125 protein-coding genes, 1 pseudogene and 1 other annotated feature (2 of these 127 running past the window's edge) are annotated in these 115343 nt (G+C 43.8%); of the genes and pseudogenes, 106 read left to right on the top strand and 20 right to left on the bottom strand.

What is annotated here, in order from left to right:
* On the bottom strand, positions 1-244 hold the 5' portion of the coding sequence (locus tag NSQ23_RS10150) for a YkyB family protein (RefSeq protein ID WP_064220879.1). 197 nt of this gene lie to the left of the window's left edge; the window shows 244 of its 441 coding nt (coding positions 1-244); it begins with the start codon at positions 242-244; its stop codon lies off the left edge, out of view.
* 110 nt (positions 245-354) lie between these two features.
* Here NSQ23_RS10150 and NSQ23_RS10145 point away from each other — a divergent pair, with 110 nt between their 5' ends.
* From NSQ23_RS10145 to crcB (NSQ23_RS10130), 4 genes are read left to right on the top strand one after another with little or no spacing between them, the layout of a single operon-like run.
* Positions 355-1866: a Ppx/GppA family phosphatase gene (locus NSQ23_RS10145; protein WP_339170603.1), complete on the top strand. Its 1512-nt coding sequence runs from the start codon at positions 355-357 to the stop codon at positions 1864-1866.
* Between the two features lie 2 nt (positions 1867-1868).
* Entirely contained in the window at positions 1869-3956 is a 2088-nt protein-coding gene (locus NSQ23_RS10140; RefSeq protein ID WP_339170602.1) for an RNA degradosome polyphosphate kinase, read from the top strand.
* Positions 3957-3967: 11 nt separating this feature from the next.
* Complete coding sequence (crcB, locus tag NSQ23_RS10135; RefSeq protein ID WP_339170600.1) at positions 3968-4354, top strand: fluoride efflux transporter CrcB; 387 nt, start codon at positions 3968-3970, stop codon at positions 4352-4354.
* Positions 4351-4683, top strand: coding sequence for a fluoride efflux transporter CrcB (gene crcB, locus NSQ23_RS10130; protein ID WP_339170598.1), 333 nt, complete (start codon positions 4351-4353; stop codon positions 4681-4683). Before crcB (NSQ23_RS10135) ends, crcB (NSQ23_RS10130) begins: the two co-directional genes overlap by 4 nt.
* Here the strand turns inward: crcB (NSQ23_RS10130) and NSQ23_RS10125 are convergent.
* Positions 4678-5526, bottom strand: coding sequence for a metallophosphoesterase (locus NSQ23_RS10125; RefSeq protein ID WP_339170596.1), 849 nt, complete (start codon positions 5524-5526; stop codon positions 4678-4680). The genes crcB (NSQ23_RS10130) and NSQ23_RS10125 overlap by 6 nt on opposite strands.
* 148 nt (positions 5527-5674) lie before the next feature.
* Here NSQ23_RS10125 and fadH point away from each other — a divergent pair, with 148 nt between their 5' ends.
* The 9 genes from fadH (at position 5675) to NSQ23_RS10080 (ending at position 11953) form a co-directional block, all read left to right on the top strand.
* The gene (gene fadH, locus NSQ23_RS10120; protein ID WP_339170594.1) at positions 5675-6430 is read left to right on the top strand and encodes a 2,4-dienoyl-CoA reductase; all 756 of its coding nucleotides are present in this window, start codon (positions 5675-5677) and stop codon (positions 6428-6430) included.
* A gap of 99 nt (positions 6431-6529) precedes the next feature.
* On the top strand, positions 6530-7738 hold the full coding sequence (locus NSQ23_RS10115) for an EAL-associated domain-containing protein (RefSeq protein ID WP_339170591.1): 1209 nt from the start codon (positions 6530-6532) through the stop codon (positions 7736-7738).
* Between the two features lie 42 nt (positions 7739-7780).
* Positions 7781-8014 carry a hypothetical protein gene (locus NSQ23_RS10110; protein WP_129000042.1) on the top strand — a complete coding sequence of 78 codons (234 nt, stop codon included), beginning with the start codon at positions 7781-7783 and terminating at the stop codon, positions 8012-8014.
* Positions 8015-8113: 99 nt separating this feature from the next.
* Positions 8114-8353 (top strand): YkuJ family protein, encoded by a 240-nt coding sequence (locus tag NSQ23_RS10105; RefSeq protein ID WP_003396622.1) that lies wholly within the window; start codon positions 8114-8116, stop codon positions 8351-8353.
* Positions 8354-8459: 106 nt separating this feature from the next.
* Positions 8460-8879 carry a cyclic-di-AMP-binding protein CbpB gene (gene cbpB / locus NSQ23_RS10100; protein ID WP_339174379.1) on the top strand — a complete coding sequence of 140 codons (420 nt, stop codon included), beginning with the start codon at positions 8460-8462 and terminating at the stop codon, positions 8877-8879.
* A gap of 61 nt (positions 8880-8940) precedes the next feature.
* Positions 8941-9648: a 2,3,4,5-tetrahydropyridine-2,6-dicarboxylate N-acetyltransferase gene (dapD, locus tag NSQ23_RS10095; protein WP_006321308.1), complete on the top strand. Its 708-nt coding sequence runs from the start codon at positions 8941-8943 to the stop codon at positions 9646-9648.
* A 42-nt stretch (positions 9649-9690) separates the two neighbouring features.
* Positions 9691-10827 (top strand): N-acetyldiaminopimelate deacetylase, encoded by a 1137-nt coding sequence (locus NSQ23_RS10090; RefSeq protein ID WP_088223380.1) that lies wholly within the window; start codon positions 9691-9693, stop codon positions 10825-10827.
* A 2-nt stretch (positions 10828-10829) separates the two neighbouring features.
* Positions 10830-11291 carry a TlpA disulfide reductase family protein gene (locus tag NSQ23_RS10085; RefSeq protein ID WP_339170581.1) on the top strand — a complete coding sequence of 154 codons (462 nt, stop codon included), beginning with the start codon at positions 10830-10832 and terminating at the stop codon, positions 11289-11291.
* Positions 11288-11953, top strand: a complete 666-nt coding sequence (locus tag NSQ23_RS10080; protein WP_339170579.1) for a TrkA family potassium uptake protein — start codon at positions 11288-11290, stop codon at positions 11951-11953. The genes NSQ23_RS10085 and NSQ23_RS10080 overlap by 4 nt, the downstream gene beginning before the upstream one ends.
* Positions 11954-12003: 50 nt before the next feature.
* On the opposite strand, the gene NSQ23_RS10075 is transcribed toward NSQ23_RS10080, so the two are convergent.
* The 3 genes from NSQ23_RS10075 to NSQ23_RS10065 form a co-directional block, all read right to left on the bottom strand.
* On the bottom strand, positions 12004-12516 hold the full coding sequence (locus NSQ23_RS10075) for a hypothetical protein (RefSeq protein WP_339170576.1): 513 nt from the start codon (positions 12514-12516) through the stop codon (positions 12004-12006).
* A gap of 431 nt (positions 12517-12947) precedes the next feature.
* Entirely contained in the window at positions 12948-14615 is a 1668-nt protein-coding gene (rnjA, locus tag NSQ23_RS10070; RefSeq protein ID WP_339170573.1) for a ribonuclease J1, read from the bottom strand.
* The gene (locus NSQ23_RS10065; RefSeq protein WP_006321313.1) at positions 14612-14827 is read right to left on the bottom strand and encodes a DNA-dependent RNA polymerase subunit epsilon; all 216 of its coding nucleotides are present in this window, start codon (positions 14825-14827) and stop codon (positions 14612-14614) included. Before NSQ23_RS10065 ends, rnjA begins: the two co-directional genes overlap by 4 nt.
* 83 nt (positions 14828-14910) lie before the next feature.
* Between NSQ23_RS10065 and NSQ23_RS10060 the strand changes: the two genes are divergently transcribed.
* Together NSQ23_RS10060 and NSQ23_RS10055 are read left to right on the top strand one after the other, a co-directional pair.
* Positions 14911-15084, top strand: coding sequence for a hypothetical protein (locus NSQ23_RS10060; RefSeq protein ID WP_339170570.1), 174 nt, complete (start codon positions 14911-14913; stop codon positions 15082-15084).
* A gap of 144 nt (positions 15085-15228) precedes the next feature.
* Positions 15229-16005: a Cof-type HAD-IIB family hydrolase gene (locus NSQ23_RS10055; protein WP_339170567.1), complete on the top strand. Its 777-nt coding sequence runs from the start codon at positions 15229-15231 to the stop codon at positions 16003-16005.
* A gap of 30 nt (positions 16006-16035) precedes the next feature.
* On the opposite strand, the gene def is transcribed toward NSQ23_RS10055, so the two are convergent.
* Positions 16036-16590, bottom strand: a complete 555-nt coding sequence (def, locus tag NSQ23_RS10050) for a peptide deformylase (protein WP_006321317.1) — start codon at positions 16588-16590, stop codon at positions 16036-16038.
* Positions 16591-16974: 384 nt separating this feature from the next.
* On the opposite strand from def, the gene pdhA reads away from it, so the two are divergent.
* From pdhA to NSQ23_RS10025, 5 genes are all read left to right on the top strand, one after another.
* Entirely contained in the window at positions 16975-18081 is a 1107-nt protein-coding gene (gene pdhA / locus NSQ23_RS10045; RefSeq protein ID WP_155732697.1) for a pyruvate dehydrogenase (acetyl-transferring) E1 component subunit alpha, read from the top strand.
* Between the two features lie 3 nt (positions 18082-18084).
* On the top strand, positions 18085-19062 hold the full coding sequence (locus NSQ23_RS10040; RefSeq protein ID WP_339170564.1) for an alpha-ketoacid dehydrogenase subunit beta: 978 nt from the start codon (positions 18085-18087) through the stop codon (positions 19060-19062).
* A 48-nt stretch (positions 19063-19110) separates the two neighbouring features.
* Complete coding sequence (locus NSQ23_RS10035) at positions 19111-20394, top strand: dihydrolipoamide acetyltransferase family protein (RefSeq protein WP_004891306.1); 1284 nt, start codon at positions 19111-19113, stop codon at positions 20392-20394.
* Positions 20395-20398: 4 nt separating this feature from the next.
* The gene (gene lpdA / locus NSQ23_RS10030; protein ID WP_339170561.1) at positions 20399-21811 is read left to right on the top strand and encodes a dihydrolipoyl dehydrogenase; all 1413 of its coding nucleotides are present in this window, start codon (positions 20399-20401) and stop codon (positions 21809-21811) included.
* 78 nt (positions 21812-21889) lie between these two features.
* On the top strand, positions 21890-22126 hold the full coding sequence (locus NSQ23_RS10025; protein ID WP_004891303.1) for a hypothetical protein: 237 nt from the start codon (positions 21890-21892) through the stop codon (positions 22124-22126).
* Here the strand turns inward: NSQ23_RS10025 and NSQ23_RS10020 are convergent.
* Complete coding sequence (locus NSQ23_RS10020) at positions 22114-22494, bottom strand: DUF1885 family protein (protein ID WP_004891301.1); 381 nt, start codon at positions 22492-22494, stop codon at positions 22114-22116. The two genes, NSQ23_RS10025 and NSQ23_RS10020, sit on opposite strands and share 13 nt — an antisense overlap.
* Positions 22495-22621: 127 nt before the next feature.
* On the opposite strand from NSQ23_RS10020, the gene NSQ23_RS10015 reads away from it, so the two are divergent.
* Both NSQ23_RS10015 and NSQ23_RS10010 read left to right on the top strand, forming a co-directional pair.
* Positions 22622-22921, top strand: a complete 300-nt coding sequence (locus NSQ23_RS10015) for a DUF3055 domain-containing protein (RefSeq protein WP_004891299.1) — start codon at positions 22622-22624, stop codon at positions 22919-22921.
* Positions 22922-23053: 132 nt separating this feature from the next.
* The gene (locus tag NSQ23_RS10010; protein ID WP_003395198.1) at positions 23054-23167 is read left to right on the top strand and encodes a GapA-binding peptide SR1P; all 114 of its coding nucleotides are present in this window, start codon (positions 23054-23056) and stop codon (positions 23165-23167) included.
* 90 nt (positions 23168-23257) lie between these two features.
* On the opposite strand, the gene NSQ23_RS10005 is transcribed toward NSQ23_RS10010, so the two are convergent.
* On the bottom strand, positions 23258-24727 hold the full coding sequence (locus NSQ23_RS10005; RefSeq protein WP_339170558.1) for an aminotransferase class I/II-fold pyridoxal phosphate-dependent enzyme: 1470 nt from the start codon (positions 24725-24727) through the stop codon (positions 23258-23260).
* 621 nt (positions 24728-25348) lie between these two features.
* On the opposite strand from NSQ23_RS10005, the gene NSQ23_RS10000 reads away from it, so the two are divergent.
* The 7 genes and pseudogenes from NSQ23_RS10000 (at position 25349) to NSQ23_RS09970 (ending at position 30691) form a co-directional block, all read left to right on the top strand.
* On the top strand, positions 25349-26026 hold the full coding sequence (locus NSQ23_RS10000; protein WP_339170555.1) for an ABC transporter permease: 678 nt from the start codon (positions 25349-25351) through the stop codon (positions 26024-26026).
* Positions 26027-27547, top strand: a complete 1521-nt coding sequence (locus NSQ23_RS09995; RefSeq protein WP_339170552.1) for a hypothetical protein — start codon at positions 26027-26029, stop codon at positions 27545-27547.
* A 17-nt stretch (positions 27548-27564) separates the two neighbouring features.
* Positions 27565-28215 carry an ATP-binding cassette domain-containing protein gene (locus NSQ23_RS09990; RefSeq protein ID WP_064220893.1) on the top strand — a complete coding sequence of 217 codons (651 nt, stop codon included), beginning with the start codon at positions 27565-27567 and terminating at the stop codon, positions 28213-28215.
* Positions 28216-28331: 116 nt separating this feature from the next.
* Positions 28332-29291: a nitronate monooxygenase family protein gene (locus NSQ23_RS09985; protein ID WP_339170550.1), complete on the top strand. Its 960-nt coding sequence runs from the start codon at positions 28332-28334 to the stop codon at positions 29289-29291.
* Between the two features lie 32 nt (positions 29292-29323).
* Positions 29324-29593 carry a UPF0223 family protein gene (locus NSQ23_RS09980; protein ID WP_339174376.1) on the top strand — a complete coding sequence of 90 codons (270 nt, stop codon included), beginning with the start codon at positions 29324-29326 and terminating at the stop codon, positions 29591-29593.
* 77 nt (positions 29594-29670) lie between these two features.
* Positions 29671-29858 (top strand): annotated as a pseudogene (locus tag NSQ23_RS09975) (hypothetical protein).
* Positions 29859-29908: 50 nt separating this feature from the next.
* The gene (locus NSQ23_RS09970; protein ID WP_339170549.1) at positions 29909-30691 is read left to right on the top strand and encodes an inositol monophosphatase family protein; all 783 of its coding nucleotides are present in this window, start codon (positions 29909-29911) and stop codon (positions 30689-30691) included.
* On the opposite strand, the gene NSQ23_RS09965 is transcribed toward NSQ23_RS09970, so the two are convergent.
* A complete protein-coding gene (locus NSQ23_RS09965) occupies positions 30692-30874 on the bottom strand; it encodes a DUF5325 family protein (protein WP_064220898.1) in 183 nt (60 codons plus the stop codon).
* 104 nt (positions 30875-30978) lie between these two features.
* Here NSQ23_RS09965 and typA point away from each other — a divergent pair, with 104 nt between their 5' ends.
* Genes typA through NSQ23_RS09950 form a run of 3 tightly spaced genes read left to right on the top strand, consistent with a single transcriptional unit; the run spans position 30979 to position 33407 of the window.
* Positions 30979-32814, top strand: coding sequence for a translational GTPase TypA (typA, locus tag NSQ23_RS09960; protein ID WP_339170547.1), 1836 nt, complete (start codon positions 30979-30981; stop codon positions 32812-32814).
* 12 nt (positions 32815-32826) lie between these two features.
* Positions 32827-33129 carry a YlaH-like family protein gene (locus NSQ23_RS09955; protein WP_006321349.1) on the top strand — a complete coding sequence of 101 codons (303 nt, stop codon included), beginning with the start codon at positions 32827-32829 and terminating at the stop codon, positions 33127-33129.
* Complete coding sequence (locus tag NSQ23_RS09950; RefSeq protein WP_339170545.1) at positions 33126-33407, top strand: hypothetical protein; 282 nt, start codon at positions 33126-33128, stop codon at positions 33405-33407. Before NSQ23_RS09955 ends, NSQ23_RS09950 begins: the two co-directional genes overlap by 4 nt.
* A gap of 29 nt (positions 33408-33436) precedes the next feature.
* Here NSQ23_RS09950 and NSQ23_RS09945 read toward each other — a convergent pair whose 3' ends face one another.
* Positions 33437-33637, bottom strand: a complete 201-nt coding sequence (locus NSQ23_RS09945) for a YlaI family protein (RefSeq protein WP_004891284.1) — start codon at positions 33635-33637, stop codon at positions 33437-33439.
* A 93-nt stretch (positions 33638-33730) separates the two neighbouring features.
* Here NSQ23_RS09945 and NSQ23_RS09940 point away from each other — a divergent pair, with 93 nt between their 5' ends.
* Positions 33731-34186 (top strand): pyridoxamine 5'-phosphate oxidase family protein, encoded by a 456-nt coding sequence (locus NSQ23_RS09940; protein ID WP_339170542.1) that lies wholly within the window; start codon positions 33731-33733, stop codon positions 34184-34186.
* Between the two features lie 19 nt (positions 34187-34205).
* Here the strand turns inward: NSQ23_RS09940 and NSQ23_RS09935 are convergent, their stop codons facing one another.
* On the bottom strand, positions 34206-34790 hold the full coding sequence (locus NSQ23_RS09935; RefSeq protein ID WP_339170540.1) for a YhcN/YlaJ family sporulation lipoprotein: 585 nt from the start codon (positions 34788-34790) through the stop codon (positions 34206-34208).
* A 109-nt stretch (positions 34791-34899) separates the two neighbouring features.
* On the opposite strand from NSQ23_RS09935, the gene NSQ23_RS09930 reads away from it, so the two are divergent.
* Positions 34900-36231, top strand: coding sequence for a PhoH family protein (locus NSQ23_RS09930; protein WP_339170536.1), 1332 nt, complete (start codon positions 34900-34902; stop codon positions 36229-36231).
* Between the two features lie 23 nt (positions 36232-36254).
* On the opposite strand, the gene NSQ23_RS09925 is transcribed toward NSQ23_RS09930, so the two are convergent.
* On the bottom strand, positions 36255-36749 hold the full coding sequence (locus NSQ23_RS09925; RefSeq protein WP_339170534.1) for a peptidyl-prolyl cis-trans isomerase: 495 nt from the start codon (positions 36747-36749) through the stop codon (positions 36255-36257).
* A 228-nt stretch (positions 36750-36977) separates the two neighbouring features.
* Between NSQ23_RS09925 and NSQ23_RS09920 the strand changes: the two genes are divergently transcribed.
* The 4 genes from NSQ23_RS09920 (at position 36978) to pyc (ending at position 43603) form a co-directional block, all read left to right on the top strand.
* A complete protein-coding gene (locus NSQ23_RS09920) occupies positions 36978-38327 on the top strand; it encodes an ISLre2 family transposase (protein WP_075039588.1) in 1350 nt (449 codons plus the stop codon).
* A 211-nt stretch (positions 38328-38538) separates the two neighbouring features.
* On the top strand, positions 38539-38829 hold the full coding sequence (locus tag NSQ23_RS09915; RefSeq protein WP_088223375.1) for a YlaN family protein: 291 nt from the start codon (positions 38539-38541) through the stop codon (positions 38827-38829).
* A 74-nt stretch (positions 38830-38903) separates the two neighbouring features.
* The gene (locus tag NSQ23_RS09910) at positions 38904-40097 is read left to right on the top strand and encodes an FtsW/RodA/SpoVE family cell cycle protein (protein WP_339170532.1); all 1194 of its coding nucleotides are present in this window, start codon (positions 38904-38906) and stop codon (positions 40095-40097) included.
* 65 nt (positions 40098-40162) lie between these two features.
* Positions 40163-43603, top strand: a complete 3441-nt coding sequence (gene pyc, locus NSQ23_RS09905) for a pyruvate carboxylase (RefSeq protein WP_339170530.1) — start codon at positions 40163-40165, stop codon at positions 43601-43603.
* Between the two features lie 24 nt (positions 43604-43627).
* On the opposite strand, the gene NSQ23_RS09900 is transcribed toward pyc, so the two are convergent.
* The gene (locus NSQ23_RS09900; RefSeq protein ID WP_004891272.1) at positions 43628-44575 is read right to left on the bottom strand and encodes a heme A synthase; all 948 of its coding nucleotides are present in this window, start codon (positions 44573-44575) and stop codon (positions 43628-43630) included.
* A gap of 379 nt (positions 44576-44954) precedes the next feature.
* On the opposite strand from NSQ23_RS09900, the gene cyoE reads away from it, so the two are divergent.
* The 7 genes from cyoE (at position 44955) to NSQ23_RS09865 (ending at position 51307) form a co-directional block, all read left to right on the top strand.
* Positions 44955-45860 (top strand): heme o synthase, encoded by a 906-nt coding sequence (gene cyoE, locus NSQ23_RS09895; RefSeq protein ID WP_064220835.1) that lies wholly within the window; start codon positions 44955-44957, stop codon positions 45858-45860.
* Between the two features lie 86 nt (positions 45861-45946).
* On the top strand, positions 45947-47011 hold the full coding sequence (gene coxB / locus NSQ23_RS09890; protein WP_339170527.1) for a cytochrome c oxidase subunit II: 1065 nt from the start codon (positions 45947-45949) through the stop codon (positions 47009-47011).
* 29 nt (positions 47012-47040) lie between these two features.
* Positions 47041-48909: a cytochrome c oxidase subunit I gene (gene ctaD / locus NSQ23_RS09885; RefSeq protein ID WP_339170525.1), complete on the top strand. Its 1869-nt coding sequence runs from the start codon at positions 47041-47043 to the stop codon at positions 48907-48909.
* The gene (gene ctaE / locus NSQ23_RS09880) at positions 48909-49529 is read left to right on the top strand and encodes a cytochrome c oxidase subunit III (protein WP_004891267.1); all 621 of its coding nucleotides are present in this window, start codon (positions 48909-48911) and stop codon (positions 49527-49529) included. The genes ctaD and ctaE overlap by 1 nt, the downstream gene beginning before the upstream one ends.
* Before the next feature lie 4 nt (positions 49530-49533).
* Positions 49534-49866 carry a cytochrome c oxidase subunit IVB gene (gene ctaF, locus NSQ23_RS09875; RefSeq protein ID WP_077429519.1) on the top strand — a complete coding sequence of 111 codons (333 nt, stop codon included), beginning with the start codon at positions 49534-49536 and terminating at the stop codon, positions 49864-49866.
* Between the two features lie 86 nt (positions 49867-49952).
* Positions 49953-50825 (top strand): cytochrome c oxidase assembly factor CtaG, encoded by an 873-nt coding sequence (gene ctaG / locus NSQ23_RS09870; protein WP_339174373.1) that lies wholly within the window; start codon positions 49953-49955, stop codon positions 50823-50825.
* Between the two features lie 17 nt (positions 50826-50842).
* Positions 50843-51307, top strand: a complete 465-nt coding sequence (locus NSQ23_RS09865; protein WP_129000070.1) for a DUF420 domain-containing protein — start codon at positions 50843-50845, stop codon at positions 51305-51307.
* A gap of 25 nt (positions 51308-51332) precedes the next feature.
* Here the strand turns inward: NSQ23_RS09865 and ytvI are convergent, their stop codons facing one another.
* A complete protein-coding gene (ytvI, locus tag NSQ23_RS09860) occupies positions 51333-52412 on the bottom strand; it encodes a sporulation integral membrane protein YtvI (RefSeq protein WP_339170522.1) in 1080 nt (359 codons plus the stop codon).
* Positions 52413-52437: 25 nt separating this feature from the next.
* On the opposite strand from ytvI, the gene NSQ23_RS09855 reads away from it, so the two are divergent.
* On the top strand, positions 52438-52698 hold the full coding sequence (locus tag NSQ23_RS09855) for a hypothetical protein (RefSeq protein WP_339170519.1): 261 nt from the start codon (positions 52438-52440) through the stop codon (positions 52696-52698).
* A 6-nt stretch (positions 52699-52704) separates the two neighbouring features.
* Here NSQ23_RS09855 and NSQ23_RS09850 read toward each other — a convergent pair whose 3' ends face one another.
* Positions 52705-53064 carry a YugN family protein gene (locus tag NSQ23_RS09850; protein ID WP_339170516.1) on the bottom strand — a complete coding sequence of 120 codons (360 nt, stop codon included), beginning with the start codon at positions 53062-53064 and terminating at the stop codon, positions 52705-52707.
* A 131-nt stretch (positions 53065-53195) separates the two neighbouring features.
* Here NSQ23_RS09850 and NSQ23_RS09845 point away from each other — a divergent pair, with 131 nt between their 5' ends.
* The 7 genes from NSQ23_RS09845 to NSQ23_RS09815 all read left to right on the top strand — a co-directional run bounded on the left by NSQ23_RS09845 (position 53196) and on the right by NSQ23_RS09815 (position 56587).
* A complete protein-coding gene (locus NSQ23_RS09845) occupies positions 53196-53612 on the top strand; it encodes a CBS domain-containing protein (RefSeq protein ID WP_339170514.1) in 417 nt (138 codons plus the stop codon).
* 103 nt (positions 53613-53715) lie between these two features.
* Positions 53716-54726 carry a CAP domain-containing protein gene (locus NSQ23_RS09840; protein WP_339170513.1) on the top strand — a complete coding sequence of 337 codons (1011 nt, stop codon included), beginning with the start codon at positions 53716-53718 and terminating at the stop codon, positions 54724-54726.
* Between the two features lie 65 nt (positions 54727-54791).
* A complete protein-coding gene (locus NSQ23_RS09835; RefSeq protein ID WP_077429511.1) occupies positions 54792-55121 on the top strand; it encodes a YlbD family protein in 330 nt (109 codons plus the stop codon).
* An 11-nt stretch (positions 55122-55132) separates the two neighbouring features.
* Positions 55133-55375, top strand: a complete 243-nt coding sequence (locus NSQ23_RS09830) for a YlbE-like family protein (RefSeq protein ID WP_339170510.1) — start codon at positions 55133-55135, stop codon at positions 55373-55375.
* A 32-nt stretch (positions 55376-55407) separates the two neighbouring features.
* Positions 55408-55779 (top strand): hypothetical protein, encoded by a 372-nt coding sequence (locus tag NSQ23_RS09825; RefSeq protein ID WP_237811988.1) that lies wholly within the window; start codon positions 55408-55410, stop codon positions 55777-55779.
* A 71-nt stretch (positions 55780-55850) separates the two neighbouring features.
* A complete protein-coding gene (locus NSQ23_RS09820; protein WP_339170506.1) occupies positions 55851-56300 on the top strand; it encodes a YlbF family regulator in 450 nt (149 codons plus the stop codon).
* A 20-nt stretch (positions 56301-56320) separates the two neighbouring features.
* Positions 56321-56587: a YlbG family protein gene (locus NSQ23_RS09815; protein WP_004891246.1), complete on the top strand. Its 267-nt coding sequence runs from the start codon at positions 56321-56323 to the stop codon at positions 56585-56587.
* 38 nt (positions 56588-56625) lie between these two features.
* Here the strand turns inward: NSQ23_RS09815 and NSQ23_RS09810 are convergent, their stop codons facing one another.
* Positions 56626-57015: a hypothetical protein gene (locus NSQ23_RS09810; protein ID WP_004891245.1), complete on the bottom strand. Its 390-nt coding sequence runs from the start codon at positions 57013-57015 to the stop codon at positions 56626-56628.
* A gap of 143 nt (positions 57016-57158) precedes the next feature.
* Between NSQ23_RS09810 and NSQ23_RS09805 the strand changes: the two genes are divergently transcribed.
* The 3 genes from NSQ23_RS09805 (at position 57159) to coaD (ending at position 59831) form a co-directional block, all read left to right on the top strand.
* Positions 57159-58487 carry a hypothetical protein gene (locus tag NSQ23_RS09805; protein ID WP_339170503.1) on the top strand — a complete coding sequence of 443 codons (1329 nt, stop codon included), beginning with the start codon at positions 57159-57161 and terminating at the stop codon, positions 58485-58487.
* A gap of 277 nt (positions 58488-58764) precedes the next feature.
* Positions 58765-59331, top strand: coding sequence for a 16S rRNA (guanine(966)-N(2))-methyltransferase RsmD (gene rsmD, locus NSQ23_RS09800; RefSeq protein ID WP_339170501.1), 567 nt, complete (start codon positions 58765-58767; stop codon positions 59329-59331).
* A gap of 2 nt (positions 59332-59333) precedes the next feature.
* Positions 59334-59831, top strand: a complete 498-nt coding sequence (coaD, locus tag NSQ23_RS09795) for a pantetheine-phosphate adenylyltransferase (protein ID WP_004891242.1) — start codon at positions 59334-59336, stop codon at positions 59829-59831.
* Here coaD and ylbJ read toward each other — a convergent pair.
* Entirely contained in the window at positions 59828-61033 is a 1206-nt protein-coding gene (gene ylbJ, locus NSQ23_RS09790) for a sporulation integral membrane protein YlbJ (protein WP_004891240.1), read from the bottom strand. The genes coaD and ylbJ overlap by 4 nt on opposite strands.
* Positions 61034-61132: 99 nt before the next feature.
* On the opposite strand from ylbJ, the gene NSQ23_RS09785 reads away from it, so the two are divergent.
* Positions 61133-61909 carry a patatin-like phospholipase family protein gene (locus tag NSQ23_RS09785; protein WP_035020294.1) on the top strand — a complete coding sequence of 259 codons (777 nt, stop codon included), beginning with the start codon at positions 61133-61135 and terminating at the stop codon, positions 61907-61909.
* Positions 61906-62919 carry a SepM family pheromone-processing serine protease gene (locus NSQ23_RS09780; RefSeq protein WP_339170498.1) on the top strand — a complete coding sequence of 338 codons (1014 nt, stop codon included), beginning with the start codon at positions 61906-61908 and terminating at the stop codon, positions 62917-62919. Before NSQ23_RS09785 ends, NSQ23_RS09780 begins: the two co-directional genes overlap by 4 nt.
* Here NSQ23_RS09780 and NSQ23_RS09775 read toward each other — a convergent pair.
* Entirely contained in the window at positions 62911-64116 is a 1206-nt protein-coding gene (locus NSQ23_RS09775) for a nucleotidyltransferase (RefSeq protein ID WP_339170496.1), read from the bottom strand. The genes NSQ23_RS09780 and NSQ23_RS09775 overlap by 9 nt on opposite strands.
* Before the next feature lie 141 nt (positions 64117-64257).
* Between NSQ23_RS09775 and NSQ23_RS09770 the strand changes: the two genes are divergently transcribed.
* The 48 genes from NSQ23_RS09770 (at position 64258) to pyrE (ending at position 113069) form a co-directional block, all read left to right on the top strand.
* Complete coding sequence (locus tag NSQ23_RS09770) at positions 64258-64773, top strand: DUF177 domain-containing protein (protein WP_006321425.1); 516 nt, start codon at positions 64258-64260, stop codon at positions 64771-64773.
* A gap of 63 nt (positions 64774-64836) precedes the next feature.
* Positions 64837-65010, top strand: coding sequence for a 50S ribosomal protein L32 (rpmF, locus tag NSQ23_RS09765; RefSeq protein WP_003395111.1), 174 nt, complete (start codon positions 64837-64839; stop codon positions 65008-65010).
* A gap of 22 nt (positions 65011-65032) precedes the next feature.
* Positions 65033-65866 carry an enoyl-CoA hydratase/isomerase family protein gene (locus tag NSQ23_RS09760; RefSeq protein ID WP_339170495.1) on the top strand — a complete coding sequence of 278 codons (834 nt, stop codon included), beginning with the start codon at positions 65033-65035 and terminating at the stop codon, positions 65864-65866.
* Between the two features lie 60 nt (positions 65867-65926).
* Positions 65927-66373, top strand: a complete 447-nt coding sequence (locus tag NSQ23_RS09755; RefSeq protein WP_004891227.1) for an RsfA family transcriptional regulator — start codon at positions 65927-65929, stop codon at positions 66371-66373.
* A 67-nt stretch (positions 66374-66440) separates the two neighbouring features.
* Positions 66441-67334 carry a 2-dehydropantoate 2-reductase gene (locus NSQ23_RS09750; protein WP_339170493.1) on the top strand — a complete coding sequence of 298 codons (894 nt, stop codon included), beginning with the start codon at positions 66441-66443 and terminating at the stop codon, positions 67332-67334.
* The gene (locus NSQ23_RS09745) at positions 67331-67726 is read left to right on the top strand and encodes a DUF3397 domain-containing protein (protein ID WP_035020296.1); all 396 of its coding nucleotides are present in this window, start codon (positions 67331-67333) and stop codon (positions 67724-67726) included. Before NSQ23_RS09750 ends, NSQ23_RS09745 begins: the two co-directional genes overlap by 4 nt.
* 19 nt (positions 67727-67745) lie before the next feature.
* A complete protein-coding gene (gene bshC, locus NSQ23_RS09740) occupies positions 67746-69356 on the top strand; it encodes a bacillithiol biosynthesis cysteine-adding enzyme BshC (RefSeq protein WP_339170490.1) in 1611 nt (536 codons plus the stop codon).
* A 152-nt stretch (positions 69357-69508) separates the two neighbouring features.
* Complete coding sequence (gene rsmH, locus NSQ23_RS09735; RefSeq protein ID WP_339170488.1) at positions 69509-70441, top strand: 16S rRNA (cytosine(1402)-N(4))-methyltransferase RsmH; 933 nt, start codon at positions 69509-69511, stop codon at positions 70439-70441.
* A gap of 19 nt (positions 70442-70460) precedes the next feature.
* Positions 70461-70823: a cell division protein FtsL gene (gene ftsL, locus NSQ23_RS09730; RefSeq protein WP_006321443.1), complete on the top strand. Its 363-nt coding sequence runs from the start codon at positions 70461-70463 to the stop codon at positions 70821-70823.
* A gap of 6 nt (positions 70824-70829) precedes the next feature.
* Positions 70830-73007, top strand: a complete 2178-nt coding sequence (locus tag NSQ23_RS09725) for a penicillin-binding protein (RefSeq protein ID WP_339170486.1) — start codon at positions 70830-70832, stop codon at positions 73005-73007.
* A gap of 65 nt (positions 73008-73072) precedes the next feature.
* On the top strand, positions 73073-74989 hold the full coding sequence (locus NSQ23_RS09720) for a stage V sporulation protein D (protein ID WP_339170483.1): 1917 nt from the start codon (positions 73073-73075) through the stop codon (positions 74987-74989).
* A gap of 69 nt (positions 74990-75058) precedes the next feature.
* A complete protein-coding gene (locus NSQ23_RS09715) occupies positions 75059-76525 on the top strand; it encodes a UDP-N-acetylmuramoyl-L-alanyl-D-glutamate--2,6-diaminopimelate ligase (protein WP_339170481.1) in 1467 nt (488 codons plus the stop codon).
* A gap of 23 nt (positions 76526-76548) precedes the next feature.
* Positions 76549-77523 (top strand): phospho-N-acetylmuramoyl-pentapeptide-transferase, encoded by a 975-nt coding sequence (gene mraY, locus NSQ23_RS09710; RefSeq protein WP_339170479.1) that lies wholly within the window; start codon positions 76549-76551, stop codon positions 77521-77523.
* Positions 77523-78857: a UDP-N-acetylmuramoyl-L-alanine--D-glutamate ligase gene (gene murD / locus NSQ23_RS09705; protein WP_339170477.1), complete on the top strand. Its 1335-nt coding sequence runs from the start codon at positions 77523-77525 to the stop codon at positions 78855-78857. The genes mraY and murD overlap by 1 nt, the downstream gene beginning before the upstream one ends.
* Positions 78858-78889: 32 nt before the next feature.
* Positions 78890-79990 carry a stage V sporulation protein E gene (gene spoVE, locus NSQ23_RS09700; protein WP_004891211.1) on the top strand — a complete coding sequence of 367 codons (1101 nt, stop codon included), beginning with the start codon at positions 78890-78892 and terminating at the stop codon, positions 79988-79990.
* A 55-nt stretch (positions 79991-80045) separates the two neighbouring features.
* Positions 80046-81137 carry an undecaprenyldiphospho-muramoylpentapeptide beta-N-acetylglucosaminyltransferase gene (murG, locus tag NSQ23_RS09695; RefSeq protein WP_004891210.1) on the top strand — a complete coding sequence of 364 codons (1092 nt, stop codon included), beginning with the start codon at positions 80046-80048 and terminating at the stop codon, positions 81135-81137.
* 106 nt (positions 81138-81243) lie between these two features.
* Positions 81244-82362: an RNA-guided endonuclease TnpB family protein gene (locus NSQ23_RS09690; protein ID WP_064220628.1), complete on the top strand. Its 1119-nt coding sequence runs from the start codon at positions 81244-81246 to the stop codon at positions 82360-82362.
* 164 nt (positions 82363-82526) lie between these two features.
* Positions 82527-83435, top strand: a complete 909-nt coding sequence (murB, locus tag NSQ23_RS09685; protein ID WP_339170474.1) for a UDP-N-acetylmuramate dehydrogenase — start codon at positions 82527-82529, stop codon at positions 83433-83435.
* A 130-nt stretch (positions 83436-83565) separates the two neighbouring features.
* On the top strand, positions 83566-84354 hold the full coding sequence (locus NSQ23_RS09680) for a cell division protein FtsQ/DivIB (protein ID WP_339170472.1): 789 nt from the start codon (positions 83566-83568) through the stop codon (positions 84352-84354).
* Entirely contained in the window at positions 84338-85030 is a 693-nt protein-coding gene (locus NSQ23_RS09675; RefSeq protein ID WP_004891204.1) for a DUF881 domain-containing protein, read from the top strand. The genes NSQ23_RS09680 and NSQ23_RS09675 overlap by 17 nt, the downstream gene beginning before the upstream one ends.
* A 10-nt stretch (positions 85031-85040) precedes the next feature.
* Positions 85041-85757 (top strand): DUF881 domain-containing protein, encoded by a 717-nt coding sequence (locus NSQ23_RS09670; RefSeq protein WP_339170470.1) that lies wholly within the window; start codon positions 85041-85043, stop codon positions 85755-85757.
* Between the two features lie 5 nt (positions 85758-85762).
* Positions 85763-86122: a small basic family protein gene (locus tag NSQ23_RS09665; RefSeq protein WP_339170468.1), complete on the top strand. Its 360-nt coding sequence runs from the start codon at positions 85763-85765 to the stop codon at positions 86120-86122.
* Between the two features lie 81 nt (positions 86123-86203).
* Positions 86204-87484: a cell division protein FtsA gene (gene ftsA, locus NSQ23_RS09660; protein ID WP_004891200.1), complete on the top strand. Its 1281-nt coding sequence runs from the start codon at positions 86204-86206 to the stop codon at positions 87482-87484.
* 26 nt (positions 87485-87510) lie between these two features.
* Positions 87511-88629 carry a cell division protein FtsZ gene (gene ftsZ / locus NSQ23_RS09655; protein WP_339170465.1) on the top strand — a complete coding sequence of 373 codons (1119 nt, stop codon included), beginning with the start codon at positions 87511-87513 and terminating at the stop codon, positions 88627-88629.
* 137 nt (positions 88630-88766) lie between these two features.
* Positions 88767-89660: a sigma-E processing peptidase SpoIIGA gene (spoIIGA, locus tag NSQ23_RS09650; protein ID WP_339170462.1), complete on the top strand. Its 894-nt coding sequence runs from the start codon at positions 88767-88769 to the stop codon at positions 89658-89660.
* Between the two features lie 47 nt (positions 89661-89707).
* The gene (gene sigE / locus NSQ23_RS09645) at positions 89708-90427 is read left to right on the top strand and encodes an RNA polymerase sporulation sigma factor SigE (protein ID WP_339170460.1); all 720 of its coding nucleotides are present in this window, start codon (positions 89708-89710) and stop codon (positions 90425-90427) included.
* 65 nt (positions 90428-90492) lie between these two features.
* Positions 90493-91272 (top strand): RNA polymerase sporulation sigma factor SigG, encoded by a 780-nt coding sequence (gene sigG, locus NSQ23_RS09640; protein ID WP_339170458.1) that lies wholly within the window; start codon positions 90493-90495, stop codon positions 91270-91272.
* Positions 91273-91376: 104 nt separating this feature from the next.
* Entirely contained in the window at positions 91377-91622 is a 246-nt protein-coding gene (locus NSQ23_RS09635) for a YlmC/YmxH family sporulation protein (protein ID WP_339170456.1), read from the top strand.
* 149 nt (positions 91623-91771) lie between these two features.
* Positions 91772-93121: an ISLre2 family transposase gene (locus NSQ23_RS09630; RefSeq protein ID WP_075039588.1), complete on the top strand. Its 1350-nt coding sequence runs from the start codon at positions 91772-91774 to the stop codon at positions 93119-93121.
* A 217-nt stretch (positions 93122-93338) separates the two neighbouring features.
* A complete protein-coding gene (pgeF, locus tag NSQ23_RS09625; RefSeq protein WP_339170453.1) occupies positions 93339-94142 on the top strand; it encodes a peptidoglycan editing factor PgeF in 804 nt (267 codons plus the stop codon).
* 4 nt (positions 94143-94146) lie between these two features.
* Positions 94147-94830 carry a YggS family pyridoxal phosphate-dependent enzyme gene (locus tag NSQ23_RS09620; RefSeq protein ID WP_006321473.1) on the top strand — a complete coding sequence of 228 codons (684 nt, stop codon included), beginning with the start codon at positions 94147-94149 and terminating at the stop codon, positions 94828-94830.
* Positions 94830-95252 carry a cell division protein SepF gene (locus NSQ23_RS09615; protein WP_064220854.1) on the top strand — a complete coding sequence of 141 codons (423 nt, stop codon included), beginning with the start codon at positions 94830-94832 and terminating at the stop codon, positions 95250-95252. Before NSQ23_RS09620 ends, NSQ23_RS09615 begins: the two co-directional genes overlap by 1 nt.
* Before the next feature lie 2 nt (positions 95253-95254).
* Positions 95255-95527: a YggT family protein gene (locus NSQ23_RS09610; protein WP_339170449.1), complete on the top strand. Its 273-nt coding sequence runs from the start codon at positions 95255-95257 to the stop codon at positions 95525-95527.
* Positions 95527-96300, top strand: a complete 774-nt coding sequence (locus NSQ23_RS09605; protein ID WP_339170447.1) for an RNA-binding protein — start codon at positions 95527-95529, stop codon at positions 96298-96300. Before NSQ23_RS09610 ends, NSQ23_RS09605 begins: the two co-directional genes overlap by 1 nt.
* A 62-nt stretch (positions 96301-96362) precedes the next feature.
* The gene (locus NSQ23_RS09600) at positions 96363-96866 is read left to right on the top strand and encodes a DivIVA domain-containing protein (protein WP_004891184.1); all 504 of its coding nucleotides are present in this window, start codon (positions 96363-96365) and stop codon (positions 96864-96866) included.
* Between the two features lie 44 nt (positions 96867-96910).
* Positions 96911-97126: a binding site (T-box leader), on the top strand.
* Between the two features lie 45 nt (positions 97127-97171).
* On the top strand, positions 97172-99928 hold the full coding sequence (gene ileS, locus NSQ23_RS09595; protein ID WP_339170446.1) for an isoleucine--tRNA ligase: 2757 nt from the start codon (positions 97172-97174) through the stop codon (positions 99926-99928).
* A 75-nt stretch (positions 99929-100003) separates the two neighbouring features.
* Positions 100004-100492 carry a signal peptidase II gene (gene lspA, locus NSQ23_RS09590; protein WP_339174371.1) on the top strand — a complete coding sequence of 163 codons (489 nt, stop codon included), beginning with the start codon at positions 100004-100006 and terminating at the stop codon, positions 100490-100492.
* Positions 100467-101378 carry an RluA family pseudouridine synthase gene (locus tag NSQ23_RS09585; protein WP_339170445.1) on the top strand — a complete coding sequence of 304 codons (912 nt, stop codon included), beginning with the start codon at positions 100467-100469 and terminating at the stop codon, positions 101376-101378. Before lspA ends, NSQ23_RS09585 begins: the two co-directional genes overlap by 26 nt.
* Positions 101379-101532: 154 nt before the next feature.
* Entirely contained in the window at positions 101533-102069 is a 537-nt protein-coding gene (pyrR, locus tag NSQ23_RS09580; protein ID WP_339170444.1) for a bifunctional pyr operon transcriptional regulator/uracil phosphoribosyltransferase PyrR, read from the top strand.
* Between the two features lie 119 nt (positions 102070-102188).
* Entirely contained in the window at positions 102189-103481 is a 1293-nt protein-coding gene (locus NSQ23_RS09575) for a solute carrier family 23 protein (RefSeq protein ID WP_339170442.1), read from the top strand.
* Between the two features lie 142 nt (positions 103482-103623).
* A complete protein-coding gene (locus NSQ23_RS09570; RefSeq protein WP_339170440.1) occupies positions 103624-104547 on the top strand; it encodes an aspartate carbamoyltransferase catalytic subunit in 924 nt (307 codons plus the stop codon).
* Positions 104513-105799: a dihydroorotase gene (locus NSQ23_RS09565; RefSeq protein ID WP_339170438.1), complete on the top strand. Its 1287-nt coding sequence runs from the start codon at positions 104513-104515 to the stop codon at positions 105797-105799. The genes NSQ23_RS09570 and NSQ23_RS09565 overlap by 35 nt, the downstream gene beginning before the upstream one ends.
* Entirely contained in the window at positions 105796-106890 is a 1095-nt protein-coding gene (locus NSQ23_RS09560) for a carbamoyl phosphate synthase small subunit (protein WP_339170437.1), read from the top strand. Before NSQ23_RS09565 ends, NSQ23_RS09560 begins: the two co-directional genes overlap by 4 nt.
* On the top strand, positions 106883-110074 hold the full coding sequence (gene carB / locus NSQ23_RS09555) for a carbamoyl-phosphate synthase large subunit (RefSeq protein ID WP_339170435.1): 3192 nt from the start codon (positions 106883-106885) through the stop codon (positions 110072-110074). The genes NSQ23_RS09560 and carB overlap by 8 nt, the downstream gene beginning before the upstream one ends.
* Complete coding sequence (locus NSQ23_RS09550) at positions 110071-110835, top strand: dihydroorotate dehydrogenase electron transfer subunit (RefSeq protein WP_339170432.1); 765 nt, start codon at positions 110071-110073, stop codon at positions 110833-110835. Before carB ends, NSQ23_RS09550 begins: the two co-directional genes overlap by 4 nt.
* Entirely contained in the window at positions 110832-111770 is a 939-nt protein-coding gene (locus NSQ23_RS09545) for a dihydroorotate dehydrogenase (protein WP_339170431.1), read from the top strand. Before NSQ23_RS09550 ends, NSQ23_RS09545 begins: the two co-directional genes overlap by 4 nt.
* Positions 111742-112455: an orotidine-5'-phosphate decarboxylase gene (gene pyrF / locus NSQ23_RS09540; RefSeq protein ID WP_004891168.1), complete on the top strand. Its 714-nt coding sequence runs from the start codon at positions 111742-111744 to the stop codon at positions 112453-112455. Before NSQ23_RS09545 ends, pyrF begins: the two co-directional genes overlap by 29 nt.
* On the top strand, positions 112455-113069 hold the full coding sequence (gene pyrE / locus NSQ23_RS09535) for an orotate phosphoribosyltransferase (RefSeq protein WP_004891167.1): 615 nt from the start codon (positions 112455-112457) through the stop codon (positions 113067-113069). Before pyrF ends, pyrE begins: the two co-directional genes overlap by 1 nt.
* Positions 113070-113111: 42 nt before the next feature.
* Here the strand turns inward: pyrE and NSQ23_RS09530 are convergent, their stop codons facing one another.
* The gene (locus NSQ23_RS09530) at positions 113112-113960 is read right to left on the bottom strand and encodes a hypothetical protein (protein ID WP_339170429.1); all 849 of its coding nucleotides are present in this window, start codon (positions 113958-113960) and stop codon (positions 113112-113114) included.
* 103 nt (positions 113961-114063) lie between these two features.
* Positions 114064-115343: the 3' portion of an NFACT RNA binding domain-containing protein gene (locus NSQ23_RS09525; RefSeq protein WP_339170426.1), read on the bottom strand. 433 nt of this gene lie beyond the right edge of the window; 1280 of the gene's 1713 nt are visible here — the last part of the coding sequence; its start codon lies off the right edge, out of view — the gene reads right to left on this strand; it ends in the stop codon at positions 114064-114066.

The raw sequence follows: 115343 nt of genomic DNA, 5'->3' as shown, positions 1-115343 counted from the left end.
TTGGAGGTATGTGGAAGTAATACGCACCGATCGCCACAAGCACATCCGACTTTTGCTGGCTGTACTTCGGATTTCGGGAAAAGTGAAGCCCAACTTTTTTCGCTTTTCCTTCTTCGAGCATTTTTTCAATCGTTTTTCTCTTCAGCAAATACAAGTAAGAAGGATTTAACGCCGTTTTCGCATGACGGTTGACAGTAAACAAAGCGACCGATAAGTTTTCCACGGTGCATTCGACTGTTTCCATATTTACTCAACTCCTTTTTATTTTGATACACTTATATTATACACGATCGTTTATGTTTTTGGAAAATTTTCAATTTATTTTTTCCATTTCACGATAAGGGGGGATTCCTGTTGAAATACGGCATTATTGATATTGGCTCAAATACGATGCGCCTCGTCATTTATGAACAAAGTAAAAGCGGTCGTTTACGAGAAAGGGAAAACGTAAAAATTGCCGCCCGTTTGCGCAATTATTTAACAGAAGATGGTGTGTTTACGGAGGAAGGGCTACGTGTGCTTTTAGATGGTCTTTTGACGTTTCAAGACGTAACGCGCTTTCATCGCCTGCACGATGTGAAATGCGTCGCGACCGCCACAATTCGTCAAGCGCGCAATCGCGATGACATCGTTCGCATCGTCGCCGAACGAACGGATTTTCATATGCGTATTTTATCCGAATATGAAGAAGCATACTACGGTTTTTTAGCTGTCGTTCAATCGACGTCGTTTTATGAAGGCATTACCGTCGATGTAGGCGGAGGAAGTACGGAAGTGACGTATTTTTACAACCGCGAACTCGTTGATTATTACAGCTTTCCGTTTGGAGCGTTATCGTTAAAGCGCGATTTCGTCTCAGGAAACGTTCCGACTGATGAAGAGCTACAAACGTTGCGCGCATATATTGATAAGCAATTTCAATCGTTGCCTTGGTTGAAGCAACGCCGATTGCCGATCATCGCGATTGGCGGAAGCGCCCGCAACGTCGTACAAGTGCATCAAATGCTCCAAAACTACCCGATTGCAGGCATTCATCAATACGAAATGAAACGGGAACATATCATTCAAGTGAAAAAATATTTGCGCTCGCTCACGTTCGACCAGCTACAAAAAGTGGAGGCGTTATCGAAAGACCGAGCCGACTTAATTATTCCCGCCGTTGAAGTATTTCAAACGTTATATGAAACGGTCGATGCGACGACGTTTATTTTAAGCCGAAAAGGGTTGCGCGACGGCATTTTTTACGAACAGTTTGGACCGACGGTGTTTCCCAGCGTATTAGATGAAAGTTTTTTTGAATTAGCCCAAGACTACGAAGTAAATACAAACCACGTGCAGCACGTATTAAAACTAGTCATTCAACTGTTTGAACAAATGCGTGCGCTCGCTCTTTTCCCATTGACGGGAGAAGACCTCATTTTATTAAAGCGCGCTACTCACGTGTTTTATTTAGGACAATATGTCGATGAAGAAGCGAGCAGTCAACATACGTTTTACATTTTAGCCAATCGAACGATCGACGGCTTAAGCCATCGTGACCGCGTACAGCTCGCGCTTGTCGCTTCGTTTAAAAATAAAACGTTGTTTAAACAATACGTCCAGCCGTTTCACACATGGTTTACACGCGCTGAACAAAAAAAGCTTCGTTTTCTTGGCGCCCTATTAAAATTTGCTTACAGCTTAAACGATACAAAACGAAATGTTGTCAACCGTCTGCAACTTGAACTTCAACAAGAAACGATCGTTATACACATTTTTTGTAATCAATCATTTAAAGCGGAAGAGTATCAAGCCGAAAAACATAAAAAACATGTCGAAAAAATGTTAAAACGACCGATTTTATTACAGTTTCATATGGAGGGATGAGGATGGATTTTAGTCATCCGCGTTATTACAATAACCGCGAATTAAGTTGGCTCGCATTTAACGAGCGCGTCTTGCAAGAGGCAATGGATGAGCGCAATCCGCTATTAGAACGATTAAAATTTTTAGCGATTTTTAGCTCGAACTTAGATGAGTTTTTTATGGTGCGCGTGGCGGGCTTAAAAGATCAAGTGAAAGCTGGTTTTAATAAGCCAGAAAATAAAGCGGGATTAACGCCGAAAGAACAGTTGAAAAAAATTGCGAAAAAAACGCATGAGCTTGTGAAATGGCAGTATGACATGTACAATCGAACGTTATTGCCGATGCTACGTGCTGAAGGGGTACATTTGCTTGCCACAAATGAATGGAACGATGAACAAACAACGTATTTGCAGTCGTATTTTATGAAAAACATCTTCCCGGTGTTAACGCCGATGGCGGTCGATGCGTATCGCCCGTTTCCGATGTTGTTAAATAAAAGCTTAAACTTGGCGATCGTTCTTGAAGATGATGAAGAAGACGAAGACAATCGGAAAAAATTAGCGATTGTGCAAGTACCGGCTGTGTTAAATCGTTTCATTCCTTTGCCGGCAAACAACGACACGCACACGTATGCGCTATTAGAAGACGTCATTACGACGTTTATTCATACGCTATTTAAAGGATACAACGTTTCGTCTGTTACGCAATTTCGCATCACACGCAACGCCGATTTAACGATTCACGAAGAAGGGGCGCGCGATTTATTAAAAGAAATTGAAAAAGAGTTAAAAAAGCGAAAATGGGGCGCAGCGGTGCGGCTCGAAATGAGCAAAAAAGGGTTTGATGAGTGGGTGCTCGATTATTTGCTAGACGAACTAGAAATTCATGAAAAAGATGTATACAAAATCGACGGTCCGATTGATTTAACATTTTTGTTTTCGTTTTATCATGAAGTAGCACGATACAAAGAACATCTCGTGTTTCAAACACTCATTCCGCAACCGCCAAAAGATTTAGATGATGAGGAAGACATATTTGAAAAAGCGAAAGAAAGAGATTTATTGTTTCATCATCCGTATGAGTCGTTTGAGCCAGTAATTGATTTTATTTCCGATGCGGCAGATGACCCAGATGTGTTGGCAATTAAACAGACGCTGTATCGCGTCAGCGGTGATTCTCCCATTATTGAAGCGTTAAAGCGCGCAGCAGAAAACGGGAAACAAGTGACCGTTCTCGTTGAATTAAAGGCACGGTTTGATGAAGAAAATAACGTGCAATGGGCGAAGGAGCTTGAAAAGGCAGGGTGTCACGTCATTTACGGCATGACGCATTTAAAAACGCATAGTAAAATTACGTTAATCGTTCGGCAAAAACACGGAAAAATTGAGCGGTTCGTTCATTTAGGAACAGGCAATTATAACGATGCGACTGCCAAAGTGTACACCGATTTCGGCTTCATTACCGCAAACGAACAATTTGGCGAAGATGCGACAAACTTTTTTAATTATTTAAGCGGCTATATGGAAAAGCCTGAGTTTCATCATTTAGTCGTCGCTCCGTTTGATTTACGACAACAATTTTTACAACTGATCGATGAAGAAATTCGTTACCATAAACAATACGGCGACGGACGCATCATCGCGAAAATGAATTCGCTGACGGATAAACAGCTCATCATGAAGTTATATGAAGCGTCACAAGCAGGGGTACAAATCGATTTAATTGTGCGGGGTATTTGTTGTTTGCGTCCACAAATGAAAGGAGTAAGTGAAAATATTCGCGTTCGCAGCATCGTCGGCCGCTTTTTAGAACATAGCCGCGTTTATTATTTTCATCATCATGGAAAAGAATGCGTCTTTTTATCGTCCGCCGATTGGATGACGCGCAATATGGATCGCCGCATCGAAATTTTATTCCCGATTTTCCGTCAACAATTAAAAGAGCGGCTTATTGAGGTGTTACACATTTTGCTTTCTGATAACGTCAAAGCGCGCGAACAAAATGAAGATGGCGAGTACGAATATGTGAAACGAAAAGAAGACGAAGAAGAAGTCGATAGCCAAATGACGTTATTTCAAATGGCGTATGATGTGGCAGACGATGAAGAGTAGGAGATGATTGAATGAAAGAAAGTGGAGCAGTCGCCATTGGGGGAGCATTCGGAGCGTTATGTCGTTACGGCGTTGCGCTTGCTTTTCCGTTTCTTACATTTCCGTGGGGAACGTTGTTTGTCAATTACATCGGTTCGTTTTTGCTTGGCGCATTGACGTCTTACGCCGGAAAAAGAAAAGTTGCTGAATGGCTGCGGCTTGCGATCGGCACAGGGTTTTGCGGCGGATTGACAACAATGTCGACGTTTAGTAAGGAAACGGTCGTGTTATGGCACGAACATATCGGATTAGCGAACATATATGTGTTTGTTTCTTTCGTTGGTGGGTTGCTTTGTTGTTATGTGGGCGTATATGTCGGGGAACGGATCGGTGCAAGAAGCGTAGGTGAGGCGTCATGATGTATGTCGCACTTGGTGGCGCGTTAGGGGCGTGGTGTCGGTACAAGCTTGGCATATGGCTGATGCGTTGGACGAAACAGTCACCTGTGCCTCTTTCCATTTTATTTATTAACTGGATCGGTTCGTTTGGGCTCGGTATCGCGCTTGCCTACGACGTCCAGTCGGTTGGAGTGACGGTCGGCTTTTTTGGCGCGTTTACGACGTTTTCAACATTTAGCGTTGAAGCTTTACAGCTGTTATTGGGCAAACAATATAAAGAAGCGTTTTTGTACATAAGCGCTTCAATCATTGGGAGCATATGTTTATTTCAAGCCGGGTTGATGTTATGACCCGGCTTTTAACGTAAACAACGTAAGTTCTGGCGGCGTTAAAAAGCGAAACGGCATGCGCGTCGTACCAAGTCCGCGATTGACGTACAAGGTGAGCTGCTCGATGTCATAAAATCCTTCAACATACTGTTTCGCAAGCGGAGGGGTTACGAGCGGGCCGATCCAAGGCAGTTGAATTTGCCCCCCATGGCTATGACCTGACAATTGAAGATGAAACGGATAGACGCTCGCTTGCGTCACAAGGTCAGGTTCATGAATTAAAGCGATCGTGTACGTTTCTTTCGGCATATGTTGCACCGTTTTCGCGAAATTTGGCTTACCGAGCATAAAATCATCCAAGCCAGCAATGACAATTTGTTCGTTACCTTGTTTGACGGATACCCATTCATTGACAAGTAGTCGAAATCCGCTTGCTGTCATCATTCGTTTATATATGTCTGTTCCGTATCCGCCATGATCGTGGTTTCCGTAAATGCAAAATTTCCCTAGCGGAGCGTGAAGCTGGGTGAGCAGCGATGTAATCGCATCGACATGTTCATATTGATTCGGTTCATCTAGTAAATCTCCTGTAAAACAAATGACATGCGGATCGAGGTCATTCATTCGTTTCACGACCCGTTGAAAATGGTCAACAGAATAATGATACCCTAAATGTACATCGCTAAACTGAAGCAGTCGGCATCCGTCAAAGCTTTTCGGGATGAGCGGATGGACGACATCATATCGCCGTACCGTCAACTGTTGCGGTTCTACATACTTTGCGTACATGTATCCGGCAGTGGAAAGCAAAGCTCCTTTGACGAATAAAGAAAAAATCGTTTTAAAAAAATCTCGTCGTTTCATTCGCTTCAACCTTACATATGAAATGTTCTTCACCCATTATAAAAGAAAAAAGTCGATAAAAACAGCAAAAACAATATTAAAAATTTTCTAAATATATAGTACAATAAAAAGTGAATGAATAACCATTCATAAAAAGGGGATGAGGAGAATGAACGGGAAAGTCATTATTGTGACAGGCGGTTCAAGTGGCATGGGGAAATATATGGCGAAGCGTTTTGCGGATGAAGGGGCGCATGTCGTCATTACAGGAAGACGAAAAGAAGCGCTTGACGAAGCAGCAAATGAAATAGGCGGAAGCGTATTGCCGATCGTGATGGACGTACGCAAACCAGAATTAGTTGCGGCGATGGTGAAAGAAACAGATGAGCGCTTCGGAAAAATTGATGCATTAATTAACAACGCTGCCGGCAACTTTATTTGTCCAGCCGAAAAGCTATCCATTAACGGCTGGAATAGCGTCATTGATATCGTCCTAAACGGCACGTTTTATTGTAGCCGAGAAGTGGGAAACTATTGGATCGAAAAAGGACAAAAAGGGTCGATCATTAACATTGTCGCTACATATGCTTGGGGAGCAGGAGCGGGCGTCATTCATTCCGCATGTGCGAAAGCAGGCGTGTTGACGATGACGCGCACATTAGCAGTCGAATGGGGGAAAAAATACGGTTTTCGCGTGAATGCCATCGCGCCAGGTCCAATTGAGCGAACAGGCGGGGCAGAAAAGCTTATTTTATCAGAGGAGATGGAAAAACGTGTGAAAGATAGCGTGCCGCTCGGACGCTTCGGGACGCCAGAAGAAATTGCAGGTGTCGCCTCGTTTTTACTTTCTGATGCGGCTGCCTACATTAATGGGGAATGCATTACCGTTGATGGCGGGCAATGGCTCAATCAACATCCGTTTTAAAGCGACGTTTATTGGCGTCGCTTTTCTTTTGTTTCCTAACAAACACTTTTATTTTTCTTATGATATAATGGTTGAAAAAACAGGGGAGGAGGCGTCGTTTTGGATGCGCTAGACATTTTAACACATATCGATCAAGTCGTCCCGCATTATCAGCCGATTTTTAGTGCTGATGAGCAGTGCATCGTTGGATACGAAGTGCTCGGTCGCTTTCAACAAGATGGTGAAGTCATCAGCCTCGGTCCATTTTTTCACGATGAAACAATTCCAGAAGAGTTTCGTATGGAAGTCGATGTTGCCATAACGACGAAGGCGCTCGAACAGTTTGTCAGCGAACAGCCAGCATCGCTTATTTTTATCAATCGTGACGCAAACGTGTTAATGCTTGATCGAGGTGAATCGTTTTTACAATTACTTCTTCCATATAAAGAAAAAGGATTGCGATTAAACCAAGTCGTCCTTGAAATAACCGAACATCATTTCAAAGGCGACATTCAACAGCTCGGGCACGTATTGACGTATTTGCGTACATACGGCATTCAAATTGCGGTTGATAACATCGGAAAAGAAAGCAGCAATTTAGATCGCATTCGTCTGTTGGCACCCGATTTATTAAAAATTGATTTACATTCGTTGCGCACGTCAACCGTATCGTACGATGATGTGCTGTATTCGATCTCGCTTTTAGCGCGCAAAATTGGCGCAACGCTTTTGTATGAAGACATTGAAAACGCCTTTCAGCTGCAATACGCGTGGCGAAACGGAGGAAGGTATTATCAAGGATATTATTTGCACGAACCTTCGCCATCATTTCTTCCGAAAGACTTATTAAAAGAAACGTTGCGCAATCAGTTTCATACGTTCATTCAGCACGAAAAAAAGAAACTGCAAACGTTGTATGACATTTCCGAACAGTTTCAAGCGCGCATTTCCGAGCTCGTTTCTAAATATAAAAAAGCGTCATCGTTTAACGAACTCATTTCTGCCTTAGCCAAACAGTTAAGCGATTGCAGTTTTCGCATTTACATATGCGATGAAGACGGATTTCAACAGTCCGCAAACATATTTAAGCAAGGCGAAACGTGGGAGTTACAGCCCCAATACGAAATGAAAAACTGGAGCTGGCGCCCATATTTTTTAGAAAACATTATTCGCATGCGCTCACGCAAGCGCGGCATTTTATCAGATTTGTACAGCGATATTGAAACAGGTGAAATGATTCGCACATATTCGTATCCGATTGATGAACACCATTATTTATTTATCGACTTAACGTACGAGTATTTATTTGAACATAACGCCCATTTGTAATAAAACGTCGCTTGCGGTGGAAAAGTAAACTTGAGGTGAACGATGATGGACACATTTTCTTGGATGCTTTTACTGATCGCAAGCGGGGTATTAGTTTGGGGATTTGTGTATACGTATCAAGTTGGCAAACGCCAAAAAACGCAAGGCGAATACGATACGAGCGTTGGCGAGAAAGTAGCTGCCCATCCGTATGTACGCAATCCGGTATTTATTGCTTACATCGTGTTTGTTGTTTTATTAATCGGCTACATCGCATACGTCGCGCTTCAAACGTAAGCCCGCTATGGTGGGCTTTCGTTTTTGTTTACTTTTTATGCGAATCTTGGTACAGTAGTGAATAGTCGTTGAAATACGTATCGGAAAGGAATGAACGTCATGTCGCAATTATTAGGCATTATCCAACGTTTAATTAGCTTGCAAGAACAAAAAACAGGAACGAATGAAGCGCCACAACGTAACTTCGAAGTGAACGGTGAAAAAAAATGTAGCGTCACATATTACGAAAAAACGAACACGTTCGTATTAGAAGTGTACGAAAAAGGCGAGAAGCCGAAATCGTATCAGTTTGACAACATTGATATGATCGCCATCGAAATTTTTGATTTGTTGAATTAAGTCTTCACATCGGTGAAGGCTTTTTTTTACACTTCTCGCTTTTCCATATCGAAACGAACATGGTACAATGACAAATGGGGATTATATTGTGAAAGGCGGAATGACGATGCAACAACCACCGCTTATTGAACTGATGATTCCGTCCGATAAAGTGGCGCACGTGCAAGTAGGGAACCATTTAGAACACGCATTATTAGTATTGACGCGCACAGGATATTCAGCCATTCCTGTGTTAGATATGACGTACAAACTACAAGGGCTCATTAGTATGACGATGATTATGGATGCGATTTTAGGCATTGAACGCATTGAATTTGAGCGCCTCGAGACGATGACAGTCGAACAAGTGATGCAAAAAAATATGCCGCGTTTACATGTGAACGATTCATTTTTAAAAGCGTTGAAGCTGCTTATTGACCATCCGTTCGTTTGCGTCGAAAACGATGACGGCTACTTTGTAGGGATCGTGACGCGCCGAGAAATATTAAAGCGGTTCAATCGCTCGATGTACGAAAAGCGACAATAAGCTTGTCACCGTTTGTTTCATTTGTTAAAGTAAAAAATAAAACGACAAGGAGGAACTGACCATGATGATGGATGCAAATGAAATTATTTCGTTTATTCAAAACAGCAAAAAGAAAACACCTGTGAAAGTATACATAAAAGGAGACATTGCCGACATCGATTTCGGTCCGAGCGCGAAAACATTTATTACAGGTCAGACAGGCGTCGTATTTGGCGAATGGGCAGACATTGAAGCGGCACTTGAAGCAAACAAACATAAGATTGAAGACTACGTCGTTGAAAACGACCGCCGCAATTCAGCCATTCCGCTTCTTGACTTAAAACATATTAAAGCGCGCATCGAGCCGGGAGCAATCATTCGCGATCAAGTGCAAATTGGTGACAATGCGGTTATTATGATGGGGGCGGTCATTAATATCGGCGCCGTTGTCGGTGAAGGTACGATGATTGATATGAATGCGGTGCTCGGCGGACGGGCGACAGTAGGGAAAAACTGTCACGTTGGGGCAGGCGCTGTACTTGCCGGCGTCATCGAACCACCATCCGCAAAACCGGTTATCGTAGAAGACGATGTCATGATCGGAGCAAATGCGGTTATTTTAGAAGGTGTAACGGTCGGAAAAGGTGCGGTCGTTGCGGCTGGGGCGATTGTGACAGAAGATGTGCCGCCATATACGGTCGTTGCAGGTGTACCTGCGCGTGTCATTAAACAAATCGATGAAAAAACGAAAGCGAAAGTAGAAATTAAACAAGAACTTCGTCAACTATAAAGCGTGGATCGATTCCACGCTTTTTTCAAAAGGAGGAAACGTATGGGCGACTTTATTCATATTCGCCGTGATTTACACCAAATTCCCGAACTCGGCTTTCAAGAGTTTAAAACACAACAATACATATTAGACTATCTTGCCACCCTTCCGTCTGAGCGACTGCAAATCAAAACGTGGCGCACAGGTATTCTCGTGCACGTTCATGGCACTGCACCAACGAAAACGATCGGTTATCGCGCCGATATGGACGGATTGCCAATTGACGAACAAACAGACGTTCCGTTTCGTTCAACGCATGAAGGACGCATGCACGCGTGTGGGCACGATATGCATATGGCGATTGCGCTCGGTGTGCTTACTCATGTTGTTCATCATCCCATTTGTGATGACATGCTGTTTATTTTTCAACCAGCCGAAGAAGGACCGGGCGGGGCGCTTCCGATGTTGGAGAGCGACGAAATGAAACAATGGATGCCCGATATGATCCTTGCTTTGCATATCGCTCCAGAATATCCGGTCGGAACGATCGCAACAAAAGAAGGGCTATTGTTTGCGAACACGTCCGAACTGTTTATTGACTTAATCGGCAAAGGAGGGCATGCCGCGTTTCCGCATGAAACGAAAGATATGGTCGTTGCGGCAAGCTCCCTTATCATGCAGCTGCAAACGATCGTCTCACGCAACGTCAATCCGCTCGATAGCGCTGTTATTACAGTTGGCAAACTAACGAGCGGGACGGTACAAAACGTTATCGCTGAGCGCGCACGGCTTGAAGGAACGATTCGTACACTTTCACCAGAAGCGATGGAAAAAGTGAAAGGGCGCATTGAAGCGATTGTGCGCGGCGTCGAAGTCGCTTACGACTGCCAAGCGCACATTGATTACGGTTCGATGTATTATCAAGTGTACAACGACGAGACGTTAACGAACGAATTTATGCAGTTTGTTGAGAAAGAAACAAATGTACGCCTCGTTCGTTGTCAAGAAGCGATGACGGGCGAAGATTTCGGCTACATGCTTGCGCGCATTCCTGGTTTTATGTTTTGGCTCGGCGTGCAATCACCGTTCGGCTTACATCATGCGAAATTAAACCCAAACGAAGAGGCGATCGATGTTGCGATTCAACTGCTTACCCGTTACGTCACTTGGAAAGGAAATCATAAAGTAAAGGAAGAATAATGATGAAACTACGAGAACTTATGCCATCACTAGACGGAGCAACACTTGTACTCAACGGAAATGTCACGCGTGAACAGCTCATTGGAAAACCGACGCTCATTCATTTTTGGGCGGTCAGTTGCCATCTTTGTAAAGACGGAATGAAACAAGTAAACGTCTTCCGCGAGCGTTACAAAGGGGAATTGCACGTCGTATCTGTCCATATGCCGCGACGCGATGGCGACGAAAACGTAGAAGTCGTCCAACAGCTAGCTGAACAATACGGCATGACCCATCCGCTTTTTATTGACAACGACCATCGGTTAAAAGAAGCGTTTGATAATCGCTGCGTGCCGACGTACTATATATTTGATGCAAATGGTCATTTTCGCCATTACCAAGCAGGAAGCGGTGGAATGAATATGTTAGAAAAACGAATTATTCGCGTCATTGATGAATATCGAGCAAGAGGGGATATTGAATGAAAAAGAAGGAGTTTGCTGTCATCGGCCTCGGACGCTTTGGCGGTAGCGTATGTCGCACGTTAAGCGAACAAGGCATGGAAGTGCTTGCGATTGATATAAACGAAGATAAAGTGAACGAATATGCATCAATTGCATCGCAGGCGGTCGTTGCTGACACAACAGACGAAAACGTCTTAAAAAGTTTAGGCATTCGTAACTTCGACCACGTCATCGTCGCGATTGGCGATAACATTCAAGCGAGCATTTTGACGACATTAATTTTAAAAGAGCTTGGTGTTGAAAAAATTACAGTGAAAGCAACGAACGATTATCATGAAAAAGTGTTGAAAAAAATTGGAGCGGATCATATCGTTCATCCGGAGCGCGATATGGGTGAGCGCATCGCGAACAATATGATTTCAAACAACGTGCTCGACTATTTAGAACTGTCTGACCAACATAGCATCGTTGAAATTGTCGCGAATGAAAAACTTCATGGTCACTCCTTATTAGAGCTCGACATTCGCGCGAAATACGGCATTAACATCGTGGCGATTAAACGGCATAACGACATTATCGTCTCGCCGCTCGCATCAGAAACGATTTACGAAGGGGATATTTTAATCGTCATCGGTGCCGATCAAGACATCGACCGCTTCGAAAGCGAAGTCGTTGACGAATAAAAAAGAAGGTGTCCAAACGGGCACCTTCTTAAAAAAGATAGAGCATATTGCTAACTTCTTTCATAGCTATTTATTTGTGAAATTTTTGAAGTTTTTTGTTTCTCTTCTAGATATTTTAATTGGATTTCAAACACTTTTTCTCTTGGTACGTAATGAATGACTCCTTGTTTCAAAAGTGCATCCACTTTTTTCACTTTTTTCATTATTTCTTTCCGAAGCTTTGTATTTTTAATTTCAAAAGGAACATCATTTAAAGTATATGGTTGCCCAATGAATTGTTTATGAATAATATACATATTTTGTATCAATAAATAACTATCATAACGATTTATTTTAATTGGGTGTATAAAATCCGGTCTTTTCATCGATAATGCTTTAATCTTCCCGTTTTTATCATCATCTTTTGTGATAGGAATACAAACAAGCCCGTCGGGAAATTCTTCTTTTTCAATGACTAAAATTAACATAGGCCTTTTCTCTTTTGTAGGTACTTTATATTGTGCCCAGTCGGTGATTGAAAAAAATTCTTCCTTAATAAAATAAATTTTGAAATGTTCAGACATTTTTTAATACCCCAATCTAAAAAAAAAGAAGCGGATACCCCACTTCTTTTTTGACAAGTTTTCGAGTCCGCCATTTATTAGTCGCCTGCGGATGAGCGACAAGTTTTCGAGTCCGCCATTTGTTAGTCGCCTGCGGATGAGCGACAAATTTTCAAGTCACTTGTCCAGCCTTTCGTCGTGCAATTTTTAATGGTGGCGAAAGACTAATCATGGGTAACTAACACACCCCACATTTGTATTTTTATTATATTCAACAAAATATATTCTGTCAATGAACACATTCGACAGGATCCTGATTATACCAAAGCACGAACCTGTCTTTTTTTTCTCCCACAAACATTTTGCTCATACGAATTAAATGTTTGAAGGCAAAGGAGAAAATGTATTTTAACGTTTTAAAAAGAAGGTGTCCAAACGGGCACCTTCTTTTTTTACACTTCCATAATAATCGGTAAAATCATCGGTTTTCGCTTCGTTTTTTCGTATAAAAACGGCGCAAGGGTGTCGGTAATTTCTGTTTTAATGTCCGACCATTGATTTGTTCCTTGTTCGAGTAACTGTTGTAAATGTTTCGCAATAAGCTGTTGTGCATCGTTAATTAAATTGCCCGATTCACGCATGTAGACGAATCCGCGTGAAATGATGTCTGGACCTGCGGCAATTTTCATTTCTTTCATGTTGATGCTCACAACGACGATGACTAATCCTTCTTCCGACAAAATGCGACGGTCGCGCAAGACGATGTTGCCGATATCGCCAATGCCACTCCCGTCAATATACACCGAGCCGGACGGAATTTTACCGACGATGCTTGCTCCTTCTTCACTAATGCCAAGCACTTCTCCGTTGTCCATAATAAAGCAGTTTTCTTCTGGTACACCGCAATCGACAGCTAGTTTTACATGCATTTTTTGCATGCGATATTCACCGTGAATCGGCATGAAATATTTCGGTTTCATGAGGCGAATCATTAATTTTTGTTCCTCTTGTCCGCCGTGACCGGACGTATGAATATCGCTAAGCGGCCCGTGAATGACTTCCGCTCCTGCACGCGCAAGCATGTTAATGATGCGATTGACGCTTACTGTATTGCCCGGAATTGGCGAAGATGAAAAGACGACCGTATCGCCCGGCACAATTTGAATTTGGCGATGTGACCCATTGGCGATGCGCGATAACGCCGCCATCGGCTCACCTTGGCTTCCGGTGCAAAGAATGGTGACGCGATGAGCAGGAAGGCGGTTAATTTGTGAAGCGTCAACGAACGTATCTTTCGGACATTTAATGTAGCCGAGCTGTTGTCCAATTTCGATGGCCGCTTCCATGCTGCGACCGAAGACAGCAATTTTTCGATTGTTTAACACAGCCGCTTCCGTCACTTGTTGCAAGCGGTGAATGTTGGAAGCAAACGTCGCAAAAATAATGCGTCCTTGTACTTTTCGGAAAATGTCGTGAATGCTTTCGCCGACGCGCCGTTCCGACATTGTAAAATGCGGGATTTCGCTATTTGTACTATCCGATAATAAACAAAGAACGCCTTCTTTTCCGATTTCGGCCATTTTCGTTAAGTTCGCCGGCTCGCCGACAGGGGTGAAGTCAAATTTAAAGTCACCTGTATGCACAATTTGACCGACTGGCGTTTTCACAACGATGCCGTAGCTATCTGGAATGCTATGTGTCGTTCGGAAAAATGTGACCGCTGTTTTCCCGAACGAAATGACGTCATCTTCTTTAATTTCAATCAGTTTCGTTTGACGCAACAATCCGTGTTCTTCTAGCTTATTGCGAATAAGTCCGAGCGCCAATTTGCCGCCATAAATCGGTATGTTCACTTGACGAAGTAAATACGGAATGCCGCCAATATGGTCTTCGTGTCCATGGGTAATAAATAATCCTTTAATGTTTTCTGCGTTTTTCACTAAATAGCTATAATCAGGGATGACGTAATCAATTCCGAGCAATTCGTCTTCTGGAAACTTAATGCCGGCATCAATGACGATAATTTCATCTTCATACTGCACGCCATATGTATTTTTTCCGATTTCGCCTAGACCGCCGAGGGCGAAAACGCCAACTTGTTTATTTTTCAACATGTTCATTGTTCAATCTCCAATACGTGAAAATCAGGGTTTTGTTGCTCGTACGCTAAATGCGCACCTTCAAGCGGCTGAATGTATTCAATATTGATATGACGGTCTTGTAATTTTCGGCGCACATCTCGCTCGCTTTCCGCTTCGATGTAGAGTGTTTTCGTTTTTTCTCTTACCGGCACTTCATCGATCGTTTCTTGATAAAATACTTTAAAAATCAACGTTCATCTCTCCTTATGTGTAATGTTGTAATGATTTTATTAGCCCCGAGCGCGTTCCGCTTTTCTTATTATATATAAAAAGTGTGGAATGGGAAACAAAATTGAAAAGAAGCCCTTCAACAGAAGGGCTCGTACAACTAAGCAATGGATTTTCTGCGCAAAAGTTCTTTCCATTGTTTGAGCAGCTTGCGTTTCAACTTTTTCAACATGACGCATCACTCCTCACTTTTATTGTATCCGATTTTGTCGGAAAGTAAATGTTTTATCTACTATTTATTATAAGAAGATGCTCGACAAATTTTGCATGGGAAAATATACATTGAAACAACCAATTTATTGACAATATGGCGCAGTTCCGTTACGGTAAGTTTGTGAACTTTTACACGAGGAGCGCGAGAAGCATGGAGAGAAAGATCGTCTTTTTTGATATTGACGGAACGTTGTTAGATCATGATAAACAGTTGCCGGAATCGACATATGAAGCGATACATGAATTAAAAAAACAAGGGGTATATGTAGCGATCGCCACCGGACGAGCGCCGTTTATGTTTGAATGGCTGCGAAAAGAGCTTGACATTCAATCGTTTGTCAGCTTTAACGGACAGTATGTTGTTTTTGAAGGGGAGGTCATTTACAATCAACCGCTTGATCGGGAACAGCTCCGCGCATTAAAACAAATGGCACGCGACAATGACCATCCGCTTATTTTTATGGACGCCGACACGATGCGAGCAAGTGTAGCCGATCATCCGTACATTCACGAAGGCATGGGCAGCTTAAAGTTTGAGCATCCACCGCACGATGAAACGTATGATGAACGAAACGACATTTATCAAGCGCTCTTGTTTTGCAAGCCGGAAGAAGAACAGCCGTATGTGACGTCGTTTCCGACGTTTCACTTCGTTCGCTGGCATGCGGTGTCAACGGACGTATTGCCGTATGGAGGGTCAAAAGCAGAAGGAATTAAAAAAATGATGAACGAACTCGGCATTCCGCGCGAAAACGTTTATGCGTTCGGCGACGGGTTAAACGATACAGAAATGCTTCGCTTTGTCGGTACAGGCGTCGCGATGGGAAATGGGCATGAAGAAGCGAAAAAAGTAGCTGATTTCATTACAAAACCGGTCGATGAAGACGGCATTTTATTCGGACTACGTCACCTTGGTTTAGTAAAATAAAAGGGCACCGTCATGGTAGCCCTTTTATTATTATCGTTCAATCGGAATGGCGCCAGCTGGCACGTCGTACGGATTTTGTTTATTAATATGGTCATAAAACATAATGCCGTTTAAATGGTCAATTTCATGTTGAAACACGATCGCTGGAAGCCCTTTTAAGCGCAGTTTCACCGTTTCGCCCTCAAGCGTCGTTCCGGTGACGGTAATGCGCATATAGCGCGGCACGTAACCCGGAATTGCTTCGTCTACAGACAAACAACCTTCTCCGCTCGTTAAATAGCACATCTCAACCGAATGGCTCACAATTTTCGGATTAAATAACGCATAGCTATGCAACGTTCCTTTTTCATCCGTCACATGCACCGCAATCATTCGTTTCGAGACGTTAATTTGTGGGGCAGCTAAGCCAATGCCTGGACGAAGCCCGTATGCCTTCGCTAGCTCAGGATCTTGGCTCATTTTTACATATTCCAATAAACTCGCTAAAATGCGGCGATCTTCTTCAGAAGGGGGAAGGGGAACTTCTTCCGCTACTTTTCGTAACGTCGGATGCCCATCTTTAATAATATCTTTCATCGTAATCACGTCGTTTCACTCCTTCATACATAAAGTAGACTACGTTTTATTATGGGCGATCATGCACAAAAGTGCAATCGCCTGACGAAACATACATAAACACGTTGTAAAACAGAAATAATACAGATTGAAAAAAATAAGTATAACAGATTCATAACACAGTTAAAATTTTCTAAATTTCATTTTTGCATAGAACGTGTCAAGCAAACTGGTTGACGTGCGTTGTCGAAAGGTGTAAACTGAAAGATGTAAAAAAACAGTTGTATTAATCGTAATTGCTTTTTTTATTAATACAGCTTTTCATACACAAGCGTAGTAAAAACAAATCGTTTTTGGGCAAATTAAAAGGTGCATCATTTTACGTGTTGAAAAAGAAAGGATGAGGTGAACAACATGGGTAAAAAGCCCCTATTTGATGTGAAAAAGCAACTTGAAAAAGTCGCTGAGCAGTTCCCGACATTTCAAATTTTAAATGAAGAAGGCGAAGTCGTAAACGAAGCGGCAATGCCAGATTTAACAGATGAGCAATTAAAAGAGTTAATGCGCCGCATGGTATACACGCGCGTACTTGACCAACGTTGCATTTCGTTAAACCGTCAAGGACGTCTCGGCTTCTATGCGCCAACCGCAGGACAAGAAGCGAGCCAATTAGCGAGCCATTTCGCGCTAGAAAAAGAAGACTTCATTTTACCGGGCTATCGTGACGTTCCGCAAATGATTTGGCACGGTTTACCGCTTTACCAAGCATTTTTATTTTCACGCGGACATTTCCATGGCAACCAAATTCCTGAAGATGTAAACGTGTTGCCGCCGCAGATTATTATCGGTGCGCAAATTATTCAAGCAGCCGGCGTTGCGCTTGGTATGAAAAAACGCGGCAAAAAAGCGGTTGCGGTTACATATACAGGTGACGGCGGTGCATCACAAGGGGACTTCTACGAAGGAATGAACTTCGCAGGGGCATTTAACGCACCAGCGATCTTTATCGTTCAAAACAACCGTTTTGCGATTTCGACACCAGTCGAAAAACAATCCGCGGCAAAAACAATCGCCCAAAAAGCAGTTGCAGCAGGTATTCCGGGCATTCAAGTTGACGGAATGGATCCGCTTGCCGTGTATGTCGCAGTTCGTGACGCTCGCGAGCGTGCAATTAACGGCGGAGGACCAACATTGATTGAAACGCTTTGCTTCCGTTACGGTCCACATACAATGGCAGGAGACGACCCAACACGCTATCGTTCGAAAGAGCTTGAAAACGAATGGGAGAAAAAAGATCCGCTCGTTCGCTTCCGCAAGTTTTTAGAAAACAAAGGATTATGGAGCGAAGAAGAAGAAAGTCGCGTGATCGAACAAGCGAAAGAAGACATTAAAGAAGCGATTAAGAAAGCGGACGAAACACCAAAACAAAAAGTAACAGACTTAATGTCGATCATGTACGAAGAGATGCCTGCGTTTTTAAAAGAACAATACGAAATCTACAAAGAAAAGGAGTCGAAATAAGCAATGGCGCAAATGACAATGATTCAAGCAATCACGGATGCGTTGCGCGTAGAAATGCGCAAAGACCCGAACGTTCTTGTGTTCGGTGAAGACGTCGGTGTAAACGGCGGGGTATTCCGCGCGACAGAAGGATTGCAAGCAGAGTTTGGCGAAGATCGCGTATTCGACACACCGCTTGCAGAATCAGGAATCGGCGGTTTAGCGATCGGTTTAGCGTTGCAAGGATTCCGCCCTGTGCCTGAAATTCAATTTTTCGGATTCGTCTATGAAGTGATGGATTCCATTTCTGGTCAAATGGCGCGCATGCGCTATCGTTCTGGCGGACGCTTCCATGCGCCAATTACGGTTCGCTCGCCATTCGGTGGCGGCGTACATACGCCAGAATTGCACGCTGACAGCTTAGAAGGGCTTGTTGCACAACAGCCAGGATTAAAAGTTGTCATCCCATCGACACCGTACGATGCGAAAGGGTTACTCATTTCAGCCATTCGCGACAACGATCCGGTCATTTTCTTAGAGCATATGAAATTGTACCGTTCGTTCCGTCAAGAAGTGCCAGAAGGCGAATATACGATTCCAATCGGAAAAGCAGACATTAAACGTGAAGGAACAGACGTGTCTGTCATCACGTACGGTGCAATGGTGCACGAGTCATTAAAAGCAGCAGAGGAGCTTGAAAAAGAAGGTATTTCTGTTGAAGTCATCGACTTACGTACCGTTCAACCGTTAGACATTGAAACGATTATCGCATCAGTTGAAAAAACAGGTCGTGCGGTTGTTGTACAAGAAGCACAAAAACAAGCAGGTATTGCCGCAAACGTTGTTGCAGAAATTAATGAACGTGCGATTCTTAGCCTTGAAGCGCCAGTATTGCGCGTCGCGGCACCAGATACAGTATATCCGTTCTCGCAAGCAGAGCCAGTATGGTTGCCAAACTTTAAAGATGTGATTGAAACGGTGAAAAAAGTCATGACGTTTTAATGGAGGGGGCCTTCCCCTCCCCATTTAAGAAATAGGAGGTTGAGATCCATGGCATTTGAATTTAAATTACCGGATATCGGTGAAGGAATTCACGAAGGTGAAATTGTTAAATGGTTTGTAAAGCCGGGCGATGAAGTAAACGAAGATGACGTACTTTGCGAAGTACAAAACGATAAAGCGGTAGTAGAAATTCCATCTCCAGTCAAAGGAAAAGTATTAGAAATTTTAGTGAGCGAAGGCACAGTCGCAACGGTTGGCCAAACGTTAATTAAATTTGATGCGCCAGGATACGAAAACTTAAAATTCAAAGGCGATCATGGCGATGAGCCAAAAGTAGAAGAAAAGAAAGAAGAAGTAAAACAAGAGCCAGCTGCACAAAGCACGGAGCCGAAAAAACGCGTCATCGCGATGCCATCAGTGCGCAAATATGCGCGTGAAAAAGGTGTCGACATTCGCCTCGTACAAGGAACAGGCAAAAACGGCCGCGTATTAAAACAAGATATCGATGCGTACTTGGCAGGCGGTGCAGCGCCACAACCAGAAACGAAAGCACCACAAGCAGAAACAGTTGCGCCAGCGCAAGAACAAAAAGCGGCACCAGCACCACAGCCAGTTGTTCTTGAAGGCGAGTTCCCAGAAACACGCGAGAAAATGAGCGGCATTCGTCGCGCGATCGCCAAAGCGATGGTGAACTCGAAACATACCGCACCACACGTTACATTAATGGACGAAGTCGATGTGACAAAACTCGTTGCGCATCGTAAGAAATTTAAAGACGTCGCAGCGCAAAAAGGCATTAAGTTAACGTTCTTGCCATATGTCGTTAAAGCGTTAACGTCTGCGCTTCGCGAATATCCAGCGCTTAATACGTCGATTGACGATGCGACAGAAGAAATCGTTCATAAGCATTACTACAACATCGGAATTGCAGCGGACACAGATAAAGGCTTGCTCGTTCCGGTTGTGAAACATGCCGACCGCAAATCGATTTTTGCGATCGCAAAAGAAATTAACGAGCTTGCAACAAAAGCGCGCGAAGGCAAATTAATGCCAAACGAAATGAAAGGTGCAACGTGCACAATTACAAACATCGGTTCTGCAGGCGGCCAATGGTTTACACCAGTTATTAACCATCCAGAAGTAGCGATTTTAGGTATCGGTCGCATTTCAGAAAAACCGATCGTGCGCGATGGTGAAATTGTTATCGCTCCAGTATTAGCGTTGTCATTAAGCTTCGATCACCGCATGATCGACGGTGCAACGGCACAAAATGCGTTAAATCATATTAAACGTTTATTAAACGATCCTGAATTATTATTAATGGAGGCGTAATGCGATGGTAGTAGGCGATTTCGCAATTGAAACAGAAACTCTCGTCGTCGGTGCAGGTCCTGGCGGTTACGTCGCAGCGATTCGTGCGGCGCAGCTCGGCCAAAAAGTAACGATCGTTGAAAAAGGAAACCTCGGCGGTGTGTGCTTAAACGTCGGATGTATTCCGTCAAAAGCGCTCATTTCTGCCGGTCATCGTTACGAAATTGCAACACATTCACAAGATATGGGTATTTTTGCAGAAAACGTAAAAGTTGACTTTTCAAAAGTGCAAGAATGGAAAGCGGGCGTCGTGAAAAAATTAACAGGTGGCGTAGAAAGTTTATTAAAAGGAAATAAAGTAGAAATCGTGCGCGGAGAAGCGTATTTCGTTGATGAAAATACCGTTCGCGTCATGACAGAAAATAGCGCGCAAACGTACAAATTTAAAAACGCCATTATCGCAACAGGTTCTCGCCCAATCGAGCTGCCAGCGTTTAAATTTTCAAAGCGCGTCCTTGACTCGACAGGCGCATTAAACTTGCCTGAAATTCCAAAATCAATGGTCGTCATCGGCGGCGGTTACATCGGTACAGAATTAGGAACAGCATACGCAAACTTCGGAACGAAAATTACGATTTTAGAAGGCGCGGATGAAATTTTATCTGGCTTCGAAAAACAAATGAGCGCTGTCGTTCGTCGTCGCTTGAAGAAAAAAGGAGTAGACGTCTTTACAAACGCGCTTGCGAAAGGTGTTGAAGAGCGTGAAGACGGCGTAACGGTAACATTTGAAGTAAACGGCGAAACGAAAACGGTCGATGCCGAATACGTGCTCGTTACTGTTGGTCGCCGTCCGAACACAGAAGAAATGGGACTTGAACAAATTGGCATCAAAATGACAGAACGCGGTTTAATTGAAATCGACAAGCAATGCCGCACGAGCGTGCCGAACATTTACGCGATCGGTGACATCGTGGCAGGACCACCGCTTGCGCATAAAGCATCATACGAAGGAAAAATTGCGGCAGAAGCGATCGCTGGTCATCCGTCTGAAATTGACTACTTAGCGATTCCAGCTGTCGTCTTCTCCGATCCTGAATGCGCGTCTGTCGGTTACTTTGAAAAACAAGCGATCGAAGAAGGCATTGACGTCATTACCGCAAAATTCCCGTTCGGTGCAAACGGCCGTGCCCTTGCGTTAAACGAAACAGACGGCTTCTTAAAGCTCGTCTTAACGAAAGACGATGGCGTCATTATCGGTGCACAAATCGTCGGACCGAACGCATCGGATATGATCGCAGAGCTTGGCTTAGCGATTGAAGCAGGCATGACAGCAGAAGATATTGCGATGACGATTCATGCGCATCCAACGCTCGGTGAAATTACGATGGAAGCAGCGGAAGTGGCGATCGGTAGCCCAATTCATATTATTAACAAATAAAAGAGGATGGCTTCGCCGTCCTCTTTTTTCATGATTTTTTTGAGACGATCATATGATGTTTGTAAGGGGTGTATAAACATGTATATCGTCTTTTTACTTCAAATGATTTTATGGAGTTTGTTTTCGCTCATCGAATGGAGATCGGCCCACGATCATTTTATTTTTAAAGCGTTGTTGTTTGTCATGTTTATGTATGTTGCTTTTTTGCTTGCGCTTCGGTTTCGTTTAACGAAAAGACAAGCATGTTGGACAACCGTCTCGACGATTGCCATTTATTTTCTTTGCCGCGAGCTTTTTTGGGCTTATCGTTTGTAATAATACATCACTCGCCCGTTAAATAAATGCAGTTTTCCTGCCATTCGTTTAGCGAAAAATTTACATAGTTCATTCGCTTTTCCTTTATCGCCATGCGTCGCTTGTTTCGATAAAGCAAACTCCACCGCACGCTCATGAATGCGGCATTCAATCATATGATAACGTGCATCTTTTCCGACGAGAATGATGCGGTCTTCGTTTATGACGATATCGTATGGAAAAGCGTACTGTTCGTAGTCCCAGCCAAGCTGTTCGCCTGTTTTGCGGGCGATATCGCGAAATTGTTCAAGCAATTGCTTACATTGTTCTAACGTCACCGTCTCCCACGTTGATGCAGGGACAAGTTCAATGGTAGCTGTATGAGCCATTTTGTTCACCTCAAACATGTTGAAATCACTTTCATTGTATCATGAATATATATAAAAAAACAAATAATTGCGAAAATATAAACGATGCGGTATAATGAATGTTAACCTATTAGAAGGAGGGAATGATATGCACGTATTTGAAAAAATGTATGATGAGCATGAAAAAGTAAAAGTGAGGTTCGTCGGTTTTACGACAAAAGACGTTCGCTACGATTTTGGCATCGTTTATACGAGCATGTTTTTTGGCAAACCACTTGTCATCTGTATGCAAACAGGCCGCTCCGCTCTCCTCGACCCGAAAGACATCGAAGACCACGACTACTTACAACGAATATTTCGCATCGACACAAAAGAACAAGCTGAAGATTTAGCTGAATTTTTCTCAGACATTTTACCAACGACACCTTATGTTGAACAATATGAGTAAGAGGCGTGAAATACGTCTCTTTTTTTGTTTAAATATGTCATACTAATTCCTATTGACAAAATAAATGTGACATATTATTATGTAATCAGTAAAACGTTTTCAAACATTCCAAAGGAAAAGGGGTTATCGGGGATGGGTACAATTGTATGCCAAACATGCAATGCGACAATCGATCATTTTGAAGATGAAAAAGTAACGGTATTGTACGGTCAATGTTGCACATGCGATTGTGAAGACGAGGAATAATAAGCTTTGGGGGATGGGGAGGATATATATAGAAAAGAGACTGGTTTTCGCCAGTCTCTTTTTTTAAAAGCGGAGTGCTACACTCCGCTTTTATCGTCTATGATGTTCTTTAATGACGCGCAACGTTCGCAACGTATCGTCTTCTGGACCTTGAACAGGCAAGCCGACTTCGATATTTTTGCGAATGTAATTTAAATTTTCTTCCGTAATAATTTCGCCCGGGATGAAAATCGGGATGCCAGGTGGATAAACCATGACAAACTCCGCGATAATGCGCCCTGCCGATTCATCAAACGGCACGACTTCCGTTTCCGCATAAAACGCATCGCGTGGGGTGAGCGCAAGCACAGGAATATCTGGTAAAATCACTTCCGCTTTTTTCCCGACTTCCGCTTGATGGCGAAATTCATTCGATAAATGACGAAGCGCATCAACTAATACGTTCGTTTCCTGCTCCGTATCGCCCGGTGTAATAATACATAAAATGTTATATAAATCCGACAATTCGACTTCAATATTGTATCGTTCACGCAGCCATTTTTCCACGTCGTAGCCAGTGAGTCCAAGCTCTTTGACGGAAATAATGAGCTTCGTCGGATCGTAATCAAACGTTGCTTCTGTCCCGAGAATTTCTTTTCCGACGCAATATAAATAATCGATGTCGTTAATTTGTTTGCGCGTTTCATTCGCCAGGCGAATCGCTTGTTCCGCAAGCTCATGTCCTTCTGTCGCAAGCCGTTTGCGTGCGACATCGAGCGAAGCGAGCAATAAGTAAGACGTCGATGTCGTCGTTAACATGCTTAAAATCGCTTGAACTCGCTTTGCCGACACCAGCCCTTCTTTTACGTTTAAAATCGAGCTTTGCGTCATCGAGCCGCCGAGTTTATGCACGCTCGTTGCAGCCATATCTGCCCCTGCTTGCATTGCAGAAAGCGGCAAATCTTCATGAAAGTGAATGTGCACACCGTGCGCCTCGTCAACAAGAACAGGAACGCCGTACGCGTGCGCAATGTCAACGATGCGCTTTAAGTCGCCAGCAATGCCAAAGTACGTCGGGTTAATGACGAGCACCCCTTTGGCGTCGGGATGTTGCTTTAATGCCACTTCTACCACTTCTGGCGTAATGCCATGTGAAATGCCAAGTTCTTTATCAATTTCCGGATGGACGAAAATCGGTGTCGCTCCCGAAAAGACGATGGCAGACATAACGGATTTATGCACGTTGCGCGGAACGATAATTTTATCGCCCGGTCCTGCGACAGACATGACCATCGTCATAATCGCGCCGCTCGTTCCTTGCACAGAAAAAAACGTATAGTCCGCCCCGAACGCTTCTGCCGCAAGTTCTTGCGCGCGTTTAATCATTCCTTTTGGTTGATGTAAATCATCAAGCGGACCGATATTAATTAAATCCATCGCTAACGCATTTTCTCCAATAAAGGAGCGAAACTGCTCGTCCATGCCTGCTCCTTTTTTATGGCCAGGAATATGAAATTGAATCGGATTTTTCTTTATATGCTCTAACAGTCCGGTAAATAACGGTGTTTCATACTGTGACAATTTCGCTGTACACCTCTTTAACTTGGATTTACATAAAACAAAGTGAATTATAGCACTTCTTTATACGTTTGGAAAGATGGTTTTTTTCAAAAGAAATATGAGTGAGATCAACAAGATGATCTAAACATTTATCATAGTCACCTTATTTTTTTCAAAAGAAATATGAGTGAGATGCTCGAGAATATATATAATATGTATCACTTTTTACATAAGATATAAAATTTAAATTTTGGTTAATAAACTAAAATATTCTATTAAACTATTGAAAAAAAAAAAAAAACTATTATAATGAAAATGTACCAAAATTTTAAATAAGAGGTTGTTTAATTTGAAGATCTGTTCCTAAAGGATTGAGTGTACGAGTGGAATTCAGTAATGATATTACAACACCAGTTAATGTTCAAGTGTCTGGAAAGTGGAGAAGCAATTAAAAAGGTGATAATCGTGATCGTTGGGGAATTACCTGGACGATCACGATTAGTTTTTTCGCGATGATTCACGAAATGAGGTGGGGAAATGTTACATAACCAATTAGTAGTAGAACTAAAAAGGGCATTTACAAAAAGAAATGTATTTCTGTGGTTAAGCGTGATTGTTTTATTGCCAACGATCAGATTTCATATGATAAGAAATGGCTATCAATTTTATGAACCGGTTGAAGTATTTCAGGAAACCGTATCAGGAATCATTCCGCTACTTTTTCCTGTTATTGCTATTATTATTTACTTGCCTTCTTTTTTGCAAGAACAAAGAAACAACTTTATCACATATACTCGTACTAGGGTTCCATTGCGTATTTATATCATGAGTAAAGCGTTAATGAATGCTTTGTTAACTGGCATGGTTACATTTTTGCTTATCTTTATTCCATTTATTTTTATCGTTTATGTTGAGAAGCATCTAGGAATCATTAATTATAGTTCTCCAACTGAAAATGTGCGCATTCCTGCGGTCACTTTTTCGCAGTTTTTGCGGTATGGAGATCTCGCTTACGGTTTTATTTATTCTTTGTGGGTTGCTATAAACGGTGTAGTTTACTCGACAATCGCTTTCATGCTATTACTGAACGTAAGCAACCCATTTATCGCTTTATCGCTTCCTTTTCTTTTTTACCATATTTTAAACTTTGTAACAGGTTTACTTCATGTACCGATGTTTTCGCCGCTTAGTACGATTTTTCCGTTCAATGTTGAACAGCAGCCTTTATGGACCGTGCTCGTCCCATTTTCACTTTTATTTATTGCTTTAATCATCATTTTTATATTTTCTATAAAAAATAGGGAAGAATGGATGATATAAGTGAGGAAGCGATGGAAATATACGATAAAAGAAATTACAGAACATATGTTTGGTGTGAAGTGGATCGTTGTAGGTATTGTTTTTTACCTTCGCAGCATGATGCTAAAACAAGAAATTGTTCAAGTTGCTTATGAAAAAAAAGTGAGCTTTAACAATTGGGATATCGCTTTACGTTCACTAAACGATGCATATCTCATTATTTATTTTATTATTCCGATTGTGCTATTTTTTTTAGTAAAATCTATTTTTGTGGACTTTGATTATCAAATTTTAATTCGCTTAGGGTCATTTAAGAAATGGGTATATTATTCGCTGAGAAACTTCTGGATGAACATTTTTCCGCTGCTATTTTTATGGTTTTTTATGTCGTTATTTATGACAATTGGATTTCCGTACTCATGGAACTGGAGTGAACTGAGCGAAGCAGCACATTTTACTAACACTCTTCACGAACTCGTATATTTTTTTAAAAAACCGGTATTCGCATTTATCGCTCAGTTTATTTTAGTGCTTTTAACATTTTCATTGTTACATATTGTTTTTGCGATTATATATGTATTAACTAAAAGTAAGCACGTTGTAATTTTTATTAGTATATTATTTTTTCTTTTCAACATTATAGGATTTAAGTTGTTTCCAAATGAGATTGCCTTTTTATCTCCTGTTACGTTTTTTTCAATTACGAGTGGAGTGAATGCTTTTCATTCTCCTATACAAGTTTATAGCGTAGTTATTATTTTTCTTGTCTTCTGTGTATGGCTTTTGCAATTTTTAGATGTAAATAAAGGACGATATATTTCATCAATAAAATCGAACATACCAATAGTTGTTTATTTTTCTCTTTGCGTCATGGGAGTGAGCGCAACAGCTCAATCATTAGTCAAATCTTCGCATGCGACAAATTCAGACGTTCTCATCATGTCTTTTGCTGGGGTTAGTGCTGAACGTTTCGCATATATTCCTTTTTTCTTTTACTTAGTTGTGTTTTTTGGATTTACTTATTTAATCCAGCTGCTTTTTTTAAGTAACGAGATTGAACAATTAGGATACTATAAAATCATTCGTTTTAGAAGTTTAAATAAATGGTTTTGGAGTTGGATGAAGAAGTTAATGGTAATTATCGTTGTATTTTTGTTTGGACTAGTCATTCTTTCATTTACGATAGCTGTTTGTTTTGGTGCAAATACCGACTTTTACGTGACGTTGCTTCCGAACTCTTTATTTGAAATCGGTTACCACTTTTTCATCAACGGTTTTTTACAAATGATTTTTTACGTAAGTCTAATTTTTATTGTTTCTTGGATAAGCAGAGAGTCAATATACGGTGTCGCTTTGATGAGCATACTTATGGTCGTGATGTTGCCTGGAATCAATGCAAAGGCACTCATTCCTGTAGGATTGAATAGTATCGTTTATTTAGCAGACTATTCTCCTTATTACTTAACCTTTATTTTAGTTATAGCGAATATGATTTCATATGTTATCATTCGATATTTGTTAAAGCAAAGCTTGAACATATGAAATAGGAGGGATGAAAAATGTCTATTATTTCTTTGAAAAATGTAAGTAAATCGTATAAAGGATTAACACTTTTCGAAAACATTGACTTGAATGTGGAAAAAGGAAGAATATATGGCATTGTAGGACCAAACGGTTCTGGCAAATCTGTTTTATTTAAAATGATATGTGGGTTTGTATTTCCAGATGAAGGCACAATTATTGTGAATGGAGTTGAGATAGGAAAAAGCAAACGATTCCCTGAAAATATTGGGATTATTATAGATCGTCCCGGTTATATCCCTAATAAAACAGGGTTTCAAAATTTAAAGGAGTTAGCAATGATTAGAGGAAAGATTAGCGATGAAAAAATTTTTGAAACGATGGAAATGGTCGGACTTCAACCGACGGCGAAACAAAAAGTAAAGCATTATTCTTTAGGGATGAAGCAGAAATTAGCCATTGCTCAAGCAATTATGGAAGATCAGCAAATACTTATATTGGATGAGCCATTTAATGCGCTAGATGCAGAAAGTGTAAATAAAATCCGTAGGTTATTGTTAGCCTTTAAAAACGAAGGACGCACAATTTTATTAACAAGTCACAACCAAGAAGACATTGATATTTTGTGTGACTACGTTTTTCGTATCAATAACTATAAACTAGAACCTATTGTTTCTGTTAAAAGTTGAAAATCGTCCCCTCGCGATGAAGTGAGGGGAATTTTGTTGTTCGTTCAATCAAAAAGAGGAAAATAGATATGCGGAATAGAAACATGTTATCATTGCTATTAGGGGAGGAATAAAGGATGAACTGGAACACGAGGGTAACCGAGCTGTTAGGTATTCGTTATCCGATTATTCAAGGAGGGTTAGCGTATTTAGCGTATGCCGATTTAGCGGCGGCGGTGTCGAATGCCGGGGGGCTAGGGCAAATTACGGCGATGTCGCTTGAGACGCCTGATGAGCTGCGCGAAGAAATTAAAAAAGTGCGGGAAAAAACGGACAAACCGTTTGGTGTGAATTTTGCGATCGGACAACATGGGCGTCCGTTTGCGCACATGCTTGACGTAGCGATTGAAGAAAACGTGCCGGTCATTTCGATGACAGGTGGAAACCCTGCTCCGATTTTTGAGCAGTTACAAGGCGTGCCGGTGAAAAAGCTTGTGCTCGTGGCGGCGGTACGCCAAGCAGTGAAAGCAGAGGAGCTCGGCGCAGATGCGGTTATGGTCGTCGGTCAAGAAGGGGGCGGACATCTCGGCAAACACGATATCGGAACGTTCGTCCTAGTGCCGCGCGTCGTTGATTCCGTATCGATTCCGGTCATCGCGTCAGGCGGCATTGGCGACGGGCGCGGGCTGATGGCTGCCCTTGCGCTTGGAGCGGAAGGAATCGAGATGGGCACGCGCTTTATTGCGACAAAAGAGTGCATTCATGCCCATCCTGTGTACAAACAAATGCTTGTGGAACGTACAGAAAGCGACACCGTCGTCATTAAACGATCGCTCGGTGCCCCTGCGCGCGCTTTGTTGAACGAATGGACGGAAAAAATTTTACAGTTTGAACGAGAAGGAAAAGGGTATGAACAACTAAAAGAGTACATTAGCGGACAAGCGAATAAGCGGTTCATTTACGACGGCAATACGGAAGAAGGGTTTGCATGGGCGGGGCAAGTGATCGGACTTATTCACGATGTGCCGACCGTTAGCGAACTTTTTGCGCGCATCATTCAAGAGGCAGAACAAATTCGCGCACGTTGGGCAAACTAAAGGAAGACAACGATGAGAGAAAGGTGAACATCATGAAATATGCGTATCCGATTGATTACAGCTGGTCGACAGAAGAAATCATTGACGTTATTAAATTTTACGAAGGCGTTGAACAAGCGTACGAACAAGGGATTGAGCGAGAGCAACTCATGAACTTATATCGCCGCTTTAAACAAATCGTTCCAAGCAAAGCGGAAGAGCGAAAACTATGCGATGAATTTGAAAAAGTAAGCGGCTATTCATCGTACCAAACAATCAAAAAAGGAAAAGAGTTGTCCAACGGAGAGATTGTGAAAATGTAAAGTTGCATATCCCCCTTCCGTTACATAATATATAAAAAAGAATTTTCAGAAAAAAAAGAGCGGAAGGGGTGCACGATATGCGAAAAACTGCCGATGGATTGCAAAGAATGGATGGAGAACGCCGAATCAAAGTATTAAAGCTCGAAGTTGATTATGAACTAGCCACCCTTTATGAAGCGATGTTAGAAAACAATGAAGCGAAAAAAATGAATGTAAACGAAAACTCGAAAGACTGCGCCAAGAACTTATTCGTCTGTCGAAATGAAAGGCGGCAAGCGCCGCCTTTTCTACATAAGTATATGCAGGAGGATGAATATGTGGAACGAAATTGATCAACATATGCAGCATTGGATTCGCGAAGCAGGGGAACGCATACGCGATGCGTTTCAAACGAAACTAAAAATCGAAACGAAATCAAGCCCGTCCGATTTAGTAACAAATGTCGATCGCGAAATTGAACAATTTTTTATTGAACGCATTCGCCGAACGTATCCGACGCATCACGTTTTAGGGGAAGAAGGATTTGGTGATCAGCTCGAGGCGTTAGACGGCACCGTTTGGATCATTGATCCGATTGACGGCACGATGAATTTTGTCCACCAGCAGCGTCATTTCGCCATTTCAGTTGGGGTGTTTCACGATGGGGTAGGCATGCTTGGCTACATTTACGATGTGGCGTTTGACGAACTATATTATGCTCAAAAAGGAAAAGGGGCGTTTTTAAACGGCACGCCGCTTCCACCACTTGAGAAAACAACGCTTGATCGCTCCATCATTTCATTAAATGCGACGTGGGTGACGGAAAACCGTCGCATCGACCCCCATGTGCTAGCACCGCTTGTGAAAAAAGCGCGCGGCACGCGTTCGTACGGTTCTGCGGCACTTGAGATGGCGTACATCGCATCAGGTAAACTAGATGCGTACATTACGCTTCGGTTGTCGCCATGGGATATTGCTGGTGGGATGGTTATTGTTGAAGAAGTAGGCGGCGTGGTGACAAATTTGTACGGTGAGCCGCTCAATATGATTGAAAAAAGCTCGGTGTTTGTTTCAAAACCGGGATTGCATGAAGAAATACTTGCGATGATCAAGCGCTAACTATCGCTCGTTAGCGCTTTTTCTTTTTTTTAGTGAAAAACTAAGCCCCATCACGCCAAAAAAGGCAATAAGAGAACCGACGATTGCTGGCACATGTCGATAAGCGATCGCAATGCCGGTGCCTATTAACGTTATCGTCGCAAGTAGCGCCATTATAAAAAAAAGCGGTTGAAATTTATTCATATGTTTTCCTCCTCTTTCCTTTAGATTACAACAAAACATTCCGCTTTTCTACTATGTTTGTGCTATAATAGACGCGCAATGTTGAAAAATAGGAGTTGAAACCATTGAGAAACGATATTCGCAACATCGCGATTATTGCGCACGTTGACCACGGAAAAACGACGTTAGTCGACCAATTGCTTCGCCAATCTGGCACGTTTCGGGCGAACGAACAAGTGGAAGAACGGGCGCTTGATCGCAACGATTTAGAGCGTGAACGAGGCATTACGATTTTAGCAAAAAATACAGCCATTCAATACAAAGGCACGCGCATTAACATTTTAGATACGCCGGGACATGCCGACTTCGGTGGAGAAGTCGAACGCATTATGCGGCTCGTTGATGGGGTGTTGCTCGTCGTCGATGCATACGAAGGATGTATGCCACAAACACGCTTCGTGTTAAAAAAAGCGTTAGAACAAAACTTAACGCCGATTGTTGTCGTTAATAAAATTGACCGCGAATTTGCGCGCCCACACGAAGTCGTCGATGAAGTGATTGATTTATTCATTGAGCTCGGGGCATCAGAAGACCAGCTTGAGTTTCCGGTCGTGTACGCTTCAGCGATTAACGGAACGGCAAGTTTAGATGCGGACAAACAAGACGCCGACATGACGGCGCTATTTGAAACGATTATTGAGCATATTCCGGCTCCAATCGACAATAGCGATGAGCCGCTTCAATTTCAAGTCGCCCTTCTCGACTATAACGACTACGTCGGTCGCATTGGAATCGGCCGTATTTTCCGCGGGCGCATGCAAGTGGGACAACAAGTCGCCCTTATGAAGCTAGATGGCTCTGTGAAAACGTTTCGCGTCACAAAACTGTTTGGCTTCCTCGGATTAAAACGCATCGAAATTGAAGAAGCGAAAGCGGGCGATTTAGTGGCTGTTTCCGGAATGGAAGATATTAACGTAGGTGAAACAGTATGTCCGCTTGACGCGCAAGAAGCATTGCCTCCGCTTCGCATTGACGAACCGACGTTACAAATGACGTTTCTTGTGAACAATAGCCCGTTTGCAGGACGAGAAGGAAAACATGTCACAGCGAGAAAAATTGAAGAACGTCTTCGTTTACAGCTAGAAACAGACGTCTCGCTTCGCGTTGAGCCGACCGATTCGCCAGATGCATGGATCGTTTCAGGACGAGGAGAGTTACATTTGTCCATTTTAATTGAAAATATGCGCCGTGAAGGTTTTGAACTGCAAGTATCAAAGCCAGAAGTCATTATGAAAGAAATCGATGGCGTCATGTGCGAGCCGGTCGAGCGCGTGCAAATTGATATTCCAGAAGAATATACAGGAGCGATTATGGAGTCGCTCGGTGCGCGCAAAGGGGAAATGATCGATATGGTCAATAACGGAAACGGGCAAGTGCGCCTTATTTTCCTCGTGCCTGCGCGCGGATTAATCGGCTATCGAACAGAATTTATGTCGCTTACGCGCGGATACGGCATTTTAAACCATTCGTTCGACAGCTATCAACCCGTCATCCCAGGTCAAATTGGCGGGAGACATCAAGGGGTACTCATTTCGATGGAGACAGGAAAAGCGACGGCTTATGGCATTATGCAAGTCGAAGACCGCGGCGTTATTTTCATCGAGCCGGGAACGGAAGTGTATGAAGGGATGATCGTTGGCGAACATAGCCGCGACAACGATTTAGTTGTGAACGTATGCAAAATGAAACATGTGACAAACGTTCGCTCATCGACAAAAGAACAAACGGTGACGATGAAAAAACCGCGTCTCATGACGTTAGAAGAAGCGCTCGAATATTTAAACGACGACGAATATTGCGAAGTGACGCCACAATCGATTCGCTTGCGCAAAAAAATATTAGATAAAAACGAACGCGAAAAAATTGCGAAAAGGAAAAAACTCGCTGAGCAAAAGAAATAGGGGGAAGTCGTCATGGATGTGATCGGTCGCCTGTCATTTTTCGCTTCGCTATACAACGTGCACGAACAGCCGATAACAGGGATGTGGTTGTTGTACGCGACGATCGTCGTGTTAGCGATCATTGTGTATCGTCTCGGCTTTGCGCGTAAATTACCGATGTTAAAAAATGTCGTCATTTATACGCTACTTGTGCTCGGCTGTACGATTTTAACGTTTTTTGCTGTCTTTTTACCTGTGGCGGAAGGATTGCTTGTCGCTGCCGTCGTATTAATCATTTATAAATGGCGTCTTCGTCGCGAGGGGGAAAATGCGTGAAATTACAAGATGCGGTATACAATTGGCTGACGATTAAAGTGGTTGCGCAGGCGCGCCCAGATGATACGGCGGCACAAGAGACGGAACAATTTTTTTCTGATTTGTTGCGTGAAGATCATGCGATTGAGGAAATCGCATATACAAAAGAAGATGACGTCTATACTGTTACTTTTGCTGTGAACAATGAAGCGCGCACGTTTCGCTTTCCAGCCGAGCTCGTCGAAACGATGCTCGATCAAATCAATCGCGAACCTGAAAAATATGTCAATTACGAATAAGCGCCCACGCTTCGTGCAGGGCGCTTTTCTTACCATTCTGTTTCATGTTTGCTCGTGCGGAAAAAGCGAAATTTGCCCGTTGCAAGCCGTTCTTTCGTTTTTTGCGCAATGCGCTCATGGCACGTTTCACACATATACGTATGAATCGGACGATTGCGCAATCGTTTTGCAAGCAACGTTTCATCGTTTAACGTATCTATTTTTTCACAAAGAATGCATCGTACTCTCATCGTCAAACCTCACATGTTTTTTTGATCAATAGTATATCATATCATTTGAAAGTGTGTGAAAAAAAGGTATGATAAAAATAAGGAGGGATACGTATGCCAAATGCGGTAGAGCCAACATTAATTGAACCGTTGTTCCGAGCGTTACAAAAAGAACGATATGTCATTGTATGTACGATTGACCACGAAACAGGTGCACCAAATGCAAGTGCGATTTCATGGGTGTATGCGCCTGCCCCTGACAAAGTATATTTTGCGGTCGATCAACGTTCCCGCATCGTTGCGAACGTGAAAGCGAATCCAGCGATTTCGATCGTTTTAATCGCCAACGAATCGACGTACTCCATTAGCGGAAAAGCGCACGTGAAAGTTGAAAAATTAGAAAATGTTCCGTTGAAGCTCGCCGCGGTTCAAGTCGATATTGAAGAAGTGCGCGATGTCATGTTTTACGGAGCAAAAATTTCCGTCGAACCGAAATACGAAAAAACGTATGATGCACAAGCTGCAGCGAAACTTGATCAACAAGTGATGAGCGCATTAAAACAAGCATAAGCCGAGCAATACGCTCGGCTTATTTCATATGGTCGTTTGATTGTTTTTGTTGTTCGTTTTCGAGTTGCTGTTGTTCACCATCGTTTAGCTGCTTGTCGTTTTGTCGTGTTGGGCGAGGATTTTTCGTTTGAAGAAAGTCGCTCGGAATTTCAGGCATGACCCGTCCGACGATGGCGGCGAGTTCATTCATAAATCCTTGAATCGGCTTTCCTTTCTCCACTTGTTTTTGAATGGCTTTTAACCTCGTATTCAAATCCGCATCAGCGATGACGATCGCATTCGCCCCGTACGGATCTTTTTGTAAGCTCTCCACGACAGAATATTTCACCGTCCCCACCCGCGACGGATCGAGTTTAGCGTTGACGTCGATGCCGACTAACGCATATTTCCCGACAACTAATACGGTCGCATCGTTTACATTCGGCACGCTGCTCGCAAGATGGGCGAGATGACGGGCAATTTGTTGTCCTGATTTATTGACGATTTTTTCATTTGTCGTATTTTTCACATGAATGAGCGAATCGCGATCGTTCGGCTGTGCTTGTTGTCCACAGGCGCTCGCAACAAGCAAAATAAAAACAATTATATATTTCAATCGTTCCACCCCTTTTCGTCTTTAAGTTTATTTTGCAAAACTTCTTCTATCTTTATACGCCCGTTCATATATATAAACAACAATCCCGTCCAACGACGGTCGTCAAGGGGGAAAAAGCGTGAGCAAAAAAATATACGTATTAGATACAAACGTTCTTTTGCAAGATCCGTATTCCATTTTTTCCTTTCAAGATAATGAAGTTGTCATCCCGGGTGTCGTGTTAGAAGAAGTGGACTCAAAAAAGCGATATATGGACGAAGTAGGGAGAAACGCGCGCCAAGTGTCCAAACTTATTGATCAATTGCGCCAAAACGGCAAACTCCATGAAAAAATCCCGCTTGATAACGGTGGGGTGTTGCGCATTGAATTAAACCATCGCTCCTTTCAGCAGCTGCAAGAAATTTTTGTTGAAAAAACGAACGACAATCGCATTTTAGCGGTTGCGAAAAATTTATTGCTTGAAGAACAAACGAAAGAAAACGGTCGCCCGGTTATTTTAGTGAGTAAAGATGCGCTCGTGCGCGTCAAGGCAGATGCGATTGGACTAGAAGCGGAAGATTTTTTAAGCGATCGCGTCGTTGAAATCGACCATATTTATACCGGATTTTTGGATTTGTACATAAGTCCGGAGCATTTGTCACGCTTTTATGAAAAAGGTGAACTTGTGCTGGCGGAAATTACAAACCATCCGTTTTATCCGAATCAATTTATCGTCATGAAAGACGCGCTTGGCGGTTCGTCATCGGCGCTTGGCATCGTTGACCATACCGGGAAAAAAGTGCGCAAACTTGTATTTCATTACGATCATATTTGGGGCATTCGTCCGCGCAACGTGCAACAAACGATGGCATGTGAACTGTTGCTTCGCACCGACATTCCGCTCGTAACACTAATCGGAAAAGCTGGAACAGGAAAGACGTTGCTGGCGTTAGCGGCAGGATTGATGCAGACGGAAGATTTACGGCTATATAAAAAACTGCTTGTCGCCCGCCCGATTGTACCGGTTGGAAAAGATATCGGCTATTTGCCGGGGGAAAAACAAGAGAAATTACGCCCGTGGATGCAGCCGATTTTTGATAACTTACATTTTTTATTTGATACGAAAAAGCCGGGTGAGCTTGATGCGATTTTATCAGGCATGGGGTCGATTGAAGTCGAGGCGCTTACGTATATACGCGGCAGAAGCATTCCAGAGCAGTTTATTATTATTGATGAGGCACAAAACTTAACGAAACATGAAGTGAAAACAATTTTAACGCGCGTCGGGGAACGAAGTAAAATTGTATTAATGGGTGATCCTGCCCAAATTGATCATCCGTATTTAGATGAATATAATAACGGACTCACATACGTCGTCGAAAAATTTAAAGAACAAAAAGTGGCTGGGCACGTGCGGTTAATTAAAGGGGAGCGCTCGTCGCTGGCGCAGCTTGCAGCCGATCTTTTATAAGAAAAGAGGCGAAGTGCCTCTTTTCACTCGACGATAAACGCCCGCACGTGTGTGATCGGATTGTCGCGATTAGAGCCGTCGCCGAAATAAATATGGACAGGTCCATCTTCTTTGAGTGGTTTGCCTTCTTTTGCAAAACATAATAACAGCTTATATGCTTCCGTAAGTGGGATCGTCGTATCACCGTTTTCTGTGACGATAGTGACACGTGTTGCATCGTCGTTCGGTTCCGCGTTGCGCAAAAACGGGGCAAATGGCATACCAAATGTGCCTGTTAATATTTTTTCTTTTTCAAATTGTTTTTCTGTTTGCAATGTTGGAGGGGACACAGCCCCCTCTTGAATTTCACGATCCCAATATGCTGAAATTTTTTGAATGTCGTCGTTGTCTTCTCGTTGTTCTATTTCTGGCTGGCGTGTAAAATAAGTATGTACATCTACTTTGCGATCGTCAAAAATCCACACGCTCGGATCGAGTGTAATCGTAAATTTGACGTTTCCCTTGATGACGATGACCATGTTTATTCCCCCTATCTGCCTTTCATTATATGATGGAAGCGCTTATTTGTAAAACGAATCGGTCTAGACGTATGAGTAAAATGTTTGTGGGAGAAAAAAAGACAGGTTCCTGATTTGGTATAATAAGGAACCTGTCAGATATGTAAGCAAAATAGATGAAAAACGGGCTCTCCTCCTGGTAAGGTAGTAAGTGAGAAAAAAATACAACCAAAGAAAGGAGTGGAGCCCATGCAGGATTATATCACAAACGGCTTGACATTAAAAGAGATCGAACAGTCTTTATTTAGACATATGCAAAAACAATATGGTCATCTCCTTCAACAGGTGTTGGAGGAGATCGACCGCACATTGGCAGAACAGCGGGACAAGAAACGATATGCGCTCAAAGATAAGCGGACGATCCGACTCCAAACGCTATTTGGAGAGGTGGAAGTGAAGCGAAACTACTACTTTGACCGTGAAAAAAAGGTGTATACGTCTTTACTCGATGTCTTTCTTCAGTTCGATGGGGCGCATGGAGTGAGTCCGCTATTAGAGGAGACAGCGATTCATCTCGCCGTGACGGGTTCTTCGTATCGACAGGCTGCGCAGTCGCTTGAAAAGCTGGTGGGGTATGCATGTATGAGTCACGAAACGATTCGCCAGTCCATCATCGAGGCAGAGGTGGAAGGGCACCGTGCGATGGAGAAAAAAGGGCGCGTGTTTTTTATCGAAGCAGACGGGTTGTACGTGAAACGTCAACGAAGCCGCATCAAAGGAAAAGAAGAAAAGATCATCACGATTCACCAAGGATGGGAGAAAAACGGGAAACGCGTATCCTTAGTGAATCGACGGTATATGGTTCATCAAACGAATGAACCGATTTGGGAAGCTGTAGAGAATTTTCTGATGAAGGAATACAGCTATGATCCGTTTGAGGATTGGGTGGTCATCAATGGAGATGGAGCCCCATGGATTACAGCGTGTCGAGAATATTTCGGGGACAGGGGGTACTTTCAGCTTGATCGGTTCCATGTGGCAAGAGAGATTCGTCAATTGTTCCGAGGTCATGCGAGATATCGGGTGATTCGAAAGAAGTTAGCATCATGGGATGAAGAAGGTGTGTTACGAGAACTCACAAGTGCCATCGGTACGTTAGAACATGAGGAGAAGGAAAAGCAACTCGAGGCGCTTGTTCGTCGAATCGAGGAGATACCAGGATGTTTACGTGACTATCGCGTATGGTTGAAGGAAAAAGGGATTGACACGACAAACATGAGGGCGATGGGGAGTGCGGAAGGAACGATGCATGTGTTTGCGAAACGAAGTAAAAACGGTCGAAGTTGGAGGGATGCAGGGATTGAAGCGATGTTGCGAGCGATCGTCGCGATAAAAGATACGTTACTCATTCGGACACGCGATGGAGTGATGTATGGCGTGGAAGAACGAGAAGAAACGAAACGAGAAACGATCGTGAAAAAGGCACTGAAGCGCGTGCAAACGCAAATGACAGAAGTGGTACGAGATAACATCCCATACCTTCGCCAATCTTCAGGGACACCGATTTACGAGGCATTGCAAGCATTGAAAGGTTTTTAAAACGAGAGAAAACGCACATACCTACAGGATGAGAGTGAGTAAAAGCGCTTACATATAACGATTTTATAAAACCATATATAACCAAAAAAATCGGTCGAGAAAAAAATCTCCCACAAAGTCTTGACTCAAACGGTCTAGACGCGATGCTTGCATTTTTCTCGTATTCACGATAAGATGAAAAGACAGGAACGTACGGAACGGAGGGGTCAACGTGACGCCTGAAGTGGCGATAAACTTTCGAGAAAGAGCCTATTCGTTATTGCAAGCGGATGCGGAGAAAATTGTGAAGCTCATTCAAGTGCAAATGGATCATTTAACGATGCCGCAATGTCCGCTATATGAAGAAGTGCTAGATACGCAAATGTTCGGGCTATCCCGTGAAATTGACTTTGCGGTTCGCTTAGGGCTTGTCGATGAAAAAGACGGGAAGGCCATTTTAGACCGACTTGAGCGGGAGCTTTCGGCATTGCATGAAGCGTGCACGAAAAAGAAGAGAAAATGACAAAAACTCAAACGAATTTCGTTTGGGTTTTTTCTGTTTTGTAGTACAATGCAAGTAAGAAAGAGAAAAGGAAGATGGAGCAGATGCGCTTGAAAACGTTTCTGAAATATCATGATTATCCGTTAATCATCGCTGTCATGTTATTATCGTTGTTCGGGCTCGTCATGGTATATAGCGCGAGCATGATTACTGCAGTCGTCCGCTTTCATACGGCGAGTGATTATTTTTTCCAAAAACAAAAATGGGCGTGGATGATCGGGGCATGCATGTTTTTATTCACTGCATTTGTTCCGTATAAACATTATGCGCGCAAAAAGTTTTTGCAATTCGTTTTTTTTGTTATGCCTTTGCCGCTCATTTACGTCCTTTTGTTTGGACATACAGCAAACAATGCGACAAGTTGGATTAAACTAGGTCCGGTTAACGTTCAGCCCGCAGAGTTTGCGAAAATTGGCTTAATTGTATATTTAAGCGGGGTGCTTGCAAACAAACAAAAAAAATTGATTGCATCACCGCAAGAAGCGCTCTTTCCCATTTATTATATGCTGTTTATTTGCTTGCTTATTTTTCTTCAACCAGACGCTGGAACAATGCTCGTTATCGTTGCGATTTGTTTAACAATCATACTTTCATCAGCAACAAGCAAATGGCTATTAATTAAACAAGGCGTATTATTCGGGATTGTTTTTCTCTTATCCCTTCCGTTCATATATGACAAAGTTTTTACTGAAGTGCGCAAGGCGCGGCTGTACAGCTTTTTAGATCCGTTTGCATACGCACAAAAAGAAGGATATCAACTCATTAACTCATATTTCGCAATCGCAAACGGGGGACTAAAAGGTCTCGGTCTTGGACAAGGCATTCAAAAATACGGCTATTTGCCAGAAGCGCATACCGACTTTATTATGGCAGTCATCGCAGAGGAGCTTGGTTTATTCGGCGTTTCATTCGTCCTTATTTTACTATCGTTTATCGTATTGCGCGGCTTTGTCATTGCAAGGAGATGTCCAGATGCGTTCGGCAGTTTATTAGCTATCGGTATTTCCGCAATGATCGGCATTCAAGCGTCCATCAATCTCGGTGGGGTGACAGGTATTATCCCGCTTACAGGGGTGCCGCTTCCGTTTGTCAGCTACGGCGGTTCTTCGCTCGTTTTACTTATGATGTCTGTGGGAGTGCTTGCCAACATTTCCGCTGTCGCAAACTACGAAAAATATAAAACAGAAAAACAAAACAATATTCAAAAAAATCACGTTTCTTTTTCGTAATCCTATTTACAAATACAGAAAATTCGTTATAGTTTTTATTATGAACGATAGGGGGAGGATTGCACATGAGGCGTATTCAAAAAGTACTTGTTGCAAACCGCGGTGAAATTGCGATTCGCGTGTTTCGTGCGTGCAACGAGCTCGGCATTCGCACTGTTGCCATTTACTCGCGCGAAGATGCTGGATCGTACCATCGTTATAAAGCGGATGAAGCGTATTTAGTTGGAGAAGGAAAAAAGCCGATTGAAGCTTATTTAGACATCGAAGGGATCATCGAAATTGCTAAAATGCATGATGTTGATGCAATTCATCCGGGATACGGCTTTTTATCGGAAAACATCGAATTTGCGAAACGATGTGAAGAAGAAGGCATCATTTTTATCGGACCGCGCCAACAACATTTAGATATGTTCGGCGATAAAGTAAAAGCGCGCCACCAAGCGAAACAAGCGGGCATTCCGGTCATTCCGGGAAGCGATGGCCCTGTGCAAAGCTTGGAGGACGTGTTGCGCTTTGGTGAGACATACGGTTATCCGATGATCATTAAAGCTGCGTTAGGCGGCGGCGGTCGCGGCATGCGCATCGTTCGTTCGCAAGCGGAAGTGAAGGAAGCGTACGAGCGCGCCAAATCAGAGGCGAAAGCGGCATTTGGTAGCGATGAAGTATATGTCGAAAAATTAATCGAACGTCCAAAACATATTGAAGTACAAATTTTAGGTGATGCATACGGCAATATCGTTCACTTATACGATCGAGATTGTTCGGTGCAGCGTCGCCATCAAAAAGTCGTTGAAGTAGCGCCAAGCGTGTCGCTCTCGAAGGAGCTTCGCGAAGAAATTTGTGAAGCGGCAGTCAAACTTATGAAAAACGTGCAATACGTGAACGCAGGAACGGTCGAATTTCTCGTTTCTGGCGATGAATTTTACTTTATTGAAGTCAACCCACGCATTCAAGTTGAACATACGATTACCGAAATGATTACTGGTATCGATATCGTTCAGTCGCAAATTTTAATTGCGGAAGGGCATGCGTTACATAGCGAAAAAGTTGGTATTCCAAAGCAAGAGCACATTTTTGTTCACGGCTATGCGATTCAATCGCGCGTGACAACGGAAGATCCGTTAAATAACTTTATGCCAGATACAGGAAGAATTATGGCTTATCGTTCCGGCGGCGGCTTCGGCGTCCGTTTAGATGCAGGAAATAGCTTTCAAGGGGCGATCATTACGCCATATTACGATTCGCTATTAGTGAAAGTGACGACGTGGGCGCTCACGTTTGAACAAGCGGCGGCAAAAATGTTGCGCAACTTGCGTGAGTTTCGTATTCGCGGCATTAAAACGAACATCCCGTTTTTAGAAAACGTCGTGCAACATCCGAAGTTTTTAACAGGGGAATATGATACATCGTTTATTGATACGACGCCAGAGCTGTTTATTTTCCCAAAACGAAAAGACCGTGGTACGAAATTGTTATCGTACATCGGAACAGTAACTGTAAACGGATTTCCGGGCATCGGAAAAAAGAAAAAGCCGGTATTTGATCCACCACGCATTCCAAAAGTAAACTATATCGAACCGATGCCAAAAGGGACGAAACACATTTTAGATGAACAGGGAGCCGACGGACTCGTTCAATGGATTAAAGAGCAAAACCGAGTGCTGTTGACAGATACGACGTTTCGTGATGCCCATCAATCGCTTTTAGCGACGCGCGTGCGCACAAACGACTTGTTGCGCATTGCGGAGCCGACCGCACGCTTATGGCCGCAACTATTTTCGATGGAAATGTGGGGCGGGGCGACGTTTGATGTCGCATATCGTTTTTTAAAAGAAGATCCGTGGGAGCGCCTCATTCAATTGCGTGAAAAAATTCCGAATGTCCTGTTTCAAATGTTGCTTCGCGCTTCCAATGCCGTTGGGTATAAAAACTATCCAGATAACGTCATTCGCGAGTTTGTTGCGAAATCAGCCGAAGCAGGCATTGACGTGTTCCGCATTTTCGACAGCTTAAACTGGGTGAAAGGAATGACGGTTGCGATTGATGCGGTGCGTCAAACAGGAAAAGTTGCTGAAGCAGCTATTTGCTATACGGGTGATATTTTTGACCCAGCTCGTACAAAATACAACCTCGACTACTATAAAAACTTAGCGAAAGAGCTTGAACAAGCTGGCGCTCACATTTTAGCCATTAAAGATATGGCAGGGCTATTAAAGCCGCAAGCTGCCTATACGTTTATTTCTGCTTTGAAAGAAGTCGTCGACATTCCGATTCATTTGCATACGCACGATACGAGCGGAAACGGCATTTACACATACGCCAAAGCGATCGAAGCGGGAGTCGATATTGTTGACGTAGCGGTAAGTGCGATGGCCGGTTTAACGTCACAGCCGAGCGCCAACACGCTTTATTATGCGCTAGAAGGAACGGAACGTGCCCCGGAAGTTGATATCGCATCGCTTGAAAAACTGTCGCGCTATTGGGAAGATGTGCGCAAATATTATGCTGACTTTGAAAGTGGCATGAACGCACCGCATACGGAAGTATATATGCACGAAATGCCGGGCGGACAATATAGCAACCTTCAACAACAAGCGAAAGCTGTCGGTTTAGGTGACCGCTGGGACGAAGTAAAAGAAATGTATCGCCGCGTCAACGACATGTTTGGCGACATTGTCAAAGTGACGCCATCATCGAAAGTTGTCGGTGATATGGCGCTATATATGGTGCAAAACAATTTAACCGAACAAGACATTTACGAACGCGGGGAGACGCTTGATTTTCCTGATTCGGTTGTTGAACTGTTTGAAGGCTATCTTGGCCAGCCGCACGGCGGATTCCCAGAAACGTTGCAGCGCATCATTTTAAAAGGGCGTAAACCGATTACCGTTCGTCCGGGCGAGCTGTTAGAGCCGGTCGATTTTGAGAAGTTGCGCGAAGAGTTATATCATATCGTTCAACGCGAAGTGACAGACTACGACGTGTTAGCGTATGCGCTTTATCCGAAAGTGTTTGTCGAATACGCCCACACCGTTGAACAGTTTGGCGACGTATCTGTTTTAGATACACCGACGTTTTTATACGGCATGCGCCTTGGCGAAGAAATTGAAGTTGAAATTGAAAAAGGAAAAACGTTAATCGTCAAGCTTGTTGCCATCGGTCAACCACAGGCGGACGGAACGAGAGTCGTTTACTTCGAACTAAACGGCCAGCCGCGCGAAATCGTCATTAAAGACGACAGCATTAAGACAACTGTCGTTTCGCGTGTAAAAGCGGATCGTAACAATCCGAACCATATTGCTGCAACGATGCCAGGGACGGTTGTAAAAGTGCTCGTTGAAAAAGGGGAAAAAGTGAAAAAAGGCGACCATTTAATGATTACGGAAGCGATGAAAATGGAAACGACCGTTCAAGCACCGTTTTCAGGTGTTGTAAAAGACATTTACGTCCAAGGTGGCGACGCGATTCAAACGGGAGATTTATTAATTGAATTAGCCGAAAAATAAAAGAACGAGGGATCCCTCGTTCTTTTATTTTAATACGGCAGACGGAATGACGTTCGATCGTTGCGGCGCATCTTCTTGTTTTTGACTGCGCGTTGCCAGTAGCACAAAGTAACTTAACACACCGAACAAACAGGAAATAAAAAACGCATGTGCTAAGGCGATGTATAAGTTCAACTCTGTAAAGACGACGAGCGCCCCTGTTGCGACTTGGCAGCTGACAAGAACGAACGCAATCAGCCAGCCCCAATACATAATTGGCTGTTGTTTATATCGTTTCATCGCATATATCGTCGCTATGAAAATCCAAATAAATAATAATCCCGCGGCGAAGCGGTGACCCATTTGCACCCATTCATGTAATTGGGTTGGGAAGAACCTTGTTTGTGCGCAAAACGGCCAGCTTGGACAAGCTAAGCTCGCCTGCTTATGACGAACGAGCGCGCCTGTATATACGACGATATAGCAATACGCAATAATGCCGTAAATATGAAATTTCATCGTACGATCAAGCACGACGGACGCGGCATCAAATTTTTTATCGACTTCAAAAATAAACAACGTCAATAAAAAGACGGCCGCAAATGAAATGAGCGAAATGCCAAAATGAAGCGCAAGCACAACGTCCGATTGGCCCCATACGACCGCGGCAGCGCCGATGAGTCCTTGCAAGACGAGAAACACGAACGAAACGATCGCTAAAAATTTCGTTTCACGAATATGACCGATCGCTTTCCAAGCCCAAATGGATAAAATAAGTACCATCAACCCAACGACGCCAGAGACAACACGGTGGCTTAATTCAATTAAAAGCTCAGCCGTAATGTTAGATGGGATGAGTTGTCCGTGACAAAGCGGCCACGAACGACCGCACCCCATGCCTGAGCCTGTTTTTGTGACGAGTGCGCCGCCAATTAAAACGAAAAGCATGCCGATTGTTGTCGCTACTGCAAACCATTTCAAAAGCCGTTGCAATGTATCCACTTCCTTAACATAAAATTTTATATAGCAAATATCTAGTAAAAACTGTATAATAAATGTGAAATACGTGTGAAGAAATTCTAACCTCATATTAGCGGAAAATGTCGAAAAGCGCAAAGTTTTATTATTTTACAATATAGCAATCGTTGCAAATGTGGTTGAATATTTGTGCGGAGTTTGCTAGAAATATAAATGCAGTTATTTTTCAACGTTTTCATCGTAACAATCTCATTTTGACACAAATTCGACACAATTAAGACAAAAAAAGTTCACAATTTGACGAAGAAATGTGCTTTAATATACAGAGACGACATATCGTTATCGTGTATAGATTGGAAACGCCTTCAAAGGCATAAGAGAGGAGTGGCGGCAGATGGCGGATGTAGTCGAAGATGTCAAACCGACAAAAATACAAACAGGTGTTTTAAAAGATGTGTTGGCAGTCGTTAAAATTGGCATCGTCAATTCCAATTTAATTACGACATTTACGGGACTTTGGTTAGCCCTTCATTTTACCGGAAAAGGGTTTTTAAGCAATTTGCATATCGTGTTTTTTGCGCTTATTGGATCTGCCCTTGTCATTGCAGGTTCGTGCGCATTAAATAACTTTATTGATCGCGACATCGATCACTTAATGGAGCGGACGAAAAATCGTCCGACGGTAAGCGGAAGCATGGAACCAAAGCGCGTGCTCTGGTTTGGCGTGTTTCTCATTGCTATCGGCACGTTAAGCTTGCTTATGACAACTGTCACCGCCGCAGTGATCGGACTCATTGGCGTTGTGACGTACGTCTTTTTATATACGATGTGGTCTAAGCGAAGCAATACGTTCAATACCGTCATCGGAAGTATTTCAGGTGCTGTCCCGCCTGTGATCGGTTGGACGGCGGTCGATGACTCTTTCCATATCGTTCCTGTCATTTTATTTTTGCTTATGTTTTTATGGCAACCGCCGCACTTTTTAGCGCTGGCGATGAAGCGATGTGAAGAGTATCGCGCAGCAGGCATTCCGATGCTTCCTGTCGTTCACGGATTTGCGATGACGAAGCGGCAAATCATCATTTGGATTGTAGCGCTTTTACCACTTCCATTTTACTTATTTTCATTAGGCGTTCCGTTTTTGGTGATTGCCACGTTGTTGAACGTCGGTTGGCTAGCGCTCGGACTAGCTGGTTTTAAAATGAAAGACGATATGAAATGGGCGAAATGGATGTTTATTTATTCGCTCAACTATTTAACGATTTTGTTTGTCACAATGGTGATCGTAACAATTGATTAAAGAGGTTTACAATTCTTTCTTTTTGTAAAGAAAGAATGTATATATTTCACTTTATTTCATAATCGAAAGAGGGGTTTGATTAGGCTATGAAAAAGTGGCTACGAAATTGGCGCTTGGTTTCTCTTGTATCCGCCATGGCGCTTTTGCTAGCTGGTTGCGGTAAGCCGTTTTTATCGACGCTTCAACCAGCAGGAGAAGTAGCTGACATGCAGTACAAGCTTATGCTGCTCAGCACGGCCATCATGGTCATCGTCATTGCGGTTGTAACAATCATTTTCCTTTACGTTGTGACTCGCTTCCGTCGTCGTAAAGGGGAGGAAAACAAAATTCCAAAGCAAGTGGAAGGAAGCCATACGCTTGAAATTATTTGGACAGTTATTCCGATTATTTTGCTAATCATTTTAGCTGTTCCAACGGTTTTATACACGTTTGAGCTTGCGGATGTAAAACCGATGAACAAAAAAGAACGCGACGTCGTTGTCGTCAACGTTCGTGCGAACTTGTACTGGTGGGAGTTTGAGTATCCAGATTACGGCATTATTACAAGCCAAGATTTAGTCGTTCCAACAGATGAACGTGTGTATTTCAACTTAAAAGCGTCTGACGTTAAACACTCGTTCTGGATTCCTGCGGTCGGAGGAAAAATGGACACAAATACAGATAACACAAACCAATTTTTCCTCACATTTGATGACAAACGTGCCGAAGAGGCAGGACGTCTATTTTACGGAAAATGTGCGGAGCTTTGTGGCCCGTCCCACGCATTGATGGACTTTAAAGTAAAAGCGCTTCCTCGTGCGGAGTTTGATCAATGGGTAGAAAAAATGAAAAATGCGAAACCTGTTGCTTCAACAGATCCAGTTGTGAAGCAAGGGGAAGAAATTTTCAACAAAAGCTGTATTGGCTGTCATGCGGTGACACCGGTTGATGGTCGTCCAGAGCAAGCTCGCCTTGCGCCAAACTTAGGCAACTTTGCAGATCGTTCTCGCATTGCGGGTATTTTAGAACATAACGAAGAAAACTTAAAAGCTTGGTTAAAAGATCCAGAGAAAATTAAGCGAGGCAATAAAATGACAGATACTTATCCAGCATTATCTGATGAAGAGTTAGAAGCATTAACAAAGTACTTAATGACATTATCTGTTGAGTAAGGGGATTATCGATAAAGGGAGGTTAAACTGTGAGTACGTTAGCTCGGAAAAAAGGTGTCGGCGCAGTCATTTGGGACTACTTAACGACAGTAGACCATAAAAAGATTGCGATTTTGTACTTAATCGCCGGCGGATTCTTCTTCTTGCTTGGCGGTTTAGAAGCGATGATTATTCGCATTCAGCTCGCCGTGCCAAACAACGACTTCATTAGTGCGGGGTTTTACAATGAAGTGTTAACGATGCACGGAACGACGATGATTTTCCTTGCGGCGATGCCGCTCGTGTTTGCGATGATGAACGCCGTTGTACCGATTCAAATCGGTGCGCGTGACGTTGCGTTCCCGTTTTTAAACGCGCTTGGATTTTGGTTATTTTTCTTCGGTGGTGTGTTTTTAAACTTATCATGGTTTTTAGGTGGCGCACCTGATGCTGGTTGGACATCGTATGCATCATTATCGCTTGCATCACCAACACACGGGATCGACTTTTACGTATTAGGTTTACAAATTTCCGGTCTCGGAACGTTAATCGGTGGAATTAACTTCCTTGTGACAATCATCAACATGCGCGCACCGGGAATGACATATATGCGCATGCCGATGTTTACATGGGCGACGTTTGTCACATCTGCGCTTATTTTATTCGCGTTCCCACCATTAACAGTCGGTTTAATTTTCATGATGATGGACCGTTTGTTCGGTGGAAACTTCTTTGATCCAGCGCTTGGTGGAAATACGATCATTTGGGAGCACTTGTTCTGGATTTTCGGTCACCCAGAAGTATACATTCTCGTATTGCCAGCGTTCGGTATTTTCTCTGAAATTTTTGCGACGTTTTCACGTAAACGTTTGTTCGGTTATTCATCGATGGTGTTTGCAACGGTGTTGATCGGATTTTTAGGATTCATGGTGTGGGCGCACCATATGTTTACGGTCGGTATGGGGCCAATTGCTAACGCGATCTTTGCAGTAGCAACGATGGCGATTGCCGTTCCTACAGGAATTAAAATTTTCAACTGGTTGTTTACGATATGGGGCGGAAGCATTCGCTTCACAACACCAATGATGTATGCCGTCGCGTTCATTCCATCGTTCGTTATCGGTGGGGTTACAGGGGTTATGAACGCAGCAGCTGCGGCAGACTATCAATATCACGATAGCTATTTCGTCGTTGCGCACTTCCACTACGTTATCGTCGGTGGGGTTGTATTCGCACTACTTGCAGGTGCTCACTACTGGTGGCCAAAAATGTTCGGTAAAATGTTAGATGAAAAATTAGGAAAAGTGACATTCTGGTTGTTCTTCACTGGTTTCCATTTAACATTCTTCATTCAACATTTCCTTGGCTTAATGGGAATGCCTCGTCGCGTATTCACATTCTTACCTGGTCAAGGATTTGAAACAGGGAACTTAATTAGTACAATCGGTGCGTTTTTCATGGCAGCAGGTACAATCGTGTTATTAGCAAATGTTGTCATCACAACAGTAAAAGGAAAACGCGTTGGCAACGATCCATGGGAAGATGGCCGTACGTTGGAATGGGCAGTATCTTCGCCAGCGCCAGAGTACAACTTTGCGCAAACGCCGCTTGTGCGTGGTTTAGACGCATATTGGATTGAAAAAATGGAAGGCAAAAAAGGCTTAACACCAGCAGAACCGCTTGGCGATATTCATATGCCAAACCCTACAATTTTGCCGTTCGTTATGTCGTTAGGTCTATTCATTTCAGCGTTAGGCTTCTTATTCCATAACGACTACGGTTGGGGATTACCTGTTGGTATTATCGGGTTACTGATCACGCTAGTTGCCATGTTCTTCCGTTCAATTATTGATGACCACGGCTTCCATATTCCTAAAGAAGAAGTAATGGAAGCAGAGAAGAAGGGGGCTGGGGCATAATGCATGTGGAAGAAAAATTAACGCCGGAGACGTTCCCGGCAGAGCCTGAAAAAGCGACCCTTGAAGGGAAAAATAAGTTTTTAGGTTTTTGGTTTTTCCTCGGTGGAGAGACGGTATTGTTCGCCTCTCTCTTCGCCACATATTTAGCATTAAAAGATTCTGTCGCAGGCGGTCCGTCTGCAAAAGAATTGTTCCAAATGCCGATCGTCTTTTTAGCGACGATGTTGCTTTTAACGAGCAGTTTAACGAGCGTATATGCGATGCATCATATGCGCAACTTTGACTTTAAAAAAATGCAGCTTTGGCTCGGCATTACCGTATTGCTTGGCGCCGGCTTCTTAGCGCTTGAAATTTACGAGTTTACAGAATACGTACATGAAGGATTTAAGTTTTCAACAAGCGCCTTTTCTTCAGCGTTTTATACGCTTGTTGGTACGCACGGTGCCCACGTCGCATTTGGTTTACTTTGGATTTTAACGTTAATGATTCGCAATGCGAAACGCGGGTTAAACTTATATAATGCACCGAAGTTTTACGTTGCCAGCTTATATTGGCACTTTATCGACGTCGTTTGGGTGTTCATTTTCACGGTCGTATACTTAATGGGAATGGTGGGGTGATTGTATGGCAAATCATACACATGTACAAAACCCAAAAGTAGATGTACAATATCGCCGCAAAAAAAATGCGGAAGAAATGAAACATCAAATCATTTCGTTTACGTTAATGATCTTTTTAACGCTTATCGCCTTTTTTGCGGTTGGATATGAAGGATTTTCCGCTTGGTTTTCTGTACCGTTCATTTTATTGTTAGCGGTCGTGCAAGTCATTTTCCAGCTATATTACTTCATGCATATGAGCCATAAAGGGCATGAACTTCCAGCGCTTTTCTTGTACGGCGGGGTAGCCGTGGCGTTTATTACGATTTGGGCGTTTTTAACAATCGTCTGGATTTAAGAAGAAGCTAGCGTTTGCTAGCTTCTTTTCTTTTCACGTTTGTTACGTTTGTAGTATAATAAAGTTGGAAAAAAAGCGAGGTGAGTATGATGCCGTTAAGTATATTTGGTTTTGAAGCGATGTGGAGTCCATACTTTTTTATTTTTTTAGTCGCTGTGACGATCGTTTATTTTTGGCTTGTCAATCGCTCAAAAGAACAAACGACGACGAAACAAAAAACGTTGTTTGTGACTGCGATTGTTTTGCTTTATATTTGTAAAGGTTCTCCTGTCGATTTGTTAGGTCATTTAATGTTTAGTGCGCATATGACGCAAATGGCTGTTCTTTATTTAATGGTGCCGCCGCTACTTATTAAAGGCATTCCGTCGTGGATGTTTGAAGCGTTATTTCGCATGCGCATCGTCCGTTCAATGTTTACGTTTTTCACAAAACCGTTAATTGCGTTATTTTTGTTTAATGGCATTTTTTCGCTATATCACGTGCCGCTTATTTTCGATGTTGTGAAAACAAATATGTGGCTTCACGCGCTCATGACGACAGCTATTTTTATTGCGGCGATGATGATGTGGTGGCCACTTGTGAACGACGTTCATGGTTTTCCGAGATTATCGGGTGTGAAAAAAGTTGGTTATATTTTCGCTGATGGTGTATTGCTTACACCTGCTTGTGCGCTTATTATTTTCGCCGATACACCGTTGTATGCCACATATTACGATCCAGCTGCTTGGATGAACGCTTTGGCGCTTTGTGTGCCACAAAGTACGTTAGCGTCGCTCGAATTAAGCGGACCTGAAATGTTCAGCTCGATGTCTCTGTTACACGACCAACAGCTTGGTGGCGTATTAATGAAAGTTATTCAAGAAATCGTGTATGGCGTCATGCTGTTCTATGTCTTTATTGAATGGTATCGAAAAGAAAGAGACGAAGAAAATATGGCGATTCAATCGACAAAATCATAGGTTAGAGAGGGGACACTATGGGTTCGTTACCAATTTTGCCTACCATTAGTACAAGCTTTATCGTCATAAGCGCTATTCTTGTAGCAGTTGGCTGGTATTTTATTCGCCAAAAGCAAGTGGAAAAGCATGAAAAAACGATGTGGCTTGCCGCAGCTTTTGCACTAGCATTTTTCATCATTTATTTATCACGTACGATTTTCATTGGAAATACAAGCTTTGGTGGACCGGATCATTTGAAAATTTACTACACACTCTTTTTGTTTTTCCACATTTTTTTAGCGACTGCCGGTGCGGTGTTCGGCATTGTCACGTTGCTTTCCGCGGTGAAAAAAAATTGGGTACGCCATAAAAAGCTCGGTCCAATCACAAGCGTTGTTTGGTTTTTCACCGCGACAACAGGCGTTGTTGTGTATTTGTTGTTATACGTATTTTACCGCGGCGGTGAAACGACATCGGTCATTAAAGCGATTTTAGGATTTTAAAAAGAGGGTGACAGTTCACCCTCTTTTACAATTTAAAGTTAAATTTAATGATGCCTGCTTCTTTCGCTGATTTTAGGGCGATGAGTAAAAGCGGGAATAAAATAAGCCCGAGTGCCCCCATCATTTTCACACCTAAATACATGGAAATAAGCGTTGCGAGTGGCGATAAACCGATATGCGCCCCCATCACTTTTGGCTCAATGGTTCGACGTAAAATAAGCAAAATGACGCCGAGAATCGATAGTTTAGTTGCTAGTACTGTATCGCCTGTAACAAAGTGGAAAATCGCCCAAGGTGCCATAATAATGATCGAGCCGATAATTGGAATAAAGTCGATCACCCAAATAATAAAGGCAGTAAATAACGCAACTTTCGGTGTAATCAACAACAATCCGACTAATGAAACGGCAAAAATAATTAAACTCACGAGAAATTGCGCTTTCCAAAAACCGAATACGACATACGATAGCCGCGACAACATAAAATGCACTTTTTCTTTCGTTTCCTCTGTTAAATGCGAAAAAATCGCTTTGCGTATTTTCGGTAAGTCATGCATAAATAAAAATAAAGTAATTAAATACACGAGAAAGTTAATTAAAAACGTTGGAACATTCGCCACGAGCGCACTCACTTTATGAAAGCTGAGCGAAGCCGTTAGTTGCGTCTTTAACTTTGTTAAAAATAAATCGACTTGTTGGCTCAGTTCCGCTACAACGAACGGCGGCAATTTTTCCGTCTGCTTGTACCAGCGTGCAACAAGCTCGTTCCAACCTGCGATCATTTCATTTAAGTATAGTGGTGAATGTCTAAAAAAATGAAACGCTTCCGTCACAATTTTTGTAATAATAAAATAGCCGCTCAAAAACATAAATAACGTAAATAAGCTAAATACAAGAAGCGTGGCGGACTGCCGTTTGAACCCAAGCCGTTGTTGTGCTACTTTGACGGCAGGCTCTAAAAAAATAGCTGTAATAAACGCAAATAAAATCGGAACAGCAATTGGAGCGACCCAGTATGTCAATAAGACGATCGCAAGTAAAATAAGGACCATGTATACGGATCGCTTTGGAATTTTCTCAAACAACGAAACGACACCTGCTTTCATTTCATAAATCTTATGGAGGATGTATATGCATAGACCTATTATAACGATTGCTGCGATGAGTGTACAACTATTTGATGATGTCATATTAGAAGAAGTGAACGTGTATGAACGACAAAACCGATTGACGATTTCCATGACCATTTCTGTCAAGGTGCATGGCAATATGCTCACCTTATGTGAACATATTCAAAAACAAGTGATCGATGACATATACGACATGACAGGAAAAGAGGTTGTTTCTGTTCACCTGTACGTCCGTCGTCTCGTTGACGGAAAAAACGCATGAGCGCGCTCATGCGTTTATAGTTGCAAGACCTTCTTTCACTTTTGCTAAAAGAGCTTCACATTGGTTTACTAATGATGAAGGGAAGTTCTCTCCCTCACCATATTCGACACCATGTGGATAATAATGCTTGCCAAGCAACGGCTTCATCAGTTTAATGACCGCATGGCGACCACCAACGTCTCCTTCAATCGCATAACCTTGCACACGTAAATAAAAGACGTCATTTTTAATTTCAAATTTGCGGTCATATGTGACACGTTCGTAATCCCATTGACCGGCACGTACGAAGCCGAGGCTTTCCATTAAGTCATCTAAACGTGTTAATGGCGCTGTTTGATTTTCAATACCTGTATTTTCGAAGCGCATCGTTTAAGTCCCCCTTATGTAAAATAAAACATTCCTCCATTAATAATAGTACGAAAGCGCATAACTTTCAATGACGAGCTTTATAATTGTTCCGATTTCGGTGAAACTAATGTGTGAAAGGAGAGATGCACATGCCAAAAGTAAAAGAAATGATGACAACAGAAGTCGAATGTTGTACACCGCTAGATAATATGTACGAAGCAGCGGTAAAAATGCGCGATTATAACGTCGGTGCTATTCCGATTGTAGATGGGAATCGACTTGTCGGCATTGTGACGGACCGCGACTTAGTCATACGCGGTATCGCAGAAAAGAAACCAGGTTCAACAGCGGTGACAGAAGTGATGAGCGAACAGCTCGTGACGATTTCACCAAACGCGTCCGTAGAGGAAGCGGCTCGGTTGATGGCAAAACATCAAATTCGTCGTTTGCCTGTTGTCGAAGGCGAGACGTTAGTTGGCATGATGTCGCTTGGCGACTTAGCGATTCATGAAGCAAGCGACGAACAAGCAGGGGAAGCGTTATCTGAAATCTCACAATATCACTAAGCACGAAGGCTATGTTTTTTGCATAGCCTTTATTTTTTAGTGTTGCAATGTAGATAAGCTGTATATAATGAAAGTACATACAATAGCTAAGGGAGAATGATGAATGCGTTGGATCATTGCTCTAATTACGATCTTTATTTTTATTTTTTCTTTTTTCCCAACAGATGAACAAGCCCCTTTAAACGATACATCGATCATGAGTGAACAAACGAGCGAGAAAACTGTTGTACAAGGGCTTGGTACATGGATTGGAAAAACAGAAGAAGAAGTGAAACAAACATTCGGACAACCAGCACGTATCGATCCGTCCGCTTACGGTTACGTATGGTGGGTATATAACGACCCGAAAACGTATATGCAAATCGGTATTGTTGACGGACGGGTTGTCACAATTTATGCATGTGGACCGGAAGTCAACGTTGCTCCGTTTCAGTTCGATCGCTCGATTAACGAACTATTACAAACGATGCCGCTTCACGATACAATTCATGTGCAACTGGACGATGGAGTATATCGCTTTCAATTGACAGAAGAAGATTTACTCATTCAACCGCTTCTTTCGTTTGATAATGCTTACGTGCAATTGTATATTGATCGTTTTACCGGTAAATTATCAAGCGTTCGCTGGGTCGACGGAGAAACGTTAGTGAAGCTTCGTCCATATGAACTGGAATATCGCGGTCCGTTACCGAGCGTAGAAATGGATGAAACGCTCGAAAAACAAGTCGAGCAAGCAAATGCACAACAAATTTTTGAGATTACAAACGTCATGCGCATTCGTCACGGTGTTCCACCGCTTAAATGGGATGAGCGCGTGGCGGAAGTGGCGTACGGACATAGTAAAGATATGGCAGAAAATCATTTTTTTGCGCACGAATCGCCAACGAACGGAGATTTACAACAGCGGTTGACGAAAGCAAACGTTCGTTTTGAATTAGCGGGAGAAAATATCGCCTCGGAATATGTCGATGGACCGGCGGTTGTCGAAGCGTGGCTTAACAGCCGTAGTCATCGGCAGACGTTGTTAAATGCTGAGTTGACGCATTTAGGCGTTGGTGTATATAAACGTCATTATACGCAAAACTTTATTCGTCCTTTTTCTGAGCCAAAATAGGCGCACGCATTGGCTGTTCGGTCGTAATATATGATAGGCAAACAAACAAGGAAGGAGCGACCGATATGTCCATCGAACAATTTAAACAGTTTGTGAAAAACCATCCGAAACTGATTGAAGAGGTGCGCCAAGGGAAAAAGACGTGGAAAGAGTTATATAACGATTGGTACGTGTTTGGCGAAGACGATGACATGTGGGACGAATATCGCTCAAGCGATGTCAAACAAGATCAAGGGGATTTGATGCAAAAGCTAGCCAGTTACGTCAAACACCTTGATGTTAATGAACTTCAAACGTACATTACAAACGTTCAACAAGCGATCGCATCCATCCAAGAAGTCGTCCGCCAAATGCAACAGACGAAAAAAGATCCGTTTTCGTTTCGAAAAGATTAAGGAGATAGGCGATGAGAAAAGACGTATACGAATACATTGTAGCGAAGCCAAAGCTTCATCAATTTTTACGCGAGCAACCGATATGGTATCGCCGGCTAGCAAGACGCCCGCTGGATATAAAAGAGATGGAAAAACAAATGCGTCACTATTATAAACAAACGTTGCCGCATAAAGTCGAACAAGTCGTTCAAACGATCGAAATGGCAAACATGATGATGGCGATGATGAAACTGATGAAGAACACTCATAATTAAGCGAGAAACGCAAACACTATCACTATGAAAGGATGGTGAAAGTGTTGCGCTTCTTTTTTTTATGTATTGCGCTTTTGTTTTCTACGTATGTTCATCATGACAGCACAATCGTTTTTGCTGAGCAAAAACAAACGTTATTTGTGAAACATCTCGTCAAAGGAAATAACGTATTTGTCGAATGTATTGTCGATCAGTTTACGTTTACAAAAGGAACGCATCCGAAAAAAGACGGACAAGGACGCATATATATTTACGTGAACGGGAAACGAGTGGGCGAAACGACAACGGCGGCTTTTGTCATTCGGGGGTTGCCCGTTGGAAAACATGCGATTCGGTTGGAACTTGTCCATAACGATGCAAGTAAATATAACATCTCACATGAATTTACGGTGACGATTTCATAAGTCTGGGGCAACCAGACTTATTTGTTTTGTTGGCGAAATCATGTTATGATACCGTTGTGGAGGTGTTGCTCGTGATTGTAGCAACGGTCGAACGATTACAGTTGTTAGACTTTGCTGAAGAGCTTGGCAAAATGATTGTCGAATCAGACGTGGCGGAGGAATACCGTCGCTGTTTTTATCATATGCAACAAGATGAAAAAGCGCAGCAACTTATTCGCCGGTTCGTTCAGCTAAAAGAACGGTACGAAGAGGTGCAGCGTTTTGGCAAATATCATCCAGACTACAAAGAAGTCACAAAGCAAGTGCGTGAGGCAAAACGCGAACTGGATTTACACGGTCCGATTGCCGCGTTTAAACAAGCAGAAAAAGACATGCAGTCGCTGTTAGATGAAATTAGCACGATGATCGGTCGCGCCGTATCTGAAAACATTAAAGTGCCGACAGGAAATCCGTATTTCGATTCTTTATCTTGCGGTGGAGGATGCGGATCTGGCGGTGCGTGTGGCTGTCGGACGAAGTGAAAAAAGGGGATGGGATTTTTATGTTTCCAATGCGTCAAGGCATTATCGTTTGGCTGTATTCGTTAAAACATAGTAAACAGTTGCGGAAATACGGAAACGTTCATTACGTATCGAAACGGTTAAAATACGCCGTTTTATATTGCAATATGGACGAAGCAGAAGAGACGATGCGAAAACTCGCTTCGCTTCCGTTTGTTAAACGCGTCGAACCTTCATATCGCCCGTATGTGAAAGTGGAATTCGAATCAAAAGCAGACAAAGAGAGAGAATACGAATACGGCATATAAAAAAAGGATGTCAATCGCTGACATCCTTTTCGCTTTTCTTACTGTAGTGGCGGAATAAATCGATTCATGCGCATAATGCCGATTAAATGCTGATAGTACAATTGTAAGTCCGCAAAAAAGTTAGACGGTTTGACGTCCAAATGAATGATTTCTTGATTCAGTTCCTTCGCTAAATCGAGGAACAACTCATATCGTTTTGTCACTTTCACAGAAGGGTGTGGAATGCCTTCACGGCAAATGTATAGCGGTTGAAAGTCGCCAGGATCTGTCGGATGAAGCACGACGACGAACGACGTGAGCGCCTTGCCGTCTTTCATCGTATGAAAAGCAAACAAACCCGATAAACGATGACGGTTTGATTTCGCAATTTCAATTAACTCATAAATGTCAGAATATCCTTCCCCTAATTCAATGAAACGTTGAATCATCACCATTCCCTCACTTTATGTTGTATTCCCTCATTTACTTTAACACGTTCAACTTTTTTCGACAATTAGTGAAAACGGTGTATGACAATGCATCGGAATTTTGCTATTGTTATAATATAAACTGCTGAATGAGGAGCCATCGTATGTGGAAAGTAGCTTTTATTTCAATGCTCCTTTTCCTTGGCGTTAGCGCAGGAGCTTTATATTACCAATGGGACGAATATCATACGGAAGCGACGAAACAATCAGTGTTGCAACATGATGTTGAAGCAACATTTACTGGAAAAACGATCGAAGTCGTTCATCATATACGCGGTGCGGTTGCTGACACATATGAAGTGACGGTGCCAAAAGAAGTGACAAACATTTCTTGTGCGAAGAAAAAAACGTGCGTCGAACAAAAAAATGGGAAAACGATCGTCGACGCATCGAAAACAAATACACTTTCGCTCACTTATCGCGTGTCGATTGTTCCAAAAGAACCGCTTTTCATTCAACAATGGCTCGTTTATTTTCATACGACACAGCCGCAACAAACGAACGTATCGCTCACCGATGTTGTTCATCCGAAAGGGGTATGGGCAGCAGACGGAAAGCTCGTTGGTTACGTCTATAAACCGTCTTTTTCTTTTTTCATGTGGGAGAAAAAAGGCGGACAAACCGTTCCGCTTTATTTTCAATCGCAACCGTTGCAGCCAACGTTTAACGGTGATTTAGTCATATACGCGACAAAACCGCTTCACGAAACAGCGTTATCGTTTTGGAAAGAAAGCGATGTGCAAACGTTAATTGTTACTTCATCGCGTCTGCAATATATGACGCCGACGTTCGTCATTATCTCGGATACAGCTTCCGTTTCTGACACACAGCGCGCTTACGTTCGCGTGCAGTTACAGCATCGGTTTCCAAATAGCACTGTTCCCGATTGGATATGGGACTTGCTCGTTTCATATATGACGAAAACGGAGCCGATGACAAAAAGAGCGAAACTTGTTTTTCAGCAATTGCAACAAACGTTAACGAAAGAGCAACAACAAACGTTTTGGACGCTAGTCACTAAAAATGACGGTCAGCCGTTGACGTTGAAAAAATTAGACGAATGGCTAGGCGAAGTGTACGAAGGAAACACGACATTTTTTCAAAACGAGGAACCATACATGACGTTTACAGAGCGAAAAATGCTCGTCGTCGATGACGTGAAATTGCCAAACGCTCACGTTTTATTAAAAGACGATCAACAACTGTTTCCGTTTATTCCGATTATGCGCACGCTCGGCTATACTGTTCAACGTTCGGGAGAAGCGGTATTTATTGAAAAAGGGAATGCTCGTTGGAGATTTTTTACAAACAGCACAAATGCAGTCATTCGGGAATGGAATGGGACGCTATACATTGAACGGACGGAATTTCCGAAATGGTTTTCCGTCCACATTAGCGAAACGGCTGAAGAAATACACGTGGTTGGTCAGTAAGGCAAAAAAAAATGCCCTGTGGCATATGCCGCAGGGTCCCTTCCATTCTTTCTCGGACAAGCCGAAAAAGAGAAGGAAAAAAGGGAGAGGAGAAACCGGAGGAAGAACTTATGGGGAACGTAAGTCTTCTCCGTGGTTGGCAACAACATCATTAACGATGTTGTTACTACCAGTATGACCATTGTTTCGCATTGTATACATCCTCATCATTTTTTTCCTTACAATGATTGTCCATTTCGTCGGTTATGCTATGATCATAAAAGCGAGGTGAAATACGATGAGAGTCATATCAGGGAAGTGTAAAGGAAAGCTGTTACAAGCTGTACCAGGGATGACGACACGTCCAACGACAGATAAAGTGAAAGAAGCGATGTTTAATATGATCGGTCCGTATTTTTCCGGCGGGCTTGGGCTTGATTTATTTGGCGGAAGCGGTGGACTTGGCATCGAAGCGTTAAGTCGCGGATTAGATCGCGTTATTTTCGTCGATCATGACGCAAAAGCGGTGCAAACGATGAAAAAAAACGTTGCTGCCTGTCGTTTGACCGATCAAGCGGAAATTTATCGCAACGATGCCGAACGCGCGTTAAAGGCAATTATAAAAAGAGGGTTGACCTTTCGTTTAATTTTTCTTGATCCGCCTTATAAAAATAAACAGTTGGAAGCGCTTATCGCGATCGTTGATGCGCATCAGCTTTTACAACGAGACGGCTTTCTTGTTGCAGAGCATGATGCGGAAGTCGAGCTTCCCATTCACATCGGTCGTTTAACAAAAGTGAAACACGAAACGTATGGCATTACGGCTGTATCGATTTACGCTTACGTAGACGAGGAAGGAGAATAGAGATGGCAAGTATTGCGGTATGCCCAGGAAGCTTTGATCCTGTCACATATGGACATTTAGATATTATTCGCCGCGGAGCGAAAGTGTTTGACAAAGTATATGTTGTCGTGTTAAACAATTCATCAAAAAAACCGTTGTTTTCAGCAGAAGAGCGAGTGCAGCTGCTAGAAGAAGTGACAAAAGATTTACATAACGTCTTCGTTGACAGTTATCAAGGTTTGCTTGTTGATTATGCGAAAAGTAAACACGCAAGCGCCATTTTGCGTGGCTTGCGTGCTGTTTCCGATTTTGAATACGAAATGCAAATTACGTCTATGAATCGCATATTAAATGAGCAAATTGAAACGTTTTTTATGATGACAAACAACCAATACTCCTTTTTAAGCTCAAGCATCGTGAAAGAAGTCGCGAAATATAACGGCAACATTTCCGAACTTGTGCCAAAAGTTGTCGAAGAAGCGCTCCGAAAAAAGTTTGCTCATGCAGAAAACCACCTTTAAACAGGTGGTTTTTCGCGTCGGAAAGCCGAAAAGACATATAGGAAACATGCGATTGCCGTCACAAAAAAGCCATATTGCTCGATCCAATGTATGTACAATATCGGCCAACGGATCGTCGCTTCCGGAAGCCAAACAGGCAACGTTTCTGCCGACTCAAGCGGCTGAACATACAGCGGTTTCCAAAGAATGAATGCGAAAAAAGCAGCGAAAAAACCGTGAAATATACGAGCGATAAAAAACGGTTGAAAGCGAATATGTGCTTCCGCTAAAATGCTTGCGACTTGAGCTTGGACGGAAAAACCGCCAAAAGCAAGGATGAAGCTTGTGACGATGACTTTTTGTAATAGCGTTGCGTTTGTTGCTTCGCTTGCCATTTGGCTGCCGAGCGTAATTTCAAACAACCCGGCGATGAACGGAACGCTTAATTCGCTAGGTAAGTGAAAGAATGCCAAGGCGTATTGTACGATGTCGGCTAGCCATTTCGTTATGTTTGTAATATAAAGTAGCTTATTCAAAACAGAAAATAAAATAATAAATCCACCGATCATTAAAAGCGTTTGAATGGAGGAACGAACCGCATCTCCAAGCAGCTTTCCGATGGCTTGGCTATGTTTTAAGCGTGTTTCATGCATGGCGCGAAACGCCTGGCGCAAAAGGCTTTTTGTTTGTTTTTGAACCGCGTTGCTTTCGTCTTTTCCGTAAAAGCGCATCATCAGCCCGACGCAAATGTTGCCGAGATAATGAGACAAAGCAAGAATGATGCCGATGTTCGGATTATGAAAAAAACCGACGGAAATCGCCCCGAAAATAAAAAGCGGGTTAGATGAGTTTGTGAACGAAACGAGCCGCTCCGCCTCGATGGCGGAAAGTTGTTGTTGCTGTCTTAGGCGAGCAGTCAGTTTTGCACCGGCAGGGTATCCCGAAGCCATACCCATCGCCCAAACAAATCCGCCGATGCCCGGCACTTTAAATAGCGGACGCATGAACGGCTCAAGCAATACGCCGAGAAAATGAACGACGCCAAAGCCGATCAAAATTTCTGATACAATAAAAAAAGGAAGAAGAGATGGGAAGACGACATCCCACCACATATGCAATCCACGCACCGCCGCTTCAAATGAATGTTGCGGATAGCGAAGTAATGCGATACATAAACAAATAATGATCGATGATAACAGCAATGTTTTCCATTTTTCTTTCATCGTTCGTTAGCCTCCTCATTTGCCGATCGTACTCGTTTTAATATACGAGTATATGTGGACATTTTAGACCATAGTATTGAACAGGAAGGGGGAGCAGGAATGAAAATCGGGTTGGCGTTAGGTTCGGGCGGTGCGCGCGGCTTTGCGCATGCCGGGGTCATTAAAGTGTTGGAAGAAGAAAACATTCCGATTCATATGATCGCCGGAAGTAGCATGGGGGCGCTCGTTGGTGCGTTGTACGCATCAGGCATGACAACGGAACGATTATATCGGCTCGCGACAGCGTTTCGACGCAACGATTACATCGATTGGACAGTCCCGAAAATGGGACTCGTTGCCGGGCGTCAAATTAAACATTTCATTTCGGTCATGACAAAACAAAAGCGTATTGAAGACGCCCGTATTCCGCTTGCGATCGTGGCGACCGATTTACAAAAAGGGGAGAAAGTTGTGTTTCGCAAAGGAAGTATAGCAGATGCGGTGCGCGCCAGCATTTCCATTCCGGGCATTTTCGTGCCAGAGCGATGGAACGGGCGTCTGCTCGTGGACGGCGGAGTGATCGATCGCGTACCAGCGGCCGTCGTACGCGACATGGGAGCTGACGTCGTCATCGCTGTCGACGTCGCTTCCGTGAAAAAAAACGATACGATCACCTCCATTTTTGATGTCATTTTACAAAGTTTAGATATTATTCAAGCTGAACTTGCTTCCCACCGTATCGCCCAAGCGGATGTCGTCATTCGTCCATCGCTTGAGCGTTATAGCTCGTATGCGTTTACCCATGCGAAAGAGATGATTCAAATGGGAGAAGAAGCAACGCGCCAACAGCTTCCGATCATTCGTCAATTGCTTGCAGAGAAGGGGTTTAAACAATGAATAAAAGACGGTATATTCGAATTACGATCATCGTTGCACTACTACTCGCTTTTGCGACTTTTTTTCACTTGCCGTATTACGTGACGATGCCTGGAACGGCGGAACCGTTACGTCCGCTCGTTGAAGTGCAAGGCGGCTATGAAGAAAAAGGACAATTTATGTTAACGACCGTTCGCATGGGGCAAGCCAATCTTTTTTCGTTTATGCTTGCGCATGTGAGTAAATATAACGAGTTGTACCGCATGGATGAAGTAAGAGAAGAAGGGGAAAGCGACGAAGAATATACGCATCGCCAATTAAAAATGATGGAAAATTCAAAAGAAACGGCGATTGCTGTCGCCTACAAAAAAGCAAACAAACCGGTTTCATATCGCAATAAAGGTGTATATGTGCTTTATGTCGTCGATAACATGCCGGCAGCAAAATATTTAAAAAGCGGCGATCAATTAGTTGCGATTGACGGGCAACGTCTCAACGACGCAGACGAATTTATTCGATACGTAAGCGGAAAGAAAAAAGGAGATCGCGTCCGAATTACGTATAAACGATCAGGAAAAGAAAAAACAGCAACGTTGACGCTTGCGCCGTTTCCAAATGAAAAAAATCGCATCGGTCTCGGCGTTTCCGTCATGACGGATCGCGATATTGTGACGGATCCGCCTGTTCATATTGAATCTGATGACATTGGCGGACCGTCCGCTGGACTTATGTTTGCGCTAGAAGTGTACAATCAATTGATCCGAGAAGATTTAACGAAAGGGTATCGCATCGCTGGTACCGGAACGATCAATATCGACGGCGAAGTCGGACCGATCGGCGGCATTTCTCAAAAAGTGATCGCTGCTCATAAAGCAGGAGCGGACATTTTTTTCGCGCCGAACGAACGCGGAGCGAAACATTCCAATTATAAAGAAGCGGTCAAAACAGCGAAAGATATTGGCACAAACATGAAAATTGTACCTGTTGATACGTTTGATGATGCCGTTCAATTTTTACAAAAATTATCGTAACGGCGGAGTTTTATACTCGCGCTGTAACGCTTCCGAACAAAGCGGCTCAGGCAAAATCGAAAAATACGCCTGCGTCGCTTTTTTTTCTATTTGATATATCGGATCGTGTCTCATTTGTTTGGCGCTTGTCACAAGCGGCAACGTCATGCGCTTTTTAACTTCTTGCAAATACGCTCTCCCTGTTTCGTTCATCGCTAGCGGACGAATGTATGTTGCACGCTTGTTTTTGATTGCTTTCGCTATTTCTTTTTTCGTGACGTTCGTTAATATATGGGTGCATATACGTTGCAATCGTGTCCACGTATATCGTTTCGTTTTGACAGCCGAAAGAAAATCGTGAAATGACGTGGCGTGAATGATTGCTTTTTTTAGTCGATATTCAATTCCTTCTTCCACTTCAGCAATTTGTTGAATGTCGTCTACTTCCATCGTCAATAGTCGATATTTTAAAAACGGAAAATATCTTTTCCAATCGTGCCACGTCATATACGTATGGCGATACGTTTGTAACGTTTCATATGTTGTATGCGGAACGTAGCGTGCGACATCGTCATAACTAACCTGTAAAAAGCGACGAATGCTCGTTGCGCTCGCAATGTTATCGTTTGCTGGAAGCGTTTCATCGTGATAATGAGCAACCGTTCGTTGAATCGTTTCTGGCATCATCTTGCTTCGTTGTTCGATAATCGCCTTGACGTAATGTAACCCTAAAATGTTGTTCGGTTGTGAAACGTCAAGCGTATCGTGACCAATGTCATGAAGGGCCAGCGTATACGCTTTTGCATAGTTGATACCTTGTTGCATATATTGTTTTACTTTTTCGTTATGTTGCTCTTTTTCATAAACGAGAAGTTGAGCCGTTTTTATAAACGGTTCGATGCTTCCATCCTCGCTTCCGAAACATAATTGCTCGCAAAAAAGCGCATCGAGAATCGAAATAGCCCCTTGAGCGAACCATTCAGCTGTTTGAACAGCAAACGTATAAGGAAGTTCAACGACGAGATCGACGCCGCCTGCAAGCGCCATGCGAGCGCGCTCCCATTTCGGTACGATCGCCGGTTCGCCCCGTTGTGTAAATGAGCTACTCATGACGGCGATGACGCAATCTGCGCTCGTTTTTTTTCTCGTTTGTTGCACATGATATAAATGCCCGTTATGAAACGGATTGTATTCGACAACGATGCCGACCGCTTTCATGTATTGTCCACCTTTCTTTTTTATGTAAAACGTGATACAGTGAGTATAAGCTGATTATAATGGAAGTAGTGTAAAGAAAAAATATTGACAAAACCGTTGTTCAAACGTATAATTTTCTTTGTTGTCTTGAGGTGATTATCATTGAGATGGTCTATTCATCAACTTCATCAGTTGCAACATAAAGGGCTGACGATTGACGAAATGGCTGATGTGTCCGAATTGAAAGAAGTGGACGACTCGATTCGCGACATTTCCCCTGTGCGTGTGCACGGACGGGCAGATGTGAGCGCGAAAAAGTTCACGTTCCACTTAACGATCGAAGGGACGATGAAACTCCCTTGTTCTCGTACACTCGTGGACGTATCGTATCCATTCGCCATCGAAAGCACAGAAACGTTTTTTTTGAACGATTATGATGCAACCGATGAAGAGTCACATGTTGTTCAAGGAGATGCGATCGACTTAATGCCGATCGTCAAAGAACTTATTCTTCTTGAAGTGCCGATGCAAGTGTTTAGCGAGCAGCCGGATCATCCGGATGCCGTTCCACAATCAGGAAAAGGATGGACGGTCATTTCGGAAGAAGAACATGAAAACAAAATCGATCCGCGCCTTGCGAAGCTAGCAAAGTTTTTCGAAAACAAAAATGAATCTTAAGGGAAGATCCGGAACTACACCGGCCTCCATATTCGCCTAAATCTCTTTAAGGAGGTGGAAATGATGGCAGTACCTTTTAGAAGAACATCGAAAATGAAAAAGAGACTACGTCGTACGCACTTCAAATTGCGCGTACCTGGTATGGTAGAATGCCCAAACTGCGGTGAAATGAAACTTGCTCATCGCGTATGTAAAGTTTGTGGAACATACAAAGGAAAAGACGTTGTAAACAAATAAGAGAAGCGTAAGGGTCACTCCCTTGCGCTTTTCTTATTTGGAAGGAAAAAAGAACGGGAAAGCGAATAAAAAAGATGGAGATGCAGTAAAGGGGAGAGGGAAAATGATCGAAAAACAACATGGCATCGTCTCGTTTACCATTTGTCGTCCGGCAAGACGAAATGCGATTGATTATGCAGTCATGGATGAACTCGAGCAAGCGCTGACGCTCGTTGAACAAGATGATGAGGCGAAAGTGCTCGTCATTACAGGGGAAGGAGAAGAGGCGTTTTGCGCGGGTGGCGATTTACAAGTGTTTCATCAGCTGAAAACAAAAGAAGAAGCGCATGCGATGTTAGCGAAAATGGGAAACATTTTATATCGTTTATTGACGTTATCGAAGCCAACGGTTGCGTTAATCAATGGAACTGCGATCGGCGGAGGTTGCGAATTAGCGACCGCATGCGATTTTCGTTTCGCGCGTGCCGGGGCACGCCTCGGATTTGTGCAAGCGAATTTAGCGATCACGACCGGCTGGGGCGGCGCGACGATGTTATTTGAAAAAATGCCGTACGATCAAGCGCTCAATATATTGTTGCGCGCGAAAACGATGACAGCGGAAGAAGCGGAGCATATCGGCTTTGTACATCGCGTTTTTCCTGACTCGTTGCGCGAACGATGTGAAAAAGAGTTAAGGGAGTATACGAACAAATCAACGGCTGTATTGCGCGCTTATAAAGAAGCCGCGGTGGCACGTTGGAAAACAGAGCAGTTTCGCCAACGGTTTTTCGCTGAAATCGAACGATGTGCATATTTATGGGAAAGCGAAGAACACGATCAAGCGGTGCAATCATTTTTAACGAAACGAAACAAATAGTCTTCTATCTTCTCTATTAGCTGCATACTCATATAGTAAATGTAGCGAGGAGGGATAGAAATGACGCGCCAAGATGCATGGACAGAAGAAGAAGATGTATTGCTCGCTGAAACGGTGCTAGCTTTTGTGCGCGAAGGGAGCACCCAATTACGCGCGTTTGAAGAAGTAGGGAAAAAACTATCACGAACGGCAGCCGCTTGTGGTTTTCGTTGGAACGCATATGTGCGGAAGCAATATGAAGAGGCGTTAGAGCTTGCTAAACAGCAACGAAAAGAGAAAAAAGAACCGCAACTAGCCGAGCGAAACATGACGTTGCAAGATGTGATCTCTTTTTTACAAACGTTGCAACAACGCGGGGAAGGGCAACAAGAAATCGAACAGTTGCGCGAACAAGTACGGACGCTCCAAAAAGAAAAAGAAGAGCTTGAAAAGAAACTGCAAGCGGTGCAACAAGAATATCAGACGGTGATGCACATTTTAGAACGCGCACGTCAATTGTCTGTGTAGTAGCTGATAGACGCCAGCTACTTTTTTTTATACAATAAAACATAGGAAAAAAGAGGAGGATCGCATTGTGCGCATCGGAATTATAGGGGGCGGAGCAGTCGGCTTATTGACGGCAGCGTATTTCAGTAACCACTATGACGTGACGGTTTATACGCGTCGGCAAGAACAAGCAGAACAATTATGTACGCATGGGCTGACGGTCATTTGTGGCGATGAACGGACGACGCATCGTGTTCATGCTGAACCGTTCGTTCGTGAAACGAATGTAGATGTGTTATTTATAGCGGTGAAACAATACGACTTAACAAACATATTGAAAACAAACATGCATATGCTTCGAGCGGACGCTGTGATGTTTTTGCAAAACGGCATGGGGCATGTGTCCCATTTACCGCACATGCCTCATCATCATATTGCGCTTGCGGTTGTTGAACATGGCGCGCTCAAAATCGACGATACGACGGTTTCCCATACGGGTGTCGGTAAAACGAAATGGAGCGTATGGCGCGGAAAAAAAGAAACGTTTTCTTTTCTATATACGACAGATGCCCGTTTTCCGTTCCAATATGTCAGCGATTGGGAAACGATGTTAATTGAAAAATTAATGGTGAACGTTGCTATTAATCCGCTTACCGCTCTATTGCAAGTACCAAACGGCATGTTAGTGACACATGCGCCGTATCGGCAAGCGATGGAACAGTTGTTTCATGAAGTCGCATCTATTTTTCAGATTGAACAGCGAGAACGTATATGGCAGCATATTGAAACGGTTTGTCAACAAACGGCTGCCAATCGCTCATCGATGTTGCGTGACATCGAGGCGGGGCGAATGACGGAATTAGATGCGATTTTAGGCTATGTGATTGAGCGAGCGAACGAGCGATGCGTCCCAGCCCCAATTAGCGCGTTTTTATATGCGCTTATGAAAGGGAAACAATTAGAGGGGGAGACGGAGAGATGAAAGATATACTCACCTCTTTCATTGCTATCATGATTGTTATGCCGTTTTTGTCGTTTTTTTTTATATTTACACTTGCCAAAGCTATTTTTAAACGAAAAGGAAAACGGGCGTTTCATTTCGCTGTGAACGGATCGACCATTTTTTTTATTTTTGCTGTTCATGTTTTATTGCAAGCCGTTTTTCAACGATCGTATATCGTTGAATTGCTTATTTTTTTTATTGTAACATTTATGATTGGGATGATTTTATATTGGAAAAAAACGGGCGATGTATCGTTACAACGAACGTTTAAGTTATATTGGAGAATGCAATTTTTATTATTTGCAACTGCTTATATAGGATTATTTATATATGGGGTCATCCATCGTGTCATGATCGCGTTTTCATCATGAATGAGAAAGGAAGTTTACAATGGAAGTTATCGAGCTGTCTTTGCCAGCAACGAACCGTTTAGCTACGGAATATATTGAAGGGACGTTTCCTGTTCACGAGGCGTTCCATCCTTGTTCTTTTGAAGAACGTTTGCATGAGTTACAAAAGCGGACGTATGCCCGCGATGCGCTCGTTCATCATTTACTTGCGTATCATAAACAGTTTCAAGCAAGTGAAGAAACGATTGCAAACATTGAAAAATTGCGTCATCGAGAAAGCGTCGTCGTTATCGGCGGACAACAGGCAGGTCTTTTAACCGGACCGCTCTATACGATATATAAAATCATTTCCATCATTACATTAGCAAAACAGCAAGAACAACAGCTTCGTGTGCCGGTCGTTCCGGTATTTTGGATGGCATCTGAAGACCACGACATTGCAGAAATTAATTACGTCCATGTCGCACAACGTGGAAAAGTGAAAAAATATGTGTATTCGCCACTCGCGAAAGAAAAGCGAATGGCTGCTCGCATCGATCTTGATGCAGATGCATTGAAACAATGGATAGATGACATATTCAAAACATTTGGCGAAACAAATGTAACAAACGAATTGCGTACGTACATATACGAATGCATGGCAACGTCAAAAACGGTGGCCGACTTTTTCGCGGCGATCGTACTTAAGCTGTTTGCGAAAGAAGGAATCGTAATTGTCGATGCAGCACATCCGCATTTGCGGACGATTGAGCGCGAATGGTTTATGACGCTCGCTCGTGAACACGAAGCGATTACAACTGCGTTGCAAACTCAACAACGACATCTCGCCCAACTCGGCTATGAGCAAGCGATTGATGTATCGCCGATGTGCGCACATTTATTTTATGATGACGGTCAACGTCGCTTGCTATATTATGACGATGATCAACATTGTTTTTACACAAAAGATGGGGTGTATCGTTTCACGCGAGACGAATTAAGACAGCGAATCGAAAGTGAGCCGCAATCGTTTAGCAACAACGTTGTTACACGACCGCTTATGCAAGAATGGTTATTTCCGACGCTCGCTTTTATCGCTGGTCCGGGGGAAATTGCTTATTGGGCGGAATTAAAACGAGTATTTGAGCATTTCCATTGGCATATGCCACCGATCGTGCCGCGCCTTTCGCTCACGCTTGTCGAGCGTCATATTGCTACGGACTTGGCGGATGTGCAAATGACAGTAGCAGAGGCGTTGACAAACGGCACGAAGCAAGCGTTAGAGGAATGGGTGCGCAACAATCAACCTGTGGCGTTTGATGAGACGTTTCATGAAGCGAAAAAACAGATAGCGCACATTCACGAGCAACTTCGCCAACTCGGCATGCAAGTCGATCCGCATCTTGAAAGAGTGATGTTGAAAAATGCCGAACGAGTCGAGACACAAATCGATTATCTTCAACAATTGATTACACGACGCATGTTGCAAAAACATGACGTACATGTGCGCAAATATGAACGCATTGAACTGTCGCTTCGCCCGAACAATATGCTACAAGAGCGGGTTTGGAACGTGCTTTACTATATGAATCGCTACGGCTTAGACTTTGTGGATCGTCTGCTTCATGTCGATTATCGTTGGAACGGAATGCATAAAATTGTATATCTTTAACTATTTTCGTCGATAAAAAAATCCTGTCGCGTACAGGATTTTTTTTATGTACAATAGAATAGTTCGGAAGTAAGTGGTGAATTTTGTGAAATGATGGTACAATACAATTGCACTCATTTTTTATGTATATGTTGTTTAGGTAGGTGACATCATTGTTTCATCACGTAACCGTATTATTGAAGGAAACAGTTGACGGATTAAATATTAAAAAAGATGGTACATATGTAGATTGCACGCTCGGGGGAGCTGGACATAGCGAATATTTATTATCACAATTATCGCCAGAAGGAAGACTATTTGCCTTTGATCAAGATGATATCGCGATTCGTCATGCGCAACAGCGACTTGAACGATATCGTGGTCAGTTTACGATCATTAAAAGCAACTTTCGCTATTTGAAACAACAGCTGGCGTTTTACGGTGTGCATGAAGTCGACGGCATTTTGTTTGATCTTGGTGTATCGTCCCCGCAGTTAGATATGCCTGAGCGTGGCTTTAGTTATCAACATGAAGCGCCGCTCGATATGCGCATGGATCGTGACCAAACGTTGACAGCATACGACGTTGTCAACACATGGTCGTACGAACAGCTCGTGAAAATTTTTTTCCAATATGGTGAAGAAAAATTTTCAAAAGCGATCGCTCGTAAAATTGAGCAAACACGCAAGCAAAAGCCAATTGAAACGACAACAGAACTTGCAGAAGTCATTAAAGAAGCGATTCCCGCACCAGCGCGTCGAACAGGGGGACATCCAGCCAAACGCGTGTTCCAAGCGATTCGCATTGCAGTCAACGACGAATTGCGCGCGTTTGAAGAAGCGATTGAACAAGCAATTGATCTATTAAAGACCGGAGGAAGAATTAGCGTCATTACGTTCCATTCGCTAGAAGATCGCATTTGCAAAATCGCATTTAAACAAGCAAGTGAAACACCGCACTTGCCGCCGGGATTGCCGATCATTCCAGATGAATATAAGCCGAAATTAAAAATCATTACAAAAAAACCGATCGTCCCGTCTGAAGAAGAACTGCAACATAACCATCGCGCACGATCTGCAAAATTGCGCATTGCTGAAAAGTTGTAAAAAAGGGGGAAAAACGTATATGGCAGCTGTTCGCATTCAACAAAAAGTACAAAAAGTACAACAAGAACAACACGTCCAACGCGCGCCAAAGAAAAAGCGAAAACGAAATATACGTTGGACGATTGGGGAAAAAATGGTGTTCGTTTCGTTTTTTGCCTTCGCTTTGTATAGTAGCGTCACAATCGTTTCGAATCAATTTACGATTTATCATGTCAATAAAGAAGTGCAACAATTACAAACAAGCATTGAGGAGCAAGAAAAACGAAACCGCGATTTATACGTACAAGTGCAAGAGTTAAGCACGTATGAGCGCATTTTAGCGAAAGCGAAAGAACTTGGCCTTACATTAAACGAAAATAACGTAAAAGTTGTTCAGGACTGATGCAAAATGAGAAAGCATAAACATACGCATAAAGGAGCAGCTATATGTTTTGTTTTTTTTAGCTTGCTCTTTTTTATATTGTTTGTACGTTTCGTTTATTTACAAGCTACAGGTGTTGTAGATGGACAAGTGTTAGCGGTCGAGGCACAAAAACGTTATTTCAAAAAACAAACGCTTGAAGCGAAGCGTGGAACGATTTTCGACCGAAGCGGAGAAGTAATTGCTGAAGACATTCCTTCGTATACAGTGGCCGCCATTCTCGATCCGAACATGCCGCAACATGTGACTGATCCAGAGGAAACAGCGCGCAAGTTGGCCCCATTATTAAATATGGACGTAGCGGATGTCGAGCGCATTTTAAAAAAGAAGGCGAAGCAAGTTGAGTTCGGCCCGAACGGCCGCGGCATTAGCCAAACGGTGAAACAAAAAATTGAGGCGTTACAGCTTCCAGGCATTACGTTTATACGCGATTCAAAACGATTTTATCCAAACGGTACGTTTGCCTCATACGTCGTCGGCTATGCGCAAAAAGATGAAGCGACGAACGAAGTCGAAGGAAAAATGGGCATTGAAAAACAGTTTAATGAGCAATTAAAAGAAAAAGACGGCTATGTCGTCTATGAAGGCGATCAACAAGGGTTTAAACTGCCTCATGCAGATGAACAAATCGTTCCACCGCAAAACGGAAAAAACATTTATTTGACGATTGATAAACATATTCAAACGTTTTTAGAAGACGCGATGAATGCCGTCGAAAAACAATATACACCGAAAAAAATGATCGCCATTGTCGCTGACCCGAAAACTGGGGCGATTTTAGCGATGAGCACCCGTCCGAGTTTTGATCCGAACAAACGAAACATCGAAAACTATTTTAACGATGCGATTTCGTATCCATATGAACCGGGATCGACGATGAAAATTTTCACGCTCGCCGCCGCGGTGAATGAAGGAGTGTTTCAACCGAATGAAACGTACCAGTCAGGCTCATATCAAATCGGTCCCCATCGCGTTCGTGACCATAACAAAGTCGGGTGGGGGAAAATTACGTTTCTTGAGGGAGTACAGCGCTCGTCAAACGTCGCATTCGCAAAAATTGTGCGTGAAAAATTAGGGGAAGATCGCTTTTTACAATATTTGCACCGGTTCCGTTTTAACGAACCGACAGGCATTGAATTGCCGGGTGAAAAAGTTGGAAACATTTTGTATCGTTATCCGATCGAAAAAGTGACGACAGGATTCGGACAAGGAACGTCAGTCACACCGATTCAACAAATTCAAGCAGCAATCGCCATCGCAAACGGTGGAAAAATGATGAAACCGTACGTTGTTGACCGCATCGTTGACGGAGATAGAGGAAAAACAGTGATGAAGCACGAACCTGTTGTTGTCGATACACCGATTTCAAAAGAAACAGCTGAAAAAGTACTAGACATTTTAGAAACGGTCGTCACATCTGAAAAAGGAACAGGGCGTCCGTATCAAATTGAGGGTTATCGCGTCGCAGGAAAAACAGGAACAGCCCAAATCCCAGATCCAGAAGGCGGGTATTTAACTGGGCATCAAAACTACATTTTTTCATTTTTAGGGATGGCGCCGCGTGAAAATCCGCGCTTAATTATGTATGTTGCTGTGCAACAACCGAACATTTCATATACAGAAACAGGGGCAGCACCTGTATCGATGATTTTTAACTCGGTGATGAAAAATAGTTTACAATATTTAAACATTGAACCGACCGTTAAGAAAAAACAAGTGAAAAAAGAAAAAAGCATCGCTCTTCCTTCGTATATTGGTCAGTCGGTAGAGCAAGCAACACAGTCATTGAAAAAACAAGGATTACATGTGACGGTCATCGGAAAGGGAACGAAAGTGCGTGCCCAATTTCCACAAGCAGGCGAATACGTCGTTGCGCCAGATCGCGTGTTGTTGCAAACGGACGGAGATGCGATCATGCCGGATGTGACTGGCTGGTCGCTGCGCGACGTCATGAAGCTTGCCGAACTGTTGCGGTTAAAGCCAAGCTTTATCGGAAGCGGGTACGTATTTAGGCAAAATATTACGCCGGGGACAGTCGTCAAGCAAAACGACTATATGATTGTCGAGCTTGCGAAACCGTCAGACATCGATGAAAAACAACAAGCAAGCACTGAACAGCAAGAGATAGACGGTCCGGTCGATTAGTTCTATATAAAACGGTACAAGCATATAGTGGAACGAGCCGAAATAGATGAAGGAGGTTCCGCTGTATGCGTGCAGTAACAGTTCGAAAGCGATTGACGGCCGTTTTATTGATCGGATTTTTCATTTTTGCAATTATTGATATTCGTCTCGGTTATGTGCAATTTGTATTAGGAGATATGTTAACAGAACGGGCGAAAGATTTATGGAGTCGAAACATTCCGTTTGAACCAGAGCGTGGGGAAATCGTCGATCGTAACGGAGTGCCTCTTGCAACAAATATGAGTGCCCCATCCGTGCTCGTCGTTCCACGACAAATTGAAAACCCATCGGAAGTAGCGAAAGAGCTTGCGCGCATATTAAATATGCCGGTAGAAAAAGCGTATAAACATGTGACGAAAAAAACGTCGATTGAACGTATTCATCCAGAGGGGCGAAAAATTTCAAACGAACAAGCGAAACAAATTCGCGATTTAGGGATGAAAGGAGTATACATTGCGGAAGATTCGAAGCGTTATTATCCGTTCGGGAGCTATTTATCACATGTGCTCGGCTTTGCAGGTATTGACAATCAAGGATTAATGGGACTTGAACTTTACTACGATAAACAGCTAAGCGGAAAACCCGGTTCCGTTCAATTTTATTCCGATGCGAAAGGAAAACGCATGCCTGGGATGGCGGATGCGTACACGCCACCCGTGGATGGGCTTGATTTAAAATTGACGATTGATACACGTGTACAAACGATTTTAGAGCGCGAGCTAACGATTGCGGAAGCGACGTATCGCCCTGACGGAATGATTGCGATTGCGATGAATCCGAACAACGGAGAAATTTTAGGGATGGCAAGCCGTCCGACATTTGATCCCGCTGATTTTCAAAACGTGCCACCTGAAATTTTTAACCGCAATTTGCCGATTTGGAGCACGTATGAACCGGGATCCACGTTTAAAATTATTACGCTCGCTGCGGCATTAGAAGAAAAAAAGGTCGATTTATTAAAAGAACATTTTTATGATCCAGGACATGTGAAAGTGGCTGGTGCGACGCTTCATTGTTGGAAACGTGGGGGGCATGGCGATCAAACGTTTCTTGAAGTTGTCCAAAACTCTTGCAACCCGGGATTCGTTGAACTTGGTGATCGACTCGGCAAAGATAAACTATTCGAATATATTCGCGCGTTTGGTTTCGGTGAGAAAACGGGCATCGATTTGCAAGGGGAAGGAAAAGGAATTTTATTCCCACTTCATCGCGTTGGACCGGTCGAACAAGCAACGACTGCTTTCGGTCAAGGGGTAGCTGTTACACCGATTCAACAAGTGGCAGCGGTCGCTGCTGCGGTAAATGGAGGGGTTTTATACCAACCATACATCGCAAAAGAATGGCTCGATCCGGTTACAGGAGAAGTCATTCAACGACAAACACCGAAAGCAAAAAGAAGGGTTATTTCCGAGGAAACGTCTAAACAAATTCGTTATGCCCTCGAAAGCGTGGTAGCCCAAGGAACAGGGAAGGGAGCGTTTGTCGACGGTTACCGCGTTGGCGGTAAAACCGGAACAGCTCAAAAAGCGAAAGACGGTCAATATTTAAAAGACAACCATATCGTTTCATTTATCGGTTTTGCGCCAGCAGACGATCCACAAATTGTTGTATACGTGGCGGTCGATAATCCGAAAGGCACAGTACAATTTGGTGGTGTCGTCGCCGCTCCGATTGTTGGAAACATTATGGAAGATAGCTTGCGCGCGCTCGGTGTCAAACCGCGCAAACAGCAAATTGAAAAAGAAACGACATGGCTCGACCCACGCTATGTAGAAGTGCCAAATTTAATCGGTTTAACAAAAAAAGATTTGCAACAGCAACTTTTTAACTTAAAATTAGATGGTAGTGGCGAAGGCGATACGGTTGTTGAACAGGCGCCGAAGCCTGGAGTCAAAGTGAAAGAAGGAGCGACGATCCGGGTTTATTTTGGAACGAAACGGTAAAGCCTAGAGGAAGTATCCTCATGGCTTCTTTTTCTGTTTAGATAAGAAAAAAAGAAAGGAACGATCGGTATGAAGTTACAAACGTTACTTCAACATTTACATAGCTTTACCCCACTTGCAACAGAAAATCCAACGATTACATCAATTGAAATGGACTCAAGAGAAGTAAAACAAGGTTCGTTATTTGTATGCATCAAAGGATTTACAGTAGACGGGCACGATTTTGCGGAACAAGCTGTCGCGCGCGGAGCAGTTGCAGTCGTGGCAGAAAAACCGCTCGCATTGCCTGTACCGGTCATTTATGTGAACGATAGCCGACGTGCTCTCGCTGTATTAGCCGACGCCTTTTACGGTCAGCCGACGCACCACCTTCATTTAATCGGGGTAACAGGAACGAACGGAAAAACGACGACGACCCATTTAATCGAACGCATATGCCGTCACGCTGGAAAAAAAACCGGGCTTATCGGTACGATTAACATGAAAATTGGCGACGATACGTATGATGTAAAAAATACAACCCCAGAATCGCTTATTTTACAAAACATGTTTCGCAAAATGGTTGATGCGCACGTGGACATCGCTGCGATGGAAGTATCATCGCATGCGCTACATATGGGGAGAGTGCATGGTTGCGATTTTGATGTCGCGGTGTTTACAAACTTAACGCAAGACCACTTAGACTATCATCAAACGATGGATCATTATCGTTGGTCGAAAGGGCTGTTGTTTGCGCAACTCGGTAACCGTTTTGATCACCGACGTCCAAAATTTGCGATATTGAATGCAGACGATGCTGCCTCAGAAGAGTATAAAAAAAGTACGGCCGCAACAGTTGTGACGTACGGCATTCATCATAAAAGCGACATTATGGCGAAACAAATTGAAATAACTACAAGTGGTACGACATTCCAACTTGTTACCCCAATCGAAACGGTACAAGTGAAAACGAGGCTTATTGGCATGTTTAATGTTTATAATTTGTTAGCTGCAGTCGGCGCTTGTCTCGTTTCAAACATTCCGCTCTCTACGATTGTAGAAGCCATCGCCGATATTGAAGGTGTTCCCGGTCGCTTTGAAGTTGTTGATGCCGGGCAACCGTTTACTGTCATCGTCGATTATGCACACACACCAGATAGTTTAGAAAACGTATTGCAGACGATTCGACAGTTTGCGAAAAAACGTGTATTTGTCGTCGTTGGCTGCGGTGGAGATCGCGATCGGACGAAGCGACCATTGATGGCGCAAATCGCAGTCAAATATAGCGACGTACCGATTTTTACATCCGACAATCCGCGTTCAGAAGATCCGCTCGTCATTTTAAACGATATGAAACAAGGGGTAGCTGAAGACGTCGTATGTATTGTCGATCGAAAAGAGGCGATTACATACGCCATTGAGCAAGCCGAAAAAGACGATATCATTTTAATCGCTGGAAAAGGACATGAGACGTATCAAATCATCGGGAAAGATGTGTTCCATTTTGATGATCGTGTCGTCGCACGCGAAGCTATTCAACGAAGAAAAGATAAATAGGAAATGAGGAAGGTGCAACGATCATGAACGAGAAAGTCATTTTGTTTACGGCGGGGCTTGCCTTTATTATTACCGTTGTGTTATCGCCCATTTTTATTCCGTTTTTAAGACGATTAAAATTTGGGCAAAGCATTCGTGAAGAAGGACCACAATCTCATCAAAAAAAATCAGGTACGCCGACGATGGGTGGGTTAATGATTTTATTGTCGCTTTCTATCACCACATGGATCATGAGCGATATATTTTTTGAACGCACAGCGCACACATATATGTTGTTGTTCGTTACGGTCGGATATGGGTTGCTCGGTTTTATTGACGACTTTATTAAAGTGGTGATGAAACGCAACCTCGGCTTAACGAGCAAGCAAAAACTAGCAGGACAATTGCTTATTGCGCTCGTATTTTACTTTTTCTTTCAACGTTACAGCATGTCAACCGTCGTCTCCATTCCCGGAACAGACGTGTCCATTGATTTAGGAGTCGCTTATGTTTTGCTTATTATTTTTATGCTTGTTGGCGGCTCGAATGCAGTTAATTTAACGGACGGCTTAGACGGGTTATTAGCGGGAACAGCAGCGGTTGCGTTCGGTGCATATGCTGTCTTAGCTTGGAATCAAGGGCAATATGACGTGGCTATTTTTAGCGTCGCGGTTGTCGGTGCGGTGCTTGGATTTCTTGTGTTCAACGCGCATCCTGCGAAAGTGTTTATGGGGGATACCGGTTCACTTGCGCTTGGTGGGGCGATTGTGACGATTGCCATTTTAACGAAACTTGAAATATTATTAGTCATTATCGGTGGCGTATTCGTCATTGAAACATTATCTGTCATCATTCAAGTCATTTCGTTTAAAACGACAGGAAAACGCGTGTTTCGTATGAGCCCGCTTCATCATCATTACGAGTTAATCGGCTGGTCGGAGTGGCGCGTTGTCGTGACGTTTTGGGCAGTTGGCTTATTGTTTGCCGTCTTAGGAATTTATATTGAGGTGTGGGTATAATGTACAACGGAAAAAAAGTGTTCATATTAGGTTTAGCGAAAAGCGGATTGGCAGCAGCAAAACGGCTTCGTGAGCTTGGTGCGGATGTCGTCGTCAATGATCGCAACGAACCGAGCGAGCCAGAAAAGCAACAGTTAGAAGCGCTTGGTGTTCGTCTCGTATGCGGGGGGCATCCGCCTGAGTTGCTTGATGAGCCGTTTGATGTTGTCGTGAAAAATCCGGGTATTCCATACACAAACGCGCTCGTTCAAAAAGCGCTCGCCAAACACATTCCGATTATTACGGAAGTCGAAATTGCGTATGAAACGTCAGAAGCGCCGATTATCGGCATTACAGGTTCGAACGGAAAAACGACGACGACGACCTTGATTTATCACATGTTACAAGAAGCGAAACGTCGTCCTTTGATCGCCGGAAATATCGGAACAGTTGCATGCGAAGTTGCCAAACATGCCACAAAAGATGATATCATCGTCATGGAATTATCTTCGTTTCAACTGCTCGGAACGATTCGCTTTCGTCCGCACATCGCCGTGTTGTTAAATATTTTTGATGCACATTTAGACTATCACGGAACGAAAGAAGCGTACGCAGAAGCGAAAGGAAACATTTTTAAAAACCAAACGGAAACAGACTACGCGGTTGTCAACGCCGATGATCCGATCGTCATGCAATTAGCGAAAAAAAGCCGCGCACAACACGTGCCGTTTTCTGTGAAAACACCATTATCGTACGGAGCAACGGTGAAAGAAGGCGCCATTTATTTTCATGACGAGCGCATCATCGATATTACAGATGTAGCGCTACGTGGAACGCACAATCTCGAAAACATATTGGCCGCTGTTGCAGCAGCAAAACTCGCAGGTGCAGACAACGAGGCGATTCGCCGTGTCTTAACGACGTTTACAGGCGTTCCTCATCGCTTGCAATTTATCGCTGAAATCAACGGAAGAAAATTTTATAACGACTCAAAAGCGACAAACATATTAGCGACGCAAAAAGCGTTAAGCGCCTTTCATGAGCCGGTCATTTTACTTGCTGGCGGCTTAGATCGCGGCAACGAGTTTGATGAGTTATTGCCGTACTTCAAACATGTGAAAGCCGTCATTACATTCGGGCAGACGGCACCAAAAATTGAGCGCGTTGCGCGCGAAGCAGGAATACAGCAAGTGAAACGTGTCGATAATGTGGAACAAGCAGCTTTTGCCGCATATGAATGGTCGTCACCGGGCGATATTATTTTACTTTCCCCAGCGTGTGCAAGTTGGGATCAATATAAAACTTTCGAACAGCGTGGGGACATGTTTGTACATGCGGTGCATAAGCTTAAATAAGACGAATTTTAAGTAAATTGAGGTGTTCCGCATTGCATGGAAAAAAGTCTGCACCTGATTTTTTGTTAATGATCATCACGTTTTCGTTGTTGGCAATCGGGCTTGTTATGGTGTATAGCGCTAGCGCCATATGGGCGGATTACAAGTTTCATGATTCGTTTTTCTTTGCGAAACGCCAACTATTGTTCGCAGGGGTTGGCATCGTCGCGATGTTTTTTTTCATGAACATCGACTATTGGACGTGGCGGACGTGGGCGAAAGTGTTGCTTATCGTTTGTTTTATCCTTCTCATTCTCGTCTTAATTCCGGGCATCGGCATGGTGCGCAACGGCTCGCGTAGCTGGATTGGTGTTGGCGCGTTTTCCATTCAGCCATCTGAGTTTATGAAAATGGCGATGATCGCGTTTTTAGCGAAATATTTATCCGAAAACCAAAAAAAAATCGCGTCATTTAAACAAGGTTTACTTCCGTCTTTAACGCTCGTATTTATTGCGTTCGGAATGATTATGTTGCAGCCCGATTTAGGGACGGGAACGGTCATGGTCGGCACGTGTGTTGTTATGATTTTTGTCGCTGGTGCGCGCATGAGCCACTTTGTTCTTCTTGGCTTGCTTGGTTTGGCTGGTTTTGCTGGGCTTGTGTTATCCGCTCCGTATCGCATCAAGCGCATTACGTCATTTTTAAACCCGTGGGAAGATCCGTTAGGAAGCGGTTTTCAAATCATTCAATCGCTTTATGCGATCGGGCCGGGCGGGCTATTTGGGCTCGGGCTCGGACAAAGCCGCCAAAAGTTTTTTTACTTGCCTGAGCCACAAACGGACTTTATTTTTGCCATTTTAGCAGAAGAGCTCGGATTTATTGGCGGTTCGCTCGTTTTGCTTCTGTTCAGTTTACTGCTTTGGCGTGGCATTCGTATCGCTTTAGGAGCACCAGATTTATACGGCAGTTTTTTAGCTGTCGGTATCATTGCGATGGTGGCCATCCAAGTGATGATCAATATCGGGGTCGTGACCGGACTTATGCCGGTAACGGGGATCACGTTGCCGTTTTTAAGTTATGGCGGCTCGTCATTGACGCTCATGCTTATGGCGATTGGTGTTTTGTTAAACATTAGCCGTTATGCGCGATATTAAGGCTGACTTCCCGGAAGTCAGCTTCTTCTGTTACTTTTGATGAGGGGGAAAAACGATGAAAATTGTAGTAAGTGGTGGCGGAACAGGAGGTCATATTTATCCTGCGCTTTCGTTTATTCATGAAGTGAAAAAACAACATCCGAACGTCGATGTATTATATATCGGGACAAAAAAAGGGTTAGAAAGCACGATCGTTCCAAGAGAAAACATCCCGTTTCATGCGATCGACATTAGCGGATTGAAACGTAGTCTTTCATTTGAAAACGTCAAAACGATCGTACGTTTTATAAAAAGTGTGCGCGCATGCAAAAAACTGTTGAAACAATACAAACCGGACGTTGTGCTCGGCACAGGGGGATACGTGTGCGGACCTGTCGTATATGCGGCAGCTAAACTAGGTATTCCAACGATCATTCATGAACAAAACAGCATTCCGGGGCTGACGAATACTTTTTTAAGCCGTTATGCCGATAAAGTGGCCATTTGTTTTGAAGAAACAAAACAATATTTCCCACAAGAAAAAGTGGTGTTAACAGGAAACCCGCGCGCTTCAGAAGTCGTAGGAAAAGACGGACGAGAAGCGAGACGGTCGCTCGGATTAGATGAGAAGAAAAAAACGGTGCTCATTGTCGGTGGTAGTCGCGGTGCACGTCCGATCAATGAGGCGTTTTTGCAGGTGCTGCATGAAGTTGAACAAAAGCCGTATCAATGTTTATATGTTACAGGTGACGTTCATTATGATAAAGTAATAAAGGCGGTAAACGATGTCGGCAATCCTTCAAACGTCATCATCCGTCCGTTTATTCACAACATGCCGGAAGTATTGGCAGGGGTCGATGTCATCGTCGCTCGTGCAGGCGCAACGACACTCGCAGAAATTACAGCGCTCGGCATTCCAAGCATTTTAATTCCGAGCCCGTATGTGACAAATAATCACCAAGAAAAAAATGCGCGGGCGCTTGAAAAAAAGGGAGCAGCGATCGTTCGTTTAGAAAGCGAATTGACAGGCGGGCGCTTGCTTGATGATATCGACCGCATATTGTTAGACGAACAAACGTTGAAAAATATGAAAGAAGCAGCGTTTCAATTAGGCATTCGTGACGCGGCAGAGCGTTTATATCGCGTCATGGTGGAGATGATTTCATGATTAATCACGCAGGAAACCCCTGCTTTCAAGCATGGGGAGGAATGCGTTTTTTATTTATTTTTCGCTAAAAAAATATAAAATAAAATTAGTGAAAGGTGGTGAGGACATGAAATTGACTTTAACAGCAAAAATTAAAATTTTACCGACATCTGAACAAGAACAACTTCTTCAAAAAACGATGCAAGCATATCGTGATGCGTGCAATGCGGTGTCGGAAGTGATATACAAAGAAAACACCCTTGTGCAAGCCAAACTTCACAAGATGACGTACCGCAAACTTCGCTCTACATTTGGCTTAAAATCTCAAATGGCACAGTCTGTGTTAAAAACGGTGATTGCAAAATATAAAACCAACCAAACCAATGAACATAAGCGTTGTCAGATTGCGTTTAAAAAACCGCAAATAGACCTCGTTTTTAATCGAGATTACAGCCTAACCAAAGGGTTGTTTTCCATCAATACGTTAGAAGGACGAATCAAAGTTCCTTTTCAAACGAAAGAACTTGAAACGTATTTCGACGGAACATGGACGTTTGGAACAGCAAAGTTAGTGAATAAACATCAAAAGTGGTTTCTCCATATCCCTGTATCCAAAGAAATGGAAGAAGCAAACCTTCATCACATTTGCCAAGTGGTTGGCGTAGATATGGGTGTAAATTTTCTTGCGACTGTTTATGATTCAAACGGACAGACGTTATTTTTCAAAGGTAGACACATCAAACACAAACGAGCAAAGTATAAACAACTCCGCAGACAACTACAAAAAAAGCAAACTCCGTCTGCTCGTAGAAGATTAAAGAAAATCGGTCAACGAGAAAACCGTTGGATGCAAGATGTCAACCATTGCATCAGTAAGGCACTCGTTGAGCGTTATGGTAAGAACACGCTGTTTGTGTTAGAGGATTTAACAGGTGTTCGCCAAAGAACAGAAAAAGTGTCCGTTAACCATCGGTATGAAATGGTATCTTGGGCGTTTTATGATTTAAGACAAAAAATCGAGTACAAAGCACACAAACACCGAGCCAAAGTGATTGTGGTAGACCCAACATACACATCCCAAACATGTCCAAAATGCGGACATACAGAGAAAGCAAACCGAAATAAGAAAACGCACACGTTTTGTTGTCGAACATGCGGATATACCTCAAACGATGACCGAGTTGGTGCGATGAACCTTCAACGAAAAGGAATCGAGTACATCGTTGAAGGAACGACACAGGCATGACCTGCGTCGTTGGGTAGTTGTCAACCTGCCCTGATGCAACCCCAAGTGAAGGAAGGAGGATAACATCCGCTTGCACTTCTGGGGAGTTGCAAGCCCACGGCTTTAGTCGTTGGGTAGTTGACAAGTTGCATACGATATAGGAAAGAGGTAGAGGAGGTAGACCATTGGAAAAACTACGTGAAGAGCTCCTGCAAGCTAACGTGGGAACAGTAAAAGAAAACGAACGCATGGCTAGTCATACAACGATTAAAATCGGTGGGCCTGCTGATTTGTTTGTGGAACCGAAACATATAGATGGTTTAAAAAAGACGATAGAAATCGTACGAAAATATAATGTGCCTTGGCGTGCGATCGGTCGCGGCTCCAACTTACTTGTGCGAGACGGAGGCATTGAAGGGGTCGTCGTTAAACTTGGCGAAGGATTAGATGATTTATACATTCATGATACTGAAGTGACAGTCGGCGGGGGATATTCGCTCATTAAACTAGCGACGGTCATTAGTAAGCAAGGATTGTCTGGGTTGGAGTTTGCAGGAGGCATTCCGGGCACAGTTGGCGGAGCGGTGTATATGAACGCTGGTGCTCACGGATCGGATATGTCGCGCATCGTAAAAAAAGCACAAATTTTATTTGAAGACGGAACGATTGAATGGTTAACGAATGAAGAGATGGAGTTTTCGTATCGCACATCCGTTTTACAAAAAAAGCGCAAAGGAATTTGCATTGCAGCAACGCTTGAAATGAAAAAAGGAAACCGTGATGAAATTGTCGCAGCGATGCAAAAAAATAAAGATTACCGCCGCGAGACGCAACCGTGGAACTACCCGTGTGCGGGAAGCATTTTCCGCAATCCGCTTCCGCAATACGCTGGGCAGTTAATTGAACAAGCAGGGTTAAAAGGATATACAATCGGCGGGGCGAAAATATCTGAACAGCATGCGAACTTTATTGTCAACGCAGGCGGAGCAACAGCAAACGACGTGCTCGAACTCATCGATTATGTGAAAAAGACGATTCACGACTTATATGGCGTGTCGTTGCAAACAGAAGTTGAAATTGTTGGGCGGAAGTAATACATTTTCCCCATCCTAATTTTTCTATATTATGCTATAATAGAAATGGAGATGATGAACTAACGGTGGCTGACATGCGCCGTTAGTTTTCTTGTTATTTTGATTTGGTCCATCGACCGGGGTGGAGTGAATGGGAAAAGAAAAAGGAAAAGTTGTTGTTCTTGAAGAACGTGTACCAAAATTAAAGGAGCAGCGACGACAGCGTGCTAATCGCTTACTTGTTGCATATATCGCTTTATTTTTTATGCTTTTATTAGGCGTTGTTTATGCCCAGTCGCCACTTAGCAACGTCGCAGTCATCCACGTCGAAGGAAATCATCATATCGCTTCGCAACAGATCATCCAATTAAGCGGTATAACGAAACAAACGAGCTTTTGGAAAGTAAAAAAAGACGAGGTCGAACAGCGAGTGAAACAACATCCAGAAGTGAAAGACGTCAGTGTAAAAAAACGAATTCCGAATCGTATTGACATCGTGATCGTCGAGCGAAAGCGCATCGCTTACATTTTGGACAAGCATTCCTTTTTGCCGATTTTAGATAACGGAAAAGTGTTGACGTATGCGAAACAAGTGATTCCGAGCGATGCTCCGATTTTAGTCGGATGGAAAGAAGGAGAGGCTATTCAAGACATGGCTGCCCAATTGGCGAATACGCCAAATTCGATTTTAAACCTTATCTCAGAAATTCATTATACCCCAAACGCATCGGACGAAAGGCATATTACTGTCTATATGAATGACGGCATCGAAGTGAGTGCTACAATCGATCGTTTTGCGAAAAAAATTGTGCATTATCCTTCGATCGTTAGTCAGTTACAACCGGGGGTAAAAGGCGTTCTTCATTTAGAGATGAGCGCATATTTCAAACCGTACAAAGCGGATGAAGGGGATGACAAAGACGATGAAAATGAACGGTAGCCACGTCATTTTGTCGTTCGTTTGTTTAGTTTTAGGCTTTATGTTGGCCTTTTCTTATCAGATAACGAAAAAAGAGACGACCAATCGCCAGCTTGAACGTCAATGGAATAAAGAATATGAATATCGTCAACAGCTCATTGAACAACAAGAGCAAAACAAAAAGTTGCAAGCTGAATTGTTTAAAAAACAACAACGCGTACGCGAAATGGAAAAACAATTAGCAAGCGAAGAACAAATTTATTTTAACCTCGCTGAAGATGCAGAACGGTTGCGCATGTATCTTGGCAAAGTGAAAGTGAAAGGAAAAGGGGTCGAAGTGACGCTATCTGATGCTTCATACATTCCTTCAGAAGCGAACGCCACAAACTACATCGTCCATGAACAACATGTGTTTCAAGTCGTCAATGAACTACTGATTGCAGGGGCGTCTGCAATATCGATTAACGGACAGCGATTATCGCACCGATCGTATATTTTGTGCAATGGTCCGGTCATTGAAATCGACGGGATACAACATCCAGCCCCGTTCGTTATTCAAGCGATCGGCGATCCAAACGTACTTATTTCGGCGTTAACGATTGCTGGTGGGGTGAAAGACCAGCTGACGAGCGACCATATTATTGTTGACATTACGGAAAAATTGGAAATTACAATGGAACCGTTGATGCAAAAATAGAGGAGGACCGATGTTGACGAAAAAAACGATATGGCATTTCACGCTTGTGTCGCTCATTATTGGCTTTATGTTAGCTGTCCAATTCCGAACGAACAACGAGCCAGACGTGCGCGATACACGTGACATATGGGAAATTAGACAAGATTTAAAAAAAGAACAAGAGCTACATAAACAACTATTAAACGAAATACGAAAATATGAAGAAACGTTAGAAAAATACGAACAGCAACGTTCAGAAAGCAAAGGAGCGATTCTTCGCCAAACGGTAGAAGAACTAAAAAAAGAAGCTGGGTTAACGGAAGTTGTCGGGGAAGGTGTGGTGCTTTATGTCGAACAAATGTATGATGAATCGTACGTCGGCCCGATTAGCGATACGGTGTCGGCAGAGTTGCTTCGCCGACTCCTTAATGAATTAAACATGTATGGCGCTCAATACGTATCGATTGCCGACCAACGCATCGTCAACACGACGGTCATTCGCGACATTAACGGTGTGACGAAAGTCGATTCGTATCCGCTTCGCTCTTTCCCATTTGAAATTAAAGTCATTGCGGCGGACGCCGAAAAAATGTACAACCGGCTAAAAGCTTCAACGATTGCTGATGACTTTGCCCTTGAAAATTTGCTTCTTACGATTTCAGAACCGCAACAGCGTGTCGTCATTCCTCCGTACGATGGAGCAGTGCGCGTCAAACAAATGGAAGCAGTCGAAGATGATAGGAGGTGAACATCATGTGGCTTCCATTGCTCGGTTTAATTATCGGGATATTGCTCGGCTTGTTGACGGATTGGCGCATTTCGAGCGAATATGCCAACTACTTATCGATCGCGGTGCTCGCAGCGTTTGATACGCTCATAGGTGGTATTCGCGCACATTTGCAAAATATTTACGATGAGCACGTGTTTGTATCCGGATTTTTTTTTAATATTATTTTAGCAACAAGTTTAGCTTTTCTCGGTGTGCATCTTGGTGTAGACTTGTATTTAGCAGCTGTATTTGCGTTCGGTGTGCGCCTGTTTCAAAACATCGCTGTCATCCGCCGAATTTTGCTAACGAAATGGTTAGAAAGCCGCCAAAAAAATCGTTTATAAAAAAAGGGAATGCTGTTCGAATGTGGAATATAGTGTTGATATACATAGTAACGTTCATTTTGTAAAGGAGGTGCCACCAGAATGAACAGCAACGATTTTTATGTTAGTCTTGACATCGGTACGTCTAGTGTAAAAGTTATCATTGGCGAAATGATTAACGATCAGTTAAACATTATCGGTGTCGGCAATGTGAAGTCGCAAGGGCTAAAAAAAGGCTCTATTATTGATATAGATGAAACGGTACAATCCATTAAACGAGCGGTTGAACAAGCGGAACGGATGGTCGGTGTAACGATTAAAGGCGCCATTGTCGGAGTAAACGGCAACCACATTCAACTTCAACCGTGCAACGGGATTGTCGCTGTATCAAGCGAAAATAAAGAAATTACAACTGAAGACGTCACACGCGTCATTGAAGCGGCACAAGTCGTCTCCATTCCACCAGAGCGCGAAATTATTGACGTCATTCCGAAACAGTTTATCGTTGACGGCCTTGATGGCATTAACGACCCGCGCGGTATGTTAGGTGTCCGATTGGAAATGGAAGGAACGATGATTACTGCATCGAAAACCGCTTTACATAACGTGCTTCGCTGTGTCGAACGAGCGGGGTTAGATGTGCTTGATGTGTGCCTTCAACCGCTGGCTGCCGCCTCGATTGCGTTATCGAAAGATGAAAAAAATTTAGGTGTGGCACTTATTGATATCGGTGGTGGTTCAACGACGGTCGCTGTGTTTGAACAAGGCTTTTTACAAGCAACGACCGTACTTCCGATCGGTGGTGAACATATTACAAAAGATTTATCGATCGGCATGCGTACGTCGACAGAAGATGCAGAACGCATTAAACTTAAGCATGGACATGCTTTTTACGACCTCGCTTCGGATGAAGAAGTATTTAGCGTTCCGATCATTGGCACCGACCAACAGCAACAGTTTAGTCAATTGGAAATTGCGGATATAATCGAAGCGCGTGTCGAAGAAATTTTGCAAATGGCGCAAGCTGAAATTCGTAGACGTGGATTTCGCGATTTGCCTGGCGGATACGTGTTAACAGGTGGGACAGTCAATATGCCGGGCGTATTAGAACTTGCCGAAGCGATTTTTGAACATACTGTTCGCGTGGCGATGCCGGATTATATTGGTGTTCGTGATCCACAATATACAAACGGTGTCGGTTTAATTCAATTCGCCTATAAAAACGCGAAGTTGCAAGGAAGAAACGTTCCTGTTCTTTCTTCTAGCGCGACAGACGATTTCCAACCGGAGAAGAAGGTGCATAAAGCGCCAGCAAAACCAAAACAAAAAGAAGAACATTTAGGACATAAAGTCAAGAAATTTTTCGGATACTTTTTTGAATGACAATTTGAATGGCTAGGAGGATTATCATGTTGGAGTTTGACACGACTGTTGATCAGTTAGCGACAATTAAAGTAATTGGTGTCGGTGGCGGCGGAAATAACGCTGTCAATCGCATGATTGAACACGGAGTACAAGGTGTTGAATTTATTGCGGTCAATACAGATGCTCAAGCGTTAAACTTATCAAAGGCTTCAATTAAGCTACAAATTGGCGCGAAATTGACACGTGGATTAGGTGCAGGGGCAAATCCAGAAGTAGGAAAAAAAGCAGCAGAAGAAAGTAAAGAACAAATTGAAGAAGCGCTCAAAGGAGCCGATATGGTATTCGTCACAGCCGGCATGGGCGGAGGAACAGGAACTGGCGCGGCTCCGGTCATTGCACAAATCGCGCGCGATTTAGGTGCGCTCACAGTCGGCGTCGTCACGCGGCCGTTCACATTCGAAGGAAGAAAGCGCGCGATGCAAGCGGCAAGCGGCATTGCGGCGATGAAAGAAGCCGTTGATACGCTCATCGTCATTCCGAACGATCGTCTATTAGAAATTGTTGATAAAAATACGCCGATGTTAGAAGCGTTCCGCGAAGCAGACAACGTGCTTCGTCAAGGGGTACAAGGCATCTCTGACTTAATTGCCGTACCGGGATTAATTAACTTAGATTTTGCCGATGTGAAAACGATTATGTCAAATAAAGGTTCAGCTTTGATGGGAATTGGCGTAGCGACGGGCGAAAATCGCGCGGCAGAAGCGGCGAAAAAGGCGATCTCGAGCCCGCTATTAGAAACATCGATCGACGGTGCCCAAGGCGTATTAATGAACATTACAGGCGGCACGAACTTAAGCTTATACGAAGTGCAAGAAGCAGCTGACATCGTCGCATCAGCTGCCGACCAAGACGTCAATATGATTTTCGGTTCGGTCATTAACGAAAACTTAAAAGACGAAATTGTTGTGACTGTCATCGCGACAGGATTTAACGAAGAAATGAACCAAGCAAAAGCAACACGACAAGCGGTTGTCAAACCGAACGTTGGCGTCAAACGCGAGAAAAAAGAAGAGCCGGTTGACTACTCGCCAACGCGCAGTCAACAAGTCGAGGATCCGCTCGACATCCCTGCCTTTTTACGCAATCGCAACCGTCGCCGTTAAAAAAACGCTCACTACGTGTGGGCGTTTTTTTATTTCCATCATCATATGACAAAATCTCCGAGGAAATGACGTCATCGTTTGACACACTTTTCTATTGGAAGTGCTATATACTAGTTTCAAGATGTTGTAAGGAGGGGATGCCGCTGATTTATGCCGATCTCGTATGGTTATTAAATTTTTGTTTTGATGCGATGTTGCTATGGCTTGCGGCAATTATGTTAAAGCGTCGCATTCGTTTATGGCGGCTTATGCTTGCAGCATTATTCGGTTCGTTGCTCGTCTTGCTTGTTTTCACTCCTTTTGCTTATATGACATCTCATTTCGTAACGAAACTTGTCATCTCTTTTTTCATCGTGTGGATTTGTTTTGGTTTCCATCGCTTCCGCTTTTTTGTGGAAAACGTGCTCGCTTTTTATTTTGCCACGTTTATGATGGGGGGAGGGATGGTTGCCTTTCACTTTTTGTTGCAAAGTGAAATCACGCCTTATTCATCGGGTTGGCTCACGCATTCAACTTCGATTAGCTGGTTGTTTATCGTCATCATGTTTCCAATTTTATGGATGTTATCAAAAGTGCAAATGGGAACGATTCGCGAAAAAAAATTGCGGTTTGAACACGTCATCGATGTGCGTGTCACATGTTTTGGACAAACGGTATGTTTAAAAGGATTAGTCGACAGCGGAAACCAGTTGTGCGACCCATTCACAAACACACCGGTTATGATCGTCGAATTGCAACCGTTCGCACATATTTTCCCTCAAGCTGTTTTACAAATGATTCAAAAACGTACGTACACAGATGACATCCCGAACGAATGGGTGAGCCGGATACGTTTCGTCCCGTACCGTGCCGTTGGCGTCGAGCAACAGCTGTTAGTGGCGATGAAACCAGACGACGTACAATGGTTGGACGGAAAACAGTGGATATCTGTCAAAAAAGTGCTTGTTGGCTTTTATCCGTCATCGCTTTCAGCTGACGGGGAGTACAACTGCATCGTTCATCCGCATATGGTTATGTCGCAAGCTTCGTAATTATTATTATCATACGGCCGTTCGTGCTGAAATAGAAGGAGGTTTTTATGAAGTTATTCAAATTACGCCTCACATATGTATGGTACAAACTATTAAAAAAATTAGGGCTCAAAGCGGACGAAATTTATTACATTGGTGGAAGCGAGGCATTGCCACCGCCACTCACAAAAGAGGAAGAAGAAATGTTATTAAAAAAACTTCCTTCTGGGGATGAAACAGCGCGTTCGCTCCTTATTGAGCGAAATCTTCGCCTCGTCGTCTACATCGCCCGAAAATTTGAAAATACCGGCATTAACATTGAAGATTTAATTAGCATTGGTACGATCGGATTAATTAAAGCAGTCAATACGTTTAACCCGGAGAAGAAAATTAAACTCGCTACATATGCATCGCGCTGCATTGAAAATGAAATTTTAATGTATTTACGACGCAACAATAAAGTACGTTCAGAAGTATCGTTTGATGAACCGTTAAACATCGACTGGGACGGCAACGAACTGCTGTTGTCGGACGTATTAGGCACAGAAGATGACGTCATTACGAAAGATTTAGAAGCAAATATTGACCGAAACTTATTATTTCGTGCGCTCGATCAATTAAGTGAACGCGAGAAACAAATTATGGAACTTCGCTTCGGGCTAAGTGGTGGAGAAGAAAAAACACAAAAAGATGTCGCGGACTTGTTAGGTATTTCTCAATCGTACATTTCCCGTTTAGAAAAGCGAATTATTAAACGATTGCGAAAAGAATTTAACAAAATGATGTAATGCATATTTTTCCCTTCAAAGGAGATACTGAAAGCTGACAGCATCTCCTGCAAGGAGGGAAAGACATGGCAAGAAACAAAGTTGAAATTTGCGGCGTTGATACATCGAAACTTCCCGTACTGAAAGACGAAGAAATGCGTGAACTATTCCGACAAATGCAAGCCGGTGACATATCGGCACGCGAAAAATTAATCAACGGGAATTTACGGCTCGTATTAAGCGTCATTCAGCGATTTAACAATCGTGGTGAATATGTCGACGATTTGTTTCAAGTCGGCTGCATCGGACTTATGAAATCGATTGATAATTTTGATTTAAGTCAAAACGTGAAATTTTCAACGTATGCTGTACCGATGATTATTGGTGAAATTCGCCGATATTTACGTGACAATAACCCGATTCGCGTGTCCCGCTCGCTGCGCGATATTGCATACAAAGCGCTACAAGTGCGCGAAAAAATGATGGGCGAAACAGCGAAAGAACCGACAGCAGAAGAAATTGCAAAAATCTTAGACGTCCCACACGAAGAAATTGTGTTTGCATTGGATGCGATTCAAGATCCCGTTTCCTTATTTGAACCGATTTACAACGATGGCGGCGACCCGATTTATGTGATGGACCAGCTGAGCGACGAGAAAAACCGCGATATAAATTGGATTGAGGAAATTGCGCTGAAAGAAGGGCTACGTCGGCTAAATGAGCGCGAAAAAATGATTATTCGCAAACGATTTTTTCAAGGGAAGACACAAATGGAAGTGGCCGAAGAAATCGGCATTTCGCAAGCGCAAGTATCTCGTTTAGAAAAAGCGGCCATTAAACAAATGAATAAAAATATTCAATGGTAACATCCCCCACACAGCTGGGGGTTTTTCTATGCTTTCGACATGACTACAACCTTCGATTTACGCATACATATAGGAGATAGAAAGAAGAAAAGGAGCGGGGGAACATGGTGAAAATTTCTGAACTCCAACAAAAAGACGTCGTCAATGTCGCAAACGGCAAACGGCTTGGAAATATTGGAGATATCGATATTAATTTAACGACCGGTCAAATTGAAGCTATCATCATTATCGGTACGGGAAAAGTGCTCGGTTTATTTGGACGGGCGGATGAAATGATCATTCCGTGGCGCGATATTGTGAAAGTTGGTGCCGACGTCATTCTCGTTCGATTAGATGGCGAGTATGAGTAAAATGTTTGTGGGAGAAAAAAAGACAGGTTCCTGATTTGGTATAATAAGGAACCTGTCAGATATGTAAGCAAAATAGATGAAAAACGGGCTCTCCTCCTGGTAAGGTAGTAAGTGAGAAAAAAATACAACCAAAGAAAGGAGTGGAGCCCATGCAGGATTATATCACAAACGGCTTGACATTAAAAGAGATCGAACAGTCTTTATTTAGACATATGCAAAAACAATATGGTCATCTCCTTCAACAGGTGTTGGAGGAGATCGACCGCACATTGGCAGAACAGCGGGACAAGAAACGATATGCGCTCAAAGATAAGCGGACGATCCGACTCCAAACGCTATTTGGAGAGGTGGAAGTGAAGCGAAACTACTACTTTGACCGTGAAAAAAAGGTGTATACGTCTTTACTCGATGTCTTTCTTCAGTTCGATGGGGCGCATGGAGTGAGTCCGCTATTAGAGGAGACAGCGATTCATCTCGCCGTGACGGGTTCTTCGTATCGACAGGCTGCGCAGTCGCTTGAAAAGCTGGTGGGGTATGCATGTATGAGTCACGAAACGATTCGCCAGTCCATCATCGAGGCAGAGGTGGAAGGGCACCGTGCGATGGAGAAAAAAGGGCGCGTGTTTTTTATCGAAGCAGACGGGTTGTACGTGAAACGTCAACGAAGCCGCATCAAAGGAAAAGAAGAAAAGATCATCACGATTCACCAAGGATGGGAGAAAAACGGGAAACGCGTATCCTTAGTGAATCGACGGTATATGGTTCATCAAACGAATGAACCGATTTGGGAAGCTGTAGAGAATTTTCTGATGAAGGAATACAGCTATGATCCGTTTGAGGATTGGGTGGTCATCAATGGAGATGGAGCCCCATGGATTACAGCGTGTCGAGAATATTTCGGGGACAGGGGGTACTTTCAGCTTGATCGGTTCCATGTGGCAAGAGAGATTCGTCAATTGTTCCGAGGTCATGCGAGATATCGGGTGATTCGAAAGAAGTTAGCATCATGGGATGAAGAAGGTGTGTTACGAGAACTCACAAGTGCCATCGGTACGTTAGAACATGAGGAGAAGGAAAAGCAACTCGAGGCGCTTGTTCGTCGAATCGAGGAGATACCAGGATGTTTACGTGACTATCGCGTATGGTTGAAGGAAAAAGGGATTGACACGACAAACATGAGGGCGATGGGGAGTGCGGAAGGAACGATGCATGTGTTTGCGAAACGAAGTAAAAACGGTCGAAGTTGGAGGGATGCAGGGATTGAAGCGATGTTGCGAGCGATCGTCGCGATAAAAGATACGTTACTCATTCGGACACGCGATGGAGTGATGTATGGCGTGGAAGAACGAGAAGAAACGAAACGAGAAACGATCGTGAAAAAGGCACTGAAGCGCGTGCAAACGCAAATGACAGAAGTGGTACGAGATAACATCCCATACCTTCGCCAATCTTCAGGGACACCGATTTACGAGGCATTGCAAGCATTGAAAGGTTTTTAAAACGAGAGAAAACGCACATACCTACAGGATGAGAGTGAGTAAAAGCGCTTACATATAACGATTTTATAAAACCATATATAACCAAAAAAATCGGTCGAGAAAAAAATCTCCCACAAAGTCTTGACTCAAACTAGATGGCGATGAATAATTCACGTTTTCGGCAAGTTGTGATAAAATAGGAAAAAAAGTGATAAAATTGTACAAAGGATGTCGAACGATGAATGAAATATTTCGACAAGCGAGCGAGTCATTGCTTTTGTTTCATGGATGGGAACACGTCGTCGTGGCGTTTACGACAAAACGAGGCGGGGTGAGCATCGGACCGTTTGCGACGTTGAACGTTGGCATGCACGTCAACGATGAACGAGACGCGGTGTATGAAAATCGGAAAAAAGTAGCGGACCAACTGAACGTGTCGCTTGATCGCTGGGTATGTGCGGATCAAGTGCACGGCGTACATGTGCAAAAAGTGACGAAAGAACATGCGGGCAAAGGCGTGCGCACGTACGATACCGCTTTGCCGCATACAGACGGTCTGTATACAAGCGAACAAGATCTCATGTTGGCACTTTGTTTTGCGGATTGTGTTCCGCTTTACTTTTTTGCACCAAGTAAAAAGCTTATTGGGGTAGCACACGCTGGCTGGAAAGGAACGGTGCAAAACATCGCTGGTCAAATGGTAAAGCGATGGAGCGAAGAAGGAGTAGATGCGAGCGATATGTATGTCGTCATCGGTCCGTCGATCGGCCGTTGTTGTTACGTCGTCGATGATCGCGTCATTGAATTCGTTCAAAAGGCGCTAGTCAACTCGCCACAATCTCTTTATAATGAAACAAGTAAGGGACAGTATGCGCTCGACTTAAAAGAAATGAATAAACAGCTTTTGCAGCAAGCAGGTGTTCCGAGCGAACGTATCGCTGTTTCATCGTATTGCACAAGCTGTGAGCAGTCATTATTTTTCTCTCACCGGCGCGACGGTGGCAAAACAGGAAGAATGATGGCGCTTATTGGCTGGAGGTGATCATATGTCTGTGAAACAACGCTTACAAACGATTCAACAACATATTGCTAAAGCGTGTGAAAAAACAGGACGAAACGCATCAGACGTTCAAATTGTGGCAGTGACAAAATACGTCAGCATCGCGCGAGCAAAAGAGGCGATCGATGCGGGCATCGTTCATTTAGGCGAAAGTCGTACCGACGGTTTTTTACAAAAATACGAAACAATCGGAAAAGAAGCAACATGGCATTTTATCGGCACGTTGCAATCAAGAAAAGTGAAACAAATCATCGATTACGTTGACTACGTTCATTCGCTCGACCGTCTTTCATTAGCGGAAGAAATTAACAAACGAGCGAATCGAACGATCAAATGTTTCGTGCAAGTCAATGTTTCAGGGGAGCAATCGAAACACGGGCTAGCGCCAAAAGACGTATTGCCGTTTATTGAAACATTATCTGCTTTTTCACGTATTGAAGTTGTCGGATTAATGACGATGGCGCCATATACGGACGATGAGGCGACGATTCGTCGCTGTTTTCGGACGTTGCGCGAGTTAAAAGAACAAGTACAAGAAAAACAATTGCCGCACGCCCCTTGTACACAATTGTCCATGGGGATGTCAAACGACTATGTAATTGCAGTCGAAGAAGGAGCAACGTTTCTTCGCCTCGGTACATGTCTTGTCGGTGAAGAGGAGGTGGAATGATGGGATTTGTGAAAAAAATTCGCGATTTTTTCGATTTAGATGAGGAAAAATGGGAAGAAGATGAATACGAGGAAGAAGAAGTCGTTCAACAACCGAAAGCCGAACAAAAACAAAATGTTGTGAGTTTACAAAGTGTACAAAAATCGTCCAAGCTCGTTTTATTTGAGCCGCGCGCATATGCGGAAGTACAAGAAATTGCCGACCATTTAAAAAACCGGCGTGCTGTCGTCGTAAACGTTCATCGTGTCGACCGTGATCAAGCGCGGCGCATCGTCGACTTTTTAAGCGGAACGGTGTATGCGATAGGCGGAGACATTCAACAAGTCGGCTCGACAATTTTTTTATGCACGCCAGATAACGTCGATGTAAGCGGCTCGATTTCAATTGTTTCTGACGATGAACCGACAATAAAGAGGTGGTAAATGTGTATACAATTGCAAACTTTTTAGCAACAGCTATTGAAGTATATTCGTATGCGATTATTGTTTACATTTTAATGTCTTGGTTTCCAAATGCGCGCGACACAAAAGTCGGGCAGTTTTTCGCCAACATTTGTGAGCCGTATTTAGAGCCGTTTCGCCGCTTTATTCCGCCTATCGGCATGATCGATATTTCTCCAATTGTCGCCTTGCTTGTTTTGCGCTTTGCGACAGCAGGCGTCTATGGGTTAGTTGATATGGTTAATAGAGGGCTGTAATGAACATTTATCAACATTTCCGCAAAGAAGAGCATCATTTCATCGACCTTGTGTGCGAATGGAAGCGGCTCGTGACGGAACAATACGCTCCGAAACTAACCGACTTTTTAACTCCGCGCGAACAGCAAATTGTCCGCTCGATTGTCGGCCATCACGATGATGTACACGTTGCGTTTTTTGGCGGTTCATCGTCGGTCGAACGAAAGCGTGCGCTATTATATCCGCCGTACATGCAACCGAATGAAGAGGATTTTCAACTATCGTTATTTTCCATTCGCTACCCGAAAAAATTTGTAACGATTGAACATCGCGACGTGCTCGGCGCACTTTTGTCGCTCGGTGTGAAGCGGGAAAAGTTTGGTGACATTATCATCGTTGATGATGTTATTCAATTTGTCGTTGCTAAAGAAATTGCGCCGTTTGTTCAAATAAACGTTACAGCGATTGGAAAAGCAAAAGTATCGTTAGAAGAACAACCGCTTTCGCAACTTCTCGCTGTGAAAGAAGAATGGGAAGAAGAAACATTTACCGTTTCTTCTTTGCGACTTGACGCCATTTTAGCGCAATGTTTTCGCATATCACGCCAAAAAGCACAAGCCTTCATTGCCCAAAACTTCGTGAAAGTGAATTGGAAAACGGTTGACCAAGCTCATATGGAGTGCCAAGAAGGTGATTTATTGTCGTTACGCGGGTATGGGCGCTGCCGTTTGAAGACGATTGCAGGGCAAACGAAAAAAGAAAAGTGGCGCATCGTTGTCGAAAAAGCAAAATAAAAGCAGGATTTCCGCAAAAGATGTCGAATAACCCGATACGTACATAAGATGGAGGTGGCCGCATGCCGTTAACGCCGTTAGATATTCATAATAAAGAATTTAGCCGAGGCTTTCGCGGATATGATGAAGATGAAGTAAACGAATTTTTAGATCAAGTCATTAAAGACTACGAAATGGTGTTGCGTGAAAAAAAGCAATTAGAAGAAAAAGTGAAAGAGCTGACAGAAAAACTAAACTACTTTACAAATATTGAAGAAACGTTAAATAAATCGATTTTAATTGCGCAAGAAACAGCAGAAGAAGTGAAGCGAAACGCGCAAAAAGAAGCGAAGCTCATCATTAAAGAAGCGGAAAAAAACGCGGATCGCATCATTAGCGAAGCGCTCGCCAAAACGCGGAAAATCGCGATGGAAGTCGAAGAATTAAAACGGCAAGCGAAAGTGTTTCGCAGTCGTTTTAAAATGTTAATTGAAGCGCAGCTCGATATGTTAAACAACGACGATTGGGATCATTTATTAGATTACAAACTTGATGATGAAGCGGTGCAAGAAATAACAGAGTCTTGACGATGGCTATTGTGATTGCCTATAATATCGATTACAGTTATATCGTAAAAACGATGAAGGGGACAGTAGTTCTTTCATCAGCTTATTACAGCGAGCCGAGGGCGGTGGAAGCTCGGCATAAGCGAAAGAATGAAAATCACCCCGGAGTTCCGTGCTGAACAAATAGTAGGCCACGGCGCGTCATTCCCGTTACGAATGTCAAGTGGGCTATGTTTACATAGTCAACAAGGGTGGTACCGCGAGACCTTCTCGTCCCTTTTGGGCATGAGAAGGTTTTTTTATTTACTATAAAAGGAGGTTACATGATGGATTACAAAGATACGTTACTCATGCCAAAAACCGATTTCCCGATGCGCGGAAATCTTCCACAACGTGAACCACAAATGCAAGCAAAATGGGATGAAATGGACATTTATCGAAAAGTGCAAGAGCGTACAAAAGATCGCCCGCTTTTCGTATTGCATGACGGACCGCCGTATGCGAACGGCGACATTCATATGGGACATGCCCTTAATAAAATTTTAAAAGACTTTATCGTTCGCTATAAGTCAATGAGCGGCTATTGTGCACCGTACGTGCCAGGATGGGATACGCACGGTTTGCCAATTGAAACGGCGCTGACGAAAAATAAAGGCGTCAATCGGAAAGAAATGAGCGTTGCGGAATTCCGCAAGCTATGTGAGCAATATGCATACGAGCAAATTGACCGCCAGCGCGAACAATTTAAACGACTTGGTGTGCGCGGCGATTGGGACAATCCTTACATTACGTTAACGCCAGAATATGAAGCACAACAAATTAAAGTATTTGGCGAAATGGCGAAAAAAGGATTAATTTATAAAGGACTAAAACCGGTCTATTGGTCTCCATCGAGCGAATCGGCGCTTGCCGAAGCCGAAATCGAATATAAAGATAAACGCTCACCGTCCATTTACGTCGCTTTTCCTGTCAAAGACGGAAAAGGAGTGCTTGATGGGGATGAAAAAATCGTCATTTGGACGACGACGCCATGGACGATTCCAGCAAACTTAGGCATTGCTGTTCATCCAGAGTTGCAATATAGCGTCGTTGAGGCAGACGGTGGCAAATATGTCGTTGCATCCGAGTTATTACAATCGGTGCAAAAAGAAATCGGCTGGGAACATGTAACCGTATTAAAAACAGTAAAAGGAAGCGAGCTTGAGTACGTCATTGCGAAACATCCGTTTTACGATCGCGATTCGCTCGTCATTTGTGGCGAACACGTCACAACGGATGCCGGAACAGGTTGTGTTCATACTGCGCCAGGACACGGGGAAGACGACTTTATCGTCGGCCAAAAGTACGGCTTAGGTGTCCTTTGCCCTGTCGATGAGCGCGGCTATATGACAGAAGAAGCGCCAGGGTTTGCTGGCATGTTTTACGATGACGCAAACAAAGCGATTACAGAAAAACTGCAAGAAGTAGGTGCTTTATTAAAACTATCGTTTATTACGCACTCGTATCCGCACGACTGGCGGACGAAGCAACCGACGATTTTCCGTGCTACAGCCCAATGGTTTGCATCCATCGACAAAATTCGTGAGCAATTGTTGAAAGCTGTCGAAGAAACGAAATGGGTGCCGGCATGGGGTGAAATTCGCATCCACAACATGATTCGCGATCGCGGCGACTGGTGCATTTCGCGCCAACGCGCATGGGGGGTACCAATTCCGGTCTTTTATGCCGAAAATGGTGAGCCAATTATTACAGATGAAACGATTGAACATGTTTCCAACTTATTCCGCCAATACGGTTCAAACGTTTGGTTTGAACGCGAAGCAAAAGATTTACTTCCAGAAGGGTTTACGCATCCAGGCAGCCCGAACGGACGGTTTACGAAGGAAACGGACATTATGGACGTATGGTTCGACTCTGGTTCTTCTCATCAGGCGGTATTGGAAGAACGCGATGATTTACAACGGCCAGCAGACCTTTATTTAGAAGGGTCCGACCAATATCGCGGCTGGTTTAACTCATCGCTTTCCACCGCAGTTGCAGTTACCGGAAAAGCGCCGTATAAAGGCGTATTAAGCCACGGCTTCGTACTAGATGGCGAAGGACGAAAAATGAGCAAATCGCTTGGCAACGTCGTCGTACCAGCAAAAGTCATGGAACAGCTTGGTGCTGACATTTTGCGTCTTTGGGTTGCTTCTGTCGACTATCAAGCGGACGTGCGCATTTCTGACAACATTTTAAAACAAGTCGCAGAAGTGTACCGCAAAATTCGCAACACGTTCCGCTTTATGCTCGGTAACTTGTTCGATTTCAATCCTGCGGAACATACGGTAGCGGTCGATCAATTGCGCGAAGTTGACCGATACATGCTCATTAAATTAAATCGTCTCATCGACAAAGTAAAACAAGCATATGAAACGTATGAATTTGCGACGATTTATCATGAAGTGAACAACTTCTGTACCGTTGATTTAAGCGCGTTTTACTTCGACTTCTCAAAAGACGTGTTGTACATCGAAGCGGCAAATAATCATGAACGTCGTTCGATTCAAACGGTGTTGTATGAAACGCTTGTTGCGTTGACGAAACTTGTTGCGCCGATTTTACCGCATACGGCAGATGAAGTATGGTCATACATCCCGCATGTAAAAGAAGAAAGCGTGCAGCTTGTCGATATGCCAGAAGCGGTGCATATTGATGATGCAGATCGCATCGTTGCGAAATGGGATGCGTTTATGGAATTGCGCGATGAAGTATTAAAAGCACTAGAAGTGGCGCGCAATGAAAAACTTATCGGTAAGTCGCTTACTGCGCATGTCATTTTATATCCGACAGACGAAACGAAAGCGCTCATTGATTCGATTGAAGAAGATATGAAACAGCTATTAATCGTTTCAGCATTTTCGATCGGCGGAACGTTTGCTGATGCACCGAGCGAGGCGCAAACGTTCACAAAAACAGCGATTGTCGTCAAACAAGCAGAAGGAAAAACGTGCGCGCGTTGCTGGGTCGTTACACCAACGGTAGGCGAAGATGCAGACCATCCAGAGCTATGTCCACGTTGTGTGGCCATTGTCAAGCAATAACACATATCCCCCCTCGCTTTCAAGGGGGGATTATTTATGGTAAAATGGAGAAGAATTTCGCTCTGGAGGGGTATGATGTTATATTATTTGCTTGCTTTTGTCGTTATATTGATCGACCAATGGACGAAATGGCTTGTCGTTCGCTATATGGAATTAGGGGAAAGCATTCCAATTATTGAAAACGTGTTATACATTACATCGCATCGCAATCGCGGAGCGGCATGGGGCATGTTGCAAGGGCAATTTTGGTTGTTTTATATCGTTACGGTTGCCGTTGTCGTCGGCATCGTCATATACATTCAACGGTTGCAGCCTACGCAGCGGTTGTTTGGCATTGCGCTTGGACTTATGCTCGGTGGCGCGCTTGGCAACTTTATTGATCGCGTGTTTCGAAAAGAAGTCGTCGATTTTGTGCATACGTATATTTTCAATTATAGCTTCCCGATTTTTAACGTCGCCGATGCAGCATTGACAATCGGTGTTGCGCTCATGTTTATTTATACATGGACCGAAGAAAAACAACGAAAGGGAATGAGCGATGGAGCAAATTCAACTCACGATTGAAGAACAACACGATGGAGAGCGCATTGATAAAGTCATTGCTGAACTAAATGAACAATGGTCGCGTTCTCAAGTACAACAATGGTTAAAAGAAGGGCATGTGCTCGTGAACGGTAAAGCGGTGAAACCGAACTACAAATGCCATGTCGATGATGAAGTGGTCATTTCCATTCCGAGTCCGGAGCCGTTAGATGTTGAGCCGGAGCCAATTCCGCTCGACATTTATTACGAAGATGCGGACGTGCTCGTTGTCAATAAGCCGCGCGGCATGGTCGTTCATCCTGCGCCAGGGCATATGCACGGGACGCTTGTTAACGCGTTACTTGCACATTGTCAAGACCTTTCCGGCATTAACGGTGTGCTTCGACCGGGCATCGTTCATCGCATCGATAAAGATACGTCCGGTTTATTAATGATTGCCAAAAACGATTTGGCGCATGAGTCGCTTGTCAATCAACTTGTAAACAAAACGGTGACGCGCAAATATGTCGCGATCGTTCACGGTGTTATTCCGCACGATTATGGGACGATTGATGCTCCAATCGGGCGCGACCCACGCGATCGTCAAAGCATGGCCGTTGTGGAAAACGGAAAAGAAGCGGTGACACATTTTCGCGTCCTCGAACGATTTGAACATTATACGTTCGTTGAATGTCAGCTTGAAACAGGGCGGACGCATCAAATTCGTGTGCATATGAAATACATTGGCTATCCGCTTGCCGGAGATCCAAAATACGGCCCACGCAAAACGCTGCCGATTGACGGACAGGCGCTTCACGCCGGTGTATTAGGATTTCAACATCCGCGCACAGGCGAATATTTGCAGTTTGAAGCTCCGATTCCTCACGAATTTGAGCGATTGCTCGACATGTTGCGAAATAATCGTTGACAAAAGGAAAAAAGAAACGTACAATGAGTTCAAGTGAACAAAGACCTTTAAGTTCAGTCCCGTGAGGCTGAGAAGGTGTCGGATTTAGGTGACGTGTGCCTACATATACCCTCTCGCCAAACGGTGAGAGGGTTTTTTGTATGGAGGTGGAACGATGCAAAAGGCCATTGTATTAGACGAACAAGCGATTCGACGCGCGTTGACGCGCATTGCTCACGAAATTATTGAGCGCAATAAAGGGATTGACGATTGCGTCCTCATCGGCATTAAAACGCGCGGCATTTACTTAGCAAAGCGATTAGCTGAACGCATTGAACAAATTGAAGGAACGTCTATTCCTGTTGGCGAGTTAGATATTACATTATATCGTGATGATTTAGCAGTAAAAACAGACGATCGTGAACCGCTTGTGAAAGGAACGGACGTCCCATTTTCTGTTACAAATCGAAAAGTCGTTTTAGTTGATGACGTATTATTTACAGGCCGAACGGTGCGCGCCGCCATGGATGCCGTTATGGATCTCGGTCGTCCGGCGCAAATTCAATTAGCTGTTCTCGTTGACCGCGGTCATCGCGAATTGCCGATTCGTGCTGATTTCGTCGGCAAAAACATCCCGACATCAAGCGCAGAAAGAATTGTCGTCGAATTAAAAGAAGTGGACGACATCGATCAAGTGAGCATACATGAATAAAGCACCCTTTTTAAAGGCAGTCCAGCGAGGCTGACAAAGGGGAACGGTTTTTTACACCCTCTTTGTGCCTTCGTACGGACAAAGAGGGTTTTTTATATAAACAGAAATAAGGAGAGAGAATGATGAAACCGGTATTAGACGTGAAAGATGTTCCTTCTTTCGGACAGCTTGTTACACTTAGTTTACAACATTTATTTGCGATGTTTGGTGCAACGATTTTAGTGCCATATTTGGTCGGATTAAGTCCAGCGATGGCGCTCATTTCAAGCGGACTCGGTACAATCGCCTTTTTAATCGTGACAAAATGGCAAGTACCTGCTTACCTCGGCTCATCGTTCGCATTTATTACGCCAATTATTGCAGCGAAAGCGGCCGGTGGTCCGGGTGCGGCGATGATCGGCAGCTTTTTAGCCGGTCTCGTATATGGCATCGTCGCTTTAGCAATTAAAAAAGCAGGTTATCGTTGGATCATGAATTTACTTCCGCCGATCGTCGTCGGTCCAGTCATTATCGTCATCGGATTAGGATTAGCAAACGTTGCCGTCAGCATGGCGATGAACGGCTCAGATGGAAAGTATAGCTTAACGCACTTTTCTGTTGCGGTCGTGACGCTCGCGGCAACGATTGTATTCTCGATTTTATCGCGAGGAATGTTTAGCTTAGTACCTGTTTTGATGGGCATTATCGTTGGCTACGTGTACGCGCTAGCTATCGGTGTCGTTGATTTATCAGGGGTGGCGAAAGCAAAATGGCTCGAAATGCCGGATTTCTTGTTGCCATTCGTTCATTACGATGTCCGCGTGACACTCGATATTGTGCTATTGATGGTGCCTGTAGCCATTGTGACATTATCTGAACATATCGGGCATCAGCTCGTATTAAGCAAAGTCGTTGGGCGCGACTATATTAAAGAACCAGGTTTACATCGCTCGATTTTCGGTGACGGATTAGCAACGATGATTTCAGCCCTCATCGGCGGTCCGCCAAAGACGACATACGGAGAAAATATCGGTGTATTAGCAATTACACGCGTATATAGTGTATATGTGTTAGCTGGTGCGGCTGTGCTCGCGATCGCGTTCGGATTTTTAGGAAAAGTGACGGCGCTTATTAGCTCGATTCCGACGCCGGTGATGGGTGGCGTATCGATCTTACTGTTCGGAATTATCGCTTCTTCAGGTTTGCGCATGCTTGTCGATAGTAAAATCGACTTTGGTGACAAACGAAACTTAGTCATCTCATCGGTTATTCTTGTCATCGGCATCGGGGATGCGGTCATTAAAGTATCAGAGCAATTTGAAGTGCACGGCATGGCGCTTGCGGCAATCACAGGTATCGTATTAAACCTCATTTTGCCTGGTCGTCCGAACGTGACAGATAGCGTATTTGAACAAAAACATGATATCGCATAATACACCTTTTAAAAGAAGTCCAGCGAGGCTTACAAAGGTGTACTAGAGGAAATCCGTTCATCGAAACGGTCTATTTCCTCGAGCTTTCAAACACCTTGCCTCGCTCGGCAAGGTGTTTTTTTACTAAAAAGGAGGAGTTTATATGCATTTACTAACGTTAGCAGAACTCTCGGTTGATGAAGTACTCGCCATTTTGCATGAAGCGGAACGATTTGCGAACGGTGAAACGTGGAAAGTCAATAAACAAACGTTTGTCGCCAACTTATTTTTTGAACCGAGCACGCGCACAAAATGCAGTTTTGAAATAGCGGAACGAAAACTTGGGCTTGAAGTCATTCCGTTTGATGCAGAGATGTCGAGCGTCCAAAAAGGAGAAACGTTGTACGATACGATTCGGACGTTGCAAGCGATCGGTGTGGAAGCGGTCGTCGTTCGCCACCCATCTGATCATTACTTTGACTCGCTTCGCGAAACGATTCATATCCCGATCATTAACGCAGGTGACGGATGCGGTCACCATCCGACACAATCGTTACTCGACTTAATGACGATTCGTCAACAGTTTGGCACATTTATCGGACTGAATGTTGCCATTGTCGGTGACATTCGTCATAGCCGAGTAGCACGTTCGAATGCTGAAATATTAACAAGGCTCGGCGCAAACGTCTTCTTTTGCAGCCCTCCTGAGTGGCAAGATATAACGAATCCGTACGGCACATACGTCGATCTTGACACGGCAGTGAAAGAAGCAGACGTCGTCATGCTTCTTCGCATTCAGCACGAGCGTCATGAAGAAAAAATGGGATGGACGAAAGAGCAATATCATGAACAGTACGGCTTAACGATCGCGCGAGAAAAACAAATGAAAAACACGAGTATCATTTTACATCCGGCTCCAGTCAATCGCGATGTAGAAATCGCAAGTGAACTCGTTGAATGTGAACGATCACGCATTTTTAAACAAATGGAAAACGGTGTATACGTGCGCATGGCTGTTTTAAAACGAGCATTACAAAAAGGAGGAACGAAACATGGCTATCATTTTCAAACGTGCGCGTTTGCTTAATGAGCAAGGTGAACTTATACAGACGGATATAAAAGTTGCTGGAGGTCGTATCGTTCATATTGCCCCTGACCTCGATGCAAGCGATGACGATGAAGTGATTGATGTTAACGGCCAATTTGTTGCTCCGGGGTTTATTGACGTACACGTTCATTTACGTGAGCCGGGCGGCGAGCATAAAGAAACGATTGCGACAGGTACGCTCGCTGCGGCAAAAGGTGGATTTACAACGATTGCGGCGATGCCAAACACAAAACCTGTTCCTGATACAAAACAACAAATAGAGTGGCTCGTCAACCGCATTCGCGAAACGGCGCACGTGCGCGTGTTACCGTATGCTTCGATTACAGTGCGCCAAGCAGGAAAACAGCTTGTCGATTTCGCGGCCTTAAAAGAAGCAGGAGCGTTCGCGTTTACAGACGATGGCGTGGGAGTGCAAAGCGCGCGCATCATGTATGAAGCGATGCAGCAAGCGGCAGCTCTCGATATGCCTATTGTCGCACATTGTGAAGACGAAACGCTCACATATAAAGGATGTGTACACGACGGTTCATTTGCAAAACGGTATGGACTTTCTGGCATTCCTTCCGTTTGTGAATCGGTACATATTGCCCGCGATGTGTTGTTAGCCGAAGCGACCGGGTGTCACTACCACGTTTGTCATATAAGCACGAAACAGTCGGTGCGCATCGTGCGCGAGGCGAAACAAGCAGGAATTCGCGTCACTGCTGAAGTGACTCCGCACCATTTACTGCTTTGTGATGAAGACATCCCAATGTTAGATGCGAACTTTAAAATGAATCCACCGTTGCGAACGAAAGAAGATCAACAGGCGTTAATTGAAGGATTGCTTGATGGAACGATTGATTTTATTGCCACCGACCATGCACCGCATACAGAAGAAGAAAAAAGCGAAGGGATGGTGCTTGCACCGTTTGGCATCGTTGGATTAGAAACCGCCTTTCCGCTTTTATATACGCATTTTGTTGAAAAAGGAATATGCACGTTAAAACAGCTTGTTGACTGGCTTTCAAAAAAACCAGCCGAGACGTTTCGCATTGACGGCGGGGAACTAAAAGTTGGCGCCAAAGCAGATTTCGTCATTATCGATTTACATAACGAACAAGCCATTGATCCAAACACTTTTGTATCGAAAGGAAAAAATACACCGTTTGCAGGCTGGACGTGTAAAGGATGGCCAACGATGACGATTGTAGATGGAAAAATGGTTTGGCAGAAAGGAAGAGGAGAATGAAACGACAACTCATTTTAGAAGATGGTACACGTTTTGTTGGCGAAGCGTTTGGAAGCGAACGACAAACAGTCGGTGAAGTCGTTTTTAACACCGGAATGACAGGATATCAAGAAATTTTAACGGACCCGTCGTATTGCGGACAAATCGTAACGATGACGTATCCTTTAATCGGAAACTATGGCGTCAACCGCGACGATTTCGAATCAATCGAACCGCATGTGTTTGGATTTATTGTGAAAGAAGCGTGCCTATCTCCGTTCAATTGGCGAAGTGAGCTAACGATTGACGAATATTTGCGCATGAAAAATATCCCCGGCTTAGCAGGTGTCGATACGCGGAAACTGACGCGCATTATTCGTCAATACGGCACGTTAAAAGGAATGATTTGCGACATGGACGTGTCCGTTTCGGAGGCGGTCGCTTATTTAAAAGAAACGGAACTTGCGCGCGATCAAGTGAAGCGCGTATCGACAAAAAGCCCGTACGCTAGCCCAGGGCGCGGCCATCGCATCGTTTTAATCGACTTTGGCATGAAGCACGGCATTTTGCGTGAATTAAATAAACGCCATTGCGATGTCATCGTGTTACCGTACAACGCAACGGCCGAAGAAGTATTGCAATGGCATCCCGACGGTGTCATGTTATCGAACGGACCAGGGGATCCGAAAGACGTACCAGAAGCGATTGACATGATCCAAGGTGTCCTTGGGCGTGTGCCGCTTTTCGGCATTTGCCTCGGCCATCAACTGTTTGCGCTCGCCTGCGGAGCGAATACAGAAAAGATGAAGTTCGGCCATCGCGGTTCGAATCATCCTGTGAAACATATTGAAACAGGAAAAGTAGCGATCACCTCGCAAAATCACGGCTACACTGTCACGGAACAGTCGCTCGTTCATACGCGATTAGAAGTGACGCATATCGCCTTAAACGACGGAACGATTGAAGGGCTTCGCCATCGCGACGTTCCTGCGTTTACCGTGCAATATCATCCGGAAGCGTCGCCAGGTCCAGAAGACGCAAACGGTTTATTCGACGATTTTATTGCGATGATTGAACAGTTTAAAAAAGAAAGAGGTGTCGTTCATGCCTAAACGTCAAGATATTGAAACGATTCTCGTCATCGGTTCTGGACCGATTGTCATCGGGCAAGCAGCGGAGTTCGATTATGCGGGAACGCAAGCCTGCTTGGCGTTAAAAGAAGAAGGATATAAAGTCATTCTCGTCAACTCCAACCCGGCAACGATTATGACCGATACAGAAATTGCTGACAAAGTATACATGGAACCGTTAACGCTCGAATTTGTCTCGCGCGTCATTCGGAAAGAACGGCCCGATGCCATTTTGCCGACGCTTGGCGGGCAGACGGGATTAAACTTAGCGGTCGAATTAGCAAAAGCAGGAGTGCTTGAAGAGTGCGGTGTTGAAATTCTCGGCACGAAATTAGAAGCGATTGAAAAAGCGGAAGACCGTGAACAATTCCGAGCCCTTATGAACGAGCTTGGCGAGCCGGTGCCAGAAAGCGCCATCGTACATAGTTTACAAGAGGCGTATGCGTTCGTTTCACAAATCGGATATCCGGTCATCGTTCGCCCGGCATTTACGCTCGGTGGAACAGGCGGAGGCATTTGTACGAACGAAGAAGAGCTAATCGACATCGTCTCAAGCGGCTTAAAAATGAGCCCCGTTCATCAATGTTTATTAGAAAAAAGTATCGCAGGCTATAAAGAAATTGAATACGAAGTCATGCGCGATTCGAAAGACAACGCCATCGTCGTTTGCAATATGGAAAATATTGATCCCGTCGGCATTCATACGGGCGATTCCATCGTCGTCGCGCCAAGTCAAACGTTAAGCGATCGCGAATATCAGCTATTGCGCAACGCCTCGCTGCGCATCATTCGCGCGCTCGGCATTGAAGGGGGCTGCAACGTTCAACTTGCCCTTGATCCGCACAGTTTTCAATATTACGTCATTGAAGTCAACCCGCGCGTCAGTCGCTCATCGGCGCTTGCATCGAAAGCAACGGGGTATCCGATTGCGAAACTCGCCGCAAAAATTGCGGTCGGTTTAACGCTTGATGAAATGATGAATCCTGTGACGGGAAAAACGTACGCTTGCTTTGAGCCAACGCTTGATTACGTCGTCACTAAAATTCCGCGTTTTCCATTTGACAAGTTTGAATCCGCCAACCGTCATCTCGGTACACAAATGAAAGCGACGGGGGAAGTAATGGCGATCGGGCGCACGTTTGAACAGTCGCTATTAAAAGCGGTGCGCTCGCTTGAAACGAACGTCTATCATTTAGAATTAAAAGAACAAGTCGATGATGCATTGATACAAAAGCGTATTCAAAAAGCGGGCGATGAACGGTTATTTTACATTGCGGAAGCGTTTCGTCGCGGTGTAACGGTCGAACAAGTGCATGCATGGAGCCAAATCGATCCGTTCTTTTTAACAAAAATTGAAGGCATTGTGAAGTACGAATCCGTTTTACGCGAACATGTTGGCAATATCGACATACTAAAAAAAGCGAAAGAAATGGGCTTTTCTGATGTGGCGATTGCGAAATATTGGCAGATGACTGAACGAGATGTGTATGAGATGCGGAAACGCGCTCGCATAACGCCTGTATATAAAACGGTCGACACGTGCGCAGCGGAATTCGAATCAGAAACGCCGTACTATTACAGCACGTATGAAGAAGAAAACGAATCGCTTGTTACGCCGCGCGAAAGTGTCGTCGTCCTCGGCTCTGGTCCGATTCGCATCGGGCAAGGGATCGAGTTTGACTACGCGACCGTTCATTCCGTATGGGCGATTAAAGAAGCGGGGTATGAAGCGATCATTATTAACAACAATCCAGAGACGGTTTCAACCGACTTTAGCATTTCCGATAAGCTATACTTTGAACCGTTAACGATTGAAGATGTGATGCACGTCATCGATTTAGAACAGCCAATTGGCGTCATCGTTCAATTCGGCGGACAAACAGCGATCAACTTAGCAGCGGAATTAGCCGCGCGCGGGGTGCGCATTCTCGGCACGTCGCTCGAAGATTTAGATCGCGCCGAAAATCGCGACAAATTTGAACGAACGCTTGCGCAACTCGGCATTCCGCAACCGAAAGGAAAAACAGCGTTTTCGATTGAAGAAGCGGTACGCATTGCTGAAGACATCGGCTATCCTGTTCTCGTGCGCCCATCGTATGTGCTCGGTGGTCGGGCGATGGAAATCGTCTATAAAAAAGAAGAGCTGCTACATTACATGGAGCACGCAGTGAAAGTAAATCCGCAACATCCGGTATTAATTGACCGTTATTTGATCGGAAAAGAAATCGAAGTCGATGCGATTTCCGACGGAGAAGATGTATTCATTCCAGGCATTATGGAACATATTGAGCGCGCTGGTGTCCATTCGGGCGATTCGATCGCCGTCTATCCACCGCAGACGTTAACAAGAGACATCAAACAAAAAATTGTTGATTATACGATTGCGCTTGCGAAAGGGTTGCGCATCGTCGGATTGTTGAACATTCAGTTCGTGTTATATGACGGTAATGTGTACGTTTTAGAAGTCAATCCACGTTCAAGCCGCACCGTTCCATTTTTAAGTAAAATTACGAACGTGCCGATGGCAAACATCGCAACAAAAGTCATTTTAGGCGCAAAGTTAAACGAGCTTGGTTACTACACCGGATTGAAAGAAGAAAGCGAAGGCGTATATGTGAAAGCACCTGTCTTTTCATTCGCAAAGTTGCGCAACGTCGATATTTCGCTCGGTCCAGAAATGAAATCGACGGGCGAAGTGATCGGGAAGGATGAAACGTTTGCGAAGGCGCTTTATAAAGGGCTTGTCGCTTCGGGGATTCACATTCGTCCACACGGTGCTGTGTTGTTGACGATCGCCGATAAAGATAAAGAAGAAGCGATTGATATCGCGCGCCGCTTTTACAACATTGGTTATCAGTTGCTTGCGACAAACGGCACAGCACAAACGTTGCGCGAAGCGAACATTCCCGTGACCGTCGTCAATAAAATTCATACCGGCTCACCGAACATTCTTGACGTCATTCGCCAAGGTGAAGCGCAAGTCGTCATTAACACATTAACAAAGGGAAAAGAAACAGAAAGCGATGGCTTCCGCATTCGTCGCGAAGCGGTAGAAAACGGCATTCCTTGTTTAACGTCGCTCGATACAGCGAAAGCGATGCTGCTCGTTTTAGAAGCGATGACGTTTTCGACAACGGCAATGACAGAAAAGAAGGTGGGCGTATGAGAGAAAATATGATAATCGTCTCCAACCACCAAATCGCAACAGGCATTTATGAATTAACGCTTTCCGGTTCGCTCGTTCAGCGCATGCACACCCCCGGACAATTTGTGCATGTCAAAGTGGCAAACTTCGCACCGCTGTTGCGCCGTCCGCTCAGCCTTTGCGACATTAATCACGAAGCTGGAGAATGTACGATCATTTACCGTGCGGAAGGGGCAGGAACAACGCTCCTTTCGCAAAAACAGCCTGGGGAGTCGCTCGATGTGCTCGGTCCGCTCGGAAACGGCTTTCCGCTTTCCGCTCTTTCAAGCGGGCAACATGCCCTTCTTGTCGGTGGTGGTATCGGGGTGCCACCGTTATATGAACTAGCAAAGCAACTAGTGAAAAACGGTGTATGTGTCACAGTCGTGCTCGGTTTTCAAACGAAAGAAGTCGTCTTTTACGAGCAACAATTTGCTTCGTTCGGTAAGACGTACGTTGCAACGGCAGATGGTTCGTACGGCATGAAAGGATTTGTTACCGACGTCATTCTTGATCACGCCCTTTCGTTTGATGTGCTATATGCGTGTGGACCGAAGCCGATGTTAAAAGCATTACAACAACAATTTCCGCATAAAGAGCTATATTTGTCATTAGAAGAACGAATGGGTTGCGGCGTCGGCGCTTGTTTTGCATGCGTATGCCACGTGCCAAACAGCGAAACGGCATATAAAAAAGTATGTAGCGATGGACCTGTATTTCGAGCAGGGGAGGTCGTGTTATGAACCGATTAGCAGTTGAATTGCCAGGACTTTCATTAAAAAATCCGATTATGCCTGCATCGGGCTGTTTCGGATTTGGACGGGAATACGCGAAATTTTACGATTTAAGCGTTCTCGGAGCAATTATGATTAAAGCGACGACGCTTGACGCGCGCTTCGGCAATCCGACGCCACGTGTCGCCGAGACGGCAAGCGGCATGTTAAATGCGATCGGGTTGCAAAATCCCGGCGTTGATTATGTGCTTGCCGAAGAACTGCCGTGGTTAGCGCAATACGACGTGCCGATTATCGCAAACATTGCCGGTTCTACGATGGAAGAATATGTGGAAGTCGCCAAGCGCATATCAAAAGCGCCAAACGTTCATGCGCTCGAGTTAAATATTTCATGCCCCAATGTAAAACAAGGTGGCATTGCGTTCGGTACTGTGCCGGAAGTTGCCGCCGAACTGACGCGGGCGGTAAAAGAAGTGTCTGCCGTGCCTGTGTATGTGAAACTATCTCCAAACGTGACAAACATTGTCGCGATGGCGAAAGCGATTGAACAAGCAGGCGCGGACGGATTGACGATGATTAATACGTTAGTTGGCATGCGCATCGACGTTAAAACAGGGAAGCCGATTTTAGCGAACGGAACAGGCGGATTATCTGGTCCAGCCATTAAACCGATTGCCATTCGAATGATTTATGAAGTAAGCCAAGCAGTATCGCTTCCGATTATCGGCATGGGCGGCATTCAAAGCGCCGAAGATGTCATCGAGTTTTTTTATGCCGGTGCAAGCGCGGTGGCGATTGGAACAGCGAATTTTATCGACCCGTACGTTTGTCCACATATTATTCGCGACTTGCCACCTCTTTTAGATGAACTACGTATCGATCATATTTCGGAATGTACGGGAAGGAGCTGGAACAATGGACAAACCGTTTATTGTGGCACTTGATTTTTCATCAAAGGAAGAAGTGCGGTCGTTTTTGCAGTTATTTTCTGACACATCGCTTTTTTTAAAAGTCGGCATGGAGCTATATTTTCAAGAAGGTCCAGCGATCATCGACGAATTAAAGCAGCGCGGACATGATATTTTTTTAGATTTAAAGCTTCATGATATTCCACATACAGTAAAACGAGCAATGAAAGGATTGGCGAAATTAGGCATTGATTTAGTGAACGTTCATGCATCAGGGGGAAGCGCGATGATGCGCGCAGCGATCGAAGGATTAGAAGAAGGAACGCCGCCTGGAATGAAGCGTCCCCGTTGCATCGCGGTGACGCAGCTAACGAGCACAAGCGAACGAATGCTTCATGATGAATTGTTGATTGACCGGACGATGAATGAAACGGTGCTTCATTACGCTACGCTTGCGTATCGTAGCGGGCTTGACGGCGTCGTTTGTTCGGCGCAAGAAGTGCCGTTTCTTCGCGCATCACTTGGCGCATCGTTCATCACCGTTACCCCAGGCATTCGTTTTGCGGATGATCAAGCGGACGATCAAGTGCGCGTTGTAACACCATATGAGGCGAAACAGCTTGGAACAAATTATATCGTCATCGGACGAAGCATCACAAAAGCGCACAATCCATATGCGGCATATGAACGGCTAAAACGAGAATGGGATGGTGGACAATGATGAAAAAAGAAATCGCAAAACAACTTCTTTCGATCGGTGCAGTATCGTTAAGCCCAAACGAACCATTTACGTGGTCTTCCGGCATACAAGCTCCTATTTATTGCGACAATCGGCTGACGTTAGCGTACCCAGCGGTGAGAAAAATGATTGCCGATGAACTCACTTCGCTTATTCGCATGCATTTTCCGGATGTGGAAGTTATCGCTGGCACAGCGACGGCAGGCATTCCCCATGCGGCATGGGTGAGCGAACGACTCGATGTACCGATGTGTTATATTCGCAGTCAAGCGAAAGGACATGGAAAAGGGAAACAAATTGAAGGGAAAGTCGAACGAGGGCAACGCGTTGTTGTCGTAGAAGATTTAATTTCAACAGGCGGCAGCTCGCTAAATGCTGTACGGGCTTTGCGCGAAGCAGGATGCCACGTGCTTGGCGTCGTTGCCATTTTCACATACGGATTACAAAAAGGCAAACGAGCGTTTCAGCAGGAACAAGTCCCATACTACACCGCCACTGATTACGATACGCTCATCGAAACAGCAACAGAGCTTAGTATCATTACCGAAAAAGAGCGAGCAACGTTACACCAGTGGCGCGAGCAGTTAGAAGCATAAAAAAAGGGTGTCCGATGAGCGACACCCTTTTTGATTTTACACTTATTTCGTGGAAATCGTGTTTGTTTTTAAGTAGTGGATATCGTTTGCTTGTTGAATCGAACGGAGTGATAATGCTTGTAGAATCGTTTCTTGATGCGCCATTTTTTCAAATCCTTCTTCCATTTGTTGCGACAATTGTTCGATTTGCTGTTTTATGGCTGGAATTTCTTGCACATGCAACTCAACAACAGTCATTCGTTCCATTAATTGTCCAACCATTTCCCGAATTGCTGGCACGAGCGCCACATCATCTTTTGTGGCCATTGTTTGTTCAATTCGCTCCACCCGATGTTCAAGCGCACGCATACCGCTTTGCAGAGATACAACATCGTCTTTTGTCGCCATACGCTGCTCGATGCTTGCGATATCGTCTTTTGTCGCCATACGCTGCTCGATGCTTACGATATCATCTTTTGTAGCCATGCGCTGCTCGATGCTTACGATATCATCTTTTGTAGCCATGCGCTGCTCGATACTGATGATATCATCTTTTGTAGCCATGCGCTGCTCGATGCTTACGATATCATCTTTTGTAGCCATGCGCTGCTCGATGCTGATGATATCATCTTTTGTAGCCATGCGCTGCTCGATGCTTACGATATCATCTTTTGTAGCCATGCGCTGCTCGATGCTTACGATATCATCTTTTGTAGCCATGCGCTGCTCGATGCTTGCGATATCATCTTTTGTAGCCATGCGCTGCTCGATACTGATGATATCATCTTTCGTCGCCATCGTTTGCTCGATTTGATCAATACGCTTATTCACAGCAGCGATATCGTCCTTTGTAGCCATGTTCGCACGCAAATATGCCAGCTCATCAAAAATGCGTTGCAACAACTGTTCCATCATGCTCACCTCCTTTTTTTCGCTCCCATTATATCATGATTCGACGAAAAGAGAGAATAAAAAAACGACAAAATATTTTGATAAGTGTGAAAAACCCGCCTGCTTAGACGGGTTTTTTCATCCTCACAACTAACTCCTCATCCGGTGTGACGTAGATCGTTTGTTGGTTTTCGTAAATGACAAAGCCTGGTTTGGCACCGCTCGGTTTTTTAACGTAGCGGACGCGTGTGTAGTCGACCGGAACGGAGCTGGAGTGGCGCGCTTTACTAAAGTAGGCGGCTAAATGGGCAGCTTCGATGATCGTTTGTTCGGATGGTTGCTTGCTTTTAATGACGACGTGGGAGCCAGGGATGTCTTTCGTATGAAGCCAAATGTCGTCTTTGCTTGCGAATTTGTTCGTTAAATAGTCGTTTTGTTTATTGTTTTTGCCGACAAAAATCTCCGTTCCGTCGCTTGAGATGTAGCGTTCAAGGTCAATCGTGCGCGGCTTTTGTTTTTTCTGTTTTGTCGCTTTAGAGCGCAAATAGCCTTGTTCGATTAATTCGTCGCGAATATCGTCAATGTCTTTTGGTGAGGCGGTTTCGAGCTGTTGTAAAAGCGTATCGAAATACACGATTTCTTCTTTTGTGCGTTCGATTTGCTCTTGGACGATCGCAAGCGAATTTTTCGCTTTTTGGTATTTTTGAAAATAACTTTGTGCGTTTTCGGACGGCGTTTTTTGTTCATCAAGTGGAATCGTGATCGTTGTGCCATGTTCGTCGTAGTAGTTGATCACTTCAATTTCTTTCATTCCGCGCTTTACTGCATAAAGATTTGCGGTTAACAATTCCCCATATAGTCGATATTGTTCCGCCTGCTTTGCTTCCTCTAACGTTTTTTCTAATTTCAACAGCTTTTTCTCATTTTTCGCTTTTTCATTCGCAACAAATCGCTCTAAATCGTGCGCTTGTTGTTTGACACGGTCGCGTTCCGCTTTGCCGAAATAAAAACGGTCAAGCATCTCGCTTAATGTGTCAAACGGTTTCATTTCGCCTTCAATGTGAGTGAGTGGCAACGCGTAAAATATTTCTTTTTCCCCTGTCGTATATATACACGGAGTAAAATTCCCGTTTCGTACGTTTTCGATAAGCGATATAAAACTTTTCGGTAGCGTCGTCCGATTGGCGAGCCCTGCCCGATGAACAGCTTCGCGAGCAAACAGCGGAGAAATGCCCATAAATGTCGCCACGAGTTGATCAGCTAATTTTCCAGCGAGAAAATCGATTTTTTTTAACACCGTTTCTTCCGTCGCATCAAGCGGATTCAGTTTATTATGCGACGGCGGCGAAATGTAAGGCGCCCCCGGCAGCACCGTTCGATAGCGGTTCACAGCAGGCGAGAGAT

The sequence above is a fragment of the Anoxybacillus sp. FSL W8-1294 genome (assembly GCF_037965005.1).
GTDB lineage: Bacteria > Bacillota > Bacilli > Bacillales > Anoxybacillaceae > Anoxybacillus > Anoxybacillus flavithermus_G.
This window is presented reverse-complemented; position numbering and strand designations above follow the sequence as displayed.

Bases quoted from the DNA above. Each gene is read 5' to 3' on its own strand.
- lspA (WP_339174371.1), top strand. From the start codon at position 100,004: ATGTTATATTATTTGCTTGCTTTTGTCGTTATATTGATCGACCAATGG.
- NSQ23_RS09925 (WP_339170534.1), bottom strand. From the start codon at position 36,749: ATGGTCATCGTCATCAAGGGAAACGTCAAATTTACGATTACACTCGAT.
- murG (WP_004891210.1), top strand. From the start codon at position 80,046: ATGAAAATTGTAGTAAGTGGTGGCGGAACAGGAGGTCATATTTATCCT.
- NSQ23_RS09550 (WP_339170432.1), top strand. From the start codon at position 110,071: ATGAGAGAAAATATGATAATCGTCTCCAACCACCAAATCGCAACAGGC.
- NSQ23_RS09785 (WP_035020294.1), top strand. From the start codon at position 61,133: ATGAAAATCGGGTTGGCGTTAGGTTCGGGCGGTGCGCGCGGCTTTGCG.
- NSQ23_RS09840 (WP_339170513.1), top strand. From the start codon at position 53,716: ATGCGTTGGATCATTGCTCTAATTACGATCTTTATTTTTATTTTTTCT.
- NSQ23_RS09835 (WP_077429511.1), top strand. From the start codon at position 54,792: ATGTCCATCGAACAATTTAAACAGTTTGTGAAAAACCATCCGAAACTG.
- NSQ23_RS09980 (WP_339174376.1), top strand. From the start codon at position 29,324: ATGAAATATGCGTATCCGATTGATTACAGCTGGTCGACAGAAGAAATC.
- NSQ23_RS10075 (WP_339170576.1), bottom strand. From the start codon at position 12,516: ATGTCTGAACATTTCAAAATTTATTTTATTAAGGAAGAATTTTTTTCA.
- NSQ23_RS09560 (WP_339170437.1), top strand. From the start codon at position 105,796: ATGAAACGACAACTCATTTTAGAAGATGGTACACGTTTTGTTGGCGAA.
- cyoE (WP_064220835.1), top strand. From the start codon at position 44,955: ATGGCGGATGTAGTCGAAGATGTCAAACCGACAAAAATACAAACAGGT.
- coaD (WP_004891242.1), top strand. From the start codon at position 59,334: ATGGCAAGTATTGCGGTATGCCCAGGAAGCTTTGATCCTGTCACATAT.
- NSQ23_RS09955 (WP_006321349.1), top strand. From the start codon at position 32,827: ATGGATGTGATCGGTCGCCTGTCATTTTTCGCTTCGCTATACAACGTG.
- NSQ23_RS09990 (WP_064220893.1), top strand. From the start codon at position 27,565: ATGTCTATTATTTCTTTGAAAAATGTAAGTAAATCGTATAAAGGATTA.
- rsmD (WP_339170501.1), top strand. From the start codon at position 58,765: ATGAGAGTCATATCAGGGAAGTGTAAAGGAAAGCTGTTACAAGCTGTA.
- ctaE (WP_004891267.1), top strand. From the start codon at position 48,909: ATGCATGTGGAAGAAAAATTAACGCCGGAGACGTTCCCGGCAGAGCCT.
- pyrR (WP_339170444.1), top strand. From the start codon at position 101,533: ATGCAAAAGGCCATTGTATTAGACGAACAAGCGATTCGACGCGCGTTG.
- NSQ23_RS10000 (WP_339170555.1), top strand. From the start codon at position 25,349: ATGATAAGAAATGGCTATCAATTTTATGAACCGGTTGAAGTATTTCAG.
- fadH (WP_339170594.1), top strand. From the start codon at position 5,675: ATGAACGGGAAAGTCATTATTGTGACAGGCGGTTCAAGTGGCATGGGG.
- NSQ23_RS10125 (WP_339170596.1), bottom strand. From the start codon at position 5,526: ATGAAACGACGAGATTTTTTTAAAACGATTTTTTCTTTATTCGTCAAA.
- NSQ23_RS09830 (WP_339170510.1), top strand. From the start codon at position 55,133: ATGAGAAAAGACGTATACGAATACATTGTAGCGAAGCCAAAGCTTCAT.
- lpdA (WP_339170561.1), top strand. From the start codon at position 20,399: ATGGTAGTAGGCGATTTCGCAATTGAAACAGAAACTCTCGTCGTCGGT.
- NSQ23_RS09845 (WP_339170514.1), top strand. From the start codon at position 53,196: ATGCCAAAAGTAAAAGAAATGATGACAACAGAAGTCGAATGTTGTACA.
- NSQ23_RS09620 (WP_006321473.1), top strand. From the start codon at position 94,147: ATGTCTGTGAAACAACGCTTACAAACGATTCAACAACATATTGCTAAA.
- NSQ23_RS09570 (WP_339170440.1), top strand. From the start codon at position 103,624: ATGCATTTACTAACGTTAGCAGAACTCTCGGTTGATGAAGTACTCGCC.
- pyc (WP_339170530.1), top strand. From the start codon at position 40,163: ATGAGGCGTATTCAAAAAGTACTTGTTGCAAACCGCGGTGAAATTGCG.
- murD (WP_339170477.1), top strand. From the start codon at position 77,523: ATGTACAACGGAAAAAAAGTGTTCATATTAGGTTTAGCGAAAAGCGGA.
- ytvI (WP_339170522.1), bottom strand. From the start codon at position 52,412: ATGAAAGCAGGTGTCGTTTCGTTGTTTGAGAAAATTCCAAAGCGATCC.
- sigG (WP_339170458.1), top strand. From the start codon at position 90,493: ATGGCAAGAAACAAAGTTGAAATTTGCGGCGTTGATACATCGAAACTT.
- NSQ23_RS09945 (WP_004891284.1), bottom strand. From the start codon at position 33,637: ATGAGAGTACGATGCATTCTTTGTGAAAAAATAGATACGTTAAACGAT.
- ctaF (WP_077429519.1), top strand. From the start codon at position 49,534: ATGGCAAATCATACACATGTACAAAACCCAAAAGTAGATGTACAATAT.
- ftsL (WP_006321443.1), top strand. From the start codon at position 70,461: ATGGCAGCTGTTCGCATTCAACAAAAAGTACAAAAAGTACAACAAGAA.
- rnjA (WP_339170573.1), bottom strand. From the start codon at position 14,615: ATGAACATGTTGAAAAATAAACAAGTTGGCGTTTTCGCCCTCGGCGGT.
- dapD (WP_006321308.1), top strand. From the start codon at position 8,941: ATGATGATGGATGCAAATGAAATTATTTCGTTTATTCAAAACAGCAAA.
- NSQ23_RS10085 (WP_339170581.1), top strand. From the start codon at position 10,830: ATGAAACTACGAGAACTTATGCCATCACTAGACGGAGCAACACTTGTA.
- ctaG (WP_339174373.1), top strand. From the start codon at position 49,953: ATGATGCCGTTAAGTATATTTGGTTTTGAAGCGATGTGGAGTCCATAC.
- spoIIGA (WP_339170462.1), top strand. From the start codon at position 88,767: ATGCCGCTGATTTATGCCGATCTCGTATGGTTATTAAATTTTTGTTTT.
- NSQ23_RS10110 (WP_129000042.1), top strand. From the start codon at position 7,781: ATGATGGACACATTTTCTTGGATGCTTTTACTGATCGCAAGCGGGGTA.
- NSQ23_RS09575 (WP_339170442.1), top strand. From the start codon at position 102,189: ATGATGAAACCGGTATTAGACGTGAAAGATGTTCCTTCTTTCGGACAG.
- mraY (WP_339170479.1), top strand. From the start codon at position 76,549: ATGAACGAGAAAGTCATTTTGTTTACGGCGGGGCTTGCCTTTATTATT.
- NSQ23_RS09675 (WP_004891204.1), top strand. From the start codon at position 84,338: ATGAAAATGAACGGTAGCCACGTCATTTTGTCGTTCGTTTGTTTAGTT.
- NSQ23_RS09530 (WP_339170429.1), bottom strand. From the start codon at position 113,960: ATGGAACAGTTGTTGCAACGCATTTTTGATGAGCTGGCATATTTGCGT.
- NSQ23_RS10105 (WP_003396622.1), top strand. From the start codon at position 8,114: ATGTCGCAATTATTAGGCATTATCCAACGTTTAATTAGCTTGCAAGAA.
- bshC (WP_339170490.1), top strand. From the start codon at position 67,746: ATGGAAGTTATCGAGCTGTCTTTGCCAGCAACGAACCGTTTAGCTACG.
- NSQ23_RS10140 (WP_339170602.1), top strand. From the start codon at position 1,869: ATGGATTTTAGTCATCCGCGTTATTACAATAACCGCGAATTAAGTTGG.
- ftsZ (WP_339170465.1), top strand. From the start codon at position 87,511: ATGTTGGAGTTTGACACGACTGTTGATCAGTTAGCGACAATTAAAGTA.
- NSQ23_RS09615 (WP_064220854.1), top strand. From the start codon at position 94,830: ATGGGATTTGTGAAAAAAATTCGCGATTTTTTCGATTTAGATGAGGAA.
- NSQ23_RS09755 (WP_004891227.1), top strand. From the start codon at position 65,927: ATGACGCGCCAAGATGCATGGACAGAAGAAGAAGATGTATTGCTCGCT.
- ylbJ (WP_004891240.1), bottom strand. From the start codon at position 61,033: ATGAAAGAAAAATGGAAAACATTGCTGTTATCATCGATCATTATTTGT.
- NSQ23_RS09545 (WP_339170431.1), top strand. From the start codon at position 110,832: ATGAACCGATTAGCAGTTGAATTGCCAGGACTTTCATTAAAAAATCCG.
- NSQ23_RS09630 (WP_075039588.1), top strand. From the start codon at position 91,772: ATGCAGGATTATATCACAAACGGCTTGACATTAAAAGAGATCGAACAG.
- crcB (WP_339170598.1), top strand. From the start codon at position 4,351: ATGATGTATGTCGCACTTGGTGGCGCGTTAGGGGCGTGGTGTCGGTAC.
- NSQ23_RS09825 (WP_237811988.1), top strand. From the start codon at position 55,408: ATGGTGAAAGTGTTGCGCTTCTTTTTTTTATGTATTGCGCTTTTGTTT.
- crcB (WP_339170600.1), top strand. From the start codon at position 3,968: ATGAAAGAAAGTGGAGCAGTCGCCATTGGGGGAGCATTCGGAGCGTTA.
- NSQ23_RS09850 (WP_339170516.1), bottom strand. From the start codon at position 53,064: ATGCGCTTCGAAAATACAGGTATTGAAAATCAAACAGCGCCATTAACA.
- NSQ23_RS09805 (WP_339170503.1), top strand. From the start codon at position 57,159: ATGTGGAAAGTAGCTTTTATTTCAATGCTCCTTTTCCTTGGCGTTAGC.
- cbpB (WP_339174379.1), top strand. From the start codon at position 8,460: ATGCAACAACCACCGCTTATTGAACTGATGATTCCGTCCGATAAAGTG.
- NSQ23_RS09635 (WP_339170456.1), top strand. From the start codon at position 91,377: ATGGTGAAAATTTCTGAACTCCAACAAAAAGACGTCGTCAATGTCGCA.
- NSQ23_RS09780 (WP_339170498.1), top strand. From the start codon at position 61,906: ATGAATAAAAGACGGTATATTCGAATTACGATCATCGTTGCACTACTA.
- NSQ23_RS09585 (WP_339170445.1), top strand. From the start codon at position 100,467: ATGGAGCAAATTCAACTCACGATTGAAGAACAACACGATGGAGAGCGC.
- ftsA (WP_004891200.1), top strand. From the start codon at position 86,204: ATGAACAGCAACGATTTTTATGTTAGTCTTGACATCGGTACGTCTAGT.
- NSQ23_RS09745 (WP_035020296.1), top strand. From the start codon at position 67,331: ATGAAAGATATACTCACCTCTTTCATTGCTATCATGATTGTTATGCCG.
- NSQ23_RS10035 (WP_004891306.1), top strand. From the start codon at position 19,111: ATGGCATTTGAATTTAAATTACCGGATATCGGTGAAGGAATTCACGAA.
- carB (WP_339170435.1), top strand. From the start codon at position 106,883: ATGCCTAAACGTCAAGATATTGAAACGATTCTCGTCATCGGTTCTGGA.
- NSQ23_RS09815 (WP_004891246.1), top strand. From the start codon at position 56,321: ATGTTTCCAATGCGTCAAGGCATTATCGTTTGGCTGTATTCGTTAAAA.
- pyrE (WP_004891167.1), top strand. From the start codon at position 112,455: ATGAAAAAAGAAATCGCAAAACAACTTCTTTCGATCGGTGCAGTATCG.
- NSQ23_RS10040 (WP_339170564.1), top strand. From the start codon at position 18,085: ATGGCGCAAATGACAATGATTCAAGCAATCACGGATGCGTTGCGCGTA.
- pyrF (WP_004891168.1), top strand. From the start codon at position 111,742: ATGGACAAACCGTTTATTGTGGCACTTGATTTTTCATCAAAGGAAGAA.
- NSQ23_RS10025 (WP_004891303.1), top strand. From the start codon at position 21,890: ATGTATATCGTCTTTTTACTTCAAATGATTTTATGGAGTTTGTTTTCG.
- NSQ23_RS09725 (WP_339170486.1), top strand. From the start codon at position 70,830: ATGAGAAAGCATAAACATACGCATAAAGGAGCAGCTATATGTTTTGTT.
- NSQ23_RS09690 (WP_064220628.1), top strand. From the start codon at position 81,244: ATGAAATTGACTTTAACAGCAAAAATTAAAATTTTACCGACATCTGAA.
- NSQ23_RS09920 (WP_075039588.1), top strand. From the start codon at position 36,978: ATGCAGGATTATATCACAAACGGCTTGACATTAAAAGAGATCGAACAG.
- pgeF (WP_339170453.1), top strand. From the start codon at position 93,339: ATGAATGAAATATTTCGACAAGCGAGCGAGTCATTGCTTTTGTTTCAT.
- NSQ23_RS10020 (WP_004891301.1), bottom strand. From the start codon at position 22,494: ATGGCTCATACAGCTACCATTGAACTTGTCCCTGCATCAACGTGGGAG.
- NSQ23_RS10010 (WP_003395198.1), top strand. From the start codon at position 23,054: ATGGGTACAATTGTATGCCAAACATGCAATGCGACAATCGATCATTTT.
- NSQ23_RS09865 (WP_129000070.1), top strand. From the start codon at position 50,843: ATGGGTTCGTTACCAATTTTGCCTACCATTAGTACAAGCTTTATCGTC.
- NSQ23_RS09940 (WP_339170542.1), top strand. From the start codon at position 33,731: ATGCCAAATGCGGTAGAGCCAACATTAATTGAACCGTTGTTCCGAGCG.
- NSQ23_RS09910 (WP_339170532.1), top strand. From the start codon at position 38,904: ATGGAGCAGATGCGCTTGAAAACGTTTCTGAAATATCATGATTATCCG.
- NSQ23_RS09965 (WP_064220898.1), bottom strand. From the start codon at position 30,874: ATGAATAAATTTCAACCGCTTTTTTTTATAATGGCGCTACTTGCGACG.
- NSQ23_RS09985 (WP_339170550.1), top strand. From the start codon at position 28,332: ATGAACTGGAACACGAGGGTAACCGAGCTGTTAGGTATTCGTTATCCG.
- pdhA (WP_155732697.1), top strand. From the start codon at position 16,975: ATGGGTAAAAAGCCCCTATTTGATGTGAAAAAGCAACTTGAAAAAGTC.
- NSQ23_RS10055 (WP_339170567.1), top strand. From the start codon at position 15,229: ATGGAGAGAAAGATCGTCTTTTTTGATATTGACGGAACGTTGTTAGAT.
- NSQ23_RS09680 (WP_339170472.1), top strand. From the start codon at position 83,566: ATGGGAAAAGAAAAAGGAAAAGTTGTTGTTCTTGAAGAACGTGTACCA.
- NSQ23_RS09775 (WP_339170496.1), bottom strand. From the start codon at position 64,116: ATGAAAGCGGTCGGCATCGTTGTCGAATACAATCCGTTTCATAACGGG.
- NSQ23_RS09810 (WP_004891245.1), bottom strand. From the start codon at position 57,015: ATGATTCAACGTTTCATTGAATTAGGGGAAGGATATTCTGACATTTAT.
- ileS (WP_339170446.1), top strand. From the start codon at position 97,172: ATGGATTACAAAGATACGTTACTCATGCCAAAAACCGATTTCCCGATG.
- NSQ23_RS10015 (WP_004891299.1), top strand. From the start codon at position 22,622: ATGCACGTATTTGAAAAAATGTATGATGAGCATGAAAAAGTAAAAGTG.
- NSQ23_RS09665 (WP_339170468.1), top strand. From the start codon at position 85,763: ATGTGGCTTCCATTGCTCGGTTTAATTATCGGGATATTGCTCGGCTTG.
- NSQ23_RS09970 (WP_339170549.1), top strand. From the start codon at position 29,909: ATGTGGAACGAAATTGATCAACATATGCAGCATTGGATTCGCGAAGCA.
- NSQ23_RS09605 (WP_339170447.1), top strand. From the start codon at position 95,527: ATGAACATTTATCAACATTTCCGCAAAGAAGAGCATCATTTCATCGAC.
- coxB (WP_339170527.1), top strand. From the start codon at position 45,947: ATGAAAAAGTGGCTACGAAATTGGCGCTTGGTTTCTCTTGTATCCGCC.
- sigE (WP_339170460.1), top strand. From the start codon at position 89,708: ATGAAGTTATTCAAATTACGCCTCACATATGTATGGTACAAACTATTA.
- NSQ23_RS09715 (WP_339170481.1), top strand. From the start codon at position 75,059: ATGAAGTTACAAACGTTACTTCAACATTTACATAGCTTTACCCCACTT.
- NSQ23_RS09565 (WP_339170438.1), top strand. From the start codon at position 104,513: ATGGCTATCATTTTCAAACGTGCGCGTTTGCTTAATGAGCAAGGTGAA.
- NSQ23_RS09855 (WP_339170519.1), top strand. From the start codon at position 52,438: ATGCATAGACCTATTATAACGATTGCTGCGATGAGTGTACAACTATTT.
- NSQ23_RS09670 (WP_339170470.1), top strand. From the start codon at position 85,041: ATGTTGACGAAAAAAACGATATGGCATTTCACGCTTGTGTCGCTCATT.
- NSQ23_RS09720 (WP_339170483.1), top strand. From the start codon at position 73,073: ATGCGTGCAGTAACAGTTCGAAAGCGATTGACGGCCGTTTTATTGATC.
- NSQ23_RS10090 (WP_088223380.1), top strand. From the start codon at position 9,691: ATGGGCGACTTTATTCATATTCGCCGTGATTTACACCAAATTCCCGAA.
- NSQ23_RS10080 (WP_339170579.1), top strand. From the start codon at position 11,288: ATGAAAAAGAAGGAGTTTGCTGTCATCGGCCTCGGACGCTTTGGCGGT.
- rpmF (WP_003395111.1), top strand. From the start codon at position 64,837: ATGGCAGTACCTTTTAGAAGAACATCGAAAATGAAAAAGAGACTACGT.
- NSQ23_RS09600 (WP_004891184.1), top strand. From the start codon at position 96,363: ATGCCGTTAACGCCGTTAGATATTCATAATAAAGAATTTAGCCGAGGC.